This is a genomic window from Kitasatospora sp. NPDC088351, from assembly GCF_040685575.1.
In the GTDB taxonomy this organism is placed as follows: domain Bacteria; phylum Actinomycetota; class Actinomycetes; order Streptomycetales; family Streptomycetaceae; genus Kitasatospora.
In genome coordinates this window covers 1-83,512 of the sequence record NZ_JBFBIL010000037.1, presented here as the reverse complement: position 1 = coordinate 83,512, position 83,512 = coordinate 1, and the positions used below count along the sequence as shown (strand labels likewise).

Sequence of the window (83,512 nt, the reverse complement as noted above, 5' to 3'; positions counted from 1 at the left end):
GTTGCGGGTCATCAGGGCGACGTTGCCCAGCGGCGTCCACTCCCGGGCGGTGATCCCGGCCTCTTCGCGGAGTGGCGGTCGCGGTCGCCGTGGCGGTCGCAGTCGCGGTGGCGGTGGCGGTCGGCGAGGCGGTCGGCGACACGGTCGTGGTGAGGCCGTCGGTCTCGGGCGGCGGTGGTGGAGACGCCCCTTCGCCGTACGCGGGGCTACCCGCGGCGGTCCCGGCCGAGCTGTTCGAAGAAGCGCAGGTGTTCGAGGTTGTCGACGGAGCCGGGGTTGACCGCCTGCTCCAGCGGGGTGCCGGAGAGCAGGCGCTTCACCGGGACCTCGATCCGCTTGCCGGTCAGGGTGTGCGGCAGGCCCCGGACGGCGATCACCTCGTCGGGGACGTGGCGCGGGGAGAGTTCGGTGCGCAGCGTGGTGCGGATGCGGCCGATGAGGTCGTCGTCGAGGGTCGCGTCGGGGGCGAGGACGACGAACAGCGGCATCCAGTAGCCGCCTTCGGGCTCCTCCACGCCGATGACCAGGGATTCGGCGATCTCCGGGAGGCGCTCGACGACCTCGTAGATGTCGGAGGAGCCCATCCGGACGCCCTGGCGGTTGAGGGTGGAGTCGGAGCGGCCGTGGATGACGACGGTGCCGCGGGAGGTGACGGTGATCCAGTCGCCGTGGCGCCAGACGCCGGGGTACATCTCGAAGTAGCTGTCGTGGTAGCGGATGCCGTCCGGGTCGCTCCAGAAACCGGTGGGCATGGACGGGATGGGCTTGGTGACGACGAGTTCGCCGACGGCGTCGGTGAGCGGGCGGCCGTGGACGTCCCAGGACTCGACGGCGGCACCGAGGCAGCGGGCCTGGATCTCGCCGAGGTGGACCGGGAGGGTCGGGACGCCGCCGACGAAGCAGGAGCAGACGTCGGTGCCGCCGCTGACCGAGGCGAGCCAGACGTCCTCCTTGACCTCGTCGTAGATCCAGCGGAAACCGTCGGGCGGGAGCGGGGAGCCGGTGGTGCCGATGCAGCGGACGACGGAGAGGTCGAGGTCGCGGCCGGGGTGGAGGTCGGCCTTGCGGCTGGCGATGACGTAGGCGGCGGAGGTGCCGAGGACGGTCGCGCCGGTGCGGGCGGCGACGGACCAGAGGGCGCCGGTGTCGGGGTGGCCGGGGCTGCCGTCGTAGGTGACGATCGTGGACCCGGTGAGCAGGCCGGCGAGGAGGAAGTTCCACATCATCCAGCCGGTGGAGGTGTACCAGAGGAAGCGGTCGCCGGGGCCGAGGTCGAGGTGGAGGCCGGCCTGCTTGAGGTGTTCGACCAGGATGCCGCCCTGGCTCTGGACGATGGCCTTGGGCAGGCCGGTGGTGCCCGAGGAGTAGAGGACCCAGAGCGGGTGGTCGAAGGGGACGGCCTCGAAGACCGGCTCGACGTCGTGGGCGACCAGGTCGTCCCAGTGCAGGGCGCCGTCGGGGGCGGGTGCGCCGAGCACGGGGACGTGGACGACGGTGCGCAGCGTGGGGAGTTCGCGGCGGAGTTCGGCGACGACCTCGGTGCGGTCGTGGTCCTTGCCGCCGTAGTGGTAGCCGTCGACGGCGAAGAGGACGGCGGGTTCGATCTGCTGGAGCCGGTCGAGGACGCTGCGGGCGCCGAAGTCGGGGGCGCAGCTGGTCCAGATGGCGCCGACGGCGGCGGTGGCGAGGAGGGCGACGGCAGCCTGCGGGATGTTCGGCAGGTAGGCGCCGACCCGGTCGCCGGGGCCGATGCCCTGGGCGCGGAGTGCCTCGGCCAGCGAGCCGACCTGGCGGCGGAGTTCGGCCCAGGTGAGGACGACGGGCTGCTCGGTGGTCTCGTCGAGGTGGAGGACGGCCGGGCGGTCGGCGTTGGCGCTCGGCCGGCCGTCGGGGCCGGGTTCGCCGGCGCGCAGGGCGTGCTCGGCGTAGTTGAGGCGGGCCCCGGGGAACCAGCGGGCGCCGGGCATGGCCGGGTCGGCGAGGACTGCCTCGGGTGCCCGGGTGAACCGGACGTCGAACCACTGGGTGACGGCGGTCCAGAAGCGGTCGAGGTCCTCGGTGGACCAGGTGTGCAGATCCGCGTAGCGCCGGGCGGCCTGCTGGTCGTCGTCAGCGGGGGCGAGGGGGGCGGCCGGTGCGCCGTGGTGTTCGGCGGCCCAGGCCTGGAAGGCCACGAGGTTGGTGGCGGCGGCGCGAGCGGGGTTGGGGCGCCAGAGCGGCTGATCCTGGGATGGGGTGCTCACGGTGGTGGTCTCCCGGCCGGTGGATGGGACGGGAGTGCTTGTGGCAGGGCCCGTCCGGTTGGGGCTGTCGGTGCAGACCCTGCCATGTGATCGGCCGGTGCGCCAGGGTCTGCCCCGGGGGTGCGCGGGCTGGTCAGCGGCCGGTCAGCGGCGGGTGAACTCGCCGTTGAACCAGGCGCGGGAGACCCGGGTGTGGAAGGCGAAGGCGAGTGGGGTCTCGGGGGTCGAGAGCTGCCAGCCGTCGGTCTCGTCGGTGGGCCTGGAGGGCGGCAGTTCGGCGAGCGGGCGGCCGGGCAGCAGGCCGAAGAGGCAGAGGAAGCCGCCGTTGGTGTCGGAGTCGGTGGCTACCAGGGTGATGTCGGCGGCGTCGGCCAGGATGCCCGTCTCCTCGCGGAGTTCGCGGACGCAGGCCTGCTGCCAGCTCTCGCCGTAGTCGACGTAGCCGCCGGGCAGGGCGAGTTCGCCGCAGCCGGGCTCGATGGTGCGGCGGATGACGACGAGGCTCCGCTCACCGCTCTCCTGGGTGACCGGGAGGAGGGTGACCACGACGGGCAGTGGATTGCGGTAGCTGATCTCGGCGCAGCCGGGGCAGGTGCGGGGCCAGGCCTCGGTACCTGACGGGTAGGGCGTGCCGCACCAGTGGCAGTGGGAGTTGGGCCGGTTGCTCGTCCTGCTCACCTCTTGAGTGGTCATGGCCGGATGGTAGTGCCGCGAGGGCCTGCGGTGGATCGCGGTCCGTGGACATGGGCGGCGGGGCCGGTCAGCGGAGCCCGTCCTCGTGGGTGGGGCGGAGCAGTGCCGGGTGGAGGAGCTGGGCGTCGCCGGCGCGGTAGTTGCGGGCCCGGGGGCCGCCGCGGGCGCCGCCGCGCTCGGTGGTGGTGCCGGTGCTCTCGACGAAGCCGGGGACGGAGAGCACCTTGCGGTGGAAGTTCCCCGGGTGGAGCTTCTCGCCCCAGACGGCCTCGTAGACGGCGCGCAGCTCGGGGATGGTGAAGTCGTACTGGAGGAAGGCGGTGGCCAGCGGGCTGTACTCGATCTTGGCGCGGGCGCGGTCGAGGCCGTCGGCCAGGATGCGCGCGTGGTCGAAGGCCAGCGCGATGGGGACCGACGCGATGGGGGCGGGCCCCTCGGCTCCGGTGTGGGGGGCGGGAGGGTGGCCGGTGTGCCCGTCGACGCCACCCCCGTGGGTGTCGGCGGGCACACCGGCTGCTGGGGACCGGCCGCCGGGCGGCCGGAGATCGAGGGCGGTGACGGGGTGCCAGGCGGCGGACGCCGCGTCCGTACCGGCCTGGGGGTCGGGCAGGTCGGGGGCGAACGCGAGGTAGGCGACCGAGACCACGTGCATCCGCGGGTCGCGCAGGGGGGCTCCGTAGGTACCGAGCTGTTCGAGGTGGATCCGGCTGAGGGCGGCCTCGGCGTCGGCGGTGCCGTGCAGGCCGGTCTCCTCGGCGAGCTCGCGGGCGGCGGCCTCGTCGAGACCCTCCTCCCCGGCCTTCAGGAAGCCGCCCGGCAGCGCCCAGTACCCCTGGTAGGGCGGCGCGGCGCGCTCGACGAGCAGGACGTGCAGGCCGCCGTGGCGCAGCGTCAGGGCGACGACGTCGACCGTGACCGCGACCGGGGTGTAGGCGCGCGGGTCGTAGGAGGCGAGCCACTCCTGCTCGGCGCCCCCGCCGTGGGGTGGCTGTGCGGCCATGGCGGTCTCCTCTCCCGGTCGGGCCCGCCCGTCCTTGTCGTTCTCGGGCTGAGCACAACGTAGCGATCCCTTGTCTCTGCGGCAAATGGTTTTCCGGGCGGCCGCCCGCCGCCGCGCTCCTAGGCTGTGAGCAGGAACGACGTCGCCCCAGGAGGCCGCCATGCCCGTCACTCCCCCGGTTCCCGGTCCGGCCGGCTTCGCCGCCGCGCTGGCCGCCGGTCCGCTGGTGCTGGACGGCGGACTGTCCAACCAGCTCGCGGCCGCCGGGCACGATCTGTCGGACGGGCTCTGGTCGGCGCGGCTGCTGGCGGACGCGCCCGAGGCGCTGGTCGCCGCGCACCGGGCCTACTTCGCGGCGGGGGCGCAGGTCGCGATCACGGCGAGCTACCAGGCGAGCTTCGAGGGGTTCGCCCGGCGCGGGGTGGGCCGGGCGGAGGCCGGGCGGCTGCTGGCGCGCGGCGTGGAGCTGGCCCGCGCCGCGGCGGAGGAGGAGGCGGCCGGGGACCGGCCGCGCTGGGTGGCGGCGTCGGTGGGCCCGTACGGGGCGGTGCCGGCGGACGGGTCGGAGTACCGGGGGCGGTACGGGCTGAGCCAGGACGAGCTGGAGGCGTTCCACCGGCCCCGGCTGGAGGCGCTGGTGGCGGCCGGGCCGGACGTGCTGGCGCTGGAGACGGTGCCGGACGCGGACGAGGCGCGGGCCCTGCTGCGGGCGGTGCGCGGGCTGGGTGTACCGGCCTGGCTGTCGTACAGCGTGGCGGGCGGCCGGACCCGGGCCGGCCAGCCGCTGGCGGAGGCGTTCGCCCTGGCCGCGGAGGCCGACGAGGTGGTGGCGGTGGGGGTGAACTGCTGTACGCCGCAGGATGCCGACCGGGCGGTGGCGCTGGCGGCGCGGGTGACCGGCAAACCGGTGGTGGTGTATCCGAACAGCGGCGAGAGCTGGGACGCGGGGGCCCGGGAGTGGCGCGGGGAGCCGACGTTCCGGGCGACAGGGGCGGCCGGGGGCCGGGGGCGGGTGGCCCGCTGGCTGGCGGACGGCGCCCGGCTGATGGGCGGCTGCTGCCGGGTCGGACCGGACGGGATCGCCGCCCTGGCGGCGGAGCTGGCGGCGGAGCTGGCGGCGGAGCCGACACCGGAGCGGGCGGCGGAGCGGGCGCACGGCCGGCCCTGAGCGCCGGTTACCGAGGGGGAAGGTGCACGGACCGGGGGTGGACTGGCAGACTCGTGGCGTTACCACTGCGGTCGACATTGTCGACCGCCTGTCAGCGCGGAGGTACCGAATGCCCGGCCCGATCCAGTCGCTTTCCCGGGCCGCCGCCATCATGCGCCTGCTGGCCGGCGGCGAACGCCGCCTGGGCCTGTCCGAGGTCGCGACGGCGCTGGGTCTCGCCAAGGGCACCGCGCACGGCATCCTGCGGACCCTCCAGCAGGAGGGGTTCGTGGAGCAGGACCCGGAGAGCGGCAAGTACCAGCTGGGCGCCGAACTGCTGCGCCTCGGCCAGAGCTATCTGGACGTGCACGAGCTGCGGGCGCGCGCCCTGGTCTGGGCGGACGACCTGGCCAGAGCGGCCGGGGAGACGGTCTACCTCGGGGTGCTGCACCAGCGGGGCGTGCTGATCGTGCACCACGTCTTCCGTCCGGACGACACCCGGCAGGTGCTGGAGGTCGGCTCGATGCAGCCGTTGCACAGCACCGCGATGGGCAAGGTGCTGCTGGCGTACGACCCGGTGGCGCGCGGCGAGCTGGCCGAGGGCGAGCTGGAGGCGTACACCTCACGGACCCTGACCGAGCCGGCGGACGTGGACGCGGAGGCGGCGCTGACCCGCGAACGGGGCTGGGCCGACGCGATCGAGGAGACCTGGGAGGGCGTGGCCTCGATCGGCGCGCTGATCCAGGACCGGCGGCGCAATCCGGTGGGCGCGGTCTGCATCAGCGGCGCGGTGGAGCGGGTCTGTGAGGACGGGTTCGTCAGACCGTCGCTGGTCGCCTCGGTGCGCAGCGCGGCGCGGGCGATCTCGCGGGATCTGGGCGCCGGGCGGTTCTGAGCCGCGTCCGGCGGGGGCGGGCCGGGCACGGACCGGGCCCGGACCCGACCGGAGTCACATCGGAAGACATGGTCACGCTGAGGCGCGGACAGGCGGGATGCCTGTCCGCGCCTTAGCGTTTTGTCCATATTTGGCGTTCCCCGATGGGTAACTTCGAGCGAAGGGTCACAGCTGCGTAACCCGCCCTTGACGTGGGGGCGACCTGGGGAGGAAGCTTCCGCATGACGGTCGACAATGTCGAACGATGGCCGAGCCGATCACTCCCACACAGCGCTCACCCGCACAGTGATCGTCCGGTCGCCTGCCCCCACCCTCATCTCCGGGCCATATGGACAAGGGAGTCTCTGTGTCCGCGTTCTCCAACGGCGACATCTTCGTCGGCGAAACCCTCGGCACCGCCGCCCTGATACTTCTCGGCGGCGGCGTCTGCGCCGCCGTGACGCTCAAGAAGTCGAAGGCCCTCAACGCCGGCTGGCTGGCGATCACCTTCGGCTGGGGCTTCGCGGTGATGGTCGCCGCCTACATGTCGGCCCCCAAGTCCGGTGCGCACCTGAACCCGGCCGTCACCCTCGCCATCGCCGTCGACACCGGCGACTGGAGCAAGGTCCCGGTCTACCTCGGCTCCCAGCTGCTCGGCGCGATGATCGGCGCCGTCCTCGTCTGGGCCACCTACCTCGGCCAGTTCCAGGCCAACAAGGAGCCGACCCTGGGCATCTTCTCGACCGGTCCCGAGATCCGGAACCCGTTCCAGAACCTGCTCACCGAGATCATCGGCACCATGGTGCTCTGCCTCGGAATCCTCACCCAGGGCCTGACCAAGGGCCTCGGCCTCTCCGGCACCGGCATCCTGATCGTCGCCTTCACCGTCGTCTCCATCGGTCTCTCGCTCGGCGGTCCGACCGGCTACGCCATCAACCCGGTCCGCGACCTGGGCCCGCGCATCGTGCACTCGCTGCTGCCGATCCCGAACAAGGGCGGCTCCGACTGGTCCTACGCCTGGGTCCCGGTGGCCGGCCCGGTCATCGGCGGCCTGCTGGCCGGCGGCCTGTACCACGTCGCCTTCTGAGCCCGGGTTTCCGCCCCGCCCGAGCACGGGGACTGACCAGAGAGTCGGACCCACCCACCCCCGCAACCCCCATCCCGAGCCGAGGACCCTCATGACCTCCACTGGCACTGGCAACTACATCGCCGCGATCGACCAGGGCACCACCTCCAGCCGCTGCATCATCTTCGGCGCGGACGGCCGGATCGTCGCCGTCGACCAGCAGGAGCACCGGCAGATCTTCCCCCAGCCCGGCTATGTCGAGCACGACGCCGCCGAGATCTGGACCCGGGTGCGGTCGGTGGTCCGGGGCGCGCTGGAGAAGGCCGGTCTGACCAGGGACGACATCCGCGCGATCGGCATCACCAACCAGCGCGAGACCACCGTCCTGTGGGACCGGAACACCGGCGAGCCGGTGCACAACGCACTGGTGTGGCAGGACACCCGCACCGAGGGGCTCTGCCGCGAGCTCGGCCGCAACGTCGGCCAGGACCGCTTCCGCCGCGAGACCGGCCTGCCGCTGGCCAGCTACTTCGCCGGCCCGAAGATCCGCTGGCTGCTGGACAACGTCGAGGGCCTGCGCGAGCGCGCCGAGGCCGGCGACATCCTCTTCGGCACCATGGACACCTGGGTCATCTGGAACCTCACCGGTGGTGTCAACGGCGGCAAGCACGTCACCGACGTCACCAACGCCAGCCGCACCATGCTGATGAACCTCCACACGATGGCGTGGGACGAGAAGATCGCCGAGTCGATGGGCGTGCCGCTGGCCGTCCTGCCGGAGATCCGCTCCTCCGCCGAGGTCTACGGCGAGGCCGTCGGCGACCTGGCGGGCGTGCCCGTCGCCTCCGCGCTCGGCGACCAGCAGGCCGCGCTGTTCGGCCAGACCTGCTTCGACGAGGGCGAGGCCAAGTCCACCTACGGCACCGGCACCTTCCTGCTGCTCAACACCGGCGAGAAGATCGTCAACTCGTACCACGGCCTGCTGACCACCGTCGGCTACCAGATCGGCGACCAGAAGCCGGTCTACGCGCTGGAGGGATCGATCGCCGTCACCGGCTCGCTCGTCCAGTGGCTGCGCGACCAGCTCGGCATCATCTCCACCGCGGCCGAGATCGAGACCCTCGCCAACACCGTCGAGGACAACGGCGGCGCCTACTTCGTCCCGGCCTTCTCCGGCCTGTTCGCCCCGTACTGGCGCTCCGACGCCCGCGGTGTGATCGCCGGCCTGACCCGGTACGTCACCAAGGGCCACCTGGCCCGGGCCGTGCTGGAGGCCACCGCCTGGCAGACCCGCGAGGTCGTCGACGCCATGCAGAAGGACTCCGGCGTCGAGCTCACCGCCCTCAAGGTCGACGGCGGCATGACCAGCAACAACCTGCTCATGCAGAACATCGCCGACGTCCTGGACGCCCCGGTCGAGCGCCCGTACGTGGCCGAGACCACCGCGCTCGGCGCCGCCTACGCGGCCGGTCTGGCCGTGGGCTTCTGGAGCGACCTGGACACCCTGCGGGCCAACTGGCACCGCGCCGCCGAGTGGACCCCGCGGATGGACGAGGCCACCCGGGAGCGCGAGTACAAGAAGTGGCTCAAGGCCGTGGAGCGCACCATGGGCTGGGTGGAGGAGGACGAACAGAGCTGACCGCGAAGCCGGTCGGGGCCCTCGGCCCCGACCGGCACGCTCCCGTTTCACCGGCCCGCCGCACCGGGCCGAACCGGCCTCTCAGCAGGGGCCGCACCGCACATCGAGAGGAGTAACGGCGCCGCCCGACCCGCGCCGCCGTACACACACCATGGCTACCATCCCGACCCTGGGCGCCGAGCGCACCGCCGGCCGCACCGCCTCCCGCGCCGAGACCCGCGAGCTGCTGGGCAAGGCCACCTACGACCTGCTGGTGATCGGGGGCGGCATCCTCGGCACGGCCGTCGCCTGGACCGCCTCCCAGGCGGGTCTGAAGGTCGCCATGGTCGACGCCGGCGACTTCGCCGGTGCCACCTCCAGCGCCTCCTCCAAGCTGGTCCACGGCGGCCTGCGCTACCTGCAGACCGGCGCGGTCAAGCTCGTCGCCGAGAACCACAAGGAGCGCCGCGCGCTCGCCACCGACGTCGCCCCGCACCTGGTCAACCCGCTGACCTTCTTCGTGCCGGTCTACAAGGGCGGCCCGCACAGCGCGCCCAAGCTCGGCGCCGGTGTCTTCCTGTACTCGGCGCTCTCCGCCTTCCGCGACGGCATGGGCCGGGTCTCCACCGCCGCGCACGCCGCCCAGCAGGTGCCCGCGCTGCGCACCGAGGGCCTGCGCTCGGTGGCCGTCTACGGCGACCACCAGATGAACGACTCGCGGGTCGCCGTGATGACCGTGCGCGCGGCCGTCGACGCCGGCGCCGTGGTGCTCAACCACGCCGAGGTCACCGGCCTGCGGTTCACCGGCGGCCGGGTCACCGGCGCGGACCTCAAGGACCGCCTGGACGGCACCGAGTTCGGCGTCGACGCCCGCCTGGTGCTGAACGCCACCGGCCCGTGGGTGGACCACCTGCGCACGATGGAGGACGCCGGCGCCGCGCCGTCGATCCGCCTCTCCAAGGGCGCTCACGTCGTCGTCAAGCGCCGCTCCCCGTGGCGCGCCGCGCTCACCATCCCGATCGACAAGTACCGCGTCTCGTTCGCCATCCCGTGGGAGGACCACGTCCTGCTCGGCACCACGGACGAGGAGTACACCGGCGACCCGCAGGACGTCCGGGCCACCGAGGCCGACATCGACCAGATCATGGGCGAGGCCGGCCACGCCATCCGCGACGAGCACCTCGACCGTGACCTGATCACCTACGCCTTCGCCGGCCTGCGGGTGCTGCCCGGCGGCCCGGGCGACACCGCCGCCGCCAAGCGCGAGACGGTCGTCACCGAGGGCAAGGGCGGCATGCTGTCGGTCGCCGGCGGCAAGTGGACCACCTACCGGCACATCGGCCGGACGGTGCTGGAGAAGCTCGCGCACGTGCCCGGTACCACCCTCGGTGAGGACATCTCGCCGATCGCCGCGACCGTGCCGCTGCCGGGCGTCGGCGCGCCGAACGCCGTCGCGCACCGCCTGCTGATCGACCGCGAGCCCGGCTCCCGGATGGAGCCGCTGGTCGCCAAGCACCTGGCCAGCCACTACGGCACGCTCTCCTTCGAGATCGCCCGCATGATCGACGAGAACCCGGAGCTGGGCGAGCCGATCCACGCGGACGGGCCGGACGTCTGGGCGCAGGTCGCCTACGCCGCCGACAGCGAGTGGGCGTACACCACGGACGACGTGCTGCGCCGCCGCACCACGATGACCGTGCGCGGTCTGGACACCTCGGAGATCCGGGCCGAGGTCGAGACCTTCCTGGCGAAGCGCGCGACCAGGTAGCCGGACCGGTTCCACCGGAAGGGCGGACACCCCTGATCCAGGGGTGTCCGCCCTTCCGCGTCCGTGCGTATACAGCGCGTCACGATCACATCAACTTCTCAAGGAAATCCTCAGGCCTTGGGGGCCTATGTCCATACTTGTCATGATCATCTCGTCAGATGATCTTCCCTATGCTCCCGCCAGCACTGTTGATCAACAGTGGGTCAAGGAGCATCGATGCACGTCTCAAGACGGACCCTGAGCGGTCCGCTGGCCCTCGCGCTGGCACTGTCGCTGGCAGGCGGGGCCCAGGTCGCGTTCGCGGCCAAGCCACAGCCCAAGCCCTCCCCCGGCAAGCCCCCGACGGTGGCCGCCACCGACCCCACCGGCAGCATCGCCGCCGCCAGGGCCGCCGCCCGGACCACCGGCAAGCGGGTCGAGGCGGCCTCCGAGCGCAGCGAGATCTCCACCACCTGGGTCAACCCGGACGGCACCCTCACCACCGAACTCTCGGCCGGCCCGGTGCGCTTCCTGCGCGACGGTGCCTGGGCCGATGTGGACCTCACCCTCAAGGCCGCCGCCGACGGCTCGGTGGCCCCCGCCGCGCACCCCAACGGCATGAAGCTGGCCGGCGCCGGCGGCAAGCGCCCCCGTTCGCTCCAGGAGTCGCAGGCCGGCGCGGAGGCGGCCCGCACCCTGGTCTCGCTCGGATCCGGCGACGACGAGCTGGCCCTCCAGTGGAAGGGCGGCCTGCCCGAACCCGAGCTGGACGGCCCGCGTGCCACCTACCGGGACGCCATCGGCGACGGCGCCGGCGACCTGGTCGTCGAGGCCACCCGGACCGGCTTCGAGCAGTTCGTGACGCTCAGGCAGCGCCCGGCCGCCCCCGGCTACTCGTACACCATGCCGCTCCAGGCCAAGGGCCTGAAGGCCGTCCCCCAGCCCGACGGCAGCGTGCTGTTCACCGACCGGAGGAACGGCCACAGGCGCGCCGTGCTGCCCGCCCCGGTCGCCTGGGACGCCACCACGGCGCCCGGCTCCGGCGAGCACCCGCGGCAGGCGAAGGTCGACCTCAAGGTCGTCCAGCACGGCGACGACGTCGATCTGGTCTTCACCCCCGACGCCGCGTTCCTGGCCGACCCGGCCACCGTCTACCCGGTGACCGTCGACCCGGCCACCGCCGGTCTCGGCAACGCCTTCGACACCCGGGTGCAGAAGGGCGAGACGGTCGACTGGTCGGCCGACACCGAGATCTACTGGGGCAACTCGGGGACCAAGAACGCCGACGGCAGCTCCCGCGAGGCCCGTTCCTTCATCAACTGGAACACCGCCTCGATCGCCGACGCGCTGGTCTCCAGCGCCACCCTGTCGCTGTACAACTTCCACTCCGGCAACAGCGACTGCCTGAACTACGCCTGGGACGTCTACGACACCGGCCTGGCCTCCACCGCCTCGCGCTGGACCGCCCAGCCGGCCTGGGGCACCAAGCGGGCGACGTCCACCGAGACCAAGGGCCGGGACGCCTGCGGCGGCGACGGCTGGATCAACGCCGACGTCACCACCATGGTGCAGACCTGGGCCTCGGCCAAGAACACCACCTCGGGCATGGGACTGCGCGCCCCCGACGAGACCAACACCAAGTTCTGGAAGGAGGTGAACTCCGCCAACGCGGCCACCAACGTGCCGAAGCTGACGGTCACGTACAACTACCGGCCGCGCACCGGCACCAACCAGCAGGCCGGCCCGCCGTTCCTCCAGGACGGCACCGGCACCTGGCGGGTGGACACCACCACCCCGGTGCTCCGCGACACCTTCGTCGACCCCGACGGGGACAAGGTGACCGGCACCTTCCAGCTGGTCGACGCCATCTCCGGCGCCCAGGTCGGCAACGTCAACGTCTCCGGCTACGTGGCAAGCGGCACCCCCGCCTCCGTCACCGTCCCGGCCGGCCTGCTCCAGTACGGCCACACCTACCGGTTCCGCACCTCGCCGTACGACGGGCTGCACTACAACCTGGGCTGGTCCGCCTGGGCCACCTTCAGCGTCAGCCCGCTGCCGGACGTGCCGAGCGCACTGCAGACCGGCGCCCAGCAGACCCTCACCCCGGTCCTCTCCGCCCTGGTGACCAACCCCAACCAGGGGCGCGTACGCACCGAGTTCGCGCTCAAGGGCCAGAACGGGCAGCCGCTGCCGACCGCGCTTCCCCCCGCCTGGGCGGAGAGCGGCAGCCGGGCCTCCGTCCAGGTGCCCTCCGGTGCGCTCGTCGACGGCGGCAGCTACACCTGGGCCGCGCGCGGCTGCGCCGCCGTCGGCTGCTCCGCCTGGACCGCCGACCAGCCGCTGACCGTCCGGGTGCAGGCCCCGCCCGCCCCGCCGACGCCGACCACCGTGGTGCTCACCGGACCCACGCTGGCCGACGCCTCGACGGCCACCGCCGGCGGCGGCTGCGACACCGGTGCCTGCCCGGCCGCCGACCCGGCCGAACTGCGGGTCGGCACGGTCGCCGGCAGCAGTTGGACCGGCTGGCTCAAGCCGGACCTGACCGCCGTTCCGGCGGGCTCCCGGGTGGTCGGTGCCAAGCTGGCGCTGACCCGCTCGGACTGCGCGGCCGGTACGCCCGGCTGTGACGAGGCCGCCGTGGACGTCTTCCAGCTCGGCTCGGCCTGGACCCCGGACCAGGGCGGCGCCGCGCTGACCGGTGCCACCGGAACGGAGAGCTTCGCCTCCGCCGCCAGGCTCTCCGAGATCGACCTGGCCGCGATGGTCGGCTCCTGGATCGAGAAGGGCGAGGCCTACGGGCTGGCCCTGCGCCCGCCGGCCGACTGGACCGGCGCCGCCCGGTACTACTCCGCCACCGCGGCGAACCCGGCCCAGCGGCCCCGGCTGACCCTCGACTACCTGGCGCCGACCGCGCCGGGCCCGGCCGAGCTGGTCACCGCGACCGGCGGGGACGCCGGACTGCTCGTCACCTGGAACGCGCCGTCCGACCGCGGCTCGGTCGGCGACGTCTCCTACACCGTCCGGGTCGAGACCGCCGACGGCACCCTCGTCCGGGAGCTGGCCGGCGCCGACACCCGCGCCGTGGTCACCGGCCTGGACAACGCCCGCTCGTACCGGGCCGCGGTCACCGCCCGGAACAGTTACGGCAGCGCCGCCCCGGTCGTCTCCGCCCTGGCCCAGGGCACCCCGACGGCCGGCGGCCCGGACCAGTACCGCGGTTATGTGCAGGAGTACCTGGACGCCCGCAACAAGATCAAGATGAAGCCCGGGTTCACCGCGCCCGACGCCGCGGCGGAGGCCGCGCACGGCACCGCCTTCGTCGACCTGCTGGCCACCCAGGAGGCCTCGCTGGTCGCCAACCGCGACGCCCTGGCGACCCAGAACCAGGTCTACTCCGCGGCGGCGGTCTCGCTGACCGACGTCGTGGTCGACCAGAAGACGGCCGGCAAGGTCGTGGTGCGGGCCACCGTCAAGGACTCGGTGATGATCCGGACCGACGGCGTGGACTCGCCGACCGAGAGCGCCGGCCCGAAGCGGTTCGAGTTCACCGTCGGCTCCACCGCGGTGCTCACCTCGGAGGCCGACGACAGCGCCGCCGAGCAGAAGCTCTCCTCCTCGGCCTCGGCGCAGGCCCAGGTCGAGGTGGCCGACGGCTCGCCGAGCGACACCGTCGGCAGCCAGGGCTCGGTGCCGCTCGGCGCCGACGGCTTCCCGGTCGCCTCGGCCCAGCCGGCCGGCGCCGTCCAGGCCGGGTACAACTACAACGGCACCGCCGACTGGGCCCGCCGGAACGTCGGCATCAGCTGGGACTTCGGGCAGGACTGCACCAACTTCGTCTCCAAGGCCCTGTACTACGGTGGCGGGATGCGGGTCCGGTACGGGTTCAAGACCTTCGACAGCGCCTGGTGGCAGAACGACTACTGGCTCTTCGGCTGGCACAAGAACCGGAGCTACACCTGGGCCGGTGCCGCCAACCTGCGTCGGCACCTGCTGTACTACCGCAACACGGTGTACCTCACGAGCACGAGCCAGGCCCGGCCCGGTGACATCGTCTTCTTCAAGTGGCGGAGCGAATCGGTCGTCAACCATGCGGCCGTGGTAGTCAGTTGGGGTTCCAGGATGGAGCTGCGCCAGCACGGCCGGTCGAATGTCACCACGCTGAACGAGGTCCTGTCCTACTACCGGCAGAAGGGCGACCCGATCGAGTGGATCACCGTCGTCCGGCCCCTCGGGACCAGCTGATGACGCCCGGGCGGCCGATCGCGGCGGCAGCGGCGGCCCTGCTCTCGGCCGCCCTGCTGGCGGGGTGCTCCAGCGGGCCCTCGGACGCCGAACTGGAGTACGCGGGCGACTACGCCAACCACCCGCACCTGCGGGTGACGGGCTATCCGGCCACCGCCACCCTGGGCCTCGTCCAGCAGGTCGTCTGGCGGCTCGCCGACGGCTCCGGGGACCGGCTGGAGAAGCTGGCCGCCTCGGACGGCCCGGGCGACGCGCGCCGGACCGCCGCGGACGCCTGGGTGCGGGACTACCAGCGGGGCGCCCAGGGGTCGGTCACCGCCGACTTCCAGGACGACCCGGCGAACCGGCAGACCGTGGTGCTCACCTTTCACGACACCGGCCAGTCGAAGGAGTTGCTGCTCCGGCTGGACGGCGACGGAGGCGCCGACGGCTGGCGCGTCCTGCTGAAGTGACCGCCGGGTGACGGGCGGGCGTTCCTCCGGGAGCGCCCGCCCGTTCGGCTTTCCTGCCCGGGCCACCTGGCCACCTGACCGGGCCACCTGACCGGGCCACCTGACCGGATGGGCGTCGGTGATCAGCAGTCGGCTCGTGACGGTGTCCTCCCGCGGCCTGTTTCAGTACGCCATGTATTGAATACGCCATATATCGTGTGGCCGTGAACCCACCCCAGGCCGAACCCGCCGCCCCCCGCCCGCCGCGCCGCCGCGTCCACACCCGGGCCCGGATCCTGGCCGCGGCCGCCGGGCTCTTCCTCACCGGCGGCTACGCGCGGACGAGCATCGAGGACATCTGCGCCGCCGCCGGCTACACCCGGGGCGCCTTCTACTCGAACTTCGCCGCCAAGGAGGACCTGCTGCTGGCGCTCTTCGACGAGCAGGCGGCCGGGCGGATGGCCGAACTGGAACGGCTGGCGGCGGCCTGCGAGGAGCTGGCCCCGCAGGAGCGGGCCCGGCGGCTGGTCGAGGCGCTGCTGCGGGTCGAGCCCGAAGAGACCGGGTGGATCCTGCTCTTCCTGGAGTTCCGCCTGCTCGCCGCCCGCACCCCCGGGCTGGCCGACCGGGTCGCCCGGCACGACCGCGCGGTGACGGCGGCACTGGCCGGGCTGCTGGAGCGGGCGATGCCGGGGCTGGTGCCGCCGGGCGCGGCCGCCGGACAGGCCGCCGAGGTGGTGCTGGCCGCCCGGGAGGGGGTGCTGGCCCGGACGGCGGCCGGCGGCGCGGCGGCGAAGCAGTTGCTGGACGCGGCCACCGCGGTGCTCACCGGCCTGCTGGGCTGAGTACGGCGGCGGGCCCGGGAACGCCGCAGGGCGGCACCCGTGGTGAACGGGTGCCGCCCTGCGGCGGAAGTGGGACGCGGTCAGATGATCAGGCTCAGCGGCATGATCAGGGCGATGGCGACGACCGAGATGACGCTCTCCATCACCGACCAGGACTTGAGCGTCTGACCGACGCTCATCCCGAAGTACTCCTTCACCAGCCAGAAGCCGGCGTCGTTGACATGGGAGAGGAAGAGCGAGCCCGCGCCGATGGCCAGCACCAGCAGGGCCGCGTGGGTGGACGACATGTCGGCGGCGAGCGGGGCGACGATACCGGCGGCGGTGATGGTGGCGACCGTCGCGGAGCCGGTGGCCAGCCGGATCAGCACGGCGATCAGCCAGCCGAGCAGCAGCGCCGAGATGTGCCACTTGCCCGACCACTCGCTGACCGCGTTGCCGACACCGACGTCGATCAGGGTCTGCTTGAAGCCGCCGCCCGCGCCGACGATGAAGACGATGCCCGCGATCGGGCCGAGCGACCTGCCGACGGTGTCGGAGATCCGGGCCTTGGAGAAGCCGGCCGCACGGCCGAGCGTCAGCATGCCGAGCAGGGTCGCGGCGAGCAGGGCGATCAGCGGCGAGCCGATGAAGTCGAACACCCGCTGCGGCATCGCCTTCGGGTCGTCGACGACCACGTCGGCCAGCGCCTTGCCGAGCATCAGCACGACCGGCAGCAGGATGGTCGCCAGCACCGCGCCGAAGGACGGGGCGTGCTCCGGCTTCTCGGTCTCCTCCGGGGCGGTGGCCTCCGGGACCGCCAGCGGTCCGACCCAGCGCTCGGCGAGCCGGGCGAAGAGCGGGCCGGCGATGATCAGGGTCGGCACCGCGATCAGCAGACCGAGCGCGAGGGTCACCCCGAGGTCCGCCTTGAGCGCGTCGACCGCGACCAGCGGGCCCGGGTGCGGCGGCACCAGGCCGTGCAGCACCGAGAGACCGGCCAGGGCGGGGATGCCGATCCGCATCAGCGGCACGTTGCCGCGGCGGGCGACCAGCAGCACGATCGGGATCAGCAGGACGACCCCGACCTCGAAGAACAGCGGCAGCCCGAGGACGGCCGCGATCAGCGCCATCGCCCAGGGCAGCGCCCGGGGGCCCGAGCGGGACAGCACGGTGTCCGCGATGATGTTCGCCCCGCCGGAGTCGGCGAGCAGTTTGCCGAGCATCGCACCGAGGCCGATCAGCAGACCGACACCCGCCACGGTCGAGCCGAAGCCGGTCGAGAAGCTGCTGAGCAGCTTGTCGAAGGGGGCTCCCGCGACGGCGGCCAGCAGGCCCGAACCGAGGGTGAGGGCCAGGAACGGGTGCAGTTTCAGCTTGGTGATCAGCAGCACGATGGCGCCGATGCTGAGCAGCACCGCGATCAGCAGCTGGGTGTCACTGCCGGTGTGCGGCAGGGCCGGCGGCGCGGCCGCGAGCAGGGTGGGGGACGGGCTCACGCGAGGTCTCCATTGACGGGCCGCAGCAGCGCCGCGGCCATCTCGACGAGTTCTTCGGGGGACGGACCGACATCCAGGACGGCGCCGCGCTCGTCCGCCCGGAGGGGTTCCAGGGCGGCGTACTGCGAGTCGAGCAGCGACGGCGGCATGAAGTGGCCGGTGCGGTGGGCAAGCCGGTCCTCGACCAGCTCGTGGCCACCGCTGAGGTGCAGGAAGAAGGCGCCCGGGCAGGCCGCGCGCAGGGTGTCGCGGTAGCGGTGTTTCAGCGCCGAGCAGGTGACCACGCCGCCCGTGCCGGCGTCGGCACGCTCCCCCAGCCAGGTGCCGAGGGCGCGCAGCCAGGGCGCGCGGTCCTCGTCGTCCAGCGGGATGCCGGCCGACATCTTGGCGATGTTGGCGGGCGGGTGGAAGTCGTCCGCCTCGGCGTAGGGGAGGCCGAGGCGGTCGGCCAGGAGGCGGGCCAGGGTGGTCTTGCCGACGCCGGAGACGCCCATCACCACGACCGTGAGGGGGGTGGGGAGGGTGTGTCCGGGGGTGTCGTGGTTCTCGACGCTGAGAGCCATGGGTGGTGCTCCTTCGTTGCCTGGCCGCCACTATCGCTCCAAAGATATGACGTATTCAAGTGGCAGAAACCAAATCGTCATACTTTTGCGGAAGGTCGGGCGGCCGGAGAAGGCGGGACCCCGGGCAGGACGGCCCGGCGGGACGGCCCGGCGCGGCAGCCGGGCGGGGAGGCTGGGCCTGTCTGACGATCCGCCCGCCCGCCGCGAATCATGAGACACGCCTTAAGCTGGGCGGATGGAGATCCAGGGGCTGCCCGGCCGACTGCTCGCCGACCTCGGACCGGCCATCGCGTCCGGTGAGATCCCCGAAGGGGCGGTACTGCGCGGCGAGGAGCTGGAGGAGCGGTACGGGGTGTCCCGGACGGTGGTCCGCGAGGCGGTGCGGATCCTGGAGGGGATGCGCATGGTCGCGTCCCGCCGCCGGGTCGGCATCACGGTGCAGCCCAGGTCGGACTGGGACGTCTTCGATCCGCTGGTGATCCGCTGGCGGCTGGCCGGCGCCGACCGGCCCGCGCAGCTGCGCTCGCTCGGATCCCTGCGGGTGGCCGTGGAACCGGCCGCGGCCGCGCTCGCGGCCCGGCACGCCGGCGACGACGACTGCCGTCAACTCAGCGCGCTGGCCGTCGAGTTGACGATGACGGCGCGGGCCGCCGACCTGGAGGCCTTCCTCCGGCACGACATCGCCTTCCACGCCACCGTCCTGCGGGCCTCCGGCAACGAGATGTTCGCCCACCTCGGCGACACCGTAGGGGCGGTGCTGACCGGCCGGACCGAGTACCATCTGATGCCCCACCAGCCGGAGCCCTACGCGATCCGGCTGCACCGCGAGGTCGCGGAGGCGATCTGCGCGCGGGACGCCGAACGCGCCGAGCAGGCGATGCGGACGATCGTGGCCGGTGCGCTGGAGGAGCTGAACCAGCAGCTGGGCTGACGGTCTGCCACGTCTTGCGGTCATCTGGGACGGATCACACGGTTTGGCGGCAGTTCGCCGGATTCGGACGCATAGTCCGGGCCGCATGGGGCAGAGTGTTTCCCAGGGGCGCGTTCTGCGTGCCCTCCCTGCCACGTGACCGCGCCCGGGGGGTCGCCCGATGTCAGTCGCTCGCCGTCGCCGCCTGCCCGACGAGGTACGTGCCGCCGTCGTCCGCGCGGTGCTCTGCCTGTCCTTCACCCTGGTGGGCCTGGTGGTCGCGACGCTGGCCTCGTACGCGGACAGCTGGCTGATGACGCCGGCGATGATGGCGATGGGGCTCGGGGTGTTCGGCACGATGTGGTGCCTGCTGGAGATCCTGATCTCGCGCCAGATCGCGGCGCAGCGGATGCGCGGGCCCGACTCGGCGTCCCCGATGGCGGGCAGCCGGACCGCGGCCCGGCCGCTCCCCCGCCCGGTGCCGCGGCAGGCCCCGCTGCCGCCCCAGAGCTGGCCGCAGCCCGGGCCGCAGTCCGGGTCACCGGCCGGCACCGGGGCGTTCCCGGGACAGGCCCTTCCCCCTCGGCCGCACCCGGGGCAGGGTTACCCCGGGCAGGCGTACCCCGGCCAGGGATACGCGGGCGGGCCGGGCGGGCCTCAGCCCCGGTTGCCCACCGCGTAGCCGTACGACGCGGGCCGGGCGCGGGCGCCGCCGTCTCCCCCGTGGTCCTGGCCGAGGTGGATGTCACTGAGATGAGCGATCGTCAGCATGGCGGTGAGGCCGGGGCTTGTCCGACAATTCCCGCCGCGCGCCGATACGACGGGAATTGTCGGACAAGCCCTGGCCCGGTCAGGCCGAGGCCGGCACCTCCGCGGGGCGCTTGAACATCCGGGTGGCGGTGATCTCGCCGTGGACGGCCGGGCCGTCCGGATCCTGCGGGGCGGGCAGGCCGGGGCGCAGGTGCTCCTCCACCGAGATGTACTTCAGACCGGCCCGCAGGTCGGCGTCGTTGCGCAGCCGGATGACGAGCGGGAACTCGGCGAGCGCGGTGGTGTCGAACAGGCCGGTGGTGTAGATCAGCTGGACGCCGAGCGCGTCGGCCACGGCCCGCTGGAGCTCCAGCAGGTAGGTGGCGTTGGCGCGGCCGATCGGGTTGTCCAGGAAGAGCGTGCCGGCGTGCCGGAGCTGGGACTGGCCGCGGTCGTTGGCCCGCAGCGCGGCCATCGTGCAGTAGAGCGCGATGGCGGCGGTGAGCAGCTGGCCGCCGGAGAAGACGTCGGACATCTGGCCGACGCTCACCCGCTCGGCGCGCAGCACGGCGTCGGGCTTGAGGATCTCGACGCCGACGCCGCGCGGGCCGATCGCGGCCGCGACACCGCGCAGCAGCAGTGACATGCCGTCACGGCGCAGGTCGCTGTTCTTCTTGACGGCGGCACGGGTCGCCTCGTCGATCACCTCGCCGAGGCGCTCGACCAGGGTGGCGTGGTCCGGGTCCTCGAAGCGGATGCGCAGGAACTCCTGGCCGGACCACTCCCCCAGGCCCTCGGGGAGCCGGGAGAGCCGCTGGGCGGCGCGCAGGGTGGTGAGCGAGGACTCGACCAGGCCGCGCAGACGGTCCACGATCGAGCCGCGGTTGCGCTCCAGCTGGGCGAGTTCGTCGGTGAGCACGCGCAGCCGGGGGGCGAAGGCGGCGGCCCAGGCGGCGGCGTGGTCGGGCAGCGCGGAGGCCGGCAGTTCGCGGATCTGCTGGCGGGCCGGGGTGCGGACGGCCTCGTAGCGGGCCGCGTTGGCGTGCCGGACGAGCGCGTCGGAGGCGTCGCGGACGGCGAGTTCGGCGGAGGAGAGCTCGCCGGCGGCGGTGCGCAGGGCGCGGCGGGCCTCGGCGGCGGCGGTGCGGGCGTCGGGGAGCGCGCCGAGGTAGGGCTCGACCGGCTGGTCGGCGTCGTCCTGGTGCTCGCGCAGGCCGTCGCGCAGTTGCCCGGCGTGCTCGTCGAAGTCGGCGGCGGCGGCCTGGGCGGCGTCGAAGGTGCGTTGCAGGTCGGCGTGGGCGGTGCGGGCGGTGTCGACGCTCTCGCGGCGCTCGGCCAGGCGGCTGGTGGCGGTGCGCAGCAGGACCTGGGCGTGCTCGGGGTCGGTGGGGACGAGGTCCTCGGGCAGCTCGGTGTGGGCCTCGCCGTCGGCGGGGGCGGAGCGTTCGGCCTCGCCGCGCAGCCGGCCGAGCTGTTCGCTCGCGGTGGCGGCGCGGGCCTCGATGGTGGCGACCAGCTCCTCGGCGCGGGCGGCGGCGGCCTGCCGGGCCGGGCCGTCGGCGCCGTCGGGGCTGTTGAGCAGCTCCTCGGCGCGGGTGCGCACCTTGTTGGTGAGGCGGTCGAGTTCGGTCGCGGCGGCGGCCTCGTCGCCCTCTGCGCGGGCCTGTTCGGCGCGCAGGTCGGCGCCGACACCGACCTTCTCGTAGAGCTGGGAGGCCGCGCGGTAGGCCTCGCGCAGGGCGGGCAGTGCGGCGGGGGCGGTGCCGGCGGGCTCGTCGGCCTGCTCGGCGGCGGGGATCTCGGCGCGCTCGGCACGCAGGGTGCGGGCGGTGCGGCGGGCGTCGTCGGCGGCGCGCTGGGCGGCGCGGCGGTCCTCGTCGCAGGTGCGGGCGCGCTCGGCGCACTGGGCCTGGCGGCGGTCGCACTCGGTGGCGTCCTCGGCGAGTTCGCGCAGGCCGCGGGTCCAGCCGGCGCGTTCGCGCAGGCGGAAGGCGAGGCCGGAGAGGGCGTCGGCGCGGCGGCGGGCGCGCTGGGCGGCCTCGCGGTGTTCCTCGTGGGCGGAGGCGGCGGCGGCGTGGTCGGTCTCGGCCTCGTCGTGGTCGGCGCGCAGCGTGGCCAGGGCGGCGGCGGCCTGCTCGGCGCGCTCGCGGGCGGCCTCGGCGGCGGCGGCGAGTTCGGCGAGGGTGCCGGGCGGGCAGCTGGCGTGCCAGGAGGCCAGGCGGGCCGCGAGGGCGCGGTCGCCGCCGAGCCGGGCGGCGAGTTCGCGGATGTGCTCCTCGCGGGCGGTGGCGCGGGTGCGCAGTTCGCGGCGCTCGTCGTCGGCGGCGCTCTCGTCGTGCATGGCCGGGTTCGGCGGGACGAGGAAGAAGGCCGGCTCGTCGGTGATCGGGGCGATCAGGGCGGCGGCGGCGCCGACGGCGACGGTGGAGCGGGGCAGCAGGGCGGCGGAGCGCAGGGTCTCGCGGGCCCGGTCCAGCGAGTTCGGGTCGGTCACCACGACGCCGTCGACGAGCTCGGGGCGGGCGGCGAGGATGGCCTCGTGGTCGGCCGGGTCGACGGACTGGGCGAGGTAGCGCCAGCCGGGCAGCGCGGGGATGCCGTGCTCGCCGAGGTACTCGACGGTGGCGAGGACGTCCGGGCCGGGCGGCAGCAGGCCGCCGTCGCCGAGGGCGGCGAGGATGCGGGAGTCGTCGGCGGCCGCGGTGCGCAGGTCGAACAGGGTGCGTTCGGCGGTGGCGATGGCCTCGTCGAGCAGCTCGCGCAGCGCCTCCGCGGAACGGTCCAGGACGGCGGGGGTGAGGAAGCCGGCCTCCTCCTCGGCACCCTCCTGGTACGGGGTCAGGGAGAGCAGGTCGGCGAGGCGCGGCTCGGTGGCGAGCAGGGCGGCGGTGCGCTGCTCGACGGCGAGGGTCTGGGCGGCGGCCTTGCGGGCGTCGTTGGCGCGGGCGGCGCCGAGCTCGGCGCGGCCGGTGGCGGCGGCGGCCTCACGCAGCCGGGCGGCGGCGGCCTCGGCGGCGGTACGGGCCTGGGCGAGCGCGGCGCTGGCGCTCTTCTCGACGTCGGCGGCGTACAGGGCGGCGCGGGCCGGGTCGGGCTCGGCGGTGTCGGGGTCGATCCAGCCGGCCTCGACGGCGGCCGCGGTCTCCTGCTCGACCTCGGCCAGCCGCTGGCGCAGGTGGTCGGCCTCGCTGCGGGCCTTCTGGGCGGCGGTGGCCGCCTCGGTCGCGTCGGACTGCGCCTTGGAGCCGTCGGCCTGCAGTTCCCCGGCGCGCTGCTCCTCGGTGTCGGCCCGGGCTTCGGCCGCCGCGGCGGCGCTCTCCAGGGCGCGGGCGAGGGCGGTGGCGGCGCGGGCGCGGGCGGCGAGCGCCGGGGCGGCGTCCAGCTCGGCCTCGCGGATGGCGGCGGCGACCCGGGCCACCCGGTCGGCGGCGGCGCGCTGGCGCAGCACGGTCTCGGCGGCCTGCCAGGCGGAGTGCAGGGTGCGGGCGTCGGTGAGTTCGCGGCGCAGCGCGGCGGCCTCGGCGGTGGCGGCGGCCAGGCCCAGGGTGGCGTGCCGGTGGGTGAGCTCGGCGGTGATCAGGGTGTGCCGGGTGCGGTCGGCCTCGGCGGCGGTGACGGCGCTCGCGGCGGCGGCCACCTCGATGGCGAGGTCCTGGGCGCGGTCGCGCTCGGCGGCGGCGCGGGAGGTGAGCGCGTGGGCGAGACGGCGGGTGCGCCGCTCGGCGGTGCGGTGGGCCTCGCGGACGCTCTCGCGGGCGGTGGTGGCCTCGGCGATGCGTTCCAGCAGGTCGAGGGAGCCGGCGGTGAAGTCGCGTTCGGCGGTGAGTTCGGCGCGGCGGCCGAGCTTGGCGGCGAAACCGTGGACGAGGTCGGCCAGGCCGTCGGTGTCGCGGGTGTCGGTGACGGCGCGCAGCAGCAGGTCGGTGAAGTCGCTGTCGTGCTTGACCGCGAAGAGGCCGGCGGCCTCGCCCTCGTCGGCGTTCATCTCGCGCTGGTAGCGGAAGAGTTCGGGGTCGAGGCCGAGGTCGCCGAGGTGTTCCGTCCAGCGGTCGTGGCCGTCCTCGAAGACCAGGTCGAGGTGGGGGTGGGCCTTTCCGGCCTCGGTGAGGGCGTCGCGGAAGCCCTTCATGGTGCGGCGGCGGCCGCGGGCCTTCTGGTCGCCGGCCAGGCTGATCCGCTCGGCGACGGGCAGCGAGTCCAGGGTGAGGCCGGGGCCGGGGCGGAAGGAGTACCAGGTCTCGGCGAACTTGCGCGGGTCGGAGGAGACCTGGCGGCCGCGCCACTCGCTGACCTTGCCGACCACGATCGGCTCGCCGGTGACGGTGTGCTGCCACTCCAGGGCGACGTGGCCGCAGTCGTCGGCGAGCAGGAACTTGCGCAGCACGCCGGAGCTGGCGCCGCCGAGGGTGTTCCGGTGGCCGGGGAGCATCACCGAGAAGATCAGCTTGAGCAGGACGGACTTGCCGCCGCCGTTCTCCAGGAAGAGCACGCCGGCGGGCGCGGGGCGGCGGACCGGGCCCTCGGCCTCCTCGCCGAACAGGCCGATCTGCTGGGGGGCCGGGTCGGCGACGGGCTCGCCGACGCCGCGCAGGTCGAGCACCGTGTCGGCGTAGCGGGCGCCGGCCGGTCCGATCGAGTAGAGGCGGACCCGGTTGAGCTCGTACATGTGCGGCGGTTCTCCAGTGCGGGCAGGCGGTTCGGTTCGGGTGGGTGCTGCTCGGGTGGTGCTGCTCGGGTTGGGGGGTGCGGGCGGTGCGGGTGAGCCGGGTCGGGCCGTCCCGGTGGGGGCGGGTGCGGCTAGAGCGAGTGGAACGGCAGCCCGGCGTCGGCGACCAGCTCGTCGCCGGTGTCCGGCGGCAGCAGGCTGGCGGTGCCGTCGGAGACCGCGACGATACCGAGGTCGAGCAGTTCGGCCATGGCGGCGCTGCCGGCCAGGTCACGGACCTGGAGCTGGTAGCGGGCGGTGGTGCGGTAGGTGCCGCCGGAGTCGTCCGAGGTCTTCTGCAGGAAGCCGGACTCCACCAGGAACATCACGGCCTTGGCGACGATGCCGATGGTGGAGCCGGAGAGCCGACGGGCGTCCTTGGTGGCCCCGGTGGCGGTGCGCCGGGCCCAGACCCGCCAGGCGGCCTCCAGGCCGGGGGCGTCGCTCTGCGGGTCGGTGTTGGCGCCCGTGGCGTCGGCCTGCTCCTCCAGCCGGCGGCAGGCCTGACGGACGAAGGAGTCCACGCCGTTGACGGTGATCCGGCCGAGGTAGCCGTCGTCGGCGAGGTCCTCCGGCCGGGGGAAGGCCATCGCGGCGACGGCGAGGTGGGCCAGGCCGTGGAGGAAGCGGTCGGTGGACTCGGAGGCCGCGCGGCGCGAGTAGTCGCCCATCCGGACGGCGAAGACGGAGTCCTCGGCGGCGGCGACGGCCATGCCGGCGCGCGGCGAGACCTCCAGCACCACCAGGCCCATGCCGGTGGCGACGGCGTCGGCGAGGCGGGCGAAGGCCGGGTCCTCGCGGTGGCGGCGGACGAGTTCGGCGTACTCGGCGTCACGGGCCGGGAGCAGCTTGGCCTGGAGCCCGAAGGAGACCAGCCGGGCGGCGTCGGCGACATCGCCCGGGGTGATCGCGGCGGGCGCGGCGGGCTCGGTCTCGGTCGCCCAGGACGTGTCGTGGTGGGTCGTCACGGGCGGTGCTCCTCGGGGCTGTCATGGATCGTGGTGCGGTGGTGGCGGGCCATCGGCTTCGTCGGCCGGTCGTTCGTCAACCGACCGCTCGTCAACTGGCTGCTCGTCAACTGGCGTCCTTGCGGTCGGCCGCCATTCCGGCCGCGTCGAGCAGGGCGCTGCCGACGATGAGGTCGGCGCCGCCGAACTCCGGGTCGCGCAGCGGGGTGCCGTCGTCGACGGCGAACAGCAGCCGCTCCTCGCCCTGGCGGTAGGCGGTGCCGACCGGCGGGCTGGCCGCGTGCACGGCCAGCAGGGCGACCAGGTACGGGAGTTCAGGGTCCTGCCGGCGGGCGTCGGCGAGCAGGCCGGAGAGCCGGCGGGGCGCGTCGGCGGGCAGGTCGAGCAGTTCCAGCGCGGCCTCCAGCTGGGCCTCGGAGAAGCGGCTGTCGTCCGGCGTCGCGACGAGGTCCGGGTCGGGCAGCTCCGCGCCGAGGTGCTCGCGCTCGACCGGCGGGGTGAGCAGCAGGTCCACCAGGTCGGCGACCCGCACCGCGACGGGGGTGCGCAGGCCGATGCCGCGGGCGAAGAAGGCACCGGTGGGCCGGACGGCCTGCTCTATCGGCAGCCGCAGCACCGGGGCGAGCAGCTGCCCGTACAGGTCGATGCCGCTGCGCGCGCCGGGGGTGGCGAAGGCCTGGCGGTCCTGCTCGGCGCGGAACAGCGGGCCGGCCTCCAGCAGGCGGGTCTGCAGCTGGGTGTGGCGGCGGATGCAGTCCTTGACGATGTCGACCAGCTCGGCGGCGCGACGCTTGTGCTCCTGGTCCTCCGCCTCGTCGCGGGCCTTGCGGATGTTGGTGAGAATCGCGTTCTCGTGCCGGTAGCGGTCGGCGATGTGGTCGAGCGCCTCGTCGATGAGGTCGGGGATGGCGTGCATCCAGTCCACGGCGCGCACATTGCGCCGGGTCGCGTCGAGGGCGCGGCGCAGCGTCTCGGCGTACTGGACGGTGCGGTACCGGGCCTGCTCGGCGGCGAGCTGGGCGTCGGCCAGGCGGCCGCGCCGGATCAGCACCTCCAGCTTGACCTCGGCGGCGATCTGGGCCGAGGTGACATCGGTGTCCAGCGCACCGACCAGGACGTTGACCGCCTCGTCGGTGGTGCGCAGGTAGATACCGCCGTCGGGGCCCGGCACCTCCTCGATCAGCTTGAAGTCGTAGTCGCGGCGGACGTACTCGCCGTCCGGGCCGAAGGTGCCGTAGACCGCGCGGAAGCCGCGGTCGACGCTGCCGACGTTGATCAGCGACTCCAGCACCCAGCGGGCGACCCGCTCGTGCTCGGCGGCGGGCCGGGCGGCGGCCTGGGCGGCGACCCTGGGCAGCATCCGGGCGAGCACTATCTCGCGGTCGGCCCCGGTGTCGAAGTCCATGTGCAGGGTGACGAGGTCGATCGCGGCGAGACCGACCTCGGCCATCGCGTAGCCGCCGTACTCGCCGGCCAGGTTGACCTTGCGGCTGTCGAGGTCGTGCAGCGGGGCGGTGCAGGCCAGCGCCTTGAGCCTGCGGGCGAGGCCCTCGTCGGCGGCGGGGCCGGGCGCAGGCCGCACGGCGGCAGCGGCGGGGCCGGCGGGCGGCCGGGGGCCGTGCTCGATGGGCGGGTCAGCGATGGCGGTCACGGTGGACAAGATTAGAGGTTCGCACCGACAACGACCGAAACGGGCCTTACGGGTGGGTGCGGGTCCCGCCGGCGGCGCGGGCGAAGGAGCTCCCGCTCGGACACGGAAGGCGAGTTGAACATGTTCAATTCCGAGGTCTAGAGTCACTTCCAGGTGGCCGGGAGAAGCCCGGACCGCCTCCTCGACCTGGGGGTTTCCGGCATGAACAGCACGTCCGAGAGCGAACGCGCCGCGTTGCGCAGGGTGCGGCAGTGGCTCTGGTTCTTCGTCGTCTGCCTGGTGCTGAGCGGCCTCACGGCCTTCCCGCTGGAGTCCGAGACCAGGTGGCTGGCCGACTTCGCGGCCGGCCCCGGCGCCCCGGTGACCGAACGGTTCCCCACGCTGCTGGAGTGGGCCGAGCGGGTCCGCGACGGCGTCGCCGAGACCAACGCCCGCTACCCCTTCCTGGCGTACGGCACCGACTGGCTGGCCTTCGCCCACCTGGTGATCGCGGCCGCGTTCTGGGGCCCGATCAAGGATCCGGTGCGCAACGTCTGGGTGATCCGCTGGGCCGTCCTGGCGTGCGCCGGGGTCATTCCGCTCGCCCTGATCTGCGGACCGCTCCGGGACATCCCGCTGTACTGGCGATTTATCGATATGTCGTTCGGAATCGTCGGTGTGGTGCCGCTGTTGATCGTGTTGCGCGCGCTGCGCCCGCTGGAGCGGCGGGCGGGGGCGACTCCCGTCACCGGCTGAGCGGGCCCGCCCGAACGGCAGGACGAGCGGCCGGACGAGCGGGCAGACCACGGAGGCGGCCCGAACGGGCGGACGATCGGCTGAGCCGACCGGGGGAGCGCGCACGGCAGCGGTGCGCGCCGGTGGGCCCGGGAGGGGTCGGGTATCGGGCAACGGCCTTCACACACAGGCCCTACCATCTGGCTCAACAGCTGCTGGAAGGCGGACGGGCGTGGCCGATGCGGTGATCGATCTCAATGCGGACCTCGGTGAGGGGTTCGGGCGGTGGACGCTGACCGACGACGAGGCACTGCTCTCCGTGGTGACCAGCGCCAATGTCGCCTGCGGCTTCCACGCCGGGGATCCGTCGACGATGCGGCGGGTCTGCGCGCTCGCCGCCGAGCGCGGCGTACGGATCGGTGCCCAGGTCTCCTACCGCGACCTGGCCGGCTTCGGCCGGCGCGCGATGGACGTCCCGCCCGAGGAACTGGCCGACGAGATCGCCTACCAGATCGGCGCCCTCCAGGTCTTCGCCCGGGCGGCCGGCTCCCGGGTCTCCTACGTCAAACCGCACGGCGCCCTCTACAACCGGGTGGTGGCCGACTCCGACCAGGCCGAGGCGGTGGTCGCGGGCGTGCTGCGGGCCGGCGCGGTCTGCGACGGCCCGCTGCCCGTCCTCGGCCTGCCGGGCTCCCGGCTGCTGGCGGTCGCCGAAGGGGTCGGGCTGCCGGTGGTCACGGAGGCGTTCGCCGACCGCGCGTACACCTGGGCCGGCACCCTGGTGCCGCGCAGCGACCCGGACGCCGTGGTGCACGACCCCGAGGCGGTGATCACCCGCGCCGTCGGTATCGCCCGGGACGGCGTGGTGGAGGCGGTCGGCGGCGAGCCGATCGCCGTCGAGGCCCGCTCGCTCTGCGTGCACGGGGACACCCCCGGCGCCGCCCAGCTCGCCTGGCGGGTGCGCGGCGCGCTCGCCTCGGCCGGGGTGCGGGTGGAGGCGTTCACATGACCGTCCAGGTGGCCGGCGGGCCCGAGCCGTTCGGGCGGATACGACCCGTCGGCGACCGGGCGCTGCTGGTCGAGGTGGCCGGGACGGCCGAGGTGAGCGCCCTGTACGGCTGGCTGCGGGAGCGCCGGGCGGCGGGCGCGCTGCCCGGGGTCGAGGAGATCGTCCCGGCCGCGCGGACCGTCCTGCTGGACGGCGTCGCCGACCTCCCCGCGCTGACCGCGCTGCTGCGCGGGGTGCGCCCGACGGCGGCGAGCAGCACGCCCGGCCCGCTGCTGGAGGTCCCGACCGTGTACGACGGCGCCGACCTCGGCGAGGTCGCGGCACTGTGGGGGGTCTCCGCCGAGGCCGCCGTCCGGATCCACACCGAGCCCGAGTACGTCGTCGCGTTCTGCGGCTTCGCCCCCGGTTTCGGCTATCTCACCGGCCTGTCGCAGCGGTACGGGGTGCCGCGCCGGGCCACCCCGCGCAGCGCCGTCCCGGTCGGCTCGGTCGCGCTGGCCGGCCCGTACACCGGCGTCTACCCGCGCTCCTCCCCCGGCGGCTGGCAGCTCCTCGGCCGCACGGCGCTGCCGCTCTGGGACACCGGGCGCGAGCCGGCGGCACTGCTGGCGCCGGGTGCGCGGGTGCGGTTCACGGCGGTGCGCGACGGCGGCGGGCGGGCGGCCCCGGCTCAGGCGTCCCCGGCGGTTCGGGGTGGCGGCGCTGAGTGAGCTGCTGGTGGTCCGGCCCGGGCCGCTGACCACCGTTCAGGACCTGGGCCGGCGCGGCGTCGCCCACCTCGGCGTGCCCCGGGCCGGGGCACTGGACGAACCCGCGCTGCGCGCCGCCAACCGGCTCGTCGGGAACGACCCGGGCACCGCCGCGCTGGAGAGCACACTCGGCGGGGTCGCGCTGCGCGCGCTCGGACCGGTGGTGTTCGCCACGACCGGAGCCCCCGCCCCGGTCCGGGTGGACGGCCGGGCCGCCGCCTGGGGCGCGCCGGTCGCGGTACCCGCCGGAGCGCTGATCGACATCGGCGCCGCCACCCACGGGGTGCGCGGCTATCTGGCGGTGGCGGGCGGGATCGCCGTGCCGCCGGTCCTCGGCAGCCGGTCCGCCGACCTGCTCTCCGGTCTCGGCCCCGCCCCGCTGTCCGTCGGCGACCGGCTGCCCGTCGGCCCGCCCCCGTCGTACCGGCCCGCGCCCGATCTGGTGCCGCTGCCCGCGCCCCCGGTCGAACTGGTCCTGCGGCTCCGGCTCGGGCCGCACACGGACTGGTTCGACCCGTGGTCGGTGGCCCGACTGGCCCGCGAGCACTACCGGGTGGCGCAGGCCGGCAACCGGATCGCGCTGCGCACCGAGGGCCCCGCCGTGGCCCGCGCCCGAGGCGGCGAGCTGCCCAGCGAGGGGATGGTGCTGGGCGCGGTCCAGATCCCGCCGGACGGCCTGCCGGTCGTCTTCCTCGCCGACCACCCGACGACCGGCGGCTACCCCGTCATCGGCGTCGTCCCGCCCGCCGACCTCGCCTTCGCCGCCCAGGCCCGCCCTGGCACCCCGGTCCGGTTCGTGCCGCTGCGGGGGCGCTGACGGAGCGCCGGAGGCGGCGCGGTCGGCCGGCCCGATGCTCACGACCGGGCGGCGGCAAGGGGCTGCCGACGGCCCGCCGGCGAGGGCGGCCCGTCGGCGAGGGCGGCCCGTCGGGCAGGGGCTCGGCGGCAAGGGCTCGGCTGGGTGCCCAGCAGACAGCTCAGCGGGCCAGCAGGGCCTCGGCCACGGCCCGTTGGGCGGGGTCGATCGCGTGGGCGCCGTCGTCCAGGTCCCAGAGGGCGTTCTGCAGGATCCGGCCGAGGGTCCAGGACGTCGCCCGGGCCCGGTCGAGGGCGAGGACGTCGGTCATCAGGTCGAAGCGACGGCGCAGGGCGCGCGGAACGTCGCCGGTGGCGGTGAGGTCGTCCCAGCGGTTGCCGAGCGCGGGGAGAAGTTCGAAGCCCGGGTCGCCGGCGAGCGGTTTGGGGTCGATGGCGAGCCAGGGCGCGCGGCCGTCCGGGCCGGCCGGGGCGAGCACATTGCCGTAGTGCAGGTCCCAGTGCAGCAGGCGGTCGCCGGGCTCGCCCCTGACCTCGCGGACGGCCGCGGCGCAGTCGGCGAGCAGGCGGCGGTCGGCCGGGTCCGCCAGCACGGCGAGTGCGGGCGGAGTCCCGGCCAGCAGGCCGTCGGCGAGGTCCGCCAGCCGGCGCAGCCCGGGCGGGGCCTGGCGCTCCGTCAGGCCGGCCAGGATCTCCGCGAGAACGCGCAGCGCGGCGAGGTCGTCGGGGACGGCGAGCAGGGAGCGGTCCGGGTCCAGGCGTTCCAGCAGCATCGATCCGGACGCCGGGTCGTGGGCGAGCAGCCGGACGGCGCCCCGGCCGGCCCAGGCCCGCAGCGCCACCGGCTCGCCCGCCGTCTCCTCGTCCACGGGCTGGAGCTTGAGCACGGCGGGCGTGCCGTCGGCGCGCAGCACCGGGACGACCAGCCCGACCACGCCGTGCGCGGGCGGGCCGTCCGGGCGCAGCTCCCAGCTCTCCAGCAGTGCGCCGGCGAGTGACGGCAGCCCGGCCGCCCAGACCCGTCCGGTCTCGCCGAGGAACGCGGTGAGAGAGGCCGCCAGAGCGTCGGGGACATCGATCGGCGCGGGGCCGGGCGGGTGTTTCGGCATGGTGGGCTCCTGCTGGCACGTCCGGGCTGTCCTTCCGGGCTGTCCTTCCGGGCAAGCCTGACACGGCCCGCCGCGGCCATCGGCCCGGCCGCATCACCCGCTCCGGGCCGCCGCTCCCCCACCGGGGACCGCCGGCACGGCGCGACCGCCGGCACGCAATCGCCAACTCACTTCCCCAGAGGGGGATTTCCGGGGTGCGAGTTCCGCCGAACGACGGTTTTCCGGCCCGTTCCGGAGGAGGATGGCACTCGGACGCTCCACCCGCGGGCGAGGGACCGGAGCAATGACGGAGGGGCGGACGTGGCCTCGCACCCCTGGCAGTCCGCACGCCAGGGATGCGAGGCCGGCGAGGGAGCCGTCTCTCGGACCGGGCCGACCCGTCCTATCGGGTCGGCCTGTGCCGTGTGGCGAGTTCTGCGCTTCGCCGGGCAGGTCGGGGACACGGCTCCCCGTCCGCCTCCGCTCTCGCCGCCCGGGGCGCAGGTCGGCCGGAACAGAAGCTTCCCGCAAGCGTACCCGGTTCGGGCAAAACGTTCGGGCCATCAATGAACGAGTTCTGTGCCCAACTGGCCTTTCTTCGGTGATTCCTTGACGAATGATCAGCTCTTGGCGCACAGAAGCCCGAGGGGCGCCGAACCGTCCGGCGCCCCTCGGGCCGCTCTCCTCACGGCGCTCGCCGGCAGGGACCACGCGAACTGGCGCCACCATCCCCATGGCGCAGTCCGTCGGACCGCGGTCACCACTGGCCGAGCACACCGGCGCGGGTCATGTCCCTGGGAGCCGAACCCGGTCTCCCGGCCGCACCGCCCACCCGGGCCGCACGCTCATCCGAGCAGCAGCAGTTCCCGGACGGATCCCTCGCGATCGACCAGTTGGAGCTTGCTCCCGCGCTCGCTCTCCCGCTCCACCAGGTCCAGCAGGGCGATGGCCCGTCGCACCGTCTCGGTGATGGAGGTGCCGCGCTTCTTGTGCCGCTTCAACACCTCTTCCGTCTCGCTGTTGATGTTGATGCTCAGGCGAGTGAAGGTTTTCGTCTCAGTGTTCTCGGACATGCCGCAGGCCCCTCGTTCGAAAACGCCGCAGCATAGGAACCACGGCGCAGCCCGGGCGTGAACACAGCACACCCAGGCACATTTGATTGGCTGCCATCACGAGCAAGGTGGGACCGCGTGTGAGCGGAAACGCACGACAACGGACTGCAGAGCGTCCGCATCCGTCACACGCCGCGCCGGCACGCCGTCACGTCAACCGAGTCGAGCCATAGCCGAGGACCGGCCCGTAACGCTCGGGACTGTTGGTCGGGACAACCCATGGTGCTCCCCCTGCAGTTCTGGCGATGCGTTCAATCCTCCCCAGACCCACATGCGATGTCAAGTAGATACACCTGGGACACTCCTTTGGTACGCACAAGATGCACATTCAATGTTGATCTGATGTTGATTCAATCCGCCTTCCGTCTGTAGGATCCCTCCTGCAGCACGCTGCAGGGAACTGCGCCGCTGCTCCCCTGCCCCGACGGGCACTTCAGTGAGGGAGAACCACAGCATGTCGACCGTCTCCGCGAGCAGCGGCGAGCCGGGACAGGACCGCTGCGCCTTCGTGCGTCACCTGTTCCCCAGGCCCGGCTCCGCGGTCTCCACCCGGGTCAGCCTGGACTTCGGCTGCCCCAGAATGGCCGCAGCAGACAGCGTGGTGAACGTCTACGCGGGCCAGTCGGTTCCTGAACCGACCCCCGAGGATCCAGAGTTGATCATCAGTCAGACCATTCCGGCCCTCGTGCCGGGGCAGCGGCTCCTGCACGAGGACGAGACCCCCGGCAACGGCCTGTGCGACGTCGCCTCGGTGTCCGGGCCGATCGCCCGGCTCTACTGCGAGGCCGGCAAGGAAGGATGCCGTGACCGAGATCTCTGAGGGCGCCGAGCGGCCCGGACAGCACGTCCTGTCCGAGAACGACGAGCCCTCCAGGCGTGGGCTGAACACCAACGACTTCCTGTTGGAGGTCAACAACCAGAAGCACATGTCCCAGACCCGACGCCTGCTGGCGGTCGGGCTTTTGTGGATCATGGGCCTGCTCGCCGTGATCCCCACCATCGCCCTGGTGCTCGGCCGCTGGACCCACTTCGGCGGCGAGCAGCTCCAGGCCTTCGCGGTGCTGTTCACCCCCGTGATGGCACTCGCCAGCGCGGCGTTCGGCTTCTTCTTCGCCTCGGAGGGGAGCAACCGCCGGCGATAGCGGCGCCGCACACCGGAGCCGCGCCCGTACCGGCCGTCGATCGGACCGGTACCGGCGCGGCTCCGTCCCGCGCGCGGGCCCGCACACCCGGGAAGCGGACCGCCACGTACCTCTTCCCGGCACCCCCTTCCCAGTTCCGGCCGCCCGTGTTCGGATGGGGCGCATGGGTGATGAGCGACGCGATGGATACGACGGGACGGGGCCAGGAGCGATCACGCCGGACGGCTGCGCCGTCGAGATGTGGTCCCGGCTGCCGGTGGACGGTTCGCCGGAGGTGATCGAACGGGCGGTACCGGCCGGCGCGAGCATCCTCGAACTGGGCTGCGGCGTCGGCCGGATGACACACCCGCTGCTCGACCGCGGCTTCACGGTGACGGCCGTGGACGAGTCGCCCGAGATGCTGGCCCGGGTGCGCGGGGCGTGCACGGTCCGCAGCCCGATCGAGCACCTGGATCTCGGCGAGCGCTTCGACGTCGTCCTGCTCGCCTCGTTCCTGGTGCACGCCGGCGACCCGACGGTCCGCCGGGGGCTGCTGGAGACCTGCCGCCGGCACGTCGCGGACGACGGCAGCGTCCTGGTGCAGCGGGAGGGCGAGGACTGGTACCGGAACGTACCGCGCGAGCGCCCCGTCGGCCGGGACGGGCTGATGCGGGTGGTGTCGGCCACCCCGGTCGGCGACGGGGTGAACTCGGTCCATATCGAGTACGAGTTCCCCGACGCACGCTGGACCCACACCTTCCGCGCCCGGCCGCTCGACACGGAGCAGTTCGAGCGGGCGCTGGCGGACGCCGGGCTGGCCGTGGAGAGCTACCTCACGGACGACCGGACGTGGGTCCAGGCCCGGCCGGTGCCGCACCGGACCGGCTGAGCCCGGCGGGGGCCCGGAGCGGGGGCCCGGAGCGGGGGTGATCGCCAAGTCGTCACCTTCACCGCGTACCATCAGGCGCGCGCCGGGCCCGCGCGCGGCCCGAGGGCCGGACGGGACCGGTTGTTCGCATGCCGTCGGCATGTCCCCCGCGCATGCCATCGGGCATGCTCCCGCACCGACCGACAAGGACCGCTGATGCGCATCGAGCGACGGATACCCCCGGCGGGTGCCCGGTGATCGACTGGTTCCACGGGGCCGTCCTCGGCCTGATCCAGGGGCTCACCGAGTTCCTGCCGGTCTCCTCCAGTGCCCACCTGCGGGTCTTCTCCGCCCTGCTGGGCTGGGACGACCCGGGCGCGGCGTTCACCGCCGTCACCCAGCTCGGCACCGAGTCCGCGGTGCTGATCTACTTCCGCCGCGACATCGCCTCGATCGTGAAGACCTGGACGCTCTCGCTGTTCCGCCCGGCGCTGCGCTCGCACCAGGACGCCCGGATGGGCTGGTTCGTGATCATCGGCACCCTGCCGATCGGCATTCTCGGCAAGCTGTTCCAGGACAGCATCGAGACCAACCTCCGCGATCTGCGGATCATCGGCACCACGCTGATCGTCTTCGGCCTGATCCTGGCGGTCGCCGACCGCAGCCGGGCGGTCCGGAACGCCAAGCCGATCACCGACCTGACCCTGCCGCACGCGGTCGGGTACGGCTTCGCCCAGGCGCTCGCGCTCATCCCCGGCGTGTCGCGCTCCGGCGGCACCATCAGCGCCGGTCTGCTGCTCGGCTACAGCCGCGAGGCGGCGGCCCGGTACTCGTTCCTGCTGGCCATCCCCGCGGTGCTGGCCTCCGGCGCGCTGGAGCTGTTCAAGATCGGCGAGGGCCCGGCGCCGGCCTGGGGACCGACCATCCTGGCAACGGTCATCGCCTTCGCGGTCGGCTACGCGGCGATCGCCTGGTTCCTGAAGTACATCTCGAACAACAGCTTCCTGCCGTTCGTGGTCTACCGGGTGCTGCTGGGCATTCTGATCATCACCCTGGTGAGCATCGGCACCCTGGCCCCCGACGCCGGTGTGGTGAAGTAGCGCGGCGGACGTCGCGGACACGTCGGTAGAACGGCATTGCAGAACGGCCCGGGCACAAGCGCCCGGGCCGTTCGTCGTATGCGGTGCGGAGAACCTAGCGACCACGCTCGCGGGCGGCGGTCAGACGGCCGCGTACGGCGGCGTGGACCTCGGCCTCCTCGGCCGGGTCGGCGGCGAGCCGGCGCAGGCGCTCCAGCACACGGGCGTCCCCCGTGGTGGCGACATGCCGCGCGGCGAGCTCGCGGGTGGACTCCTCGCAGTCCCAGAGGCACTCGACGGCCGGCCCCTCGGGGAAGTGCACGTCGGTCACGGCCAGCGCGCGGGCGGCGCGGCCACGCAGCTCGGACGAGGCGGCCTCACCGTAGATATGGCGCAGGACGGGGACGGCTTCGGCGGCGGCCAGCCGCCCCGCGCCGTCGACCAGCGACCCGAGCCCGGTACCGGTGACGCCGCGGACGGAGACCCAGCGGCGCAGCCCGGCCACCACCAGCGGTCCGTCGCCGGGCTCGCCGGCGTCGGCGAGCAGCTGGACGGCGGCCTCGCCGAGGGCGCTGTCGGCGCCGCCGGTGGCCGGATCGGCCCAGCGGCGGGCGTGGGCCAGCGCCTCGGGGCCGCGCATCCGGCCGAGCAGCTCCAGGGCGGCGCGCACGATCCGGTCGTCGACATCGGCGGCGGCGGCCTCGATCAGGGCGGCGGCGGCCGGGTCGCGTTGGTCGACCAGGAAGCGCAGAGCGGCCCGGCGGGCCCCCGGCAGTCCGCCGCGGGCGGCCTCCAGCACGGCGGGACGGTCCTCGGGGCGGACCACGGCGGCCAGGCAGCGGGCGGCGGCGGCGGCCCGGCGGTCCCCGGCGTCGGGGCCGTCGGTCTCGCCGGCGTCACGGGCCGGCTCGGGGCGGTCGGGCTGCCGGGCGAAGGCACCGGCACCGAGGCCCCCGAGGTCTCCCTGGTCGGCCCAGGCGAGCACGTCCGCGGTCGACCAGCCGGGGGTGACGCCGCTGCGGTTCAGCTGGCGCTGCCAGAGGTCGAAGGGTGACTGCTCGCTCGCCGCGGCGACCCTCGGGTGGTACGCGGCCCAGAGCCGCCAGGGCCTGGGCTCGTACGCGCCGCGGATGAACTCGCGCAGCTCTGCGTCGCCCTCGGGGCCCGGCGCGAACCGGTCCAGGACGGCGGTGCCGAGCAGCAGGAGCCCGCGGTCGTCGTCCCTCAGCGCCAGTTCGTCCAGCGCCCAGGCCCAGTTGGTGCCGGTGGCGGTGTACTCGCGCAGCATCAGCAGCGCGTCGCGCCGGCCGTACGCGGCGAGGTGGCCCAGCACGGACAGGGCGAGACCGGTGCGGCCCTCGTCGTCGTCGAGAAGGTCCTCCGGGTCGTGGAGGTGGTCCTCGATACCGTCGAGCGGTGCCTCCAGCTCCATGTAGAGGCGCGCGTAGTAGAGGGAGCGGTTCTCGACCTGCCAGTCGGCTCGCGGATCCCTGGTGACGCACTCCTCCAGTGCGGCGATGGCCTCGGTGCGGTCGGCGGCCAGCGCATGGAGCTGCCCGTCACCGCGGCCTCGCTGAAGGAGGCCGAGGAGGCTGGCACTGGGCGCTATCACTGGCTCGAACATGAGGTCAGCATCCGTTGCGGCGGTCGTAGTGGCAACGGGATTTCCGTCGCCGGGGTCTCTGGTCGGTACTGCGGTGGGCGCCCGGGCGCCGGAATCACCGAAGGTTACCGCCTCGCGCACGTCGCCGCACACAGGGCGACGGCCCCCGATGCCTTACTGGCATATGCCGGGGGACTTTTGCCAGGATCTGTTCAAATCCCCCGCAGGGGTGACGCGGCTGTGCGACAGTTTTTTCACCACCCCCGACGGCCTTCCCGGCACCCCGCCACCCTCGGAGCGATGGAGCCGCCATGAGCATGCCAGCCCCCGCCCCCGATCCCTGCCCGCCCGGCACCCCCGCCGGGCCGGGCGGCCCGGCGAAGGGCCCGGCAGGGGGCGGGACGGACGGCGCGACGGGCACCGACGGCACGGCGCAGGCGCCGCCCGGCCCCGAGATCGGCTCGGCCGAGTGGGACCTCCTCACCGACGACGTCCGGTGGTCGGCGGAGACGTTCCGGCTGCTCGGGTGTGACCCCGGACACGGTCCGCTCAGCCTCGACCGGCTGCCCGACCGGCTCGACGCGGCGGACCGGCCGATGCTGCGCCGGATGATGACCGACGCGCTGGTGCACGGCCGCTGCGCCGTCGGCACGGTGCAGGTGCGCCGGCCCGGCGGCGGGCACGGCACGGTCGAGTACGCGGGCGAGCCCGTGCTCGGCGCGGACGGCACCGTCACCGCCCTGCGCATGCTGCTCCGGCCGGCCGGTCAGGACGGCGGGACGACCCCGGTCTGACCCCGACCCGCCGGGCGCCACGGACCCGCCGGGGACGGCTCGGAGAACACCGGACAGCACCGGACACGCCGGCGAAGGTACCGGCCCCGGGCCGGAGGCCGGCTCAGGCGAGCTTCGGGCGGTGCTTGGCGTCCGCCACCCGCAACTCCCGCCCCAGCTCCGCCCGGAGCTCGTCCACCACCTGCACGCCGCGGTAGCGGGCGGTCAGCCGGTACATCTCGCGCAGCCGGTCCCAGGTCCGGTGGGACGAGTTCTGGCCGATCAGGTTCATCACCATCTTGGCCTGGAACTCCGCCGCGTCCGGCTCCCCGGTGATCCAGTGCACCGAGGCCAGGGTGATCCGGTCGAACAGCGCCGAGCGCAGCTGTCCGGTGCCCTCGCGCAGCTTGATCACCCGCTCGGCCTGCTGTCTGGCCTGCGGGGCGGCCACCGGGTCGTGCTCGGCGAGGGTGCGCAGCACCAGCGCCTGCATCCCGCGCAGCTCGGCCTCGTCGAACACCTGCATCCAGGACGGCGGTGGCTCGGACACGTCCTCGGCGAACAGTTCCTCGGCCTCGCCGAGCAGCCGCCAGGTGTCCTGCGAGTGCCCGATCGAGGCGTGTGCCCAGGCCTCCACGGTGTTCAGCATGGCCCGGGTCCTGGGCAGCGCCCGGCCACCGCCCGCCTTGGCTGCCGCCATCAGGTCGAGCGCGTCGTCGGCCCGGCCCAGGTGGACCATCTGCCGGGCGGCCCGGGAGATCGCCTCGCCAGCCCGGGGGCGGTCCCCGGCCTCCTTGGCGGACTCGGCGGCGATCATGAAGTACTTCTGGGCGGTCGGTTCGAGGCCGACGTCGTGCGACATCCACCCGGCGAGCACCGCCAGGTTGGCCGCGACCAGCCACAACCGCCGCTCCACCGGCGGACTGTGGCGGTGCGTCAACAACCCGCCCACCTCGTTGAGCTGGCCGACCACGGCCTTGCGCTGAAGTCCGCCGCCGCGCGCCGCGTCCCAGGCCCGGAACACCTGGACCGAGCGCTCGAGCGCCTCCACCTCGTCGAGCCCGACCGGGCCCGCGTCGTACACGTCGACCACCGGGCGGACACCGCCCTGGGTGATCATCTGGCGGGGGCCCGGCACCGAGGCCGCGTAGGCGACCGCGTCCCCGCCCAGCCAGCCCTTCAAGGAGTCGGCGATGGCCGCCCCGGCCGTGAGCGCGGCACCCGCACCCACCAATCCACGTCGGTTCAGCATGAGGTCCATTCCCGTGAACTCGGTGAGGACCGCGGCCGTTCGATCCGGCTCCCATGGCACTGCTGCGGACTGCGCCGCTCCGGTCCTGGTGGGCCGGTGTCGTTCCAGACCGAGGTCCTCAGTGGTGACGACACGGCCGAGCCGCTCCGTGAACACGGACGCCAGTACCCGCGGCACCGGATCGCGCGGGATCTCCCCGTGCTCGATCCACCGCCGCACCCTCGAGGTGTCGGTGGACAGCTGCTGCTGTCCCATCGCGGCACCCCTCCGGTTGACCAGCCGCGCGAGTTCGCCCTTGGACCATCCGGTCAGGACGAACAGATCGGCGAGTCGGGTGTTGGGTCCCCTGCTCACGTGAAGCCCCCAGGTTCCTCGGCTGGTTCGAGGCTAGAGGCTCCGTCAGGTGCCGGGCGAGTATTCGCCATGCTTCGCCAGGGTCCGCCACATTCTTAACCAGTGGCGATCGGGTGTGTTGTAGAGGTGCGCCACCTCGCCCCTCGGGTCGGGCGGCGTCCCAGGGCCGGTCGGGGCATTCCCCCGCCCGTGTCATGGGGCGTCCCCGGTCCTCACCCGAGGGGGTGGCGCGGCCGGGTGGCGCGGGGGCGCCGGGCACGGCCACGGCAGTCCGGCCGACCGCATTCCCCAGGGTGCGGACGGCCGGCACCTCGCCGCAGGGGCTCCGGCCCCGCGTCCGTGCCCGGCGCCCGCGTTCCACCCACCGCACCGCCCAAGGGCCGCCGTCACGCCAGGAAAGCTCGCGGCACCGGCCCTCCCCCGCACCGCGGGGCACACCCGCCCGACGGACAGGAAGGGACCACCCTCACCCCATGTACTCCTCAGCGACCACCCCTACGCCGACCGCGGCCCGCACCGCGCTGCGACCCCCCACCGCAGCCGCGGGCCGTCCCGGGCCGAAGCAGGTGCCGCCACCGAGCCGCCCCGCCGCCCCGCGCGGAGCCGACGGCCGGTCCACGGACGCGCGGGGCCACGCCGGCCGTACGGCGCTGGGGCTGCGCGGCCCCGAGACCGTCCTGCCGCCCGGCGCCCGGATCCCGGGCGCCCGCCCGACCGACGGCCGGCTGCTGCGGCCGCACCGGCCCGGCCAGCCCGGCACGGCCGAGCGGATCGACCCGGCGGCGCTGCAGACCCCGACGGTGCGGGCCGCGCTGGCCGGTGTCGCGCGGATATGTCCCGCGTTCACCCCGCGTCAGGTCCTGCGGGAGGGCAGCCGCCACATCCTGGTGGCCGGCACCATCGGGCGGGCCCCGGTGGTGGCCAAGTGCCTGGCCCCGCAGGCGGTGCGGAGTGAGTACTTCGAGCAGCTGGTGGCCGATTTCCACCACGAGGTCGCGGTCTACCGGGCCTTCGTCCGGCACCGTCCGCCGGTCCGGCTGCCCCGGCTGGTCGCGGCCGACCACGACCGCTGCGTGCTCGTCATGGAGCGCGTGCCCGGCCGCCCGGCCGCCCGGGAGCGCCACCCCGTCAACGCGCCCACCCCGGGCGAGGTACGGGCGCTGCTCACCGCCGTCCGCACGCTCAACCTGTGGCGGCCGCCGACGGACGTGTTCCAGCCGAGGATGGACTACCAGCTGGAGATCGCCCGGTACCACTCGGTGGGCCAGCTCACCGACCGGGACGCCGGCGATCTGCGCGGGCTGCTGCACGGCCTGAGCCACACCCCGCTCCAGCTCTGCCACGGCGACGCCCTGCTCAGCAACATGCTGCTGGCACCGTCCGGGCCGGTGCTGGTCGACTGGGAGCAGGCCGGCTGGTACCTGCCGGGCTACGACCTGGCGGTGCTGTGGAGCGTGCTCTCCGGGGACACCGCCGCCCGCCGCCAGATCAGCCAACTCGCGCAGAGCGGCGGCACGATGGCCCGGGACGCGTTCCTGGTCAACCTGGTGCTGGTGCTCATGCGGGAGATCCGGCTGTACGACGTGCCGGGCGCCGGCGAGGAGCAGCGGATCATGATCCGCCGGCTGTACGACGACGCCGCGCTGGCCCGCCGGGCCGTCCGGGCCGCCGTCGGCACCCGCTGAGGCGGCCGCGGACGGGGCGGGACATGGACCGGAGCCGGCGTCGGCTGAGGCGACGCCGGCTCCCCCCAAGGGGGGTTTCGGGCCAGGGGGCGTCAGGCCCTGGTACCGCGCTCCAGGGCGGCTCGCCCGGCCCTGTCCAGGACGGCCTCGTCCGGGGCGAAGTGCACCCGGCTGCTCAGCACGTCCCGCAGGTAGCGCTCCAGCGGATGACGCCGGCTCAGACCGGGGTTGCCGGTGAGCGAAACCGCCTGCTGGACGGCCGATACGGCCGCGCGGGTGGCCAGCAGATGGGCCGGTCCGGTCCGGGCCACCGCCTCCGGGTCGGCCCGGTCCACCCGCGGGGCCAGTCCGCCGACCAGCTCCTCCGCGCCGATCAGCTGGGCCTCGATCTCGCCGAGCGCACAGCGGTAGCGGGGCAGGCTGCCGAGCGGCTCGGTCAGGTTGGCCGGGGTGCGCTGCTTGAGGAAACGAACCAGCCAGTCCTGCGCCGAGCGGGCCACTCCGACGGCGACGGCGGAAAGAGCCAGATCGTGCCAGGCGCGGGTGAGTTCGCCGGGCGGTACCGCGCCGGACACCGGAGCGACCGTCGAACTCGCGCCCGATTTCGGCCCGGTGAGCCCCAGCGCGAGCTCGACCGGCACCCGGACGGCGTCCAGCACCACGTCGTGGCTGGCGCTGGCCCTCAGGCCGAGCTGGTCCCAGGTCGGGTCGATCTCGATGCCCTCGCTCTCGCCGCGCACCAGGAAGGTGCCGACCCGGGGCACCGGTTCGTCGGTCCGCGCGGTGACGGCCATCCAGGCCAGCGCCTCCGCGCCGGCACAGTACGTCTTCCGGCCACTGAGCAGCCAGCCGTCGCCGTCCCGCCTGGCGACCGTGGCGGGCGGTTCCCCGCTCTGCGAACCGGGCTCCGCGCGCAGGGTGTTGACCAGCGCCGGACCGCGCCGGGACTCGGTGAGCAGCCTCCGGTAGCCGGCCGGCGGCCAGTTCGCCACCCGGGCCTGTTCGGCGTGCTGGAGCAGGGTGAACGCCGTGACCACGGCCACCGAGGCGTCCCCGCGCCCGAGTTGGGCGAGCACCCGGACGGTGTCGGCGAGCGTGCCGCCCGCGCCGCCGTACCGCTGGGCGACGGTGAGGGTGAGCAGCCCGGCCTCGTGCACCGCCTCGATGCCCTGGTACGGGAAGGTGGCGTCGCGGTCGTGCTCCTCCGCGCGGGCGGCGAGCAGATCGACCACCCGGGGCAGCCCGGCGAGGGCGATGGCGACGGACGGCTGGTCGGCAGCGATGGTGGTCATGGTGCTGGTGCCTCCGGGCGGCAGCGTGGGCTCGGCAACTGCGGGCGGCACGCCGGACGGGCGCGCGGTACCGGTTGGCGGCCCGGGAGACCAGCGGAAACGCCGCCCCCGGATCGGCGTCGGCCACTCGGCCGCCCGCCCACCGCCGCGGGGACGAATCCCCCTCAGCGGCCCGGACACGCCGCGCTGGCGGTGCGCCGCAGGTCCAGATAGCTGCGGCGGGTCAGCAGCAGCGGGAGACGGCACGACATGTTCGCGACTGTACGAAGCCGTGATCGAAACCGTCAAGCAGCGGCCAGGGCCCCGGCCGCTGCCCGGCCCGGGGGCGGCCGGATCAGCCCTGGTGGAACATGTCCGCCGGCAGCGGCTTGAGCAGCTGGTAGAGGTCGTCCGAAATCGGTCGGTCCCAGGAGGCGATGGTGACCTGCACGCCGTCGCTGCGCCCGAACTGGGAGCAGAACACCCGACCCTCGCTGACCTTGACCTTCTTCACGATCAGGAGGTCGTCCCCGAGCATCACCGGGAAGTCCTCGGCGGAGACGAACTCGACCGGTTCTTCGTTCTCCAGCGCCGCGAGCAGTTGCCGGATCTCGAAGGGCACGCCGTCCCCGGTGTCGCGGGCCGGCGAGCCCTCGGGGAGGTTGCCGATGAACATCGCCGGGCCTCTGCCGCCGAACAGGTCGTAGCGCAGGAAAATTCCCTGGCAGGAGCCGTCCGGGCCGGTCATCATGGCCGCACCGAAGTCACCGGGCCAGTCGCCCGGCTCCATCGCGAGCACGTCGAAGTCCGGGCCGGCGGGCTGTCCGGAGCGACGGCGGAGAAAAGACATGGGAACATCGTACGTGCCCGGCACACCGCCTTCGCAGGGTGGGTGGGGCGCCGGACGGAGATCCACGCTCAGAGACCAATGTTGACTCTGAGCAACCGTCCGGGCTACGTTCGGTTCAGCACGACAGCCGCTCTGGGTTTCACCCTCCGGGGGGACGGCTTGTCGCAACGCGGCCCTACACGCGTATCCCTCACTGTGCACATCGTCGTGCCGAACCGCCGAGCACCCAGCTTCGTCGTCGCACACAGCACAGCACACAAGCCAACAGTTCCATGCCACATAAGCAAGGTCCGCGGGGCCCCGGCCCGTCGCTCCCGCGGATCTGCTCGGGACGCCGCCGCGTGGGGGCGTGCGGGTCCCGAGCATTCGGTACCGCCGCCGAGTCGCTCTCGGCGGCGGCGCCACCCTCCCGGCGACTGCCGGCCCCTTGTGGGCCGGGACCGGCCGACGCACCCCGGTGCGCAGGGGATGACTGGGAGGAGGCCTGGCAGCGCTGCCGGGCCGCACAGCAGGCGCCGTGTCTGGCCGCGTGGGGGCGGTGGGCACGGCGTCTGCCTGTGCTCATACTCTGAGCTGCGTTTGTCTAACAGTCAACAGAAATTATGACGGCGCACGCTCAAAAGATGATCAGATGGGACGATCTGACGGACAGTCGAGTCAGGTCGGCCAAAAAACACCCGTTCGTGGAGCCACTCGTTCGAGGAACCACCCGTCCGGGGAGACGCCCTCCCGGGGCACCGGAAGCGGGCAGCACGGAAACGGGCCCCCGAACCGGGGGCCCGCCGCTGTCCGTCCCGGACCCGGGCTCAGGTGAGGTCGAACTCGCCGTCCCGCGCGCCGAGCACGAAGGCCCGCCACTCCCCGGGTGTGAACACCAGGACCGGTCCGTCCTCCTGGCGGCCGTCCCGCATGCCGATGTAACCGTCCACAAAAGCGATCTGGACGTCCCCGACACCCTGGCTGCTGCACAGCCAGGTCGCCCCGGTGAAGTCCACCTTCGGCTTCCCGCTCGGCGCGAACTCCTGCGCCGCTCCGGCCGTCTCCACGTCAGTCCCGATGTTGGCTGCCACTACTGCTCTCCTCCCGACGGCTTGTCGGGGCCAGCCTAACCACCCCGCGTCGCCCCGGTCAGCGGGTTGACCGGGACCGCCCCGACGGTTGACCGGGCTCCCCCGCCCGGGCCGGGTCCGCAGGCCCGCCCCGCGGACCCGGCCGGCCCGGCCGGAGGCCCGGTGTACGGAATCCCGCCCGGCCGCCGGAGGCGCGCCGGAGCCCCGCCGGGGCGGCTCCGGGGCGTGTCCCGGAGTCCGGGGCGGCGGTCAGCTGCCAGAGTGTGGGAAGCCCCGACCGAACGCCCCCAGGAGCAGCCGATGAGCCGCCGGGACGGCACCCGCGCCGATGTCATCCCCATCTCCGACGCACCCTCGGCCCACCCTCCGGCGCCCCGCACCCCACCCACGCGCACCCCGCTGCCCCGGCCGGCGCGGGGCCGGCCGCCCGCGCACGGCCGGGTCGGGATCGTCCTGGTCTCGCACAGCCAGGAGCTGGCCGCCGCCGTCCGCGCCCTGGCACTGGCCCTGGTCGACGCCGACTCCCCCGCCCCGGTCGTCGGCACCGGCGGCGACCTGGTCTCCGGCCCCGGCATCAGCGCTGTGCTGGTGGCCGCCGCCACCCGCCGGGTCGACCAGGGCCATGGCGTGGTGGTGCTCGCCGACCTGGGCAGCGCGGTCTCCACCGTGCGCGCCCTGCTCGCCGACGCGGACGAGCACGGGCTGCCGTTCCCGGTCCGCTTCGCCGACGCGCCGTTCGTGGAGGGCGCGGTGGCCGCGGTGGCGACCGCCACCGCCGGAGGCGACCTGACCGCCGTCCTGGACGCGGCGGAGGAGGCCTACCGCCAGCACAAGGGCTGAACCCGGCGTCCGCCCGGCCCCGCCGGGCGTCCCGCACTGTCCTGGGGCCGTCCTGGGGCCGGGGTGGAGCGTTCCACCCCACGGGGGGTGACCGCCCGGCTACCATCGGCGCAGGGCCTGCCGAGCGGGCCGGGCGGTTGTCAGGGGGGAACCTCAGCCATGCGCGTGGTCGTCACCGGCGGAGCCGGATTCATCGGGGCCAATCTGGTCCGGGCCCTGCTGACCCGCCCGGAGGTGGTCCAGGTCCGGGTCGTGGACGACCTGTCCACCGGCAACAAGGCCACTCTGGCGGGCCTCGACGCCACGCTCTACGAGGGCAGCATCCTGGAACCCGCCCTGCTGGACGAGGCGTTCGCGGGTGCCGACGCGGTGGTGCACCTCGCCGCGCTGCCCTCCGTCCCCCGCTCGGTGGCGGACCCACTGGCCAGCCACCACGCCAACGCCACCGGCACCCTGGAGGTGCTGGAGGCGGCCCGCCGGGCGGGCGGGCTGTACGTGGCGGCCGCCTCCTCGTCCTCGGTGTACGGCGCCAACCGCGAGCTGCCCAAACGGGAGAGCATGCGCACCGCGCCGATGAGCCCGTACGCGGTCAGCAAGCTGGCCACCGAGGCGTATCTGGCGGCCTACCACCACTGTTACGGGCTCGGCGTGCTGCCGCTGCGGTTCTTCAACGTGTACGGCCCGCTCCAGCCCGCCGGACACGCGTACGCCGCCGTGGTGCCGGCCTTCCTGGACTCGGCACTGGCCGGCCGGCCGCTGACCGTCCACGGGGACGGCGGCCAGAGCCGGGACTTCACCTATGTCGGCACCGTCACCCGGGTGATCACCGAGGCGGTGCTGCGCCGGGTGGTGCACGCCGACCCGGTGAACCTGGCCTTCGGCACCCGTACCTCGCTGCTGGAGCTGGTCGGCGAGCTGGAGTCGGTGCTCGGCCACCCGGTCGAGGTGGACCACACCGATCCCCGGCCCGGCGACGTCCGGGACTCGCAGGCCGACAACTCCCGGCTGCGCGAGCTGTTTCCGGACGTCCGGCCGGTGCCGCTGCGCGAGGGCCTGGAGCGGACCGCGGAGTGGTTCCGCACGCTCTGAGGGCAGGGCTGCCGGGGCTTTCAGGGCACGGCGAAGGGGCCGCTCGGGCAGAAGGCCAGCCGGGCGAAGCGCTCGCCGATCAGGGTGTGCCCGGCCGGGCCCGGGTGCAGCAGGTCGACGAGCCCGTCGGCGTCCGCCGGGCCGAGCAGCGCGAGCCCGTCGAGGTAGTGCAGCGCCGGGTCGGTGGCGGCCCGGGCGGCGGTGATCCGGGCCAGTTCGGCGCGGACCACCTCCAGGGTGAGCGCCCCGGCCGGGACGTCCGCCCGGTCCCCGAGCGCCGCGAACCGACCGCCGGTCTCCGTCGCCTCGAACGCCGCCGGGCCTGGCGTCCGTTCGAACGGCGGGCTGAACACCGGGGAGACCACCAGCAGCGGGGAGTCCGGATGGCCCTCGCGGACGGTGTCGAGGAAGCCGTGCACGGCCGGACCGAAGGTGCGCAGCCGGAACGAGGCCTTGGTCAGGACGTTGATGCCGATCTTGAGGCTGATCAGATCGGCCGGCTGGTCACGGATGGTCCGGGCGGTGAACGGGTCCAGCTGGGCGTTGCCCGCGAGCGAGAGATTGAGCAGGTCGACGCCGGCCCGCCCGGCGGCGATCCACGGCCAGGTGTCGGCGGCCGAGGCGGCCTCCGGTGCCTGGCTGACCGAACTGCCGTGGTGCAGCCAGCGGCGGCGCCCGGTCGGCCGGGGCGGGAGGACCGGGGCGTCCGCGCGCAGGGCGGTCAGTTCGACGGCGGTCCACTGGGGAAGCCACAGTTCGGCCTCCCGCTCACCGCCCGCCCCGGTGGCGAACCGGAGGACGACGGGCCCGCCCGCGGGCGGCAGCGGAGCCCGGTCGGTCCGGACGCCGTCCAGCCACAGCTCGACCGCCCCGGGGTACGGCGACTCCGGCTCGGCGTACAGGGCGAGTTCGAGCACCGCGGCCGCCGTCCGGAAGGCCAGCCGCACACCGGACGGCATGGCGGCCACCCGGCGCAGCTCGCCGTCCGGGAACTGCCCGGCCGTCCAGGCGGGCAGCCGCCAGGGCCGCAGACCGTGCTCGGCGCGCTCCAGATGCAGGGCGCCCCGGACCCGCACCGGGCCGTCCCGCAGCGGGACTTCGGCCAGCCGGCCGGTCACGGCCGCTCCCTGCCTTCCCATTCGAAGAACGCCGCGCCCTGGCACTCCAGGGCCTGGCGCAGCCGCTGGTGCTCCTCGTCGATCATCGGCGGCAGCGCGTCCAGGGTGTACCAGCCGACCGCGAGCGACTCGTCGTCGTTGACCCGGGCCTCGCCGCCGACCGCCCGGCAGCGGAAGGTGAGGAGCACGTACCGCGTCACATCGCCGTTGGGGTAGGTCACTTCCGGTGTCACGCCGACCGAGGCGAGCAGTTCGGGGACGGCGGCGACGCCGGTCTCCTCCAGGCACTCGCGCACCGCGCCGTCGGCGGGCTGCTCACCGGGGTCGAGGATGCCGCCGGGCAGCGCCCAGCGGCCGTCGTCGGCGCGCCGGGCGAGCAGCACCCGGCCGTCGTCGTCCAGGACGACGGTCACGACGGCGCTGAGCCAGAGCGGGCGGGTACCGACCACGGAGCGGAGTTCGGCGAGGAACGGAGGAATGGCCATGCCCCGCAGCCTATCCACCGGTCCACGTCGGACCTGCGGCTCTGCCCGGCCCCGCTGTCCTCGCCACCGCGACACGCGCCCGGCGCGCCCTACCGGAGGGCGCGCGCCGGGGTCCGGCCGGCGAGCCGACCACCACCTCGCCGGGCGGGACGTCCCTGGTGACCACGGCGGCGGCGCCGACGAAGGCGCCCGCGCCGACCTTGCGGCCCTGGAGCACCACGGCGTTGCCGCCGACGGTCGCGCCGTCGTCCAGCAGCACCGCACCGGAGACGTTGCCGCCCGGACAGACCGTCACCCGCTCACCGAGCACGCTGTCGTGCCCGACGGTCGCGTTGTAGTGGACCTGCCTGTGCGCGCCCAGGCGCACGCTGCTGGACACGTGCGCCCCGCCCATCACCAGGCAGCCGGGGCCGAGTTCGGTCCCGGGCGCGATCAGTGCCCGCGGGCACCGCGCCGAGGCCGTCCAGCAGCGCGGCGTGCGGGTGTGGTTGGCGACGGTACAGAGGCCGGAGCCGGTCATCTCGCGCAGCTGCTCCCAGCTGAGCGCGGGCGCGCCGGCGCCCTTGGCGGTGGAGCCCTCCCAGCGCGTCTCGCCGCCGACGTGGCCGCTGGCGAGGTAGACGGTGAACGGGAGGGCGCGTTCGCGCAGCAGCGGCCAGGCGTTCTCGTAGACGTCCGCGAAGCCGTCGTCGAAGGTGAGCACGGTGCCGGGGGTCCGGCGGCCGGCCTCGATCCGGTCGACGGCCTCGTCCGGGGAGACCACCCGGCCGGGCGCGCCAGCCGACGCTTGACCTGGGCGCGGATGCCTCCGTCGGCTCCGGTCGGTCCGGGCGCGGCGGTGCCGCTCATCGCCCCCCTCTGCGGCGTCCTCCCCGGCGCCGTCAAGTGGCCCCGCATCCGGCGCAGTTGACGCACCGGACGGAAATCACAGCAGGGGGAACCGTGAGGCCGGTGGACCGGAATCGTGAAAGAGGCGAGAAGGAGTTGGCGGATGGGCTGAAAACCGGCCGATCCGACCGGTTGAGACGGGTGTCCGTCCCGCGTCAGAGCGTGGCGCCCCGGCGGTACCGCAGCACGGCGAACGCGATCCGGCCGAGCAGCAGCACGCCGGCCCCGAGACATCCGGCCACCGCCATCGCCCAGGCCGGTCCGTCACTGTCCGGAACCGCCACCGCGACCACGATGCCCACCGCCAGACAGGCCAGGCCGACCATCGCCAGCGGGATCTGGTGGGTGACCAGCGCGCCACCACTCCACAGGCGGGCCATCCTGGTCGCGCCGTGCGGGTGGGAGTGATCACTTTCCGCATCTGCCATGAGCCCAAGGTACCCCGGGAGGGCGCCCGGGGCAGCCCGCGGGAAGTGATTCCCCGGACACCCTCCGCAACCGCCCCGGCGTCGGGCGCACTCCGGCGCGCGGCCGGGGCCGCCCCGCCTCCGGCGCGCGAAAAATCCTCGACTGTCCGGTACAACCATCTACGCGGCGTATCGGTCTCCACTACATTGAGCGATCCAGGAGCCGTCCGCGGTGCGGGTTGGGAGTCCCCGCCGTGGACCGGAATACCCAGGGGGCGGAGCCGCCGTGCCCTTGGTGTCGGAGGCCGGGCTCCGTCCTCCGGCGGTACCGCCACGCCGCATCGGCGACCGAGGGGGAACCGTGCCGCAGTCCCAGTCCACGACGTCGACCTCGACGGCCCCGGCCAGGTCCGCGCCCGGCGTGCGTGTTCGCCCGCTGCCACGGGCGGCGGCCCAGCCGGTGTCCGGCGCGTCCACACGCTCGCCGGCCCGCTCAGCGACGGGCGCGGCGGCCCGCGAGCAGCGCGGTGCCGGGGCGCGCGGTGGGCGGCACGCCGCGCAGTCCGCGGGCTGTCACTCCGACGGGCGAGGTGAGTGGCTGCGCTTCGCCCCCGTCCAGCCCCTGTTCCGGGCCCGCGCCGCCCAGCGGCTCGCCGTGCTCGCCTATCACGGCGTGACGGACCCGCGGTCCTTCGGCGCCCAGCTGGACCGGCTGCGAAGACTTGCCACGCCCGTCTCACTGGACGCCGTCCGGCAGGCCGTCGCGGACCGCCGTCCGCTGCCGGCCCGGAGCGTGCTGGTCACCTTCGACGACGCCGACCGCAGCGTTCTCACCCACGCCCTGCCCGCGCTGAACGACCGGGGCATCCCGGCCGCCGCCTTCGTGATCTCCGAGCTGATCGGGACGGAACGACCGTTCTGGTGGCACGAGGCCGACTTCCTCGCCCGGCACGGCGGGCGCGCCCGTTCACTCGACTGCGGACACCCCTCGCAGCTGCTGCGCCGGCTCAAGGCCATGCCCGACCCCGACCGGCGGCGCAGCCTCCAGGAACTGCGGGTCAGCGCGGACCGCAGGCCTCCCCGCCAGGACCAGCTCACCCCCACCGACCTGCTCGCCCTGCGCGAGGGCGGGGTCGCGATCGGCAACCACACCCAGGGGCACCCCTGCCTCGGGCGCTGCGACGACGCCACCGTCCGGACCGAGATCACCGGCGCGCACGAAGCCCTCACCCGCTGGCTCGGCGAGCCCCCGATCGCCTTCGCCTACCCCGACGGCGGCCACGACCCGCGTGCCGAAACCGTCCTGCAGGAGCTCGGCTACCACCTCGGGTTCCTCTCCGACCACCGCCTGGGCCCCCGGCTCCCCGACCACCCGCTCCAGATCAGCCGCCTCCAGGTCGACTCCACCACCAGCACCCGCCGCTTCGACACCATCCTGTCCGGGCTGGAGCCCGCCTACCGCCGCTGGCGCGGCCAGGCCGTCGCGTAGCAGGACCTCGTCCGGGCCGGGGCCCCCGTCAGACGGCCGGGAGCGGGGCCGGGGCGGCGAGGGTACGGCCCTGGGGGTAACGGGTGGCGGCGGTGGGAAGGGCGGCGGGGCGGCCTGCGTGGAGGACGGTGAGGGTGCCGGTGCCCCGGCGGGCCGGGTCCCCGATGCGGCGCAGGGCCTGGGCGGCGACCGCGCCGGCGGAACCGTGCAGGGTGAGCTGGGCGGCCGCGGTGGGCGCCACGGCGGCCCGGATGCGGTCGGCCACGAGTTCGTAGTGGGTGCAGCCCAGGACGATCGCCGCCGTACCGGCCGGGGTGCGGGCGGCCGCGTCGGTGACGGCCGCCTCGATGGCGTCGTCGTCGCCGTGTTCGACGGCGTCGGCCAGGCCCGGGCAGGCGACCTCGGTGACGCTGGCCGCCCCGCCGAAGTCACGGATCAGCCCGCGCTGGTACGTGCTGCCGGTGGTCGCGGGGGTGGCCCAGATCGCGACCGGCCCGCCGAGGGCGGCGGCCGGCTTGATGGCGGGCACCGTGCCGATGACGGGCAGTCCGGGCTCCAGTTCGGCCCGGAGCGCGGCGAGCGCGTGGACGGAGGCGGTGTTGCAGGCGATCACCAGCGCGTCCGGTTCGAGGGCGGCCGCCGCCCGCGCGCAACCGACGGCGAGCGCCGTCACCTCCTCGGTCGTGCGCGGGCCCCAGGGCATCGAGGCCGGGTCGGAGGAGAGCACCAGATCGGCGTCCGGGCGCAGCTTCCGAAGGGCGGCGGCGGCGGCCAGCAGGCCGATTCCGGAGTCCATCAGTGCGATCTTCACGGGTCAAGACTTTAGTCGATCCGCCCCGCCGGGCCCCGGGTGCGGCAGACTGCCGGGGTGACCGTCCTGCTGTGGATCGCCGTGCTCTCCCTGCTGGTCTGGCTCTGGCTGGCGTGCTGCCACGGGTTGTTCTGGCGTACCGACGTGCGTCTCCCGCCCCGTCGGCCGCCCGCGCGCTGGCCCGCGGTCGCGGTGGTGGTGCCGGCCCGGGACGAGGCGGAGGTGCTGCCGCTCAGCCTGCCGAGCCTGCTCGCGCAGAAGTACCCGGGCCGGGCCCGGGTGATCCTGGTGGACGACCACAGCTCCGACGGCACGGGCGCGGTCGCGTCGAACCTCGCCGCCCCTGACCCCGCCGCCTCGGGCCTCACCAGCACGGCCGGCCTGGAGCTGACCGTCACCACCCCTCCCCCGCTGCCGCCCGGCTGGACGGGCAAGCTGTGGGCGCTGCGGCACGGCGTGGAGCTGGCCGGGCCGGACGCCGAGTACCTGCTGCTGACCGACGCCGACATCGCGCACGGCCCGGACTCGCTGGCCGACCTGGTGGCCGGAGCCGAGAGCAACGGGCTGGACCTGGTCTCGCAGATGGCCCGGCTGCGGGTGGAGACCGGCTGGGAGCGGCTGATCGTCCCGGCCTTCGTGTACTTCTTCGCCCAGCTGTACCCGTTCCGCCGGAGCAACCGGCCCGGCAGCCGGACGGCCGCCGCGGCGGGCGGCTGCTCCCTGGTGCGGCGGGACGCCCTGGAGCGGGCGGGCGGGGTGGCGGCGATCCGGGGCGCGGTGATCGACGACGTGTCGCTGGCCCGCGCGGTGAAGGCGTCCGGCGGACGGATCTGGCTGGGCCTGGCCGAGGAGGTGGACAGCGTCCGGCCGTACCCGCGCCTCGCCCAGCTGTGGCGGATGGTCTCGCGCAGCGCGTACGCCCAGCTCCGGCACTCGTCGGTGCTGCTGCTCGGGACGGTGCTGGGGCTGACGCTGGTCTACCTGGTGCCGCCGGTGGCGACGCTGGCCGGGCTGGCCACCGCCCGGTGGGCGGTGGCCGGGGCGGGCGGCGCGGCCTGGGCGCTGATGGCGGGGACGTATCTGCCGATGCTCCGCTACTACCGCCGGCCCGCGCCGGCCGCGCTGCTGCTGCCGTTCACGGCGGCGCTGTACCTGCTGATGACGGTGGACTCGGCGGTGCGGCACTGGCGGGGTCACGGGGCGTCCTGGAAGGGCCGGACCTACTGAGCGGCCGGCGCCGTCGGCACCGTCCCGGCGCCTTCCCAGCGCCTTCCGTGCGGTCAGCGCCCGAGCATCCGCAGCGCGGCCGGTTCGGTGAACTCGTACCTGGTCATCCGCTCCAGGTCCCGCAGCCAGCTGGTCATCCGCGCCGCCCCGGCGGGGCGGGCCGGCACCCGGGCGTACAGCTCCTCGAACGCGGTGGTGGCGCTGTCCAGCGAGAACCGGCCGGCCACCCACTCCCGCCCCCAGGCACCGAGCCGCGCCCGGCGGGCGGGATCGTCGACGAGCTGCGCGCGTTGCCCCCCACGGAGCCCTGCCCTATCCGGTACCGCCGGTATCGAGAAGTGGGCCCGCCGCCACGGCAGTTCCGTACCGCGGCGGTGTGGCCCGGCGCCCACCCTGGCACAGGGTGTGGTCGTCGGGGGTCGGATCGGTGAAGGTGATCAGGTCCGGGGCCCGGCCGGGTCGTCCGGCCGGGCCCCGGCGCACGTTCCGGGCCGGCGAGGGGCCGCCGGGCGTCGGCGGACGGGGCCGGCGGCGGGTCAGCGACCGGGCCGGGCCTGCTACCCCTGCCGTTCCAGCTCGACCAGGTGGTCGAGGACGCCGGGCATGGCCTCGACACCGCCGGCCCTGGTCGGCGAGGTGCGGTACTCGCCCTGGACGACCACGGTGGGCAGCTCCTCGACGCCGTACCGGACGAACAGCCCGGCGGCCTCGTCGGTGGCCCGCTGGACCTCGGCGGAGCGGTACGCCTCGCGGAACCGCTGCGGGTCGACGCCCTGGCGCAGCGCCCAGTCGGCGGCGCCGGCCTCGGTGGTGAGGTCCGCCCGGTCGACGCGGACGGCGCGGAAGACGGTGGTCTGCAGGCGCTCGACCAGGCCGAGGCGCTCCAGCGTGTAGTAGAGGCGCGCATGGCCGCGCTGGGCACCCTCGTGGGGGTCGCCGGGCCAGACGGCGGGCACCCGGCGGAGGGTGGCGTCGGCCCGGTGCCTCCCGGCCCAGTCCTGGAGCGGCTGTTCCAGGAGCTGGGAGTGGCTGCAGTCGTACCAGAAGAACTCGACCGCCTCGGTGCGGGTGCTCTCGCGCACCGGCTGCGGCTGGTCGAGGCGGACGTACTGGGCGCCCTCGTGGGGCGGTTGAGGGGTGATCGCGCCGGCCTGGAGGGGGGACGCGGCGATCCCGGCGGCGACGGCGAGCAGGACGGTGGACCTCAGCAGCGATTTCACACCGGGCAGTGTGTCGATGACGGATCGTTACCGGCCAGTCTCCCGGGGGCGGCCGGGCCGGGATTCGCCCGTTCGGCGCAGCCCGGCCCGGCCTGTTCGGCGGGCGGTCAGCCTCTTCCCCACACGTCGGTGAAGAGCCGCTGCCAGGCGTCGGCCACCACGCCGAGTTCGAAGTGCTTCAGGGCCCGCGCGCGGGCGGCGGCGCCGAGCGTGGCGCGGTCGCCGGCCAGCACCTTGGCCAGCGCCTCGGCGAGGGCGACCGGGTCGCCGGGGGCGACCAGCGCGCCGGTGTCGCCGTCGCGGACCACCGAGCGGACCCAGCCGACATCGGTGGCGACGGCGGGCAGCCCGGCCAGCGCGGCCTCGATCAGGACGCCGGGCGCGCCCTCGCTGTCGCTGGTCAGCAGCAGGGCGTCGGCGGCCCGGTAGAGCGAGGCCGGGTCGGCGAGGGTGCCGAGGAAGTGGGTGCGGGCGGCGGCCGGGTGGCGTTCCAGGGCGGCGCGGCCCGGGCCGTCGCCGGCCACCGCGAGGCGGACGTCGGGCAGCCGGTCGAGGGCGTCGAGGGCAAGGTCCAGGCGCTTCTCGGGGGCGATCGCGCCGACCCAGGCGACCAGCAGGCCGTCGGTGGGCAGGCCGAGGGCCTGCCGGGCGGCGCGGCGGTCGGCGTCGCCGTCGGCGGGCGGATAGCGGTCGGCGGCACGGGCGTTGGGGATGGTGCGGACCGTGGCGGCGGGCAGCCGGAACCGGTCGAGCAGAACGGCGCGGGCCTCGTCGGCGAGCGCGGTGACGGCGGCCGCGCGGCGCAGCAGGAGGCCGGTGCGCAGCCGGCGCAGCGGGCGGGCGGTCCAGTGCCGGGGGTCGCCGATGGAGACGTAGACGAACGGGGTGCGGGTGCCGGCCAGGGCGAGGGCGCAGGCGGGGAGGGTGGCGGAGCCGTGGGCGAGCACGAGGTCGGCGGTCCGGGCGGCGGAGCGCAGGGCGAGCAGGGTGGCGGGGTGCAGCCGACCGGGGCCGAGCACGGTGGTGGCGCGGGTGTCGGGGGCGTCGGGGTGGGCGTCGGGGTGCGGGGCGAGGGCGCGCAGCGCGGAGGCCTGGCCCCGGCGGCGGAGTTCCCGGTGGAGGTCCCGGGCGAGGTTCTGGGCGCCTCGGCGGCGCGGGTCGGTGATCACGTGCAGGATGCGGGGGCGGGTTCCGGCCGTCTTGGCCGACACGGCGTCGGGCATGGGAACGACCTTGGCACAGCGCCCGGCGCGGTTACAGCCCCTTCGCGCAACCCGGTGGTGGCCCGTACGCCGGTGCCGGTACTCCTGGCGGGCGCCGACCGCGAGCCGTCGTGCGCGGGGCATGGCGACCGTACGCCTTGTTTCGCGCCCCCAGCGCCGTCGACCGCCCCCGGCTGCCCCGGCGCCCGTGGGACCGGCCTGGCCTAATCCCTGGCGGGCGGTGCCCGCCACCTGCGATGCTGATCGGCAGTCAGGGTGCCGGCCGGCATGGGAGACCGGCCGCGCCCAGGAGGGCGGGGGTTGGCCTGTGCATGTGCTCTATGTGATCGACAGCGTGAGCCGGGTCGGTGGGGCCGAGCAGGGTCTGGTGGCGATGGCCCCCCAACTGGTGCGGGCCGGCGTGAAACTGGATGTCGCGTACCTCGAGGAGTCACCCGGGGGCTTCCAGCCGGAGCTGACCGAGGCGGGGGCCGACGTGTTCGGCGTGGGCCGGGCCACCCGGGGGCGGACGGCCGCCGCGCTGCACCGGCTGATCCGCGAACGGCGGCCGGAGCTGGTCCACACCACCCTGTACGAGTCGGACGTGCTCGGCCGGGCCGCCGCGCTGTCGGCCCGCACGCCGGTGGTGTCCAGCCTGGTGAACTCGGCGTACGGCCCGGAGCACCTCAACGCGCGCGGGCTCAGCCCCTGGAAGGTCCGGGCCGCGCAGGCGGTGGACGCGGCGACGGCCCAGGGCACCCGCCGGTTCCACGCGCTGACCAGGTATGTGGCCGGGGCGATGGCGCAGCGGCTGCGGGTGCCGCGGGAGCGGATCGACGTCGTCCCGCGCGGGCGCGACCCCGAGCTGCTGGGCACCATCACCCCGGAGCGCCGGGCCGCCGTCCGGGCCGCGCTGGATCTGCCGCAGGACGTCCCGGTGGTGCTCGCGGCGGCGCGCCAGCAGTACCAGAAGGGTCTGGACGTGCTGCTGGAGGCGTGGCCGGCGGTGCTGCGGGCGGAGCCGGAGGCGGTGCTGCTGCTGGCGGGCAGCGAGGGCACCGAGACGGTGCGGCTGCGGGCGCTCGCCGAGGCCGCCGGGAACGTCCGCTTCCTCGGTCCGCGCGGGGACGTGTTCGACCTGATGGCCGCCGCCGACGCGCTCGCCGCGCCGTCCCGCTGGGAGGGGCTGGGCAGTGCGGCGATGGAGGCGATGGGCGTCGGTGTCCCGCTGGTCTGCGCGGACGTGCCCGCGCTGCGCGAGACGGTCGGTTCGGAGGACTACGCCCGGCTGGTGACGCCGGAGCGGCCGGCCGAGCTGGCGGCGGCGCTCACCGACACGCTGGACGACCGGGCGTCGGCCCGGGTGCGGGCGAAGGCGGCGCGGGCGCGGTTCCTGACCTCGTTCACGCTGCACCAGGTGTCCGCGCAGATGGTCGAGTTCTACGAGCGCTCGCTGCGACTGCGCCCGGTCTGACCGGGCCTGACCGGTCCCGACGGCCCGCCGGTCACCGACTGCCCCCAGTATCGCCAAGGCGGTTGCGCCGCACGTCGCGGCTCGGCAAGCATCGCGGGAGGGGGACGGGCGCGGGCGGCGGGGGTCGGTCGGACGCCTTCGGCCCGACCGCCGAGCGGCTCGCCGCCGTCCTGCGAGCCGAGGGCATCGGCTCGCGCCGCTACTTCCACCCGCCGGTGCAGCGCCAGCGGGCCTACGCCCATCTCGGCCAGGCCGAGTCACTGCCGGTGACCGACCGGCCGGCCGCCTCGGTGCTGACCGTCCCGCTCTGGTCGCAGACGGACGCGCCCACCGTGCGCCGGATCGCCGGCGCGGTGACCCGGATCCAGCCGTACGCGGAGCGTCTGCGCACCGTCTGACGGGCCGCACCCGGTTGGGCGGTTCGGGTGAACGCGGTTGGACTGCGGGCGCATCCGGTCGGCAGGATGTCCGGCCGGGGGCCTGCGGCTCCGTCTCACGGGCACCCGTCGAACACCTTCACGGGAATTTTATTCCCGAAACATTCACGAGCCACCGTCACGCCCTCGGCGGGGGCTCGAATGCGCCAGCGCACGCCCTGTCCGCAGAAGTTTCTTCGGCGGTGCCCGAACCGTCCACCGGCCCGTCACCACACGGGCCCGCGCGAGCCGTGTCCGGGTGGCGTTCGAGAGTCCGCACGGGCTCCGGGTTGGCCTGAAGTCGCCGCCGGAATGTCCGTTCTTCCCACTTTCGAAACCTTTGTGCGAGCGAAGACTGTGTAAACACTCGAACTGCACTGCCTCCCGCTCTCCTCAGCAGGCGCGTTGTGGGCTTACCGTATGCCCCATGACCTCGCCCCGCTCCTACGACGGAGTCGGCTACCCCTCTCCGTCCTTCTCCTCCGGCACGCCCATCTACGACAGTCTTGTCGCAGAGCGCGGTGTCCCCCAGATCGCGCCCATCAACGTGCCGGCCGCCCTGCCACCGGCCCTGTCCACCGGGTACGGCCCGGGCGCCGGCCCGTCCTACGAGAACCGGTACGGCTCCGGGTACGAGAGCACCGGCAGCAACCTCCCCGCGCTGCCGCCCGCCCGCCTCGCCCTCGGCCCCGGCCCGAGCAGCGCCCCGTCCGCCGGCCCCGCCACGACGTACCTCCCGGCGCAGCCCGCGCCGGCCTACGCCGCCGCGCCCCAGCCGCCCGTCCCCGGTTACGGCGGCCCCCAGCCGTACGTGCCCGGCCAGCGCCCGCAGACGCCGGCGCCCGGTTTCTCGCAGACCACCGGCGGCGGCTACCAGCCGTCCGGCGGCCAGAGCTTCGGCGGGCAGAACACCTTCGTCGGCGCCGGCCAGGGCGGCCAGCAGCAGACCTTCGGCGCCCAGCCGCTCGGCGGCCCCGGCCCCTTCGGCGGACCGCAGAACCCGGCCAGCCAGCCGCACGGCGGCCCGCAGGGCTTCGGCGGCCCGCAGCCCTTCGCCGGACCGAACCCGGCCGGCCAGGGGTACCAGGGCCAGGGCGGCGACCAGGGCTTCGGCGGCGCCCAGCTCCGCCCGGCCGTCGCGCCCGTCGCGCCGGTCCGCCCGATGCAGCCGCAGCGCCCGGGCCCGTACGGCGAGCCCGGCCAGTTCCAGCAGGGCGGCTACCAGTCGCAGGGCCAGGGCTACTGAGCCGCTGACCACCCCATGGGCCGACCCCCACCCGGCCGGCACCCGCACCACCTGAGCACCACCCGGCGTACCACCGCGCGCCGGGCGTACGGAGAAACGGGTCATCCACGGACCGTCCGGACCACCGCCACCCCACGGCGTCCGGGCGGTCCGTGCGCGTACGGGGGCACGGCGGGTGCGCCGGGGGGTGCACCGGGGGGTGTGCCCGCCGTCCGGCGGGGCTGGCAGGATGGAGGAATGCAGCTCTCCGGTCTCCACGTCTACCCCGTCAAGTCCATGTACCGCCTCAGCCCGGCCAGCGCCCGGGTCGAGCCGTGGGGTCTGGCCGGCGACCGCCGCTGGATGCTCGCCGATGCCTCCGGACGCTTCGTCAGCCAGCGGGAGAACGCCGCGCTCGGCCAGATCCGCGCCGAACTCGCCACCGACGGCTCACTCGCCCTCACCGCCCCCGACGGCTCCCGGATCGACGTCCCGGCCCCCGCCGTGACCGCCGGCGCCCCGCTCGCGGACGTCGAGGTCTGGGGCACCCGCTTCCGCGCCGCCGAGGCCGCCGAGGAGGCGCACCGGTGGATCGCCGAACACCTGGGCGACTACCGCCTGGTGCACCTGGACGACCCGCGCGCCCGGCCGGTCGACCCGGACTTCTCCGAGCCCGGCGACACCGTCTCGATGGCCGACGGCTTCCCCCTGCTGCTCGCCACCACCGCCTCGCTCGACGAGCTGAACGCGCTGATCGCCGCCGAGCACCCCGAGGGCCACGAGACGCTGCCGATGGAGCGCTTCCGCCCCAACGCGGTGGTCACCGGCACCAAGCCGTGGGCCGAGGACGGCTGGCGCCGGATCCGGATCGGCGAGCTGACCTTCAAGGTGGTCAAGCCCTGCGGCCGTTGCGTGGTCACCACCACCGACCAGGAGAGCGGCGAGCGGCGCGGCCCCGAGCCGCTCCGCACCCTGGCCCGGCACCACAAACTGCTGAAGAAGGCCGCGTTCGGCCAGAACCTGATCCCCGAGCGCCCGGCCGGGGTCGAGGGCGACGTGTTCGGCACGCTGCGGGTCGGCGACGAGGTCGAGGTGCTGGAGGAGGGCGCGCACTGGCCGGAGCACGGCCTGCTCTGAGAACGGCCTGGTCCGGCCACCGGGTGCCGCCGCCCGCGGGGCCGGAACCGGAAGCGCGCGCACTCGTTGAAGGGGGTGCCGGGCACCGGGCGTCCGCGGTCCCGTACGGCGGCGGGCGGGCGGACCACCCGCGCGAGCGCGCTACGGTGGGCGGGCGGCCCGCGCACCCCCGCGTACGGCCCGTTGATCGCCGGCTCGATGAAGGTGGGGACGACAGACCGTCATGGCTGAGCACAGGGTCCGGGTCACCCAGGACAGCGCATCCCGCTGGCGGCGCCGCGCCGGCGAGTACGACACCCTCGCGGAGGCCCTGGCCGCCGCCGAACCGGGCGACACCGTGACGATCCGGCCGGGCACCTTCCGGGAGAACGTGGTCCTGGACAAACCGGTCACCGTCGTCCCGGCCCAGGGGCCCGGCACGGTACGGATCGACCCGCCGGGCGGGGTACCGCTGACCGTGACGTCCGCCGCCATCGTCCGCGACCTGGTGATCGAGGGCAGCGACAGCTCCGTCCCGGCCGTCCTGGTCACCGGCCCGGCGGCGACGCCCTCGCTCAGCGGCTGCCGGGTGGAGACCCGCTCGGCCAGCGGTATCGAGGTCACCGCCGGCGCCCGGCCCACCCTGCGCGGCTGTGTGGTCTCCAACCCGGCGGGCCTCGGCCTGCGGCTGCGCGGCGAGGGCACGGCGGCCGCGTTCGAGGACTGCGAGGTCGCCGCCGCCGGGCAGGCCGGGCTTGCGGTGCTCGGCGGCGCCACCGCCGCGCTGGAGCGCTGCCGGGTGCACCACGCCTCCGGCGCCGGGGTGCTGCTCACCGACCCGGGCAGCGCCGCCGAGCTGACCGGCTGCGAGATCTACGAGATCCGCGGCAGCGGGGTGCAGGCCGAGGCGCAGGCCGGCGGGCGGCTGATCGACTGCGAGATCCACCGGGTCACGGGCAACGGCCTGACCCTGGACGGCGAGGCCGAGCTGGTGCTGACCGGCTGCCGGCTGCACGACCTGCCGGAGAACGGCGCCGACCTGCGCGGCCGGGCCCGGCTCAGCCTCTCCGGCAGCACCGTCCGGGACTTCGGGCGCGGCGCGCTCTCGGTCTGGGACCAGGGCACCGAGGCCGTCGCCGAGTCCAGCGAGATCCACGGCTCGACCGGGGAGTACCCGGCCCTGTGGGTCAGCGACGGCGCCCGGCTCACCCTCACCGACTGCTCGCTGCACGACCTGCCGGACGCGCTCTTCGTGCTGGACCGCGACTCCGCCGCCACCGCCGACGGCTGCTCGTTCAGCCGGATCCGCAGCTCGGCGGTGTCGGTCAGCGGCGGTGCCGGGGTGACCCTCACCGGCTGCCGGGTCCAGGAGGCGGGCACCGGGCTCTGGTTCCGCGACCACGGCAGCGGCGGGCTGCTCACCGGCTGCGAGATCTCCGACGTGGCCACCGGCGTCATCGTCACCAAGGGCGCCGACCCGGTGCTGCGCGACTGCACCGTCCGGGCCAGCTCGGACGCCGGCGTGTACGTCTCCGCGCAGGGCCGGGGCACCTTCGAGGACTGCCGGGTCTCGCACGGCAAGGGCTTCGGTTTCCACATCATCGACGGCTGCCGCACCCAGCTCATCCGCTGCCGGGCCGAACAGAACGAGCGGGCCGGTTTCGAGTTCTCCGAGCCCGGCCCGGTGGTGGAGGCCTGCACCTCGGACGATGTCGCCCCGGCCGCCCCCGCGGCCGAGGTGCCGGCCCCGAGAACGGCCCAACTGACCACCGCCCCGCCCCCGTTGGCGGCACCCGCGGCGATCGGCCCGATCCCGGACTGCCGGCCGGCCGACGAGGCGCTGGCCGAACTGGACGCGCTGGTGGGCCTGGCCACCGTCAAGCAGGAGGTCCGGACGCTGATCGACCTGATCGCGGTCGGCCGGCGCCGCCGCCAGGCCGGGCTCAAGGCGCCCTCGCTCCGCCGCCATCTGGTCTTCACCGGCGCCCCCGGCACCGGCAAGACCACGGTGGCCCGGCTCTACGGCGAGATCCTGGCCTCGCTCGGGGTGCTGCAGCGCGGCCACCTGGTCGAGGTCGCCCGGGTGGACCTGGTCGGCGAGCACATCGGCTCCACCGCCATCCGCACCGCCGCCGCCTTCGACCGGGCGCGCGGCGGGGTGCTCTTCATCGACGAGGCGTACACGCTGGCACCCGAGGACGGCGCCCGCGACTTCGGCCGGGAGGCGATCGACACCCTGGTCAAGCTGATGGAGGACCACCGGGACGAGGTGGTCGTCATCGTGGCCGGCTACACCAGTGAGATGGAGCGCTTCCTCTCCGCCAACCCCGGTGTCTCCTCCCGCTTCTCCCGCACCATCACCTTCTCCGACTACACCGCCGAGGAGTTGCTGGAGATCGCCCGCGCCCAGTGCGCCGAGCACGAGTACGCGCTGGCCGAGGCCACCGAGGGCGCGCTGCTGGACCACTTCGCCACCCTGGAGCGCGGCCCCAACTTCGGCAACGGCCGCACCGCCCGGCAGGTCTTCGAGACCATGGTCGAACGCCACGCCATGCGCGTCGCCCACCTCACCGACCCGTCCACCGAGGAGCTCCAGCTCCTCGTCCCCGCCGACCTCCCGGGCACCCGCACGCCCTGACCGCCCGCGATCGCCCGGGCCGGCGGCGTCAGCCCGTCCAGGCTCCGCCGGCCAGGAAGGCGTCCAGTGCGGCGCGGTAGGGCGCGATGTCGATCCGTTCGCCGGCCAGCCAGTCGTCCGAGTAGTACTTGTCGAGGTAGCGGTCGCCCGGGTCGCAGATCAGGGTGACCACGCTGCCGCGCTCCCCGGCGGCGCGCATCTCGGCGACGATCCGCAGCGCGCTCCACAGCCCCGTCCCGGTGGAGGCCCCGGCCCGCTTGCCGAGCACCCGCTCCAGCACCCGGACGGCGGCGACCGAGGCGGCGTCCGGGACCTTCATCATCCGGTCGATCGCCCCGGGCACGAAGCTCGGCTCCATCCGGGGGCGCCCGATGCCCTCGATCCGCGAGCCGCTCGCGCAGACCGCGTCCGGGTCGTGGCGGACCCAGCCGTCGAAGAAACAGGAGTTCTCCGGGTCGGCGACGCAGATCCGGGTGTCGTACTGCTGGTAGTGCACGTACCGGGCGATGGTCGCCGAGGTGCCGCCCGTCCCGGCGGTGGCGACGATCCAGGCCGGCTCGGGGTGCGGCTCCAGGCGCAGCTGGGCGAAGACCGACTCGGCGATGTTGTTGTTGCCGCGCCAGTCGGTGGCCCGCTCGGCGTAGGTGAACTGGTCCATGTAGTGGCCGCCGGTCTCCTCGGCGAGCCGGGCGGAAGCCTCGTACACCTCGTCGGAGCGCTCGACCAGGTGGCACTCGCCGCCGTGGAACTCGATCAGGTCGATCTTGGACTGGCTGGTGCTCTTGGCCATCACGGCGATGAACGGCACGCCGACGAGCTGCGCGAAGTACGCCTCGGAGACGGCGGTGGAGCCGCTGGAGGCCTCGATCACCGGTTTGCCGGGGCGGATCCAGCCGTTGCAGAGCCCGTACAGGAAGAGCGAGCGGGCCAGCCGGTGCTTGAGCGAGCCGGTGGGGTGGGTGGACTCGTCCTTGAGGTAGAGGTCGATGCCCCAGTCGGCGGGGAGCGGGAAGCGCAGCAGGTGGGTGTCGGCGGAGCGGTTGGCGTCCGCCTGGACCTTGCGTACGGCCTCCTTGAGCCAGCTGCGGTAGTCCGCGTCGGAGCGGTCCACGTCGACGGTCGGCTCGATACCCATGATGGCTCTCCTCGCTCGAACCCCCCGGTTGCTCACTACGAGTATATGAGAGTCACGATAAGTGACCGTTTCGGCTGTCCCAGCTTCCGCTTATCGCCCTCCGGCGGCCTGGCGTGTCATCGCCCTCCGGCGGCCGGCGCGCCGGAGGGCCCGGGGTTCAGCCCGCCGCCACCGACTGCGGGTCCGCCAGGTACGGCAGCCAGGCCAGCTCGGCCGCGCCGGCCAGTGCGCTGTGCGCCAGCTCCGAGCCGACGATCGGCACCCGGCCGCTGCGGCCCCAGAGGGAGCGCTCGGCGAGCACCGCGCGCAGCCGCTCGGGCGCGGCCTCCAGCAGGTCGCGGTGGAGGCCACTGAGCACCACCCGGTCGGGGTTGAGGATGTTGGCGACTCCGGCGAGCCCGAGGCCGAGCCGGTCGATCACGTGCTCGACGGCGGCCCGGGCGCGCGGGTCGGTGGCGGCGGAGCGGCAGAGCTCGCGGGCCTGGTCGAGCAGCGGGCGGTCCGGCTCGGGGGTGAGCCCGGCGGCGGCGAACAGCGCGTCGGGGTCGGTCTCGGAGTTGAGGCAGCCCCGGTTGCCGCACTGGCAGGGGCGGCCCTGCGGGTCGACGGTGAGGTGGCCGACCTCCAGCGCGAGTCCCGCGCTGCCGGTGTGCAGCCGGCCGTCGATCACCAGCGCGCCACCGACGCCGCGGTGGCCGGAGGTGACCAGCAGCAGGTGGCGGGCGCCGCGCCCGGCCCCGTGCCGGTACTCGGCGAGCGCGCCGAGGTTGGCGTCGTTGGCGACGAAGGAGGGCAGCGGGTCCAGCGCGTGCGGGCCGTTGTCGGCGCGGCCGACCTCGACGTCGTACAGGTCGGCGACCGGCGTGCCACTGGGCCAGGCGAAGTGCAGTGCGGCTAGGGCGGTGCCGTCCGGCTCGGTGACCGGGTTGGGCAGCGCGAGCGCGGCGCCGAGGCAGCGGCGGGTGGTGCCGCGGGCGAGCTCGGCGCCCGCCTGGGCGACGGCGCGCAGCATCCGGACCGGGTCGGTGGCGGCGGGCAGCGGCAGGTGGACGGGCGGGTCCAGCAGGCCGCCGAGCCCGGCGAGGGTGACGCTCAGCCCGTCGGCGTGGATCTGCCCGGCGATGACGACCGGGCCCTCGGGGTCGATGGCCAGCCGGTGCGAGGGGCGGCCGCGGCCGCCGCCCGCCGGGCGGGAGTCGACGGCGATCAGGCCGAGCGCCTCCAGCTCCGCCGTGACGGCGCCGGCGGTGGCCCGGGTGACGTCCAGCGCGCGGGTGAGCGCCGAGCGGGTGGGCGTCTGGCCGGTGTGGATGAGGGAGAGCGCCGGGCCCAGCAGCGTCCGGCCGCGGTCGGGTGCCGCGCGGCGGTGGGCGTCGCGCTGCGCGTCGGGGTCGGCCGCAGAGCCTGGCTTCGGACTTGAAGGTGTGAGCTGCACACCTCTATTGTTACTTTGTGCCGCTCCGAAACAAAATCCTCGCGTATTCCCGGACCGACCGCCCCTCCTCCCAGTCTCGCAGCACACCACCCGCCCCCGACACCCCCTGGAGGGCCGCACGTCTCGCACTGACCGCCTTCTTCGCCGTCGACGGCTTCCTGTTCGCCGCCTGGGTGGTGCGCATTCCGGACATCCGCAGCCAGGTCAGCGCCTCGCACAGTGCCCTCGGGCTCGCCCTGCTCTGCGTCTCGGCCGGCGCCGTGGCCACCATGCCGGTGGTCGGCCGGCTCTGTCTGCGGTACGGCTCCCGGCCGGTCACCGTCGGCTCGCTGGCCCTGCTCGGCGTCGCCGTGCCACTGCCCGCGCACGCCCACTCGGTCGCGGCGCTCGGCGGCGTCCTGCTGCTCTTCGGTGCCGGCTACGGCGGTGCCAACGTCGCCATGAACAGCGCCGCCGTCGACCTGGTGGCCGAGCTGCGGCGACCGGTCATGCCCAGCTTCCACGCCGGCTACAGCCTCGGCGGCCTGCTCGGCGCGGGCGCCGGCGGGCTGCTCGCGGGCACCCTCAGCACCGCCTGGGCGCTCGCCCTGGGCGGCCTGCTCGGCCTGGCCGTCACGGCGGGCGCCGGTGTGGTCCTGCTCCGCAGCCCGGCCGCACCGGCGGTGGCGCCCGCCCGCCCTGCCACCGGGAGCCCCGGCTCGCGGACGGCGGCCGCCCCGCACGCCCGCCTGCTCGTCCTGCTGCTCGGGCTCACCGCTCTCTGCTGCGCCTACGGCGAGGGCGCGATCGCCGACTGGACCACCCTGCACCTCACCGACGACGTGCACGCCGGTGCCGGTACGGCCGCCGCCGCGTACGCCGCGTACGCCTTCGCGATGACCACCGGGCGGGTCGGCGGGACCTGGGCCTCGATCCGGCTCGGCCAGACCCGGGTGATGGTCCTCGGCGGCCTCACCGCCGCGGCCGGCATGCTGCTCGCCGCGCTCTCGCCCTCGGTGCCGCTCGTCATCGGCGGATTCGTGCTGGTCGGCCTCGGCCTGGCCAACATCTTCCCGCTCGCCATCGCCCGGGCCGGCGCCGCGGGCGGTCCGCAGGGCGTCGCCCTCGCGTCCACCCTCGGCTACGGCGGCATGCTGATCGGGCCGCCGGTGATCGGCTTCCTCGCCGACGCCGCCGGCCTCCCGCTCGCCCTCACCACCGTCGCGCTCGCCGCCACCGTCGCCGCGCTCCTCCCCCTGACGGCCCGCTCCCGCTGACCGGCCGGCCGCGCCCCGACGCCCGCCCACCCCCGGTCGCGCCGTCCGGCGCGGGAGGCCCGTCCGTCCGCGCCGGGCTGCCGCGCTTGCCGACCGTGCCGGAGATCCTGCGCAACGGCGGGGGCGCCCTCCGCCCCCGGCCCCCGGGCGGCTCGTGGCAGGATGCCGCCATGACGACCAGTGGGCGGATCCGGATACTGCGGGCGGGCGAGCGCCCGGCGACGGCCTGGCTCAACGGGGGCGGGGTGACCAGGGAGGTCGCCGGCTTCCCGGCCGGGGCGGGGCTGGACACCTTCGACTGGCGGGTCAGCCTCGCGGACGTCGCCTCGGCCGGACCGTTCTCGCCGTTCCCCGGCGTCGACCGGGTGATCACCCTGGTCGACGGCCCGGGCATGGCGCTGACCGTCGACGGCACCGAGCACCTCGTCGACACCCCCTTCCGCCCGTTCGCCTTCCCCGGCGACGCGACGACCGGCTGCCGCCTGCTCGGCGGCCCGGTGGTCGACTTCAACGTGATGACCCGCCGGGGCCGCACCACCGCCGACGTCTCCTTCGCCGCCTCGCCCCGCGCCGTGGACGTCCCGCCCGGCGCCACCGTCCTGGTGGTCTGCCTGGCCGGCACCGCCGCCCTCGGCCCGGCCGGCCTCACCCGCTTCGACGCCGCCCTGCTCACCGCCCCCGGCCCGCACACCCTGCGCGTCGACGGCGCCACGGCCGTCGTGACGCTGAGCCCGGCCGGCTGACCGGGGAGCGGCAGCGCGGTGGGAGCGAACAGACCTGCCACCCGGACGAGTTGCCGCTCCCGCCCGCGAAGAAGGGCACCGGCCCCGCGGAGGAGCTACGGGCCCGGTCCGGGAACAGCCAGCGGAACCGCCCGGACCGAACTCCCCTGCCCAGCCGATCCGTTGACCGCGTCCGGGCCGGGCCCGTCCTCAGGACGAGGCGTCCTCCCCCGGCAGCCGCAGGTCCCACCCGACCAGGGCGCGCAGCTGCTCGGCGGTGACGCCGTCGGGGACGGGGCTCGGCGGATCGTGGCGCAGCGGGGGCTGCCAGCCCTCCTCGGCGGTCCAGCGGCGGACGACCTTCGCCGGGGCGCCGGCGACCACGCTGTGGTCGGGGACCTCGCCGCGGACCACCGCGCCGGCCGCGACGACGACGTTGCGGCCGAGCCTGGCGCCGGGGAGTATCACCGCGCCGGTGCCGATCCAGCTGCCGGGGCCGATCTCGACCGGTTCGTTGCGCGGCCACTGCTTGCCGATCGGCAGGTCGGTGGAGCGGTACTCGTGGGCCTGGTCGGATATGTAGACGCCGGGGCCGGTCCAGACGTCGTCGCCGAGGACGATCGACTGGTGGCCGACGATGTGGCTGTCGCGGCCGATCACGCAGCCACCGCCGATCCGGACTATCGGCTCCGGCCCGAGGTCCAGGCCCGGCAGGAAGCCCGCGCTGATGGTGACGCGCTCGCCGATGATCGAGAACGGGCCGATGGTGATCCACTGCTCGTTGAAGACGGCGCCGAGCGGGAACGCGAGCTTCGTCCCCGCGCCCAGTTCGCCGAACCGGTACGGCCCGGGGTTGTCGCCGGACACCGCCCCGGCCGTCTGCACGAAGCGCCAGCCCCGGTGGACGAGGCGGCCCGCGACACGTCGGCCGCCGGCCCGGACGGCGGAGAACAGGGAACGGGTGATCGGCATGCGCTCACGTTACCGGCCCGTACGGTACGGCCGACCGGCGAGGCGGCCAACGTCACATCGGCCCGGTACGGCTGCCGTTTCCAGCTCGGCAGGACGGCAGGACGGCAGCCGATCGGTCGGCAGGTCCGAAATCCGCCACCGGTGCGACACTCGTCGACCATGGAGATCTCCGAGCACATCGACGCACTGCGCCGCGAGGGCGGCCTGCTGGCCGACGCCGCCGACCGCACCGACCTCGCCGCCCCCGTCCCCACCTGCCCCGACTGGCGGCTGCGCGACCTCGTCCTGCACACCGGCCAGGTGCACCGCTGGGCCACCGCCTACCTGGTGCACGGTCACCGGGCACCGCTGGACGCCGACGGCGCGGCCGCCGCCTGGGGGCCGGAACCGTCCGACGCCGCGCTGGTCGACTGGTTCCGGGCGGGCCACACCGCCCTGGTGGAGGCGCTCGCCGCGGCGCCGGCCGACCTGGACTGCTGGAGCTTCCTGCCCACGCCCGGCCCACTGGCGTTCTGGGCCCGCCGCCAGGCGCACGAGACGGCCGTGCACCGCTTCGACGCCGACGCCGCCGCCGGGGAGCCCGGCCCGCCGGTCGCCACCGACCTGGCGCTGGACGGCATCGACGAGCTGCTGTGCGGTCTGATGTCCCGCGGCCGTGCCCGGGTGCGCAGCGAGCACCCGCGCACGGTGCTGGTCCGGGCCACCGACGGGCCGGGCTCCTGGCGGCTGACCATCAGCCAGGAGCCGCTGTCCGTCCGGCGCCTCGGCGACGCCGGGCCCGCCGACGGCGGCGGCCCCGCCGACCTCACGCTCAGTGGTCCGGCCCGCGAGCTCTACCTGCTGCTCTGGAGCCGGCTGCCGGCCGAACGGGTGGACCGCTCGGGCGACCGGTCGCTGCTGGACCTCTGGCGGGAGACGGCCGCCGTCCGCTGGAGCTGAACCCCGGTGTGGCGGGCGGTCACCGCGCCCATGGCGCGGGCTGCTTGGTCAGGAACGCCCGCATGCCCTGCTGCGCCTCGTCCGAGCCGAACAGCCGGGCCGACAGCTCGACCAGTTCGTCGGCGTCCCGCTCGAAGGAGCGCACCACCTCGGCGTTGGCCAGCCGCTTGGACTGCGCGAGGCCCTGCGGCGAGCCCAGCCGCAGGGCGTCCAGCAGGGAGGTGAGCGCGGTGCCGGTGGACTCGGCGGAGTCCGTCGCCTGGGTGATCAGGCCGATCCGGGCGGCCTCGGCGGCGTCGAAGACCTCGCCGGTCAGGTAGTAGCGGGAGGCCGCGCGCGGGTCCAGCTTGGGGCGCAGCGGGAGCGAGATGACGGCGGGCGCGAGACCGAGCCGGACCTCGGTGAACGCGAAGGTGGCGGCCGGGCCGGCCAGCGCGAGGTCGGCGGCGCCGACCAGGCCGAGGCCGCCGGCCCGGACGTGGCCGTCGACGACGGCGATCACCGGCTTCGCGCAGTCCACGATCGCCCGCTGGAGCTCCACCAGGCCGCGCGGGCCGACCGTCGGGTCCGCACCGGTCGCCTCGGAGAGGTCGGCGCCCGCGCAGAACACCTTGCCGGTGTGCCCGAGCACCACCGCCCGGACCTCCGGGTCGGCCGCCGCGACCGCCAGGCCGGCGGTCAGTTCGGCCATCAGGCGGGTGGAGAGGGCATTGCGGTTGTGCGGCGAGTCGAGGGTCAGGGTGGTGACGGCGTCGGCGGTGGTGACGCGGACGAAGGGTACTTCGCGGGTCATCGGTGCGGGCCTGCTTTCCGGCTGAGGGTGGGTCGGACTGCCGAGGCGTCCCCGGTGGTTCGGGCGGCGCCCGGACGACTCTGACACGGCCACCCGCCCGACGGCCAGAGCCGCCTCGGCCGGGGCTCCCGCGGACCGGAGGCCGGTGGTGGGGCACGCACCGGCCAGGGGCGGGAAATCCGGTGGAACGGTGATCGCGGCTGGGTCACGATGACCGCATGACCACCACCCCGCAGCACCTCACCCATATCGCCGAGCCGCCCGGGGTCGCCCCCGGCACCGGGTACACCCAGGTCGTCACCGGCACCGGGCGCCTGGTCGCGGTCTCCGGCCAGGTCGCGTTCGACGAGCAGCGGCGACTGGTCGGCCCGGGCGACCCGGAGGCGCAGGCCCGGCAGATCTTCGAGAACCTGCGCCGCTGCCTGGCCGCGGCCGGGGCCGACTTCACCGATGTCGTCAAGCTGACCTACTTCGTCACCGACATCGCGTACCTCTCCGCCATCCGCGAGGCCCGGAACGCCTGCATGGACCCGGCCCGGCTGCCGGCCAGTTCGGCGATGCAGGTGGCGGCGCTGTTCCTGCCCGAGGTCCTGATCGAGATCGAGGCCCTCGCCCTGGTGCCCGAGCCCGCTCGGGACTAGGCCGCCCGGCCCGCGCCGGCCCGTACCGATTAGACCGCGATCGCGCCCCGCCGCCCGGCCCACCGGACGGCGGGGCCCATGGCCAGTCCCGCACCGGCCAGCAGCACACCGAGCGCGGCCCAGCCGAGCAGGCCGAACCCGATCACGGCAGTGCTGACCACGGCCGGGCCGATCATCAGCGAGGCGGCGCTGCCCGCGTTGTGGACCCCCTGGTAGGCGCCGTGGGCGCGTTCGTCGGCCAGGTCGTAACTGAGCGCCCAGCCACCGGCCTGGCTCAGCACCTCGCCGAGCGCCTGCAGCGCCACCCCGACGAGCACCACCACGGCCGCGACGACCGGGGGCAGTCCGTGGGCGAGGCCGATCACCACGCAGGAGGCGGCGAGGATCAGACCCGCCCGGCCGCAGACCCGGGCGGCCGTCGCCGGGTCCTCGGTGCCCCGGGTGGCCCGGACCTGGAGGACGATCACCAGCAGGGTGTTGACGATCAGGGTGCCCGCCACGGTGATCCGGGGCGCGTCGGTCTGCTGGACGATCCAGAGCGGCACGCCGACCTCCAGCAGCGCGAACTGGAGGCAGAACAGCGAGTTCAGCGCCGTCACCACCAGGAACGGCCCGTCCCGCAGGGCCGGGTTGCGCTGCCGCCCGGGCCGGCCGGGCCGCTCGTGCCGTCCCGGGGCGGGGGCCGGGAGCCGCAGGTACAGCACGGCGACGACCGCGAAGGAGACGGCGTCGGCCAGAATCGCCGTCAGATAGACCGGCCGGGTATCCGCCTGGAGAGCGATCGCGCCGAGCGCCGTACCGCCGCACAGGCCGGCGTTGGTCACCACCCTGAGGTAGGCCCGGCCCGCCACCCGGCGGTCGGCGGGCAGCACTTCGGCGTAGAGGGCGTTGCGCACCGCGGCGGACCCCCGGTCGACGGCGGTGACCGCACAGGCCAGCGCGACGAAGGCCGGATAGCTGTGCACCAGCGCGTACCCGGCGGTGCCGACGGCCTCCAGCGCGACCAGCAGCACCAGCACCCGCCGCGCGCCCCAGCGGTCCGCGGCCCGCCCGGCCGGCATGCTGGCGGCGACCCCGCACAGACCGGCGACGGTGAGCCCGAAGCCGAGCCGGGCGGCGCTCAGCCCGAGGACGCGGGTGAAGAAGAGCACGCCGACGGCGAGCGAGAGGCCGTTGCCGAGGGTGTTCACGAGGGTGATACCGGCGAGCCTGCGCACCGCCGGATCGGGGTGCAGCAGTCGTGATGTCCTGGCCGGTCCGGTTTCGGGCAGGTCGGAGCCGCGTGCGGAGGTCTCCGCCGGTGAGGTGGTCATGTCCTCGATCCCACCGCCTCCCGCTCCCGCACAGTACTGATTTAGGCTCTGGCTAAAAGGACGGCGACGACGGGGGCGGACAGGTGCACCGGTTCAGGCTCGGGCTGTCCGACCTCGCCACCACCTGGTTCGCCTGCTCGCCGATCCAGGAGGCCGCGCTCAGCCTGCGGATGTGGACCCACCCGGGCTTCTACGCGCTCCAGTCGTCCGCCTTCGAGCGGCTGCGCCCCGCCTTCGCCCGGCTGGACTCGACGCTGCTGCTCTCGCTGGTGGGCGCGAACCGCTGGATCCCCGACTTCCTGACGCCCCGGCCGGCCTCCCCCGCCCCGGACTTCCGCACCGAGCTGGCCGTCGTCCGCGCGTTGCCGCCCGAGCGGCTGCGCCCCGAGCTGGAGCAGGTCTTCCTGCCGCACGGCCGACCGCTGCCCGCCGTCCTGTCGGCCGGGCTGGCCGATCCGGCGCGGCTGCTGGCCCGGATCGCGGACGGGCTGGAGGAGTACTGGGAGGTCTGCCTGGCGCCCTCCTGGTGGCCGCAGGCGCGTGCGGTGCTCGAGGCGGACCTGGTGTACCGGGCGCGGCTGCTGGCCCAGCACGGCGCGGCGGCGCTCTTCGCCGACCTGGACCACCGGCTGCGCTGGGAGGACGGCGTGCTGTCGATCAACCGCCGCTGGACGGACTGGGACGGCGAGATCACGGTGGACGGCCGCGGGCTGGTCCTCGTCCCGACCTTCTTCGCCCGCGGTGCGATCACGATGATCGACAACGACCTTCCGCCGCAGATCAGTTACCCGGCCCGCGGCCAGGCCGGCATGGCCGGGCCGACCGCCCCCGTCACCCCGCGCGCGCTGGAGCTGCTGCTCGGCGCGCCGAAGGCCCGGCTGCTGACCCTGCTCGCCGAACCGGCCTCGACCACCGACCTCGCCTACCGGCTGGGCGTCACCCCGGGCGCCGTCAGCCAGCACCTGGCCGTGCTGTCCGACACCGGCCTGGTGACCAGGGCCCGGCACGGCCGTTCGGTGCTCTACTCCCGCAGCCCGCTCGGCGACGAGCTGACCGGCGGCCCCCGGCGCGCCTGAGGTGCGCCGCACGGATCCTGCCGGACCGCCGACCCAAGCCCTCGGCCCAAACCCCCGATCCGGTTGATCAACTCGCCATTGGTACAGACCTGTTGACGCATTGGTCCAGTCCTCCTACAGTGCCCATGCCCCCGTCTCCCCACGGCGCGGGCACCGATCGGCCACGCACCACCCGTACGGTTCTACGTCACCCTGTCCAACCCCCACAGCCACAGGGAGAACCATGTCCGCTCGACCCCGGGCACACCGCCCGCGAGCGCGCAGCAGACTGCTGACGCTGCTCTCCGCCCTGCTCCTCCCGCTGGCCGCGCTCACCGTGCTGGCCACCCCGGCGAACGCCGCCGGAAAGCTCACCGCCACCTTCACCACCGTCAACAACGGCTCCTGGTGGCAGGGCACTTACGTCGTCCACAACGACAACGCCGCCGCCGTCTCCGGCTGGACCCTGGAGTTCGACCTGCCGGCCGGCGCCACCATCGCCAACAGCTACAACGGCACCGCGACGGCCAACGGCAGCCACGTCACCGCCACCAACGCCTTCTACAACGCCAACGTCCCCGCGCACGGCACCACCGAGCCGTACAGCTTCTGGTTCGTCGCCAACGGCCCGCTCGGCACGCCGACCGGCTGCCGCATCAACGGCGACAAGTGCGACGGGAGTTCGGACGTCCTGCCGTCCGCGCCCGGCACCCCGACGGTGACCGACTCCACCGCCCACAGCCTCGCGCTGCACTGGCCGGCCGCCACCGGCGGGGACTTCCCGGTCGCGTCCTACGAGGTGCTCAACGGGAGCACGGTGGTGGGCACCAGCACCACCACCGACGCGCTGGTCACCGGGCTCACCCCGGCCACCTCGTACACCCTGACCGTGCGCGCCAAGGACACCCGGGGCAACACCGGCCCGCTGAGCGCGTCCGTCACGGCCTCCACCTTCGACCCGGCCACCGACCCGGTGCCGCCCACCGCGCCCACCAACCTCCGCACCACGGCGGTGGGTTCGTCCGACGTGACGCTCGCCTGGAACGCCGCCACCGACAACGTGCGGGTGGCCGCGTACGACGTCTACCAGGGCGCCACCCTGGTCAAGACCGTCACCGGGTCCACGCTGACCGCCAATGTGGGCGGCCTCTCCCCGTCCACCGCCTACACCTTCACCGTCAAGGCCCGCGACGGCGCCGACAACGCCTCGCCCGCCTCGGCGCCGCTCTCCGTCACCACCGCCGACCTGGTCGGGGCCGGAAAGTACGCCCGGGTCGGCTACTTCACCCAATGGGGCATCTACGGCCGCCAGTACTTCGTCAAGAACCTCGACACCTCGGGCAGCGCGGCCAAGCTCGACGTCATCAACTACGCCTTCGAGAACATCGATCCGGTCAATCTGACCTGCCTGGCCGGCGTCACCAGGGGTACCACCTCCAACCCGCAGGACCCGGACCAGGGCACCGGCGCGGGCGACGCCGACGCCGACTACGCCCGCCCGATGAGCGCCGCCCAGTCGGTGGACGGCGTGGCCGACGACGGCTGGGGCAAACTCCGCGGCAACCTCAACCAGTTGAAGAAGCTCAAGGCCAAGTACCCCAACCTGAAGGTGGTCGTCTCGCTCGGCGGCTGGACGTACTCCAAGTACTTCTCGGACGCGGCCGCCACCGACGCCTCCCGGCAGAAGCTCGTCAAGTCCTGCATCGACACCTGGATCAAGGGCAACCTGCCGGTCTACAACGGCGCCGGCGGTGACGGCGTGGCGGCCGGGATCTTCGACGGCATCGACCTCGACTGGGAGTGGCCCGGCTCCGGCGACGGCCACCCCGGCAACCACTACAGCGCCAACGACAAGGACAACCTCACCCTGCTGCTCGCCGAGTTCCGCAAGCAGCTCGACGCGCTCGGCGGCTCGCACAAGCTGCTGACCGCCTTCACCCCGGCCGACCCGGTCAAGATCAACCAGGGCTGGGACCTCTCGAAGATCTTCAACTACCTGGACATCGCCAACGTCCAGGGCTACGACTTCCACGGCGCCGGCAGCGACAACTCGTGGGAGCCGAACCGCACCGGCCACCAGGCCAACCTCTACGCGGACACCCAGGACCCGTACAACTTCCACTTCAGCGTGGACGCGGCCGTCCAGGCCTACCTGGGCGCCGGGGTCAACCCGCGCAAGCTCACCATCGGCTTCCCGTTCTACGGCCGCGGCTGGCAGGGCGTGGCGGACGGCGGCGCGGCGGGCGAGTGGCAGACCGCGACCGGCGCGGCGCCCGGACAGTTCGCCGAGGAGGCCGGCACCCGCGGGTACAACAACCTCATCACCACCTTCCCCAACCTCACCGTCTACCACGACCCGCAGTCCATCTCGACCTACGGCTACACCGGCCCCGGCGGCCAGTGGTGGACCTTCGACGACACCTGGTCGATCGCCCAGAAGACGGCCTACCTGAAGTCGAAGAACCTGCTCGGCAGCATGATCTGGGAGATGTCCGGCGACACCCCGAACGGCGCCCTCATCACGGCGCTGGACACCGGGCTCAAGTGACCGGAGCCACCGGGGCGGGCGCGACCAGCGCCCGCCCCGGCGGCACCCCGGTGCCTCGTACCCGGTGGGCCCGCTACCGGGAGGCCAGCGAGGTCAGCCGCCGGGCCACGCGGTACTGACGCAGCACCTGGGCGAAGGTGGTGTGCCCCTGGGTCGTACGGGCGAAGGCCCGCCAGGCCGGGCTGACCAGGCAGACGGCGGCGTGGAACAGGTACGGGCGGCGCTCGAACGCGGCCAGCATCTGCTTGCCGGCCCGCATCTCCACGCCCAGCCCGGCCTTGATGGCGAAGGCGTAGTTCAGCCCCTCGCGCCGCACCTCCCCGGCGTTGCCCGCCTCGGCGACCTTCACCGCCCACTCGCCGGCCAGCCGGCCCGAGCGCAGCGCGTACGAGATGCCCTCACGGGTCCACGGCTCCAGCAGCCCGGCGGCGTCCCCGGCCACCAGCACCCGGCCGCGGGAGAGCGGCGAGTCCTCGGCCCGGCAGCGCGTCAGGTGCCCGGACTCCACGCTCGGCGGGAAGCCGGACAGGCCCAGCCGCCGGATGTAGTCGGCCAGGTACTGCTTGGTGCGCTCGCCGTCGCCGCGGGCCGAGATGACCCCGACGGTCAGGCTGCTCGTCCCGGTCTTGGGGAACACCCAGCCGTAACTGCCGGGCAGCGGGCCCCAGTCGAGGTGGATCCGGCCCGCCCAGTCCTCCGCGACCTGCGGCGGGACGGGGATCTCCGCCTCCAGGCCCAGGTCGATCTGGTCGAAGGAGACCCCGACGTGCCGGCCGATCCGGCTGGCGCTGCCGTCCGCCCCGACCACCGCGCGCGCCTCGAAGGTGCGCCCGTCGGCGGCGGTGACGACGGCCGTCCGGTGCTCGCCGCCGCGCTGCTCCACGCCGGTGACGGTCACTCCGGTGACCAGCACCGCGCCCGCCTGCTTCGCCGCCTGCACCAGGCGCAGGTCGAACTCGTCCCGGTTGACCAGCCCGAACAGCATCCGCCTGGAGCGCCGCGTCCGGGTGAACCGGCCGTCGTACGCGAAGGTGACGGCGTGCACGCGGTCCTGCAGCGGCAGCCGGAAGTCCGGCGGCAGGCTGTCGCGGGAGGGGCCGATGATGCCGCCGCCGCAGGTCTTGTAACGGGGGTGCTCGGCCTTGTCGAGCAGCAGGACGCGGCGGCCCTGGGCGGCGGCGGCATGCGCGGCCGACGCTCCGGCCGGTCCGGCGCCGACCACGACGACGTCCCAGACGCCGTCGAGCGGGCCGCCGGACCCGGGCCGCGGCGTCTCGGGCGTCTCCACGGCCGCCTGTTCGGCCGGCTGAGCGGCCGGCTGCCGCTCGGGTTGACGCGGCTCGGACGGCAGTGCCTCGGACGGCTGTCCGGACGCCTCGGCGTCGAGCGGGCTACGGGAATCGGAGCTTCCGGAGTCAGTCACGTCGAGCAATCCTATGCGTCCCCCCGACCGCCGGTCGCCGCGCCGCCCCGAACCCCGGAGGATCCTCCCGGGCGTCCGTTCGACTCCGCCTATGATCGGCGGTACCCCCAGCCGTCGCCGTCCGCCCGGACCACCCCTCGGACGGACCAGCCACCCTCGGAGCACCCCGATGCCACAGCAGCCCCTGGCCGACGCCGTCCGGTCCCTGATGGACCGTGCCCGCACCGACCTCGCCGAACTGGTCGCCTTCCGCTCGGTCGCCGACCCGCGGCAGTTCCCCGTCGAGGAGTGCGAGCGGGCCGCCCGCTGGGTCGCCGACGCCTTCACCGCCGAGGGCCTGACGAACGTGCGGCTGCTGGACACCCCCGACGGCACCCAGTCCGTCTACGCCGAACTGTCCGGCCCCGAGGGCGCGCCGACCGTCCTGCTGTACTCGCACTACGACGTGCAGCCGCCGCTCGACGAGGACGCCTGGCTCAGCCCCGCCTTCGAACTGACCGAGCGCGACGGCCGCTGGTACGGGCGCGGCGCGGCCGACTGCAAGGGCAACATCCTGATGCACCTGACGGCGCTCCGGGCGCTGCGCCAGGTGTACGGCGACGGCTACCCGGTCGGGCTGAAGATCATCGTCGAGGGCTCGGAGGAACAGGGCACCGGCGGCCTGGAGCGGTACGCCGAGGCGCACCCCGAGCTGCTCACCGCCGACGTCATCGTCATCGGCGACACCGGCAACTTCGCCGCCGGCCTGCCCACCGTCACCGCCTCGCTGCGCGGTATGACGGTCGTCGAGGTCGCGATCACCACGCTGGGCGGCAACCTGCACTCCGGCGCCTTCGGCGGTGCCGCCCCGGACGCCCTCCAGGCCCTGGTCAAGGTGCTGGCCTCGCTGCACGACGAGCACGGCGACGTCGCGGTGGCCGGCCTGACCCGGGACCAGACCTGGTCCGGCGTGCAGTACCCCGACGAGCAGTTCCGCGCCGACGCCAAGGTGCTGGACGGCGTCGCGCTGACCGGCACCGGTACCGTCGCCGACCGGCTCTGGGCCCGCCCGGCCGTCACCGTCCTCGGCATCGACGCCCCGCCGGTGATCGGGGCCACCTCCTCCGTCCAGGCCGCCGCCAAGGCCCTGGTCAGCCTGCGGGTGCCGCCGGGCACCGACACCGCCGCCGCCCAGGACGCGCTGGTCGCCCATCTGGAGGCGCAGGTCCCGTTCGGCGCCCGGATCCGGATCGAACGGCAGGGCAACGGCGCCCCGTTCAGCGCGGACACCACCGGCCCGGCGTACGAGGCGATGGGCGAGGCGATGGCGGAGGCGTTCGGCACCCCGATGGTCGCCTCCGGCGAGGGCGGGTCGATCCCGCTCTGCAACACCCTGCGCTCGCTGTACCCGCAGGCCGAGATCGTGCTCATCGGCGTCGAGGAGCCGACCACCCAGATCCACGCCGTCAACGAGAGCGTCGATCCGCGGGAGCTGGAGCGGATGGCCCTGACCGAGGCGCTCTTCCTCCGCCGCTACGCCGAACTGCGGTCGGTCTGACCCCTCCCGCCCCCGGCCGGTCGCCGCTACGCGGACTCCCGCTCCGGCCGGGGCCGTTCACCGTTCCCGCGATCGCCACGTCCACCGTCGGCACCGCCCACCAGCGGTGCGTCAGCCGGCCCCGACCGTAGACCCCGGGGAACAGCGACTCCGCGAAGAACGGCACGTCGGGCGCCATCGACCCGGCGACCAGCGCCGACGCCACCAGCGGCCCGCGCTTCCCCGCCACGCGCAGCAGGGGCAGGACGGCCGCCGGGTGGCTCAGGGTGAACGGCATGCCCTCATCCTCCCGCCGCCGGCTCCGCCGGGGTGTGTCCGACGACGCGCCCGCCCGGCGCGACCTGCCGGGGACACCCCTTACGCCGCGTCGGCCGCCCGGGCCAGGCCGAGCCCGGCCCGCCGTCCGGCCTCCAGATAGCGCAGTTCGCCGCAGCGGCGGGCGTCCAGCGCGGCGGCGAGCCGCCGGTACCGGCCCGGGGGCAGCAGGCCGGCGGCCTCCTCCAGGCTGACGAAGCGCCAGCCGCGCAGTTCCTCCTGCTGGAGCAGCAGCCCCTGACGGGCGGTGGCGTCCAGCAGGCCGCCGTCGTACACGAGGCGCAGGCCGCCGCGGCGGGGGCCGGTGCGCGGCTCCCAGTCCACGGCGAGCAGGCGCAGCACGGACGGGTCGAGGCGCAGGCCCAGCTCCTCGGCGGTCTCCCGGAGGGCGGCGTCGGTCGGCGCCTCACCGCGTTCGACCACCCCGCCGGGGAACTCCCAGTCCGGCTTGTACACCGGGTCGACGAGCAGGACCCGGTCCTGCTCGTCGAAGAACAGCACGGCGGCGGCCACGGTGTCGCCGGTCGCGTCGGGAGTCTGGGCGATGGGGCAGCGGGCCGAACCGTCCTGGACGAGGGCGGCGAGCCGGACGGCGGTCTCGCGCGGGGTGAGGCCGCCGGTGTCGAGCAGCCGGGCGTCCCGGCCGAGCCAGCGCCGGGCGGCGCGGTAGCGGGGCAGGTGCTCCAGACACCAGCGCCGGACCAGCGCGCTGCGCTCCGGGTCGCCGGGGCACTCCTCGCGCTGGGCTATGCGCTCGCGCAGGATCGTTTCTCCAGGGTCCAGGACGAGATGGTGCACCGCGATGCCGTGGGAGGCGAGCCCGCCGAAGATCTCGTCCCGGTAGTCCTCCCTGAGCAGGGTCATCGGGACGACCAGCGGGCCCGGCACCTCGCCGAGCAGTGCGGCCGCCGTCTCGGGGACGAGCCGGCGCCAGGCCGGCAGGTCCTGGAAGTCGGAGACCGCCGCCAGCCGGTCCGCCGGCAGCATCCCGCGCAGGCCGGCCCCCACCAGCTCGGGATCGAACAGCGTGCTGCCGGGCAGCAGTTCCACCAACTCGCGGCAGGCACTCGTCTTGCCCGCCCCGAACGTGCCATTAACCCAGACGATCACAACGTCCCCTGCCCTCGACTTCGCCCGGTGCGGTTCACACCGGGCGGCGCCCCCGTCAGCCGAACCAGCGCCACCCGAGGTGGTACCCCCGCCGCGCCGGTCCCCATGCCTCCCCGCCGGGCCTGGCCCGCACGGTCCGCCCCGCCCTTGACAGGGGCATGTGCCCTGGCCAGATGCCTCGCGGTTCGACCAGGCGGACCGGTCGGTACGGCGGCTCCCGACGTCAGGAGAACCGGCCCGCCCGCCCAAAGTCCTACGGTCCCACCGGCCGCCGCCACCCCGATAGGCGCTTGCACCAATCTGCGCGCTCCCACCACACCCCACACGCCCAGCGCACGGGACACCCCGCACGCCCCCGCCCCGTGATACGCCGGTGCCCGGACCGAGCGGCCCGGGCACTGGCATCACACCGGACACACGCCTCAGGGGCGGCCCATGTGGGTGGGGTAGTAGCCGCTGCTGATCCGGGACACCCGGACCTTGGTTCCGGGCCGGGCGGCCTCCACGTACTGGTTGTCGCCGAGATAGATCGCCGTGTGGTGGATGCCCCGCGCGCTGCCGTCGTCGGACCAGTAGAGCAGGTCGCCCCGCTGCAACTGGCCGGCGCGGACCGGGGTGGTCGCCGCGTACTGGTCGTTGGCCACCCGGGGCAGGGAGATGCCGCCGTGCCGGAACGCCTGCTGCACCAGGCCGGAGCAGTCGTAGCCGTCCGGACCGTTTCCGCCCGTCCTGAACGGCTTGCCCACCTGCGCGAGCGCGTACTGCACGGCCGCCTCCACGTCCCCGTTCGCCGCCGGGGCCGAAGTCGTCGGCGCCCCCGACGGAGCCGGGGCCGAGTCGGCCGGACCGGTGGAGCCCGAAGAGGAGCCGCCACCTCCGGTCCTGGCCTGGTAGACGTCGGCGTGGGTGGTCCAGCGCCACTGGCCCTGACTGTTCTTGAACCAGTACCGCGAGCCGTCCCAGCCCTGGGTGATCCCCCCGGACGAGGAGCCGGCCGTGGTCGCGCCGGACGAGGAACCGCCGGAGCCGGAACTGGAGCCGGAGCCGGAGCCGCCCGTCCTGGCCTGGTAGACGTCGGCGTGGGTGGTCCAGCGCCACTGGCCCTGACTGTTCTTGAACCAGTACCGCGAGCCGTCCCAGCCCGCATGGGCCGGTGCCGGGTCGGCAGCCGCGCTGCCCACCCCGGTCCCGAGGCCGAGCACGCCGGCTCCGGCCGCGATCACGGCCACCGAGGCCATCCCCCGCCGGACCCGCGCCGCCCGGGAGGTCCGGGCGGAACGGGCCGCTGCCCGCTGGTCGTTGGTGGCTACGGGCTGCCCGGTCGGATCGCCGGTGATGCCCGGTGCGCCGGTGTTGACGGTCGTCATCCTGTCTGTCTTCCTTTGCTGAGCTTCGCTGAGCCTTACGGAACACGACTGATCCAGCGAGCGGCCCCACCGGGGTGCGAACGCTCTCCGGGCGACATGCCGCGGCTTCCGGCCCTGCGGCCGGAAGCCGCGGCGTGTCGCCCAGTGATTCAGTTCTGCCTGCGTGTCACGTTAAGCACACGTTCGCTCACGGTGCGCAGTGGAGTGGGCCAAAGGGGTTCACGGAAGATGAGTGACCGTCAGCGGGTGACTTCCCGTCACCCTTGCGCCGACTCCGCCAGCAGCTGCTTCTTCAGCACCTTTCCCATGGCGTTCCTGGGCAGGTCGGCCACCAGCACCACCCGCCGGGGCCGCTTGTGCACCGAGAGCCGCTCGGCCACAAAGGCCGTCAGCTGTTCCCCCGTCACCGCACCGTCCGGGATGACGTAGGCGACCACCGCCTGGCCGAGGTCCTCGTCGGGCGCGCCGACCACGGCGGCGTCCGCGACCGCCGGGTGGTCACGGAGGGCGGCCTCCACCTCACCCGCGCCGATCCGGTAGCCGCCGCTCTTGATGAGGTCCACCGAGGCCCGGCCGACGATCCGGTGGAAGCCGTCCTCACCGATCACCGCGACGTCCCCGGTGCGGAACCAGCCGTCCGCCGTCCAGGACTCCGCGTTGGCGTCCGGCCGGTCGAGGTACCCGGAGAACAGGGTCGGGCCGGCCACCTGCAGCTCGCCGACGCTCTCGCCGTCGGACGGAACGGGCCCGCCGTCCTCGCCGACCAGCCTGGTCCGGACGCCCTCCAGCGGCAGGCCGACGCTGCCGGGGCGGCGCTCGCCGTCCGCCCGGGTGCTGACGGTGATCAGCGTCTCGGTCATCCCGTACCGCTCGACCGGGGCATGGCCGGTCAGCGCGGCGAGCTTCTCGAAGACCGGGACGGGCAGCGGAGCGCTGCCGGAGACCAGCAGCCGGGCCGAGGCCAGGCGCCCGGCCGCCTCCGGGTCGGCGGCGAGCCGGGACCAGACCGTCGGCACCCCGAAGAACAGGCTGCCGCCGGAGGCCGCGTACCCGGCCGGGGTGGGCCGTCCGGTGTGGACCAGCCGGCTGCCGGTGCGCAGGGCGCCGAGGACGCCGAGCACCAGACCGTGCACATGGAACAGCGGCAGGCCGTGCGCCAGCGTGTCCTCGGCGGTCCACCGCCACGCGGCGGCGAGCGCGTCCAGATCGGCGGCGACGGCGGCGCGGCGGATCATCGCCCCCTTCGGCGCTCCGGTGGTGCCCGAGGTGTAGAGCACGAACGCGGTGGCGTCCGCGGCGGGCTCGGCGTACGTGGTGGCGGAACGCTCCGTCAGGTCCACCGGCAGCGCGTCCGTTCCGGCGGCCGACGGCACGTCGTCCCCGGCGGCGTGCGCGAGCAGGGCGGCGCCCGAGTCACGGAGGATGTGCGCGCGCTCCTTGGGCCCGGAGTCGGGCGGCAGCGGCACCACGGGTACGCCGGCCAGCAGCCCGCCGACCACGGCGACGACGGTCTCGGCGGTGGGCCGGGCGTGCACCGCCACCGCGGGGGCACCGGCCACCCGGTCGGCGACGGCGGTCGCCGCGGCGAGCAACTCCTCGCGGGAGAGCGCCCGCCCGTCGATCCTCAGCGCGTCGCCCGAATCGCCGTAGTGGCCGTGAAGTGCCGTCAACAGTGTCATGCGTCTGCCCTCGCCCTCGCTCGCGGTGTGGCGCCGTGCCGCCGGTCGTGCGCCGACTCTACGGGCCGTCGCACCGCCCGGTCCGCAGGCCGCCGGGCCCGGACACCCGCAGGTCACGACGGAGGGCGCACCCGGAAGTCTCCCGGGTGCGCCCTCCGTCGTACGGGCCGGGGCGGGTCAGCCCTTGCGGGCCTTCACCTCGGCGGTGAGCTGGGGCAGGACGGCGAAGAGGTCGCCGACCACGCCGTAGTCGACCAGCTCGAAGATCGGGGCCTCCGGGTCCTTGTTGACGGCCACGATGGTCTTCGAGGTCTGCATGCCGGCCCGGTGCTGGATGGCGCCCGAGATACCCGCCGCGATGTAGAGCTGCGGGGACACCTGCTTGCCGGTCTGGCCGACCTGGTTGCTGTGCGGGTACCAGCCGGCGTCCACGGCGGCGCGCGAGGCGCCGACGGCCGCGCCGAGCGCGTCCGCGAGCTCCTCGACCACGCCGAAGCCCTCGGCGGCACCGACGCCGCGGCCACCGGAGACCACGATGGCGGCCTCGGTCAGCTCCGGGCGGCCGGTGGAGACCCGCGGGGTGCGCGAGGTCACGGTGGCGGCGTTGCCGGTGAACGCCACGGTGACGTTCTCCACCGCGCCGGCCGCCGGAGCCGTCTCGGGGGCCACCGCGTTCGGCTTGACCGTGATCACCGGCACGCCGTGCGACACCCTGGACTTCACCTGGAAGGAGGCGGCGAACACCGACTGGGTGGCGACCGGGCCGTTGTCGGCGGCCTCCAGGTCGACGGCGTCGGTGATGAGGCCGGAGCCGAGGCGCAGGGCGACGCGGGCGGCGACCTCCTTGCCCTCGCCGGAGGAGGTGACCAGGACGGCCGCGGCCTCCGCGCCCTGGGCGATCTGGGCCAGCGCGTCCACCTTGGGGACGACCAGCTGGTCGGTGAACTCGGCGCCGTCGGCGACGTACACCTTCGCCGCGCCGTACTCGCCGGCCTTCGCGGCGATCTCGGCGGCGGCCGCACCGGCACCGAGGACGACGGCCGACGGCTCACCGATCCGGCGGGCCAGGGTCAGCAGTTCGAGGGCCGGCTTACGGACCACACCATCGGCGTGGTCCACGAGAACCAGGATCTCAGCCATGATTCGTTGCTCCTGAGCGATCGTTGGATGCGCGTACGCGGTGTGGGACTAGATGAACTTCTGCGCGGCGAGGTACCCGGCGAGCGCCTTGCCGCCCTCACCCTCGTCCTTGACGACCGTGCCCGCGGTCCGCGCCGGACGCGCA

Annotated in this window: 70 protein-coding genes and 2 pseudogenes; 37 read left to right on the top strand and 35 right to left on the bottom strand. The window is 74.5% G+C overall.

Annotated features, from left to right (window positions below; translation table 11 throughout):
• Nucleotides 1-206: 206 nt before the first annotated feature.
• From AB0P06_RS24300 to AB0P06_RS24290, 3 genes are all read right to left on the bottom strand, one after another.
• Nucleotides 207-2,243, bottom strand: coding sequence for an acetoacetate--CoA ligase (locus AB0P06_RS24300; protein WP_363610657.1), 2,037 nt, complete (start codon nucleotides 2,241-2,243; stop codon nucleotides 207-209).
• Between the two features lie 144 nt (nucleotides 2,244-2,387).
• A complete protein-coding gene (locus tag AB0P06_RS24295; protein ID WP_363610655.1) occupies nucleotides 2,388-2,936 on the bottom strand; it encodes an NUDIX domain-containing protein in 549 nt (182 codons plus the stop codon).
• A 67-nt stretch (nucleotides 2,937-3,003) separates the two neighbouring features.
• Complete coding sequence (locus AB0P06_RS24290) at nucleotides 3,004-3,936, bottom strand: NUDIX domain-containing protein (RefSeq protein ID WP_363610653.1); 933 nt, start codon at nucleotides 3,934-3,936, stop codon at nucleotides 3,004-3,006.
• A gap of 160 nt (nucleotides 3,937-4,096) precedes the next feature.
• On the opposite strand from AB0P06_RS24290, the gene mmuM reads away from it, so the two are divergent.
• From mmuM to AB0P06_RS24245, 9 genes and pseudogenes are all read left to right on the top strand, one after another.
• Nucleotides 4,097-5,104, top strand: a complete 1,008-nt coding sequence (mmuM, locus tag AB0P06_RS24285; protein WP_363610651.1) for a homocysteine S-methyltransferase — start codon at nucleotides 4,097-4,099, stop codon at nucleotides 5,102-5,104.
• Nucleotides 5,105-5,213: 109 nt separating this feature from the next.
• Nucleotides 5,214-5,978: an IclR family transcriptional regulator gene (locus AB0P06_RS24280; protein ID WP_363610649.1), complete on the top strand. Its 765-nt coding sequence runs from the start codon at nucleotides 5,214-5,216 to the stop codon at nucleotides 5,976-5,978.
• Between the two features lie 346 nt (nucleotides 5,979-6,324).
• The gene (locus AB0P06_RS24275; protein WP_363610647.1) at nucleotides 6,325-7,044 is read left to right on the top strand and encodes an MIP/aquaporin family protein; all 720 of its coding nucleotides are present in this window, start codon (nucleotides 6,325-6,327) and stop codon (nucleotides 7,042-7,044) included.
• Between the two features lie 91 nt (nucleotides 7,045-7,135).
• A complete protein-coding gene (gene glpK, locus AB0P06_RS24270; RefSeq protein WP_363610645.1) occupies nucleotides 7,136-8,662 on the top strand; it encodes a glycerol kinase GlpK in 1,527 nt (508 codons plus the stop codon).
• A gap of 151 nt (nucleotides 8,663-8,813) precedes the next feature.
• Nucleotides 8,814-10,409, top strand: a complete 1,596-nt coding sequence (locus AB0P06_RS24265) for a glycerol-3-phosphate dehydrogenase/oxidase (RefSeq protein WP_363610643.1) — start codon at nucleotides 8,814-8,816, stop codon at nucleotides 10,407-10,409.
• Nucleotides 10,410-10,625: 216 nt separating this feature from the next.
• A pseudogene (locus AB0P06_RS24260) lies at nucleotides 10,626-12,434 on the top strand (DNRLRE domain-containing protein); the annotation flags it as partial.
• A 15-nt stretch (nucleotides 12,435-12,449) separates the two neighbouring features.
• Nucleotides 12,450-14,630 (top strand): amidase domain-containing protein, encoded by a 2,181-nt coding sequence (locus AB0P06_RS24255; protein WP_363610675.1) that lies wholly within the window; start codon nucleotides 12,450-12,452, stop codon nucleotides 14,628-14,630.
• Nucleotides 14,630-15,082 (top strand): hypothetical protein, encoded by a 453-nt coding sequence (locus AB0P06_RS24250; protein ID WP_363610641.1) that lies wholly within the window; start codon nucleotides 14,630-14,632, stop codon nucleotides 15,080-15,082. The genes AB0P06_RS24255 and AB0P06_RS24250 overlap by 1 nt, the downstream gene beginning before the upstream one ends.
• 203 nt (nucleotides 15,083-15,285) lie before the next feature.
• Nucleotides 15,286-15,906, top strand: coding sequence for a helix-turn-helix domain-containing protein (locus AB0P06_RS24245; RefSeq protein WP_363610639.1), 621 nt, complete (start codon nucleotides 15,286-15,288; stop codon nucleotides 15,904-15,906).
• Nucleotides 15,907-15,986: 80 nt separating this feature from the next.
• Here the strand turns inward: AB0P06_RS24245 and AB0P06_RS24240 are convergent, their stop codons facing one another.
• Entirely contained in the window at nucleotides 15,987-17,363 is a 1,377-nt protein-coding gene (locus AB0P06_RS24240; RefSeq protein WP_363610673.1) for a gluconate:H+ symporter, read from the bottom strand.
• A 14-nt stretch (nucleotides 17,364-17,377) separates the two neighbouring features.
• Complete coding sequence (locus AB0P06_RS24235; RefSeq protein ID WP_363610637.1) at nucleotides 17,378-17,944, bottom strand: gluconokinase; 567 nt, start codon at nucleotides 17,942-17,944, stop codon at nucleotides 17,378-17,380.
• Between the two features lie 235 nt (nucleotides 17,945-18,179).
• Between AB0P06_RS24235 and AB0P06_RS24230 the strand changes: the two genes are divergently transcribed.
• Nucleotides 18,180-18,875 (top strand): FCD domain-containing protein, encoded by a 696-nt coding sequence (locus tag AB0P06_RS24230; protein ID WP_363610635.1) that lies wholly within the window; start codon nucleotides 18,180-18,182, stop codon nucleotides 18,873-18,875.
• Nucleotides 18,876-19,035: 160 nt separating this feature from the next.
• The gene (locus tag AB0P06_RS24225) at nucleotides 19,036-19,536 is read left to right on the top strand and encodes a hypothetical protein (RefSeq protein WP_363610633.1); all 501 of its coding nucleotides are present in this window, start codon (nucleotides 19,036-19,038) and stop codon (nucleotides 19,534-19,536) included.
• A gap of 168 nt (nucleotides 19,537-19,704) precedes the next feature.
• Here the strand turns inward: AB0P06_RS24225 and AB0P06_RS24220 are convergent, their stop codons facing one another.
• The 3 genes from AB0P06_RS24220 to AB0P06_RS24210 all read right to left on the bottom strand — a co-directional run bounded on the left by AB0P06_RS24220 (nucleotide 19,705) and on the right by AB0P06_RS24210 (nucleotide 26,904).
• Nucleotides 19,705-24,270 (bottom strand): hypothetical protein, encoded by a 4,566-nt coding sequence (locus AB0P06_RS24220; protein ID WP_363610631.1) that lies wholly within the window; start codon nucleotides 24,268-24,270, stop codon nucleotides 19,705-19,707.
• A 131-nt stretch (nucleotides 24,271-24,401) separates the two neighbouring features.
• Complete coding sequence (locus AB0P06_RS24215; RefSeq protein WP_363610629.1) at nucleotides 24,402-25,277, bottom strand: hypothetical protein; 876 nt, start codon at nucleotides 25,275-25,277, stop codon at nucleotides 24,402-24,404.
• A gap of 106 nt (nucleotides 25,278-25,383) precedes the next feature.
• The gene (locus AB0P06_RS24210; protein WP_363610671.1) at nucleotides 25,384-26,904 is read right to left on the bottom strand and encodes a hypothetical protein; all 1,521 of its coding nucleotides are present in this window, start codon (nucleotides 26,902-26,904) and stop codon (nucleotides 25,384-25,386) included.
• 225 nt (nucleotides 26,905-27,129) lie between these two features.
• On the opposite strand from AB0P06_RS24210, the gene AB0P06_RS24205 reads away from it, so the two are divergent.
• The 4 genes from AB0P06_RS24205 to AB0P06_RS24190 all read left to right on the top strand — a co-directional run bounded on the left by AB0P06_RS24205 (nucleotide 27,130) and on the right by AB0P06_RS24190 (nucleotide 30,217).
• Nucleotides 27,130-27,663 (top strand): hypothetical protein, encoded by a 534-nt coding sequence (locus AB0P06_RS24205; RefSeq protein ID WP_363610627.1) that lies wholly within the window; start codon nucleotides 27,130-27,132, stop codon nucleotides 27,661-27,663.
• A gap of 211 nt (nucleotides 27,664-27,874) precedes the next feature.
• Nucleotides 27,875-28,651, top strand: a complete 777-nt coding sequence (locus AB0P06_RS24200; RefSeq protein WP_363610625.1) for a 5-oxoprolinase subunit PxpA — start codon at nucleotides 27,875-27,877, stop codon at nucleotides 28,649-28,651.
• Nucleotides 28,648-29,361 carry an allophanate hydrolase subunit 1 gene (locus AB0P06_RS24195; protein WP_363610623.1) on the top strand — a complete coding sequence of 238 codons (714 nt, stop codon included), beginning with the start codon at nucleotides 28,648-28,650 and terminating at the stop codon, nucleotides 29,359-29,361. The genes AB0P06_RS24200 and AB0P06_RS24195 overlap by 4 nt, the downstream gene beginning before the upstream one ends.
• Nucleotides 29,354-30,217, top strand: a complete 864-nt coding sequence (locus tag AB0P06_RS24190; protein WP_363610669.1) for a biotin-dependent carboxyltransferase family protein — start codon at nucleotides 29,354-29,356, stop codon at nucleotides 30,215-30,217. Before AB0P06_RS24195 ends, AB0P06_RS24190 begins: the two co-directional genes overlap by 8 nt.
• 160 nt (nucleotides 30,218-30,377) lie before the next feature.
• Here AB0P06_RS24190 and AB0P06_RS24185 read toward each other — a convergent pair whose 3' ends face one another.
• Complete coding sequence (locus tag AB0P06_RS24185; protein ID WP_363610621.1) at nucleotides 30,378-31,325, bottom strand: aminoglycoside phosphotransferase family protein; 948 nt, start codon at nucleotides 31,323-31,325, stop codon at nucleotides 30,378-30,380.
• 824 nt (nucleotides 31,326-32,149) lie between these two features.
• Entirely contained in the window at nucleotides 32,150-32,377 is a 228-nt protein-coding gene (locus AB0P06_RS24180; RefSeq protein ID WP_363610619.1) for a hypothetical protein, read from the bottom strand.
• Nucleotides 32,378-32,870: 493 nt separating this feature from the next.
• On the opposite strand from AB0P06_RS24180, the gene AB0P06_RS24175 reads away from it, so the two are divergent.
• The 4 genes from AB0P06_RS24175 to AB0P06_RS24160 all read left to right on the top strand — a co-directional run bounded on the left by AB0P06_RS24175 (nucleotide 32,871) and on the right by AB0P06_RS24160 (nucleotide 35,505).
• Nucleotides 32,871-33,236, top strand: coding sequence for a hypothetical protein (locus tag AB0P06_RS24175; RefSeq protein WP_363610617.1), 366 nt, complete (start codon nucleotides 32,871-32,873; stop codon nucleotides 33,234-33,236).
• A complete protein-coding gene (locus AB0P06_RS24170; protein ID WP_363610615.1) occupies nucleotides 33,220-33,558 on the top strand; it encodes a hypothetical protein in 339 nt (112 codons plus the stop codon). Before AB0P06_RS24175 ends, AB0P06_RS24170 begins: the two co-directional genes overlap by 17 nt.
• A gap of 163 nt (nucleotides 33,559-33,721) precedes the next feature.
• Nucleotides 33,722-34,426 (top strand): class I SAM-dependent methyltransferase, encoded by a 705-nt coding sequence (locus AB0P06_RS24165; RefSeq protein ID WP_363610613.1) that lies wholly within the window; start codon nucleotides 33,722-33,724, stop codon nucleotides 34,424-34,426.
• Nucleotides 34,427-34,659: 233 nt separating this feature from the next.
• Nucleotides 34,660-35,505, top strand: a complete 846-nt coding sequence (locus tag AB0P06_RS24160) for an undecaprenyl-diphosphate phosphatase (RefSeq protein ID WP_363610611.1) — start codon at nucleotides 34,660-34,662, stop codon at nucleotides 35,503-35,505.
• 94 nt (nucleotides 35,506-35,599) lie between these two features.
• On the opposite strand, the gene AB0P06_RS24155 is transcribed toward AB0P06_RS24160, so the two are convergent.
• Nucleotides 35,600-37,108, bottom strand: a complete 1,509-nt coding sequence (locus AB0P06_RS24155; RefSeq protein WP_363610609.1) for a HEAT repeat domain-containing protein — start codon at nucleotides 37,106-37,108, stop codon at nucleotides 35,600-35,602.
• A 290-nt stretch (nucleotides 37,109-37,398) separates the two neighbouring features.
• Between AB0P06_RS24155 and AB0P06_RS24150 the strand changes: the two genes are divergently transcribed.
• Nucleotides 37,399-37,881: a hypothetical protein gene (locus AB0P06_RS24150; protein ID WP_363610607.1), complete on the top strand. Its 483-nt coding sequence runs from the start codon at nucleotides 37,399-37,401 to the stop codon at nucleotides 37,879-37,881.
• 103 nt (nucleotides 37,882-37,984) lie between these two features.
• Here the strand turns inward: AB0P06_RS24150 and AB0P06_RS24145 are convergent, their stop codons facing one another.
• Nucleotides 37,985-39,466, bottom strand: coding sequence for a hypothetical protein (locus tag AB0P06_RS24145; RefSeq protein WP_363610605.1), 1,482 nt, complete (start codon nucleotides 39,464-39,466; stop codon nucleotides 37,985-37,987).
• Between the two features lie 473 nt (nucleotides 39,467-39,939).
• On the opposite strand from AB0P06_RS24145, the gene AB0P06_RS24140 reads away from it, so the two are divergent.
• Nucleotides 39,940-41,151: an aminoglycoside phosphotransferase family protein gene (locus AB0P06_RS24140; RefSeq protein WP_363610603.1), complete on the top strand. Its 1,212-nt coding sequence runs from the start codon at nucleotides 39,940-39,942 to the stop codon at nucleotides 41,149-41,151.
• Between the two features lie 92 nt (nucleotides 41,152-41,243).
• On the opposite strand, the gene AB0P06_RS24135 is transcribed toward AB0P06_RS24140, so the two are convergent.
• From AB0P06_RS24135 to AB0P06_RS24125, 3 genes are all read right to left on the bottom strand, one after another.
• The gene (locus AB0P06_RS24135; protein WP_363610601.1) at nucleotides 41,244-42,443 is read right to left on the bottom strand and encodes an acyl-CoA dehydrogenase family protein; all 1,200 of its coding nucleotides are present in this window, start codon (nucleotides 42,441-42,443) and stop codon (nucleotides 41,244-41,246) included.
• A 334-nt stretch (nucleotides 42,444-42,777) separates the two neighbouring features.
• The gene (locus tag AB0P06_RS24130) at nucleotides 42,778-43,272 is read right to left on the bottom strand and encodes a hypothetical protein (RefSeq protein WP_363610599.1); all 495 of its coding nucleotides are present in this window, start codon (nucleotides 43,270-43,272) and stop codon (nucleotides 42,778-42,780) included.
• An 806-nt stretch (nucleotides 43,273-44,078) separates the two neighbouring features.
• The gene (locus AB0P06_RS24125) at nucleotides 44,079-44,318 is read right to left on the bottom strand and encodes a DUF397 domain-containing protein (protein WP_363610667.1); all 240 of its coding nucleotides are present in this window, start codon (nucleotides 44,316-44,318) and stop codon (nucleotides 44,079-44,081) included.
• Between the two features lie 423 nt (nucleotides 44,319-44,741).
• On the opposite strand from AB0P06_RS24125, the gene AB0P06_RS24120 reads away from it, so the two are divergent.
• Both AB0P06_RS24120 and AB0P06_RS24115 read left to right on the top strand, forming a co-directional pair.
• Nucleotides 44,742-45,182 carry a PTS fructose transporter subunit IIA gene (locus AB0P06_RS24120; protein WP_363610665.1) on the top strand — a complete coding sequence of 147 codons (441 nt, stop codon included), beginning with the start codon at nucleotides 44,742-44,744 and terminating at the stop codon, nucleotides 45,180-45,182.
• Nucleotides 45,183-45,341: 159 nt separating this feature from the next.
• The gene (locus AB0P06_RS24115; RefSeq protein WP_363610597.1) at nucleotides 45,342-46,271 is read left to right on the top strand and encodes an NAD-dependent epimerase/dehydratase family protein; all 930 of its coding nucleotides are present in this window, start codon (nucleotides 45,342-45,344) and stop codon (nucleotides 46,269-46,271) included.
• Nucleotides 46,272-46,291: 20 nt separating this feature from the next.
• On the opposite strand, the gene AB0P06_RS24110 is transcribed toward AB0P06_RS24115, so the two are convergent.
• The 4 genes from AB0P06_RS24110 to AB0P06_RS24095 all read right to left on the bottom strand — a co-directional run bounded on the left by AB0P06_RS24110 (nucleotide 46,292) and on the right by AB0P06_RS24095 (nucleotide 49,190).
• A complete protein-coding gene (locus tag AB0P06_RS24110) occupies nucleotides 46,292-47,389 on the bottom strand; it encodes a lipase (protein ID WP_363610595.1) in 1,098 nt (365 codons plus the stop codon).
• Nucleotides 47,386-47,874, bottom strand: coding sequence for an NUDIX domain-containing protein (locus AB0P06_RS24105; protein WP_363610593.1), 489 nt, complete (start codon nucleotides 47,872-47,874; stop codon nucleotides 47,386-47,388). Before AB0P06_RS24105 ends, AB0P06_RS24110 begins: the two co-directional genes overlap by 4 nt.
• A gap of 10 nt (nucleotides 47,875-47,884) precedes the next feature.
• Nucleotides 47,885-48,637, bottom strand: coding sequence for a polysaccharide deacetylase family protein (locus tag AB0P06_RS24100; protein WP_363610591.1), 753 nt, complete (start codon nucleotides 48,635-48,637; stop codon nucleotides 47,885-47,887).
• A 280-nt stretch (nucleotides 48,638-48,917) separates the two neighbouring features.
• Nucleotides 48,918-49,190, bottom strand: a complete 273-nt coding sequence (locus tag AB0P06_RS24095; protein ID WP_363610589.1) for a hypothetical protein — start codon at nucleotides 49,188-49,190, stop codon at nucleotides 48,918-48,920.
• A gap of 340 nt (nucleotides 49,191-49,530) precedes the next feature.
• Between AB0P06_RS24095 and AB0P06_RS24090 the strand changes: the two genes are divergently transcribed.
• Nucleotides 49,531-50,658: a polysaccharide deacetylase family protein gene (locus AB0P06_RS24090; RefSeq protein ID WP_363610587.1), complete on the top strand. Its 1,128-nt coding sequence runs from the start codon at nucleotides 49,531-49,533 to the stop codon at nucleotides 50,656-50,658.
• Between the two features lie 28 nt (nucleotides 50,659-50,686).
• Here AB0P06_RS24090 and AB0P06_RS24085 read toward each other — a convergent pair whose 3' ends face one another.
• The gene (locus AB0P06_RS24085) at nucleotides 50,687-51,469 is read right to left on the bottom strand and encodes an aspartate/glutamate racemase family protein (protein ID WP_363610585.1); all 783 of its coding nucleotides are present in this window, start codon (nucleotides 51,467-51,469) and stop codon (nucleotides 50,687-50,689) included.
• Nucleotides 51,470-51,526: 57 nt separating this feature from the next.
• Here AB0P06_RS24085 and AB0P06_RS24080 point away from each other — a divergent pair, with 57 nt between their 5' ends.
• A complete protein-coding gene (locus tag AB0P06_RS24080) occupies nucleotides 51,527-52,696 on the top strand; it encodes a glycosyltransferase (RefSeq protein WP_363610583.1) in 1,170 nt (389 codons plus the stop codon).
• Nucleotides 52,697-52,749: 53 nt separating this feature from the next.
• Here the strand turns inward: AB0P06_RS24080 and AB0P06_RS24075 are convergent, their stop codons facing one another.
• The 3 genes from AB0P06_RS24075 to AB0P06_RS24065 all read right to left on the bottom strand — a co-directional run bounded on the left by AB0P06_RS24075 (nucleotide 52,750) and on the right by AB0P06_RS24065 (nucleotide 55,139).
• Nucleotides 52,750-52,923 (bottom strand): hypothetical protein, encoded by a 174-nt coding sequence (locus tag AB0P06_RS24075; protein ID WP_363610581.1) that lies wholly within the window; start codon nucleotides 52,921-52,923, stop codon nucleotides 52,750-52,752.
• Between the two features lie 330 nt (nucleotides 52,924-53,253).
• On the bottom strand, nucleotides 53,254-53,916 hold the full coding sequence (locus AB0P06_RS24070; RefSeq protein WP_363610579.1) for a thiol:disulfide interchange protein DsbA/DsbL: 663 nt from the start codon (nucleotides 53,914-53,916) through the stop codon (nucleotides 53,254-53,256).
• Between the two features lie 107 nt (nucleotides 53,917-54,023).
• Nucleotides 54,024-55,139: a glycosyltransferase family 4 protein gene (locus AB0P06_RS24065; RefSeq protein ID WP_363610577.1), complete on the bottom strand. Its 1,116-nt coding sequence runs from the start codon at nucleotides 55,137-55,139 to the stop codon at nucleotides 54,024-54,026.
• Nucleotides 55,140-55,461: 322 nt separating this feature from the next.
• Here AB0P06_RS24065 and AB0P06_RS24060 point away from each other — a divergent pair, with 322 nt between their 5' ends.
• The 5 genes from AB0P06_RS24060 (at nucleotide 55,462) to AB0P06_RS24040 (ending at nucleotide 61,987) form a co-directional block, all read left to right on the top strand.
• Nucleotides 55,462-56,592, top strand: coding sequence for a glycosyltransferase family 4 protein (locus tag AB0P06_RS24060; protein ID WP_363610575.1), 1,131 nt, complete (start codon nucleotides 55,462-55,464; stop codon nucleotides 56,590-56,592).
• 62 nt (nucleotides 56,593-56,654) lie between these two features.
• Complete coding sequence (locus tag AB0P06_RS24055; protein ID WP_363610573.1) at nucleotides 56,655-56,990, top strand: DegT/DnrJ/EryC1/StrS family aminotransferase; 336 nt, start codon at nucleotides 56,655-56,657, stop codon at nucleotides 56,988-56,990.
• A 445-nt stretch (nucleotides 56,991-57,435) separates the two neighbouring features.
• A complete protein-coding gene (locus AB0P06_RS24050; protein WP_363610571.1) occupies nucleotides 57,436-58,254 on the top strand; it encodes a DUF6643 family protein in 819 nt (272 codons plus the stop codon).
• 237 nt (nucleotides 58,255-58,491) lie between these two features.
• On the top strand, nucleotides 58,492-59,370 hold the full coding sequence (locus tag AB0P06_RS24045; RefSeq protein ID WP_363610569.1) for an MOSC N-terminal beta barrel domain-containing protein: 879 nt from the start codon (nucleotides 58,492-58,494) through the stop codon (nucleotides 59,368-59,370).
• Nucleotides 59,371-59,593: 223 nt separating this feature from the next.
• A complete protein-coding gene (locus AB0P06_RS24040) occupies nucleotides 59,594-61,987 on the top strand; it encodes a right-handed parallel beta-helix repeat-containing protein (protein ID WP_363610567.1) in 2,394 nt (797 codons plus the stop codon).
• A 28-nt stretch (nucleotides 61,988-62,015) separates the two neighbouring features.
• On the opposite strand, the gene AB0P06_RS24035 is transcribed toward AB0P06_RS24040, so the two are convergent.
• Both AB0P06_RS24035 and AB0P06_RS24030 read right to left on the bottom strand, forming a co-directional pair.
• A complete protein-coding gene (locus AB0P06_RS24035) occupies nucleotides 62,016-63,122 on the bottom strand; it encodes a PLP-dependent cysteine synthase family protein (RefSeq protein WP_363610565.1) in 1,107 nt (368 codons plus the stop codon).
• Between the two features lie 157 nt (nucleotides 63,123-63,279).
• Nucleotides 63,280-64,458: an ROK family protein gene (locus AB0P06_RS24030; RefSeq protein WP_363610663.1), complete on the bottom strand. Its 1,179-nt coding sequence runs from the start codon at nucleotides 64,456-64,458 to the stop codon at nucleotides 63,280-63,282.
• A 227-nt stretch (nucleotides 64,459-64,685) separates the two neighbouring features.
• On the opposite strand from AB0P06_RS24030, the gene AB0P06_RS24025 reads away from it, so the two are divergent.
• Both AB0P06_RS24025 and AB0P06_RS24020 read left to right on the top strand, forming a co-directional pair.
• Nucleotides 64,686-65,813, top strand: a complete 1,128-nt coding sequence (locus tag AB0P06_RS24025) for an MFS transporter (protein WP_363610661.1) — start codon at nucleotides 64,686-64,688, stop codon at nucleotides 65,811-65,813.
• Between the two features lie 170 nt (nucleotides 65,814-65,983).
• On the top strand, nucleotides 65,984-66,556 hold the full coding sequence (locus tag AB0P06_RS24020; protein ID WP_363610563.1) for a HutD family protein: 573 nt from the start codon (nucleotides 65,984-65,986) through the stop codon (nucleotides 66,554-66,556).
• Between the two features lie 189 nt (nucleotides 66,557-66,745).
• Here the strand turns inward: AB0P06_RS24020 and AB0P06_RS24015 are convergent, their stop codons facing one another.
• Nucleotides 66,746-67,507 carry a DapH/DapD/GlmU-related protein gene (locus tag AB0P06_RS24015; protein ID WP_363610561.1) on the bottom strand — a complete coding sequence of 254 codons (762 nt, stop codon included), beginning with the start codon at nucleotides 67,505-67,507 and terminating at the stop codon, nucleotides 66,746-66,748.
• A gap of 159 nt (nucleotides 67,508-67,666) precedes the next feature.
• Between AB0P06_RS24015 and AB0P06_RS24010 the strand changes: the two genes are divergently transcribed.
• Entirely contained in the window at nucleotides 67,667-68,446 is a 780-nt protein-coding gene (locus AB0P06_RS24010; RefSeq protein WP_363610559.1) for a maleylpyruvate isomerase family mycothiol-dependent enzyme, read from the top strand.
• Nucleotides 68,447-68,465: 19 nt separating this feature from the next.
• Here the strand turns inward: AB0P06_RS24010 and AB0P06_RS24005 are convergent, their stop codons facing one another.
• Nucleotides 68,466-69,239: an enoyl-CoA hydratase family protein gene (locus tag AB0P06_RS24005; protein ID WP_363610557.1), complete on the bottom strand. Its 774-nt coding sequence runs from the start codon at nucleotides 69,237-69,239 to the stop codon at nucleotides 68,466-68,468.
• Between the two features lie 218 nt (nucleotides 69,240-69,457).
• Here AB0P06_RS24005 and AB0P06_RS24000 point away from each other — a divergent pair, with 218 nt between their 5' ends.
• Entirely contained in the window at nucleotides 69,458-69,880 is a 423-nt protein-coding gene (locus AB0P06_RS24000) for a RidA family protein (RefSeq protein WP_363610555.1), read from the top strand.
• A gap of 29 nt (nucleotides 69,881-69,909) precedes the next feature.
• Here AB0P06_RS24000 and AB0P06_RS23995 read toward each other — a convergent pair whose 3' ends face one another.
• Nucleotides 69,910-71,193: an MFS transporter gene (locus AB0P06_RS23995; protein ID WP_363610553.1), complete on the bottom strand. Its 1,284-nt coding sequence runs from the start codon at nucleotides 71,191-71,193 to the stop codon at nucleotides 69,910-69,912.
• Nucleotides 71,194-71,276: 83 nt separating this feature from the next.
• Between AB0P06_RS23995 and AB0P06_RS23990 the strand changes: the two genes are divergently transcribed.
• The gene (locus tag AB0P06_RS23990) at nucleotides 71,277-72,269 is read left to right on the top strand and encodes a helix-turn-helix domain-containing protein (RefSeq protein WP_363610551.1); all 993 of its coding nucleotides are present in this window, start codon (nucleotides 71,277-71,279) and stop codon (nucleotides 72,267-72,269) included.
• A 223-nt stretch (nucleotides 72,270-72,492) separates the two neighbouring features.
• Entirely contained in the window at nucleotides 72,493-74,796 is a 2,304-nt protein-coding gene (locus tag AB0P06_RS23985) for a glycosyl hydrolase family 18 protein (protein WP_363610549.1), read from the top strand.
• Between the two features lie 73 nt (nucleotides 74,797-74,869).
• Here AB0P06_RS23985 and AB0P06_RS23980 read toward each other — a convergent pair whose 3' ends face one another.
• On the bottom strand, nucleotides 74,870-76,084 hold the full coding sequence (locus tag AB0P06_RS23980) for a geranylgeranyl reductase family protein (RefSeq protein ID WP_363610659.1): 1,215 nt from the start codon (nucleotides 76,082-76,084) through the stop codon (nucleotides 74,870-74,872).
• Nucleotides 76,085-76,388: 304 nt separating this feature from the next.
• Between AB0P06_RS23980 and AB0P06_RS23975 the strand changes: the two genes are divergently transcribed.
• The gene (locus tag AB0P06_RS23975; protein ID WP_363610547.1) at nucleotides 76,389-77,756 is read left to right on the top strand and encodes a dipeptidase; all 1,368 of its coding nucleotides are present in this window, start codon (nucleotides 76,389-76,391) and stop codon (nucleotides 77,754-77,756) included.
• Here the strand turns inward: AB0P06_RS23975 and AB0P06_RS23970 are convergent.
• The 6 genes and pseudogenes from AB0P06_RS23970 to AB0P06_RS23945 all read right to left on the bottom strand — a co-directional run.
• Nucleotides 77,665-78,033, bottom strand: a complete 369-nt coding sequence (locus AB0P06_RS23970; protein ID WP_363610545.1) for a DUF4184 family protein — start codon at nucleotides 78,031-78,033, stop codon at nucleotides 77,665-77,667. The genes AB0P06_RS23975 and AB0P06_RS23970 overlap by 92 nt on opposite strands.
• An 80-nt stretch (nucleotides 78,034-78,113) precedes the next feature.
• On the bottom strand, nucleotides 78,114-79,181 hold the full coding sequence (locus AB0P06_RS23965; RefSeq protein ID WP_363610543.1) for an NUDIX domain-containing protein: 1,068 nt from the start codon (nucleotides 79,179-79,181) through the stop codon (nucleotides 78,114-78,116).
• A 422-nt stretch (nucleotides 79,182-79,603) separates the two neighbouring features.
• The gene (locus tag AB0P06_RS23960) at nucleotides 79,604-80,548 is read right to left on the bottom strand and encodes a C40 family peptidase (protein ID WP_363610541.1); all 945 of its coding nucleotides are present in this window, start codon (nucleotides 80,546-80,548) and stop codon (nucleotides 79,604-79,606) included.
• 257 nt (nucleotides 80,549-80,805) lie between these two features.
• Entirely contained in the window at nucleotides 80,806-82,227 is a 1,422-nt protein-coding gene (locus tag AB0P06_RS23955) for an acyl-CoA synthetase (protein ID WP_363610539.1), read from the bottom strand.
• Between the two features lie 177 nt (nucleotides 82,228-82,404).
• Complete coding sequence (locus AB0P06_RS23950; RefSeq protein ID WP_363610537.1) at nucleotides 82,405-83,367, bottom strand: electron transfer flavoprotein subunit alpha/FixB family protein; 963 nt, start codon at nucleotides 83,365-83,367, stop codon at nucleotides 82,405-82,407.
• A 48-nt stretch (nucleotides 83,368-83,415) separates the two neighbouring features.
• Nucleotides 83,416-83,512 (bottom strand): annotated as a pseudogene (locus tag AB0P06_RS23945) (electron transfer flavoprotein subunit beta); the annotation flags it as partial.

What these genes read in the sequence shown, in the direction of transcription:
- AB0P06_RS23995 (WP_363610553.1), bottom strand. Translation starts at nt 71,193, where the DNA reads ATGACCACCTCACCGGCGGAGACCTCCGCACGCGGCTCCGACCTGCCC.
- AB0P06_RS24290 (WP_363610653.1), bottom strand. Translation starts at nt 3,936, where the DNA reads ATGGCCGCACAGCCACCCCACGGCGGGGGCGCCGAGCAGGAGTGGCTC.
- AB0P06_RS24225 (WP_363610633.1), top strand. Translation starts at nt 19,036, where the DNA reads ATGTCAGTCGCTCGCCGTCGCCGCCTGCCCGACGAGGTACGTGCCGCC.
- AB0P06_RS23970 (WP_363610545.1), bottom strand. Translation starts at nt 78,033, where the DNA reads ATGCCGTTCACCCTGAGCCACCCGGCGGCCGTCCTGCCCCTGCTGCGC.
- AB0P06_RS23950 (WP_363610537.1), bottom strand. Translation starts at nt 83,367, where the DNA reads ATGGCTGAGATCCTGGTTCTCGTGGACCACGCCGATGGTGTGGTCCGT.
- AB0P06_RS24185 (WP_363610621.1), bottom strand. Translation starts at nt 31,325, where the DNA reads ATGCCGAAACACCCGCCCGGCCCCGCGCCGATCGATGTCCCCGACGCT.
- AB0P06_RS24115 (WP_363610597.1), top strand. Translation starts at nt 45,342, where the DNA reads ATGCGCGTGGTCGTCACCGGCGGAGCCGGATTCATCGGGGCCAATCTG.
- AB0P06_RS24265 (WP_363610643.1), top strand. Translation starts at nt 8,814, where the DNA reads ATGGCTACCATCCCGACCCTGGGCGCCGAGCGCACCGCCGGCCGCACC.
- AB0P06_RS24140 (WP_363610603.1), top strand. Translation starts at nt 39,940, where the DNA reads ATGTACTCCTCAGCGACCACCCCTACGCCGACCGCGGCCCGCACCGCG.
- AB0P06_RS23985 (WP_363610549.1), top strand. Translation starts at nt 72,493, where the DNA reads ATGTCCGCTCGACCCCGGGCACACCGCCCGCGAGCGCGCAGCAGACTG.
- AB0P06_RS24195 (WP_363610623.1), top strand. Translation starts at nt 28,648, where the DNA reads ATGACCGTCCAGGTGGCCGGCGGGCCCGAGCCGTTCGGGCGGATACGA.
- AB0P06_RS24165 (WP_363610613.1), top strand. Translation starts at nt 33,722, where the DNA reads ATGGGTGATGAGCGACGCGATGGATACGACGGGACGGGGCCAGGAGCG.
- AB0P06_RS24235 (WP_363610637.1), bottom strand. Translation starts at nt 17,944, where the DNA reads ATGGCTCTCAGCGTCGAGAACCACGACACCCCCGGACACACCCTCCCC.
- AB0P06_RS24065 (WP_363610577.1), bottom strand. Translation starts at nt 55,139, where the DNA reads ATGCCCGACGCCGTGTCGGCCAAGACGGCCGGAACCCGCCCCCGCATC.
- AB0P06_RS24035 (WP_363610565.1), bottom strand. Translation starts at nt 63,122, where the DNA reads ATGGGTATCGAGCCGACCGTCGACGTGGACCGCTCCGACGCGGACTAC.
- AB0P06_RS24040 (WP_363610567.1), top strand. Translation starts at nt 59,594, where the DNA reads ATGGCTGAGCACAGGGTCCGGGTCACCCAGGACAGCGCATCCCGCTGG.
- AB0P06_RS24095 (WP_363610589.1), bottom strand. Translation starts at nt 49,190, where the DNA reads ATGGCAGATGCGGAAAGTGATCACTCCCACCCGCACGGCGCGACCAGG.
- AB0P06_RS24155 (WP_363610609.1), bottom strand. Translation starts at nt 37,108, where the DNA reads ATGTTCGAGCCAGTGATAGCGCCCAGTGCCAGCCTCCTCGGCCTCCTT.
- AB0P06_RS24015 (WP_363610561.1), bottom strand. Translation starts at nt 67,507, where the DNA reads ATGCCGATCACCCGTTCCCTGTTCTCCGCCGTCCGGGCCGGCGGCCGA.
- AB0P06_RS24050 (WP_363610571.1), top strand. Translation starts at nt 57,436, where the DNA reads ATGACCTCGCCCCGCTCCTACGACGGAGTCGGCTACCCCTCTCCGTCC.
- AB0P06_RS24105 (WP_363610593.1), bottom strand. Translation starts at nt 47,874, where the DNA reads ATGGCCATTCCTCCGTTCCTCGCCGAACTCCGCTCCGTGGTCGGTACC.
- AB0P06_RS24130 (WP_363610599.1), bottom strand. Translation starts at nt 43,272, where the DNA reads ATGTCTTTTCTCCGCCGTCGCTCCGGACAGCCCGCCGGCCCGGACTTC.
- glpK (WP_363610645.1), top strand. Translation starts at nt 7,136, where the DNA reads ATGACCTCCACTGGCACTGGCAACTACATCGCCGCGATCGACCAGGGC.
- AB0P06_RS24280 (WP_363610649.1), top strand. Translation starts at nt 5,214, where the DNA reads ATGCCCGGCCCGATCCAGTCGCTTTCCCGGGCCGCCGCCATCATGCGC.
- AB0P06_RS24000 (WP_363610555.1), top strand. Translation starts at nt 69,458, where the DNA reads ATGACCACCACCCCGCAGCACCTCACCCATATCGCCGAGCCGCCCGGG.
- AB0P06_RS24135 (WP_363610601.1), bottom strand. Translation starts at nt 42,443, where the DNA reads ATGACCACCATCGCTGCCGACCAGCCGTCCGTCGCCATCGCCCTCGCC.
- AB0P06_RS24045 (WP_363610569.1), top strand. Translation starts at nt 58,492, where the DNA reads ATGCAGCTCTCCGGTCTCCACGTCTACCCCGTCAAGTCCATGTACCGC.
- AB0P06_RS24010 (WP_363610559.1), top strand. Translation starts at nt 67,667, where the DNA reads ATGGAGATCTCCGAGCACATCGACGCACTGCGCCGCGAGGGCGGCCTG.
- AB0P06_RS24005 (WP_363610557.1), bottom strand. Translation starts at nt 69,239, where the DNA reads ATGACCCGCGAAGTACCCTTCGTCCGCGTCACCACCGCCGACGCCGTC.
- AB0P06_RS23975 (WP_363610547.1), top strand. Translation starts at nt 76,389, where the DNA reads ATGCCACAGCAGCCCCTGGCCGACGCCGTCCGGTCCCTGATGGACCGT.
- AB0P06_RS24175 (WP_363610617.1), top strand. Translation starts at nt 32,871, where the DNA reads ATGTCGACCGTCTCCGCGAGCAGCGGCGAGCCGGGACAGGACCGCTGC.
- AB0P06_RS23960 (WP_363610541.1), bottom strand. Translation starts at nt 80,548, where the DNA reads ATGACGACCGTCAACACCGGCGCACCGGGCATCACCGGCGATCCGACC.
- AB0P06_RS24180 (WP_363610619.1), bottom strand. Translation starts at nt 32,377, where the DNA reads ATGTCCGAGAACACTGAGACGAAAACCTTCACTCGCCTGAGCATCAAC.
- AB0P06_RS24230 (WP_363610635.1), top strand. Translation starts at nt 18,180, where the DNA reads ATGGAGATCCAGGGGCTGCCCGGCCGACTGCTCGCCGACCTCGGACCG.
- mmuM (WP_363610651.1), top strand. Translation starts at nt 4,097, where the DNA reads ATGCCCGTCACTCCCCCGGTTCCCGGTCCGGCCGGCTTCGCCGCCGCG.
- AB0P06_RS24150 (WP_363610607.1), top strand. Translation starts at nt 37,399, where the DNA reads ATGAGCATGCCAGCCCCCGCCCCCGATCCCTGCCCGCCCGGCACCCCC.
- AB0P06_RS24220 (WP_363610631.1), bottom strand. Translation starts at nt 24,270, where the DNA reads ATGTACGAGCTCAACCGGGTCCGCCTCTACTCGATCGGACCGGCCGGC.
- AB0P06_RS23955 (WP_363610539.1), bottom strand. Translation starts at nt 82,227, where the DNA reads ATGACACTGTTGACGGCACTTCACGGCCACTACGGCGATTCGGGCGAC.
- AB0P06_RS24295 (WP_363610655.1), bottom strand. Translation starts at nt 2,936, where the DNA reads ATGACCACTCAAGAGGTGAGCAGGACGAGCAACCGGCCCAACTCCCAC.
- AB0P06_RS24205 (WP_363610627.1), top strand. Translation starts at nt 27,130, where the DNA reads ATGAACAGCACGTCCGAGAGCGAACGCGCCGCGTTGCGCAGGGTGCGG.
- AB0P06_RS24020 (WP_363610563.1), top strand. Translation starts at nt 65,984, where the DNA reads ATGACGACCAGTGGGCGGATCCGGATACTGCGGGCGGGCGAGCGCCCG.
- AB0P06_RS24250 (WP_363610641.1), top strand. Translation starts at nt 14,630, where the DNA reads ATGACGCCCGGGCGGCCGATCGCGGCGGCAGCGGCGGCCCTGCTCTCG.